Annotated in this window: 106 protein-coding genes, 2 tRNA genes and 1 riboswitch (1 of these 109 running past the window's edge); of the genes, 65 read left to right on the top strand and 43 right to left on the bottom strand. The window is 61.0% G+C overall.

Annotated features, from left to right (window positions below; translation table 11 throughout):
* A protein-coding gene (locus tag AACL53_RS00540; RefSeq protein WP_339081402.1) for a hypothetical protein crosses the window boundary here: on the bottom strand, positions 1-619 show its start. 1,982 nt of this gene lie to the left of the window's left edge; only the first 619 of its 2,601 coding nucleotides appear in the window; its start codon is at positions 617-619; its stop codon lies beyond the left edge, outside the window.
* Positions 620-1,700: 1,081 nt separating this feature from the next.
* Between AACL53_RS00540 and AACL53_RS00535 the strand changes: the two genes are divergently transcribed.
* The 3 genes from AACL53_RS00535 to AACL53_RS00525 all read left to right on the top strand — a co-directional run bounded on the left by AACL53_RS00535 (position 1,701) and on the right by AACL53_RS00525 (position 5,027).
* Complete coding sequence (locus AACL53_RS00535) at positions 1,701-2,390, top strand: response regulator transcription factor (protein WP_339081401.1); 690 nt, start codon at positions 1,701-1,703, stop codon at positions 2,388-2,390.
* Positions 2,391-2,461: 71 nt separating this feature from the next.
* Positions 2,462-3,604: a hypothetical protein gene (locus AACL53_RS00530; protein ID WP_339081399.1), complete on the top strand. Its 1,143-nt coding sequence runs from the start codon at positions 2,462-2,464 to the stop codon at positions 3,602-3,604.
* Between the two features lie 556 nt (positions 3,605-4,160).
* Entirely contained in the window at positions 4,161-5,027 is an 867-nt protein-coding gene (locus tag AACL53_RS00525) for a hypothetical protein (protein ID WP_339081397.1), read from the top strand.
* Positions 5,028-5,104: 77 nt separating this feature from the next.
* On the opposite strand, the gene AACL53_RS00520 is transcribed toward AACL53_RS00525, so the two are convergent.
* The 4 genes from AACL53_RS00520 to AACL53_RS00505 form a co-directional block, all read right to left on the bottom strand.
* A complete protein-coding gene (locus tag AACL53_RS00520; protein ID WP_339081395.1) occupies positions 5,105-5,356 on the bottom strand; it encodes a hypothetical protein in 252 nt (83 codons plus the stop codon).
* A complete protein-coding gene (locus tag AACL53_RS00515; RefSeq protein ID WP_339081393.1) occupies positions 5,353-5,520 on the bottom strand; it encodes a hypothetical protein in 168 nt (55 codons plus the stop codon). Before AACL53_RS00515 ends, AACL53_RS00520 begins: the two co-directional genes overlap by 4 nt.
* A 342-nt stretch (positions 5,521-5,862) precedes the next feature.
* Positions 5,863-5,952 (bottom strand) — tRNA-Ser (locus tag AACL53_RS00510).
* 64 nt (positions 5,953-6,016) lie between these two features.
* Positions 6,017-7,054, bottom strand: a complete 1,038-nt coding sequence (locus AACL53_RS00505) for a hypothetical protein (protein WP_339081391.1) — start codon at positions 7,052-7,054, stop codon at positions 6,017-6,019.
* 297 nt (positions 7,055-7,351) lie between these two features.
* On the opposite strand from AACL53_RS00505, the gene rplU reads away from it, so the two are divergent.
* From rplU to AACL53_RS00450, 11 genes are all read left to right on the top strand, one after another.
* Positions 7,352-7,666, top strand: coding sequence for a 50S ribosomal protein L21 (rplU, locus tag AACL53_RS00500; protein WP_092866026.1), 315 nt, complete (start codon positions 7,352-7,354; stop codon positions 7,664-7,666).
* A 30-nt stretch (positions 7,667-7,696) separates the two neighbouring features.
* Positions 7,697-7,969, top strand: a complete 273-nt coding sequence (rpmA, locus tag AACL53_RS00495; protein WP_045837380.1) for a 50S ribosomal protein L27 — start codon at positions 7,697-7,699, stop codon at positions 7,967-7,969.
* Positions 7,970-8,143: 174 nt separating this feature from the next.
* A complete protein-coding gene (locus AACL53_RS00490) occupies positions 8,144-8,665 on the top strand; it encodes a GNAT family N-acetyltransferase (protein ID WP_339081384.1) in 522 nt (173 codons plus the stop codon).
* Positions 8,662-9,702, top strand: a complete 1,041-nt coding sequence (gene obgE / locus AACL53_RS00485; protein WP_339081382.1) for a GTPase ObgE — start codon at positions 8,662-8,664, stop codon at positions 9,700-9,702. The genes AACL53_RS00490 and obgE overlap by 4 nt, the downstream gene beginning before the upstream one ends.
* Before the next feature lie 109 nt (positions 9,703-9,811).
* Positions 9,812-10,921, top strand: a complete 1,110-nt coding sequence (locus tag AACL53_RS00480) for a calcium:proton antiporter (protein ID WP_339081380.1) — start codon at positions 9,812-9,814, stop codon at positions 10,919-10,921.
* A 145-nt stretch (positions 10,922-11,066) separates the two neighbouring features.
* Entirely contained in the window at positions 11,067-12,227 is a 1,161-nt protein-coding gene (gene proB / locus AACL53_RS00475) for a glutamate 5-kinase (RefSeq protein WP_339081378.1), read from the top strand.
* Positions 12,228-12,229: 2 nt separating this feature from the next.
* Entirely contained in the window at positions 12,230-13,516 is a 1,287-nt protein-coding gene (locus tag AACL53_RS00470; protein ID WP_339081375.1) for a glutamate-5-semialdehyde dehydrogenase, read from the top strand.
* Positions 13,517-13,559: 43 nt separating this feature from the next.
* Entirely contained in the window at positions 13,560-14,192 is a 633-nt protein-coding gene (locus tag AACL53_RS00465) for a nicotinate-nucleotide adenylyltransferase (RefSeq protein ID WP_339086840.1), read from the top strand.
* 112 nt (positions 14,193-14,304) lie between these two features.
* On the top strand, positions 14,305-14,766 hold the full coding sequence (gene rsfS / locus AACL53_RS00460) for a ribosome silencing factor (RefSeq protein ID WP_092862712.1): 462 nt from the start codon (positions 14,305-14,307) through the stop codon (positions 14,764-14,766).
* Between the two features lie 66 nt (positions 14,767-14,832).
* Positions 14,833-15,315: a 23S rRNA (pseudouridine(1915)-N(3))-methyltransferase RlmH gene (rlmH, locus tag AACL53_RS00455; RefSeq protein WP_339081369.1), complete on the top strand. Its 483-nt coding sequence runs from the start codon at positions 14,833-14,835 to the stop codon at positions 15,313-15,315.
* Positions 15,316-15,322: 7 nt separating this feature from the next.
* Complete coding sequence (locus tag AACL53_RS00450) at positions 15,323-15,898, top strand: DNA-deoxyinosine glycosylase (RefSeq protein ID WP_339081366.1); 576 nt, start codon at positions 15,323-15,325, stop codon at positions 15,896-15,898.
* On the opposite strand, the gene AACL53_RS00445 is transcribed toward AACL53_RS00450, so the two are convergent.
* From AACL53_RS00445 to AACL53_RS00435, 3 genes are read right to left on the bottom strand one after another with little or no spacing between them, the layout of a single operon-like run.
* Complete coding sequence (locus AACL53_RS00445; RefSeq protein WP_339081364.1) at positions 15,877-16,701, bottom strand: SDR family NAD(P)-dependent oxidoreductase; 825 nt, start codon at positions 16,699-16,701, stop codon at positions 15,877-15,879. The genes AACL53_RS00450 and AACL53_RS00445 overlap by 22 nt on opposite strands.
* A 37-nt stretch (positions 16,702-16,738) precedes the next feature.
* Positions 16,739-17,131: an META domain-containing protein gene (locus tag AACL53_RS00440; protein ID WP_339081362.1), complete on the bottom strand. Its 393-nt coding sequence runs from the start codon at positions 17,129-17,131 to the stop codon at positions 16,739-16,741.
* A 23-nt stretch (positions 17,132-17,154) separates the two neighbouring features.
* Positions 17,155-18,834 (bottom strand): acyl-CoA dehydrogenase family protein, encoded by a 1,680-nt coding sequence (locus AACL53_RS00435; protein ID WP_339081360.1) that lies wholly within the window; start codon positions 18,832-18,834, stop codon positions 17,155-17,157.
* Between the two features lie 363 nt (positions 18,835-19,197).
* Here AACL53_RS00435 and AACL53_RS00430 point away from each other — a divergent pair, with 363 nt between their 5' ends.
* Positions 19,198-20,088 (top strand): YihY/virulence factor BrkB family protein, encoded by an 891-nt coding sequence (locus tag AACL53_RS00430; protein ID WP_339081358.1) that lies wholly within the window; start codon positions 19,198-19,200, stop codon positions 20,086-20,088.
* A 92-nt stretch (positions 20,089-20,180) separates the two neighbouring features.
* Here the strand turns inward: AACL53_RS00430 and ccrA are convergent, their stop codons facing one another.
* Positions 20,181-21,497 (bottom strand): crotonyl-CoA carboxylase/reductase, encoded by a 1,317-nt coding sequence (gene ccrA, locus AACL53_RS00425; RefSeq protein WP_339081356.1) that lies wholly within the window; start codon positions 21,495-21,497, stop codon positions 20,181-20,183.
* A 225-nt stretch (positions 21,498-21,722) separates the two neighbouring features.
* On the opposite strand from ccrA, the gene AACL53_RS00420 reads away from it, so the two are divergent.
* The 6 genes from AACL53_RS00420 to AACL53_RS00395 all read left to right on the top strand — a co-directional run bounded on the left by AACL53_RS00420 (position 21,723) and on the right by AACL53_RS00395 (position 25,498).
* Positions 21,723-22,085 (top strand): hypothetical protein, encoded by a 363-nt coding sequence (locus AACL53_RS00420; RefSeq protein WP_339081354.1) that lies wholly within the window; start codon positions 21,723-21,725, stop codon positions 22,083-22,085.
* 143 nt (positions 22,086-22,228) lie between these two features.
* Complete coding sequence (locus AACL53_RS00415) at positions 22,229-24,238, top strand: protein meaA (RefSeq protein ID WP_339081352.1); 2,010 nt, start codon at positions 22,229-22,231, stop codon at positions 24,236-24,238.
* A 61-nt stretch (positions 24,239-24,299) separates the two neighbouring features.
* Positions 24,300-24,602, top strand: a complete 303-nt coding sequence (locus tag AACL53_RS00410) for a hypothetical protein (protein ID WP_339081349.1) — start codon at positions 24,300-24,302, stop codon at positions 24,600-24,602.
* 13 nt (positions 24,603-24,615) lie between these two features.
* A complete protein-coding gene (locus AACL53_RS00405) occupies positions 24,616-24,960 on the top strand; it encodes a hypothetical protein (RefSeq protein ID WP_339081347.1) in 345 nt (114 codons plus the stop codon).
* Between the two features lie 71 nt (positions 24,961-25,031).
* Positions 25,032-25,116, top strand: a tRNA-Leu gene (locus AACL53_RS00400).
* A gap of 64 nt (positions 25,117-25,180) precedes the next feature.
* On the top strand, positions 25,181-25,498 hold the full coding sequence (locus AACL53_RS00395) for a multidrug efflux SMR transporter (RefSeq protein ID WP_339081345.1): 318 nt from the start codon (positions 25,181-25,183) through the stop codon (positions 25,496-25,498).
* 93 nt (positions 25,499-25,591) lie between these two features.
* Here the strand turns inward: AACL53_RS00395 and AACL53_RS00390 are convergent, their stop codons facing one another.
* Both AACL53_RS00390 and AACL53_RS00385 read right to left on the bottom strand, forming a co-directional pair.
* A complete protein-coding gene (locus tag AACL53_RS00390) occupies positions 25,592-27,070 on the bottom strand; it encodes an ammonium transporter (RefSeq protein ID WP_339081342.1) in 1,479 nt (492 codons plus the stop codon).
* Positions 27,009-27,347: a hypothetical protein gene (locus AACL53_RS00385; protein ID WP_339081340.1), complete on the bottom strand. Its 339-nt coding sequence runs from the start codon at positions 27,345-27,347 to the stop codon at positions 27,009-27,011. Before AACL53_RS00385 ends, AACL53_RS00390 begins: the two co-directional genes overlap by 62 nt.
* A gap of 506 nt (positions 27,348-27,853) precedes the next feature.
* On the opposite strand from AACL53_RS00385, the gene AACL53_RS00380 reads away from it, so the two are divergent.
* Positions 27,854-28,171: a hypothetical protein gene (locus AACL53_RS00380; RefSeq protein ID WP_339081337.1), complete on the top strand. Its 318-nt coding sequence runs from the start codon at positions 27,854-27,856 to the stop codon at positions 28,169-28,171.
* A 394-nt stretch (positions 28,172-28,565) separates the two neighbouring features.
* Positions 28,566-29,180 carry an NYN domain-containing protein gene (locus AACL53_RS00375; protein ID WP_339081334.1) on the top strand — a complete coding sequence of 205 codons (615 nt, stop codon included), beginning with the start codon at positions 28,566-28,568 and terminating at the stop codon, positions 29,178-29,180.
* 25 nt (positions 29,181-29,205) lie between these two features.
* Here the strand turns inward: AACL53_RS00375 and AACL53_RS00370 are convergent, their stop codons facing one another.
* The 3 genes from AACL53_RS00370 to AACL53_RS00360 form a co-directional block, all read right to left on the bottom strand.
* Positions 29,206-30,105, bottom strand: a complete 900-nt coding sequence (locus AACL53_RS00370) for a transporter (protein ID WP_339081332.1) — start codon at positions 30,103-30,105, stop codon at positions 29,206-29,208.
* 61 nt (positions 30,106-30,166) lie between these two features.
* The gene (locus AACL53_RS00365) at positions 30,167-30,940 is read right to left on the bottom strand and encodes a LuxR family transcriptional regulator (protein WP_339081330.1); all 774 of its coding nucleotides are present in this window, start codon (positions 30,938-30,940) and stop codon (positions 30,167-30,169) included.
* A 244-nt stretch (positions 30,941-31,184) separates the two neighbouring features.
* A complete protein-coding gene (locus AACL53_RS00360; RefSeq protein ID WP_339081328.1) occupies positions 31,185-31,712 on the bottom strand; it encodes a hypothetical protein in 528 nt (175 codons plus the stop codon).
* Between AACL53_RS00360 and AACL53_RS00355 the strand changes: the two genes are divergently transcribed.
* Both AACL53_RS00355 and AACL53_RS00350 read left to right on the top strand, forming a co-directional pair.
* Entirely contained in the window at positions 31,678-32,997 is a 1,320-nt protein-coding gene (locus AACL53_RS00355; RefSeq protein WP_339081326.1) for a cytochrome P450, read from the top strand. The two genes, AACL53_RS00360 and AACL53_RS00355, sit on opposite strands and share 35 nt — an antisense overlap.
* A 24-nt stretch (positions 32,998-33,021) precedes the next feature.
* Positions 33,022-33,213 carry a hypothetical protein gene (locus tag AACL53_RS00350; RefSeq protein ID WP_291161063.1) on the top strand — a complete coding sequence of 64 codons (192 nt, stop codon included), beginning with the start codon at positions 33,022-33,024 and terminating at the stop codon, positions 33,211-33,213.
* On the opposite strand, the gene AACL53_RS00345 is transcribed toward AACL53_RS00350, so the two are convergent.
* The gene (locus AACL53_RS00345; RefSeq protein WP_339081322.1) at positions 33,210-33,458 is read right to left on the bottom strand and encodes a helix-turn-helix domain-containing protein; all 249 of its coding nucleotides are present in this window, start codon (positions 33,456-33,458) and stop codon (positions 33,210-33,212) included. The genes AACL53_RS00350 and AACL53_RS00345 overlap by 4 nt on opposite strands.
* Positions 33,459-33,817: 359 nt before the next feature.
* Between AACL53_RS00345 and AACL53_RS00340 the strand changes: the two genes are divergently transcribed.
* On the top strand, positions 33,818-34,129 hold the full coding sequence (locus AACL53_RS00340) for a hypothetical protein (RefSeq protein ID WP_339081320.1): 312 nt from the start codon (positions 33,818-33,820) through the stop codon (positions 34,127-34,129).
* Positions 34,130-34,218: 89 nt separating this feature from the next.
* On the opposite strand, the gene AACL53_RS00335 is transcribed toward AACL53_RS00340, so the two are convergent.
* Positions 34,219-34,554 carry a hypothetical protein gene (locus AACL53_RS00335; RefSeq protein ID WP_339081318.1) on the bottom strand — a complete coding sequence of 112 codons (336 nt, stop codon included), beginning with the start codon at positions 34,552-34,554 and terminating at the stop codon, positions 34,219-34,221.
* Between the two features lie 248 nt (positions 34,555-34,802).
* Here AACL53_RS00335 and AACL53_RS00330 point away from each other — a divergent pair, with 248 nt between their 5' ends.
* Positions 34,803-35,648: a lytic transglycosylase domain-containing protein gene (locus tag AACL53_RS00330; protein WP_339081316.1), complete on the top strand. Its 846-nt coding sequence runs from the start codon at positions 34,803-34,805 to the stop codon at positions 35,646-35,648.
* A 24-nt stretch (positions 35,649-35,672) separates the two neighbouring features.
* Here the strand turns inward: AACL53_RS00330 and fabF are convergent, their stop codons facing one another.
* Complete coding sequence (gene fabF / locus AACL53_RS00325) at positions 35,673-36,953, bottom strand: beta-ketoacyl-ACP synthase II (protein ID WP_339081314.1); 1,281 nt, start codon at positions 36,951-36,953, stop codon at positions 35,673-35,675.
* A 469-nt stretch (positions 36,954-37,422) separates the two neighbouring features.
* On the opposite strand from fabF, the gene AACL53_RS00320 reads away from it, so the two are divergent.
* The 4 genes from AACL53_RS00320 (at position 37,423) to AACL53_RS00305 (ending at position 40,180) form a co-directional block, all read left to right on the top strand.
* Entirely contained in the window at positions 37,423-38,406 is a 984-nt protein-coding gene (locus AACL53_RS00320) for a peptidoglycan-binding protein (RefSeq protein WP_339081312.1), read from the top strand.
* A 24-nt stretch (positions 38,407-38,430) separates the two neighbouring features.
* Complete coding sequence (locus AACL53_RS00315; protein ID WP_339081310.1) at positions 38,431-38,787, top strand: lysozyme inhibitor LprI family protein; 357 nt, start codon at positions 38,431-38,433, stop codon at positions 38,785-38,787.
* A gap of 131 nt (positions 38,788-38,918) precedes the next feature.
* The gene (locus AACL53_RS00310; protein ID WP_339081308.1) at positions 38,919-39,227 is read left to right on the top strand and encodes a hypothetical protein; all 309 of its coding nucleotides are present in this window, start codon (positions 38,919-38,921) and stop codon (positions 39,225-39,227) included.
* A gap of 80 nt (positions 39,228-39,307) precedes the next feature.
* The gene (locus AACL53_RS00305) at positions 39,308-40,180 is read left to right on the top strand and encodes an aldo/keto reductase (protein WP_339081306.1); all 873 of its coding nucleotides are present in this window, start codon (positions 39,308-39,310) and stop codon (positions 40,178-40,180) included.
* On the opposite strand, the gene AACL53_RS00300 is transcribed toward AACL53_RS00305, so the two are convergent.
* Together AACL53_RS00300 and AACL53_RS00295 are read right to left on the bottom strand one after the other, a co-directional pair.
* A complete protein-coding gene (locus tag AACL53_RS00300) occupies positions 40,155-41,789 on the bottom strand; it encodes an MFS transporter (protein ID WP_339081304.1) in 1,635 nt (544 codons plus the stop codon). The genes AACL53_RS00305 and AACL53_RS00300 overlap by 26 nt on opposite strands.
* Entirely contained in the window at positions 41,786-42,028 is a 243-nt protein-coding gene (locus tag AACL53_RS00295; protein WP_339081302.1) for a hypothetical protein, read from the bottom strand. The genes AACL53_RS00300 and AACL53_RS00295 overlap by 4 nt, the downstream gene beginning before the upstream one ends.
* 340 nt (positions 42,029-42,368) lie before the next feature.
* Between AACL53_RS00295 and AACL53_RS00290 the strand changes: the two genes are divergently transcribed.
* Positions 42,369-43,466: a D-alanyl-D-alanine carboxypeptidase family protein gene (locus tag AACL53_RS00290; RefSeq protein WP_339081300.1), complete on the top strand. Its 1,098-nt coding sequence runs from the start codon at positions 42,369-42,371 to the stop codon at positions 43,464-43,466.
* Positions 43,467-43,488: 22 nt separating this feature from the next.
* Here the strand turns inward: AACL53_RS00290 and AACL53_RS00285 are convergent, their stop codons facing one another.
* Positions 43,489-43,827: a hypothetical protein gene (locus AACL53_RS00285; protein ID WP_339081298.1), complete on the bottom strand. Its 339-nt coding sequence runs from the start codon at positions 43,825-43,827 to the stop codon at positions 43,489-43,491.
* Between the two features lie 173 nt (positions 43,828-44,000).
* Here AACL53_RS00285 and AACL53_RS00280 point away from each other — a divergent pair, with 173 nt between their 5' ends.
* Both AACL53_RS00280 and AACL53_RS00275 read left to right on the top strand, forming a co-directional pair.
* On the top strand, positions 44,001-44,237 hold the full coding sequence (locus AACL53_RS00280) for a hypothetical protein (RefSeq protein ID WP_339081296.1): 237 nt from the start codon (positions 44,001-44,003) through the stop codon (positions 44,235-44,237).
* A 20-nt stretch (positions 44,238-44,257) separates the two neighbouring features.
* On the top strand, positions 44,258-45,712 hold the full coding sequence (locus AACL53_RS00275; RefSeq protein ID WP_339081294.1) for a flippase: 1,455 nt from the start codon (positions 44,258-44,260) through the stop codon (positions 45,710-45,712).
* A gap of 171 nt (positions 45,713-45,883) precedes the next feature.
* On the opposite strand, the gene AACL53_RS00270 is transcribed toward AACL53_RS00275, so the two are convergent.
* Positions 45,884-46,603 (bottom strand): CAP domain-containing protein, encoded by a 720-nt coding sequence (locus AACL53_RS00270; RefSeq protein ID WP_339081292.1) that lies wholly within the window; start codon positions 46,601-46,603, stop codon positions 45,884-45,886.
* A 317-nt stretch (positions 46,604-46,920) separates the two neighbouring features.
* Between AACL53_RS00270 and AACL53_RS00265 the strand changes: the two genes are divergently transcribed.
* The 14 genes from AACL53_RS00265 (at position 46,921) to arsH (ending at position 71,794) form a co-directional block, all read left to right on the top strand.
* Positions 46,921-48,090 carry a hypothetical protein gene (locus AACL53_RS00265; RefSeq protein ID WP_339081290.1) on the top strand — a complete coding sequence of 390 codons (1,170 nt, stop codon included), beginning with the start codon at positions 46,921-46,923 and terminating at the stop codon, positions 48,088-48,090.
* 17 nt (positions 48,091-48,107) lie between these two features.
* Positions 48,108-51,473 carry an ATP-binding protein gene (locus AACL53_RS00260; protein ID WP_339081288.1) on the top strand — a complete coding sequence of 1,122 codons (3,366 nt, stop codon included), beginning with the start codon at positions 48,108-48,110 and terminating at the stop codon, positions 51,471-51,473.
* 720 nt (positions 51,474-52,193) lie between these two features.
* Positions 52,194-54,716 carry a transglycosylase domain-containing protein gene (locus AACL53_RS00255; protein WP_339081286.1) on the top strand — a complete coding sequence of 841 codons (2,523 nt, stop codon included), beginning with the start codon at positions 52,194-52,196 and terminating at the stop codon, positions 54,714-54,716.
* 125 nt (positions 54,717-54,841) lie between these two features.
* On the top strand, positions 54,842-57,307 hold the full coding sequence (locus AACL53_RS00250; RefSeq protein WP_339086839.1) for a hypothetical protein: 2,466 nt from the start codon (positions 54,842-54,844) through the stop codon (positions 57,305-57,307).
* A gap of 160 nt (positions 57,308-57,467) precedes the next feature.
* A complete protein-coding gene (locus AACL53_RS00245; RefSeq protein ID WP_339081284.1) occupies positions 57,468-58,040 on the top strand; it encodes a hypothetical protein in 573 nt (190 codons plus the stop codon).
* Between the two features lie 422 nt (positions 58,041-58,462).
* Positions 58,463-63,826, top strand: a complete 5,364-nt coding sequence (locus AACL53_RS00240; protein WP_339081282.1) for an alpha-2-macroglobulin — start codon at positions 58,463-58,465, stop codon at positions 63,824-63,826.
* 309 nt (positions 63,827-64,135) lie between these two features.
* Positions 64,136-66,199 carry a penicillin-binding protein 1C gene (gene pbpC / locus AACL53_RS00235; RefSeq protein ID WP_339081280.1) on the top strand — a complete coding sequence of 688 codons (2,064 nt, stop codon included), beginning with the start codon at positions 64,136-64,138 and terminating at the stop codon, positions 66,197-66,199.
* Between the two features lie 106 nt (positions 66,200-66,305).
* Positions 66,306-67,178 carry a protein-L-isoaspartate O-methyltransferase gene (locus AACL53_RS00230; RefSeq protein WP_339081278.1) on the top strand — a complete coding sequence of 291 codons (873 nt, stop codon included), beginning with the start codon at positions 66,306-66,308 and terminating at the stop codon, positions 67,176-67,178.
* 43 nt (positions 67,179-67,221) lie between these two features.
* Entirely contained in the window at positions 67,222-68,325 is a 1,104-nt protein-coding gene (locus AACL53_RS00225; RefSeq protein ID WP_339081276.1) for a poly(3-hydroxybutyrate) depolymerase, read from the top strand.
* Between the two features lie 62 nt (positions 68,326-68,387).
* Entirely contained in the window at positions 68,388-69,344 is a 957-nt protein-coding gene (locus AACL53_RS00220) for a hypothetical protein (protein WP_339081274.1), read from the top strand.
* 139 nt (positions 69,345-69,483) lie between these two features.
* Entirely contained in the window at positions 69,484-69,837 is a 354-nt protein-coding gene (locus AACL53_RS00215; RefSeq protein WP_339081272.1) for a helix-turn-helix transcriptional regulator, read from the top strand.
* 100 nt (positions 69,838-69,937) lie between these two features.
* Complete coding sequence (locus tag AACL53_RS00210; protein WP_339081270.1) at positions 69,938-70,645, top strand: MIP/aquaporin family protein; 708 nt, start codon at positions 69,938-69,940, stop codon at positions 70,643-70,645.
* A 4-nt stretch (positions 70,646-70,649) separates the two neighbouring features.
* Positions 70,650-71,072, top strand: a complete 423-nt coding sequence (arsC, locus tag AACL53_RS00205; RefSeq protein ID WP_339081268.1) for an arsenate reductase (glutaredoxin) — start codon at positions 70,650-70,652, stop codon at positions 71,070-71,072.
* A complete protein-coding gene (gene arsH / locus AACL53_RS00200; RefSeq protein ID WP_339081266.1) occupies positions 71,069-71,794 on the top strand; it encodes an arsenical resistance protein ArsH in 726 nt (241 codons plus the stop codon). Before arsC ends, arsH begins: the two co-directional genes overlap by 4 nt.
* A gap of 92 nt (positions 71,795-71,886) precedes the next feature.
* Here arsH and AACL53_RS00195 read toward each other — a convergent pair whose 3' ends face one another.
* On the bottom strand, positions 71,887-72,363 hold the full coding sequence (locus AACL53_RS00195) for a DUF411 domain-containing protein (RefSeq protein ID WP_339081264.1): 477 nt from the start codon (positions 72,361-72,363) through the stop codon (positions 71,887-71,889).
* Between the two features lie 75 nt (positions 72,364-72,438).
* Complete coding sequence (locus tag AACL53_RS00190) at positions 72,439-75,081, bottom strand: TIGR02302 family protein (protein ID WP_339081262.1); 2,643 nt, start codon at positions 75,079-75,081, stop codon at positions 72,439-72,441.
* A 306-nt stretch (positions 75,082-75,387) separates the two neighbouring features.
* Between AACL53_RS00190 and AACL53_RS00185 the strand changes: the two genes are divergently transcribed.
* Complete coding sequence (locus AACL53_RS00185; RefSeq protein WP_339081260.1) at positions 75,388-75,573, top strand: hypothetical protein; 186 nt, start codon at positions 75,388-75,390, stop codon at positions 75,571-75,573.
* A 422-nt stretch (positions 75,574-75,995) separates the two neighbouring features.
* On the opposite strand, the gene lysA is transcribed toward AACL53_RS00185, so the two are convergent.
* From lysA to argH, 3 genes are all read right to left on the bottom strand, one after another.
* Entirely contained in the window at positions 75,996-77,273 is a 1,278-nt protein-coding gene (gene lysA / locus AACL53_RS00180; RefSeq protein WP_339081258.1) for a diaminopimelate decarboxylase, read from the bottom strand.
* A gap of 82 nt (positions 77,274-77,355) precedes the next feature.
* Positions 77,356-77,580 carry an LPS translocon maturation chaperone LptM gene (locus tag AACL53_RS00175; protein WP_339081256.1) on the bottom strand — a complete coding sequence of 75 codons (225 nt, stop codon included), beginning with the start codon at positions 77,578-77,580 and terminating at the stop codon, positions 77,356-77,358.
* A 60-nt stretch (positions 77,581-77,640) separates the two neighbouring features.
* A complete protein-coding gene (gene argH / locus AACL53_RS00170; protein ID WP_339081254.1) occupies positions 77,641-79,050 on the bottom strand; it encodes an argininosuccinate lyase in 1,410 nt (469 codons plus the stop codon).
* A 40-nt stretch (positions 79,051-79,090) separates the two neighbouring features.
* Between argH and AACL53_RS00165 the strand changes: the two genes are divergently transcribed.
* Positions 79,091-79,738, top strand: coding sequence for a TlpA family protein disulfide reductase (locus tag AACL53_RS00165; RefSeq protein WP_339081252.1), 648 nt, complete (start codon positions 79,091-79,093; stop codon positions 79,736-79,738).
* Positions 79,739-79,809: 71 nt separating this feature from the next.
* Here AACL53_RS00165 and AACL53_RS00160 read toward each other — a convergent pair whose 3' ends face one another.
* From AACL53_RS00160 to AACL53_RS00150, 3 genes are all read right to left on the bottom strand, one after another.
* Positions 79,810-80,484 (bottom strand): type II toxin-antitoxin system HicB family antitoxin, encoded by a 675-nt coding sequence (locus AACL53_RS00160; RefSeq protein WP_339081250.1) that lies wholly within the window; start codon positions 80,482-80,484, stop codon positions 79,810-79,812.
* Positions 80,485-80,493: 9 nt separating this feature from the next.
* On the bottom strand, positions 80,494-80,682 hold the full coding sequence (locus AACL53_RS00155; protein WP_339086838.1) for a type II toxin-antitoxin system HicA family toxin: 189 nt from the start codon (positions 80,680-80,682) through the stop codon (positions 80,494-80,496).
* Between the two features lie 144 nt (positions 80,683-80,826).
* Positions 80,827-81,075, bottom strand: a complete 249-nt coding sequence (locus AACL53_RS00150) for a hypothetical protein (RefSeq protein WP_291167283.1) — start codon at positions 81,073-81,075, stop codon at positions 80,827-80,829.
* A gap of 240 nt (positions 81,076-81,315) precedes the next feature.
* Between AACL53_RS00150 and dapD the strand changes: the two genes are divergently transcribed.
* Genes dapD through dapE form a run of 3 tightly spaced genes read left to right on the top strand, consistent with a single transcriptional unit; the run spans position 81,316 to position 84,118 of the window.
* A complete protein-coding gene (dapD, locus tag AACL53_RS00145) occupies positions 81,316-82,158 on the top strand; it encodes a 2,3,4,5-tetrahydropyridine-2,6-dicarboxylate N-succinyltransferase (RefSeq protein ID WP_339081246.1) in 843 nt (280 codons plus the stop codon).
* Between the two features lie 29 nt (positions 82,159-82,187).
* The gene (locus AACL53_RS00140; RefSeq protein WP_339081244.1) at positions 82,188-82,946 is read left to right on the top strand and encodes a hypothetical protein; all 759 of its coding nucleotides are present in this window, start codon (positions 82,188-82,190) and stop codon (positions 82,944-82,946) included.
* Entirely contained in the window at positions 82,946-84,118 is a 1,173-nt protein-coding gene (gene dapE / locus AACL53_RS00135; RefSeq protein WP_339081242.1) for a succinyl-diaminopimelate desuccinylase, read from the top strand. The genes AACL53_RS00140 and dapE overlap by 1 nt, the downstream gene beginning before the upstream one ends.
* Positions 84,119-84,296: 178 nt before the next feature.
* Here dapE and AACL53_RS00130 read toward each other — a convergent pair whose 3' ends face one another.
* Both AACL53_RS00130 and AACL53_RS00125 read right to left on the bottom strand, forming a co-directional pair.
* The gene (locus AACL53_RS00130) at positions 84,297-84,638 is read right to left on the bottom strand and encodes an HU family DNA-binding protein (protein ID WP_339081240.1); all 342 of its coding nucleotides are present in this window, start codon (positions 84,636-84,638) and stop codon (positions 84,297-84,299) included.
* Positions 84,639-84,895: 257 nt separating this feature from the next.
* Entirely contained in the window at positions 84,896-86,035 is a 1,140-nt protein-coding gene (locus AACL53_RS00125; RefSeq protein WP_339081238.1) for a 2'-deoxycytidine 5'-triphosphate deaminase, read from the bottom strand.
* 136 nt (positions 86,036-86,171) lie between these two features.
* Positions 86,172-86,250, top strand: a riboswitch (SAM riboswitch).
* 72 nt (positions 86,251-86,322) lie between these two features.
* Here AACL53_RS00125 and metZ point away from each other — a divergent pair.
* The 4 genes from metZ to AACL53_RS00105 all read left to right on the top strand — a co-directional run bounded on the left by metZ (position 86,323) and on the right by AACL53_RS00105 (position 89,959).
* Positions 86,323-87,534: an O-succinylhomoserine sulfhydrylase gene (gene metZ, locus AACL53_RS00120; RefSeq protein ID WP_339081236.1), complete on the top strand. Its 1,212-nt coding sequence runs from the start codon at positions 86,323-86,325 to the stop codon at positions 87,532-87,534.
* Positions 87,535-87,544: 10 nt separating this feature from the next.
* A complete protein-coding gene (gene apaG, locus AACL53_RS00115; RefSeq protein WP_339081234.1) occupies positions 87,545-87,997 on the top strand; it encodes a Co2+/Mg2+ efflux protein ApaG in 453 nt (150 codons plus the stop codon).
* Positions 87,998-88,012: 15 nt separating this feature from the next.
* Positions 88,013-89,182 (top strand): acetylornithine deacetylase, encoded by a 1,170-nt coding sequence (gene argE / locus AACL53_RS00110; protein ID WP_339081232.1) that lies wholly within the window; start codon positions 88,013-88,015, stop codon positions 89,180-89,182.
* 210 nt (positions 89,183-89,392) lie between these two features.
* Positions 89,393-89,959: an EF-hand domain-containing protein gene (locus AACL53_RS00105; protein ID WP_339081230.1), complete on the top strand. Its 567-nt coding sequence runs from the start codon at positions 89,393-89,395 to the stop codon at positions 89,957-89,959.
* Positions 89,960-89,995: 36 nt separating this feature from the next.
* Here the strand turns inward: AACL53_RS00105 and AACL53_RS00100 are convergent, their stop codons facing one another.
* Genes AACL53_RS00100 through AACL53_RS00090 form a run of 3 tightly spaced genes read right to left on the bottom strand, consistent with a single transcriptional unit; the run spans position 89,996 to position 93,138 of the window.
* Complete coding sequence (locus tag AACL53_RS00100; protein ID WP_339081228.1) at positions 89,996-90,967, bottom strand: Hsp33 family molecular chaperone HslO; 972 nt, start codon at positions 90,965-90,967, stop codon at positions 89,996-89,998.
* A 15-nt stretch (positions 90,968-90,982) separates the two neighbouring features.
* Complete coding sequence (gene argF / locus AACL53_RS00095) at positions 90,983-91,966, bottom strand: ornithine carbamoyltransferase (protein ID WP_339081226.1); 984 nt, start codon at positions 91,964-91,966, stop codon at positions 90,983-90,985.
* Positions 91,963-93,138: an aspartate aminotransferase family protein gene (locus AACL53_RS00090; RefSeq protein ID WP_339086837.1), complete on the bottom strand. Its 1,176-nt coding sequence runs from the start codon at positions 93,136-93,138 to the stop codon at positions 91,963-91,965. The genes argF and AACL53_RS00090 overlap by 4 nt, the downstream gene beginning before the upstream one ends.
* Positions 93,139-93,801: 663 nt before the next feature.
* On the opposite strand from AACL53_RS00090, the gene AACL53_RS00085 reads away from it, so the two are divergent.
* Positions 93,802-94,365, top strand: coding sequence for a GcrA family cell cycle regulator (locus AACL53_RS00085; RefSeq protein WP_339081224.1), 564 nt, complete (start codon positions 93,802-93,804; stop codon positions 94,363-94,365).
* 240 nt (positions 94,366-94,605) lie between these two features.
* Positions 94,606-95,619, top strand: a complete 1,014-nt coding sequence (gene ppk2, locus AACL53_RS00080; RefSeq protein WP_339081222.1) for a polyphosphate kinase 2 — start codon at positions 94,606-94,608, stop codon at positions 95,617-95,619.
* Positions 95,620-95,653: 34 nt separating this feature from the next.
* On the opposite strand, the gene AACL53_RS00075 is transcribed toward ppk2, so the two are convergent.
* Positions 95,654-96,511: a hypothetical protein gene (locus tag AACL53_RS00075; protein ID WP_339081220.1), complete on the bottom strand. Its 858-nt coding sequence runs from the start codon at positions 96,509-96,511 to the stop codon at positions 95,654-95,656.
* Complete coding sequence (locus AACL53_RS00070) at positions 96,508-98,220, bottom strand: AAA family ATPase (protein ID WP_339081218.1); 1,713 nt, start codon at positions 98,218-98,220, stop codon at positions 96,508-96,510. The genes AACL53_RS00075 and AACL53_RS00070 overlap by 4 nt, the downstream gene beginning before the upstream one ends.
* A gap of 116 nt (positions 98,221-98,336) precedes the next feature.
* Here AACL53_RS00070 and AACL53_RS00065 point away from each other — a divergent pair, with 116 nt between their 5' ends.
* Positions 98,337-98,834, top strand: a complete 498-nt coding sequence (locus AACL53_RS00065; RefSeq protein WP_339081216.1) for an MmcB family DNA repair protein — start codon at positions 98,337-98,339, stop codon at positions 98,832-98,834.
* 47 nt (positions 98,835-98,881) lie between these two features.
* Here AACL53_RS00065 and AACL53_RS00060 read toward each other — a convergent pair whose 3' ends face one another.
* Both AACL53_RS00060 and AACL53_RS00055 read right to left on the bottom strand, forming a co-directional pair.
* Entirely contained in the window at positions 98,882-99,448 is a 567-nt protein-coding gene (locus tag AACL53_RS00060) for an ActR/PrrA/RegA family redox response regulator transcription factor (protein WP_339081214.1), read from the bottom strand.
* 158 nt (positions 99,449-99,606) lie between these two features.
* Positions 99,607-101,004: an ActS/PrrB/RegB family redox-sensitive histidine kinase gene (locus tag AACL53_RS00055; protein WP_339081212.1), complete on the bottom strand. Its 1,398-nt coding sequence runs from the start codon at positions 101,002-101,004 to the stop codon at positions 99,607-99,609.
* 133 nt (positions 101,005-101,137) lie between these two features.
* Here AACL53_RS00055 and AACL53_RS00050 point away from each other — a divergent pair, with 133 nt between their 5' ends.
* Both AACL53_RS00050 and AACL53_RS00045 read left to right on the top strand, forming a co-directional pair.
* Complete coding sequence (locus AACL53_RS00050; RefSeq protein ID WP_339081210.1) at positions 101,138-101,749, top strand: SCO family protein; 612 nt, start codon at positions 101,138-101,140, stop codon at positions 101,747-101,749.
* A gap of 182 nt (positions 101,750-101,931) precedes the next feature.
* Positions 101,932-102,723, top strand: a complete 792-nt coding sequence (locus AACL53_RS00045; protein WP_339081208.1) for a M48 family metallopeptidase — start codon at positions 101,932-101,934, stop codon at positions 102,721-102,723.
* Here AACL53_RS00045 and AACL53_RS00040 read toward each other — a convergent pair.
* Positions 102,703-105,081, bottom strand: a complete 2,379-nt coding sequence (locus AACL53_RS00040) for a transglycosylase domain-containing protein (protein WP_339081206.1) — start codon at positions 105,079-105,081, stop codon at positions 102,703-102,705. The two genes, AACL53_RS00045 and AACL53_RS00040, sit on opposite strands and share 21 nt — an antisense overlap.
* Positions 105,082-105,352: 271 nt before the next feature.
* On the opposite strand from AACL53_RS00040, the gene AACL53_RS00035 reads away from it, so the two are divergent.
* Both AACL53_RS00035 and AACL53_RS00030 read left to right on the top strand, forming a co-directional pair.
* On the top strand, positions 105,353-107,143 hold the full coding sequence (locus AACL53_RS00035) for a cation:proton antiporter (protein ID WP_339081204.1): 1,791 nt from the start codon (positions 105,353-105,355) through the stop codon (positions 107,141-107,143).
* An 83-nt stretch (positions 107,144-107,226) separates the two neighbouring features.
* Positions 107,227-107,697 (top strand): DUF4112 domain-containing protein, encoded by a 471-nt coding sequence (locus AACL53_RS00030; protein WP_339081202.1) that lies wholly within the window; start codon positions 107,227-107,229, stop codon positions 107,695-107,697.
* A 272-nt stretch (positions 107,698-107,969) separates the two neighbouring features.
* On the opposite strand, the gene gyrB is transcribed toward AACL53_RS00030, so the two are convergent.
* A complete protein-coding gene (gyrB, locus tag AACL53_RS00025; RefSeq protein ID WP_339081200.1) occupies positions 107,970-110,423 on the bottom strand; it encodes a DNA topoisomerase (ATP-hydrolyzing) subunit B in 2,454 nt (817 codons plus the stop codon).
* Positions 110,424-110,570: 147 nt separating this feature from the next.
* Entirely contained in the window at positions 110,571-111,743 is a 1,173-nt protein-coding gene (recF, locus tag AACL53_RS00020; protein ID WP_339081198.1) for a DNA replication/repair protein RecF, read from the bottom strand.
* A 134-nt stretch (positions 111,744-111,877) separates the two neighbouring features.
* Between recF and AACL53_RS00015 the strand changes: the two genes are divergently transcribed.
* On the top strand, positions 111,878-112,222 hold the full coding sequence (locus AACL53_RS00015) for an endonuclease domain-containing protein (RefSeq protein WP_339081196.1): 345 nt from the start codon (positions 111,878-111,880) through the stop codon (positions 112,220-112,222).
* A gap of 130 nt (positions 112,223-112,352) precedes the next feature.
* Here the strand turns inward: AACL53_RS00015 and dnaN are convergent, their stop codons facing one another.
* Both dnaN and dnaA read right to left on the bottom strand, forming a co-directional pair.
* The gene (gene dnaN, locus AACL53_RS00010) at positions 112,353-113,471 is read right to left on the bottom strand and encodes a DNA polymerase III subunit beta (protein WP_339081194.1); all 1,119 of its coding nucleotides are present in this window, start codon (positions 113,469-113,471) and stop codon (positions 112,353-112,355) included.
* A 351-nt stretch (positions 113,472-113,822) separates the two neighbouring features.
* Positions 113,823-115,343: a chromosomal replication initiator protein DnaA gene (gene dnaA, locus AACL53_RS00005; protein WP_339081192.1), complete on the bottom strand. Its 1,521-nt coding sequence runs from the start codon at positions 115,341-115,343 to the stop codon at positions 113,823-113,825.

The raw sequence follows: 115,343 nt of genomic DNA, 5'->3' as shown, positions 1-115,343 counted from the left end.
TCGCGCCGGTAGCTCCGGTGGCTCCAGTCGCGCCTGTAGCACCTGTCGTTCCAACGCCCGTCGCACCGGTTGCACCCGTGGCGCCGGTGGCACCAGTCGTTCCTACGCCTGTCGCACCAGTTGCACCCGTGGCGCCGGTATCACCGGTAGCACCCGCGGCTCCGGTCGCTCCCGTCGCACCGGTAGCACCAGTCGTTCCTACGCCGGTCGCACCAGTTGCGCCCGTGGCGCCGGTACCACCGGTGGCACCCGAGGCTCCGGTCGCACCTGTAGCTCCCGTGGCTCCCGTCGCGCCCGTCGCGCCCGTAGCTCCCGTGGAGCCCGTCAGCGTGTCTTGTTGAATTGTATAGTCGCCGTTTATTGTCGGATCAGTCCCGAGCGTTTGAATCGTGCCCGCCTGATTATAGACGACGATATTCGCTGGAACTAACCCGTCAGGCAAATATACCAAGTCGGTATATGAGGCGAGCTGAACACTCGCGCCGGTTTGTGCTGTGTCTGCAGCATTCGTATTCGAAGCGCTGCCCAGAAGCGTGTAAACACCATCATTATTATAATAAATATATTCTGTAGTGCCGCTAACGTCTCTGCCTTGAACGGTAATCATTTGACCACTCATGACTTCGCCTCCACTTTCAAGCCATCAGAATTGGCGCGATTGTAAGAAGCTTGAGTGCCGATGGGACGCGAATACCGGCGCACATCGTTGAGATCATTTGCTGCCGAAATACTAGAGACCCTGGAACAAGGCGTTACGGTCACATCGCGCAAATACTCGCTGTCCTCCGCGTTACTCGTTACGATGATATCGTTGGGCGAACATCCCTGCGGCAGCAGAAACGTGACACTGAATTGTCCCACTGCGACACCTGGGGGACGCCCGCATCCAACAGCCCCCACCACATGTCCAGACCCCAAAAGTACGTTCCTATGAGCGGGAGCGCCTTCATTGCGACACCAAACGAAAACGAGCGTTGCGCCATCGTGGGGGTCGATACCAGATACATTGAAAAATGCGCTATTCATTTCGATACGCCTTTACGGTTGATGTTTCGCAATCGCGTCAGCGGAGATTCACGTTCCGCGGCGACATCCAATTTGGCGGTTGCGCTTCGAGGATCGGACCTTCGAAGCGGTAACGCCGATAGACCCAATATGCGTCCGGAGAAATATCGATTCCTCGGATCATTCTAGATCCAAAGGAGGCAGCCAAACGAAGGCTGCACCACGGACGACTACACAGCGCGCGGCCGCTAAACCGCGACAGGGGCCGCACCAATTCTGGCGCGACAAGTCGATGGTCATTGAATTGGGGACCAATTGATATCTGTCAAAAAGTGGAATCCAGAACGAAAATAGCCATTATCACTTCTACTTTAGTCAGAAACATAGCCATTTCGCCGACCGAGTGGCCATAAGCTTGAGGCTCGGAAATTTTGTCTACCAATTGGCCAAGGCTGGCTGCGCCATTTGGGTGCCCACACATGCTAACTGAAATTAGTGCGAGGCCCCCTTTTTGAGCCAAATCGCGTAGGCCCTAACTTGCATCAGTGCGTTCGAAAAAAATCAGAGCACAAGAATAAAGCACGTCAACGTCCGCAAGCCGTAGCGATGTCTACACGCGCACGCGCTGCGCCCCCCGAATGGCTGTGCGGCGATCGACAGCAAGGAATGCTGAGCTGAATAAAGGAATTGGAACCGTGTCGAGTTATCTTCACAAGCCGGCGATCGCGGTGATCGAATGGAGAACTTTCTTTCGTGATTGTATAACGCGATCCATTGCCGCTGCATCCGGCCTTGAAGTTTCTGGCTTTCCACAAGTCAAAGACTGGATTGATCACTGCGATTTGGACAAAACCTCAATTGTCCTATTGTGCCTCGGCGATGGGAGACAGGAGCATCGATTGAAAGACAGCATAGGCTTTATTTTTTCTCTTTCAATTCCGCCGCCCGTCATTCTCATTTCTGATGAAGAAGACAGCGGCTATATTGTCGACACGATCGAGCAAGGCGCTCGCGGGTATTTCCCTGCTCAGATGTCTTTGGATTTGGCAATCGAGGCTATTCGCCTAGTAAGAGCCGGAGGCACCTTCGTGCCAGCCGGAAGTCTTATCTCGGCACAGCACAAGATGGAAAACTCAAGGAGCGATTTGCGATATTCCAGCGCAGATCTGTTTACTGACCGCCAAATCGCAGTCATCGAATCTTTGCGAAGAGGGAAAACGAACAAACTCATCGCTTACGAACTCGACATGAGCGAGAGCACCGTAAAGGTTCATATTCACAACATCATGAAAAAACTGGATGTAAACAATCGAACGCAAGTCGCCTTTTTGGCCACGGAAATGCTCGGCAAACACGGGCGCTTCCTCAAGCCCGCCACGAGGTAGAGCGATTGCAAATTCCTCTCGGCGGACGGAATTGAGACTAGCGGCCAGCCCTTCGTGAGTGTCATGAATTCTTGCGCAACAGATTCGCGAAGTATTGTTTCGGTTTCACCGACGTCCAGCTCAGCACAGACCTTATCACGGTAAGCTGGGCGATCGGATTCATCTTCACGCTTATCGTTGGCTATTGCCTTTGGTTCTATGAGGCAAAGCAATCTGACGATGACTTGCTCGAGCCCCTGGGCGCCGACTGGCCGGCTCACTCCGACAGGTTGCTCGGGGTGACGTCAGAGCTGCTCCATCAGAAAGAGAAGTTCGGCGATCAGCTCGCTCGGCGCCTCGGGCGCGCCGCGACTGCCGGCTCGGTGCTGTCTCGGGCTGGCGGCTATCCAGATGTCCTTCGGGTTGCGGTTTCTGAAGCACCTTCGTTGCTCGATGACGGCTCAATCGTCTCCCTCGAGCCGGCATTGATCCGTGATGTGCTGCAATGGGTGCCGGATGGCGGTGACTTGGCACATCGCTTGGTCGATCGGTTGTTCGGCATCGACGATGTCGAAGTCGCACAAACGATGGCGCGGAAGTCGCCGGACGCCGTCCTGAGGCGATTAACCACGAACCTTTCAGCAGCTGCCCGAGGCGGGCATGATTTCATGGATTCGGCTTGGTTGGACGCTGGGCGCCGGATTGCGGCTGCGATTGATCCATCAACTGCGATCGATCAGGTTTCGACTTTATCGGAGTTGGCGGCATGGGGCCGTCTTTTCGACTACAGCACGACGCTCGGTCTGCGCCTCCCCATATCCCATTGGGCGAGGGCCTTAACCCGTTCAACCGACGATCTGTGCGGAGGGGAAAAGAGTTCACTCTACGCGTACTTGTTCGTCATGGCCTGCATTCGGCCCAAGCAAGGTTGCGAGCCATTGCTGGAGTCGACGTTCGCAACCCTCTACCGAGGGATACAGGGGCGAACGCTGACCACGCGCGCGCGCGAACTTCTCGAAAGCTATTTGCCGCCCTTGGCCTGGTGGAAGAACTGGGACACGGGGATGCGATTGAAGCAAGGGGCCGTCAATGCCTACGTCGAAGGCCAGCTCGATGCGTCGAGCTTTTTCCGACTGACGAACGACCGGTATGCCATGGAGCAACTTGTCGAGCTCGCTGAAGATACGAAAGCCGGACGCCATTATTTGCGACAGAGCGGCATTGGCGAACATTGACGGTTACTTCGTTAGGCTCTCCTCGCCATGCTTGTGACTGGCTGGCTCTTCCATCCGGCGTCGCCAACAAGTGTCTGCTGTCGAAGGTCAAGTGACCGTGTCAGTCCCACCATCACGGGCGAATGATGGTCGCGCCTCGAGATCCAGCACCGTTCGGCCCTTGTCGGGTTGCGCTGTCGCCTTCGTGCTCACGCCGTCGCCGCCAAGCGCAGCCGATATTGGAGCGTAGGATGGCCGGTAGGATTAAAATTATCTAGTAACACATTGATTTTATTGATTGTTTGTCGGAGAGGGAGACCGATACACACTCATCCGTCACCGTCCGTTGACGTCCGTTTCCGTCTGATAAATTAATGACTTACAGGCGCTTTCGCGCGGCGGCTGGCGCGCCGCCGTGAATGTTCTAATTTCCAAGGTCCGCAAGCAAAAGCCGATCTTATGCCTGCCTTATGCCTGAGATTGGCGAGCGAACGCTGTGGATGAAGCGCGCGGGACATTGCGTTGGCCTTATGCATACTTCATTTGAAAATCCGGTATCAGCGACGGCGACCATGGAATGACAGTGAACGACGGCGCTCAGGACGGCAATAACTTGACATTCGAACAACGCGAAGGCTTCGCCCCACTGCCGAGCCAGTTTGCGCGCGGCGTGCTTTCTGATCAATTGCGTTCGCTCCTGTGGGCCTATCTGTACCCAAGACTGGAGCGCACCACATACGGCAATTTGGATTCGCCTTGGAACGGCATTTTGCGTGAAAAGCATGTGCACCGCGATCATCTGGCTGTCGATGAATTTGATGCGACCGCATACGTACAGATTGCGAAACTCAAGCATCTCTGCTTCCACGGCGATTGCGGAGAGGTTCTAGGATTCTTCGATTGGCTGCTCACAAATTTTCAGCGCCCTCCCGTTCGCGCCAACGAGATCGACAAAATCCTTACGCACTGCCGTTCAGCCTATCGCGTTATCGATGGCATGATTAGTTTTGTTGGAACTGACGAAGAGGTTGAAACCGTAAAGAAGGCGTTCAGTGACCTGTCATCCGCTGGTCACAACGGCGCCCGCTCTCATCTTCGTGAGGCATCGAAGCATCTCACCAATGGGGATTGGGCGGCCAGTATTCGAGAGAGCATTCACGCAGTCGAGTCTGTTGCCGTTCTCATCGAACCAAAAGCGACGACGCTGGGCGACGCCCTGAAGCTGATCGAGAAGAAAAAGACAATACATCCGGCCCTGAAGACAGGATTCCAGAATATCTACGGCTTCACTTCGGACGAAAAGGGTATCAGGCACGCCCTGCTCGAAAAGAGCGCGTCGGACGTGGACGAAGCCGACGCGCTCTTCATGATCGGCGCGTGCGCCGCGTTCGTATCCTATTTGGTCGCGAAAGCACGTGCGGCGGCACTGCTGCCTTCAGCGTAGTTCTGGTATCTCACAAGGCGGGCTCGCTTTGAAATCGCGCCCACGCCGCGTCTCCCAAATAAGCGCGGGCGCGATCGTTAATGGTGGCTTCTTTCCGCTCTTTCTAACCGAGCATACTGCTCGGCGTCCGGTAGCAGGTGGAACGTCAGCCCCTCGCGCTTCGCTTGGCCGATGGCAGCATCATGGATGGTGCATTGGCGCTTGTGTACGTGGCGGCTGGTCGTTGCGGCAACGTCAGACCAAAAATCGTAGTCCTCGCCCCACGACTCCTGCTGAAGATCGGCTTCGGTTGTGCCGTGCCAATCGTGCGGGCAAAATCCGCCGCTCACGCCGCCTCTCCCATCGGCTCAGGAATCCGTTCGCCGATCCATCTCATCTGCGAGTCGGAAAGCGTTACCGCAGTCGCGGAAAGGGACCACGCACCGTCAAACCACGCGGCAACCTCGAAGTGCTCGTTGCACTTCACCCAATAAAATCCTTCCTCACGTTGCATCTTCATTTCCTTCGCTAGTGCGAATCCGCCCTAGCCGCAGAAAAATAATCAGTCAACGGATTAATCCGTCGAATGCTTCCATCACGCGAATGCTCACGGACAACGGCGGACGAGAGTTAGGCGGCGGATATGTCCGCCAGTGCGTTTTCCACAACTTTCCGGGCATAAGATGCGATAGCAGAAATCGCGGAATTGCGGAGTTTGCGCGGGCGCGAGAACCCAAGTGGCTCAAATCGTTAGTGGATCGGGCTCAAAAAAGATTTTAAGCGCGGTCGCATCTTATGCCCGAACCGTGTACGGGGCGAAAATAATACAATGATTTCAATGACTTAAATGGTTAACTGGCGGAGAGGGAGGGATTCGAACCCCCGGTACCCTTGCGAGTACTCCGCATTTCGAGTGCGGCGCGATCGACCACTCTGCCACCTCTCCGGAAGCCGCGGCGCCAAACGGCGAAGTGGGCTTGTAGCTTCGCTTTTCCCTCTGCGCAAGCGGCTCAGAGAGCCGCATCCCAAATGAAGTTGAGCGTCTGGGTCGCAGGGCCGGTCGCCTCGTATCCACGCGCCAACAAACGCCCCGCCTTGGCATCAGCAACCATCGCGAGACGCGTCTTCTCGTTCAGCACCGGAGGAACGAGCCATTCGAACTCAGTATCGAACGAAGTTTCGGTTTGGCGCATGAGGCCTGCCCGCTCGCAACTGCCTTCGCCGCGCGACGTGCCCCGCCAGCCCGGCGTATGCCAGTGATTGGCGGCCACCGCGTCTTCATCTCTCACGCGCGCCGCGTCCTCGGTGCGCTCGATGACGACTGTGTCGTCCGGCGCGATACCGGCAAGCGTGAAAATCGCCGGCGTCGAGATCGGCTGCTCGCTCAGCATCCGGCGCGCGTCGCCGAAATCCCGGGCCTCCTCCGCAACCTTCCGCAAAAGATGCGCGGGCGTCGGATGCGGCATTTTCCAAACGCGGCGGCGGTTTGCAGCCCAATCCAAATAGAAAAGTCCCGTCGGATCGCGCATCGGGGCTTGATTGAGAGCGGCCGAAAAGCGGCCGGGCGCCATGACTTGTAGAACCCCCGTATAGCCCGGCCACGTCACGACGGCGAACGGCCCGCCCGGAGCACCCGTAACCTTGGCGCAAACGAGATTGCTGCCAAGTCCGGGCGTTTTCCAGTCCAGCACCCGAATAAGCCGCGCTGAGCCACGATCCGGCGATGGCGCCGCGCGACAGGTGCACGCCCACTCGTAATTGATCGAAAAGAAATATGCGCCCGGCCGCCCGAGCAGCCTCGCGATCGCGTCGATCTCTCCGAGATGCTTGTTGTTCCAGCGCACGAGCCATGCCCGGGAAACCCGGTCGAGGCCGGCGAGAAGCCGCCGTGGATACCGCCGCGTGGCAATGTCGAGGAGAGCGTGCGTCTTACCCGGAGACGCGCGAAGCGTCGCAAGCGGAAAATCCGGCCCGGTTTCAATGACCGGAATCTGCGGTAGCGCAGCCAGTTCAACTAGCGTTCCGGAAGCCCTGGCTGGAACTGCCATAACCGTCCTGTCTTACCCTCGGGTTGCCGACAAATTGACCATGAAATGTGTATGCTCTTTACGAATTGCGACGGCATTTCCGTTCGTTGAGCGCATGGCCGAAACGCCGCATGGCAATTGACAATCAGCCTCACATCGACAATAAACCGCCCCTACCGTGGGCAGGCAAATTGCCCGCGTTGAATGCGCTGCCCGAGGCTCCCGCTAGCTCTGACTAGCATTCCCTTGAAAGTCCACCGTTTTACGGTGGCGCCATAGGGCGCGGCAACAGGCCTATAAGGCCGAAAGGACGAAGCCATGTACGCTGTCATCAAGACAGGCGGCAAGCAATACCGCGTTTCCAAGGACGATGTCGTTACGATCGAGCGCGTATCGGGTGACGCCGGTGCCAAGGTCGAGTTCGACCAGGTGCTGATGGTCGGCTCGGGCGCAGACGTAACGATCGGCGCACCGGTCGTATCGGGTGCCAAGGTCATCGCCGAGCTTGTGAAGCAATCTCGCGGACCGAAGCTGATCGCTTTCAAGAAGCGCCGCCGCAAGAACTCTCGCCGGAAGAAGGGCCATCGTCAGGACCTTTCTGTCGTGCGTATCACCGACATCACAGGCGCGTAACGAGCCGCCGCTCCATTCGAGGACTTTGAAATGGCACAAAAGAAAGCAGGCGGTTCGACACGTAACGGCCGCGATTCCGAAAGCAAACGCCTCGGCATCAAACGCTACGGTGGCGAGTACGTCATTCCCGGCAACATCCTTTGCCGTCAGCGCGGAACGCAGTGGCATCCGGGCGCAGGCGTCGGCATGGGAACCGACCACACCATCTTCGCCGTCGAAGAAGGCACGGTCGAATTCGCGACCAAGCGAAACGGCCGCATCTATATCTCGGTCAAACCCGCCAAGCCGATCGCGGCGGAGTAATACTGACTGCACTTGGCGCTGCACCGGGCGCCGCTCTTGGCGGCCGGCTTCGCGCAAGCGGAGCCGCCAACTGCACAGAAAATCAACGACCATGGGGATGGCTTTGCCGTCCCCTTTTGCCTTTTTGGGCTCGCGCTCATATCGTGATCTGAATTTCATTCATTAGCCGAGGCTATGAAAACCGCACGCCTCCGTCTCAGGGCCGTCGTTGACGGTGATGCCGCCCGCATCGCCGTGCTCGCCGGCGACTGGGACGTTGCAAGCATGACCGGCCGCATTCCCTATCCCTACAGCGAAGACGCCGCTCTCGAGTGGGTTAACGGCCTCGCCGAGCGCGAAGAAGTGTTCGGCATCGAACTGGACGGCGAATTGATCGGCATCTGCGGCTTCACAGCCGAAGCCAATGGCGACGCAGAGCTTGGCTATTGGCTCGGCAAGGCCTATTGGGGTCAAGGCTACGCAACGGAAGCCGCTCGCGCGGTCATGGCCTACGGTTTCGCTAAGGCAGGCGTGCGCCGCTTCGTATGCAAGCATCTGACGGACAACGGGGCCTCGGCGCGCGTCATTCGCAAGCTGGGCTTCAGACTGTCAGGCTCGGCAACCGGTTGGTGCGAGGCGCGCCAGTGCGAGCTACCTGCACTCTCATACGAGCGCCGTCGTCCCTGGACTATGGCCATTAGAGCTTTGGCATCATGAAATTTCTCGATCAGGCAAAAGTCTACATTCGGTCCGGAGCGGGCGGCAATGGTTGCATCGCCTTCCGGCGTGAGAAGTTCATCGAGTTCGGTGGACCGAACGGCGGTGACGGCGGCAAGGGCGGCGACGTCTACGTCGAGTGCGTGCAGAACCTGAATACGCTCATCGATTACCGCTACCAGCAGCACTTCTTCGCCGAAAACGGCACGCCGGGCATGGGCCAGAACCGTGCGGGACCGAACGGCAAGGACTGCACCATCAAGGTTCCGCCCGGCACGCAGGTTTTTGCCGAGGATGGCGAAACGCTGCTCGCCGACATGACCACGCCCGGCCAGCGCGTGCGCCTTGCAAAAGGCGGTAACGGCGGCTTCGGCAACGCCTATTTCAAAAGCGCGACGAACCAGGCTCCGCGCCACGCCAACCCCGGCCAGCCTCCCGAAGAAATGACGATCTGGCTGAAACTGAAGCTCATCGCCGATGCCGGGCTCGTCGGCCTCCCGAACGCGGGCAAATCGACATTCCTTGCGGCCGTATCGGCAGCGAAACCGAAAATCGCAGACTACCCGTTCACGACGCTGCACCCAAACCTCGGCGTGGTACGCGCGGGCGACGTCGATTTCGTTCTGGCCGACATCCCAGGCCTGATTGAAGGCGCGCACGACGGCGCCGGTCTCGGCGACCGCTTTCTCAGCCACGTCGAACGTTGCCGCGTTCTTCTGCACTTGGTGGACGTCACCTCCGAAGATGTCGCCGCCGATTACAAAACCATCCGCCGCGAGCTCAAGGCGTATGGCAACGGCATCGAGAAAAAGAAAGAGATCGTCGCGCTTTCGAAATGCGATGCGGTCGACGAAGCGATATTACTCGAGCGCCGCGACATTCTGAAAAAAGCGTCACGCAAAACGCCGCTGATACTCTCGGCTGTCTCCGGCAAAGGCGTGAAGGAAGCGCTTTACGCGATCACGCGCGAAATTTCGCGTGCAGACACGGCAGAAGAAGACGCCGACGCCGAAGCGCCCGGCCCCTGGCAGCCGTAAATTTCGGCTGATGGTACTGGATCACTTGCCGGAGGCGCGCAACTCACTCACAATTAACTACATCTAGCCCGCCCCCCCCAACAGATAAAGCATCCAGGAAAACCAAAGCATGACCCATTCGGCCAGATTCCCAGTATGGACCTGGGCAATGCCCGTTTTGGGTCTTCTGTTTTTCGTTGTGGCGACTGCGACGGGATATGGCGACGACTTCGCAACTCACACGCTCGGCATAGTCGAAACCATAATTCTCGTCCCGTTGCTCGTCGGTGCGGTGTTCGCGGCCGTCTATCATGCCGAAGAAGTCGCGCACATCTTGGGTGAGCCTCTGGGTACGCTCGTCCTGACCATCGCTGTCACAGTGATCGAATTGGCGCTGATCGTTGCCTTGATGATGACCGGCAAGGCGACGCCGACGCTCGTGCGAGAAACGGTTTTCGCCGTCGTCATGATTGTCACGACCGGCCTCGTTGGCCTCTGCATCGTCGTCGGAGGAATTCGCTACCGCCAGCAGAGGTTCGATGTGACGTCGGCGAAAATCTATCTCGCCATGCTCATCGTTCTGACGACGTTGACGCTCATCCTGCCGAATTACACCATAACGGCGCCAGGCAATCTCTATTCGGAAAGCCAGCTGATCTACATCAGCGTCGTGACGATCGCGCTCTATATGGTTTTCCTCTACACGCAGACTGTCCTGCATAGAGGTTACTTCGTCGGCGACCATATAGAAGAAAAAGAGGGCGCCTCGTCGCCCAAAAGCCAACAAACCAAGCTCGCACTCGCAGCGCTCCTGTTATGTGTTGCATTGGCCGCCGTCGTGTTGCTGGCCAAGCTCTTCGCCGTTGTGATCGACTTCGGCGTGTCGAGATCACACGCTCCGGCAAGCATCAGCGGCGTCATCATCGCGTTGATCGTTTTGACTCCGGAATCGATATCCGCCGTCAAATCCGCGCGAAGGGACGAACTGCAGAAGAGTATTAACCTCGCGCTCGGATCATCCTTGGCAACCATCGGGCTGACGATCCCGGCCATCGCGGCAGCGAATCTCTTTATTCACAAGCCGCTTGTTCTCGGCCTCGATATGGACGACGTCGTCCTTCTCGTCATGGCGCTGGCGACGAGCATGCTGACGTTTGGAACAGGCCGGACCAACGTGCTCTTCGGCTTCCTTCACCTCGTGATATTCGGCACCTTTCTCTTCCTGTCGTTCGTCCCGTAATGCGGGATTAGCCTTTCGGGCGGGCGATTGGTAAAAATTCTCCTGGCATTGCGGGTATGCGGTGCCCGCCCCTTGCCGGAATGCCTGCATTTGAACATAAGCAGGCAGCCCGCCCGCTTTCCCGGCGCCTTTTTTCGAGATGGAAATGGTCTCCACGTCAGCCTCCGATGCCACGACGCACACCGCGCGCCCTGAATGGGCGAGCGCTCGGCGCATCGTGGTCAAGATCGGATCGGCCCTGCTGACCGATCGCGAAACGGGGCGCATCAAATCCGCTTGGCTGAACTCCCTGATGGACGACGTTGCCCAGCTCGCGAAGGCGGGCAAGGAAATCGTCCTCGTCTCATCGGGCTCGATCGCCCTCGGACGCCATGCACTTAAGCTCCCCAAGGGCGTGCTCGAACTCGAACAGAGCCAGGCCGCGGCCGCCGTCGGCCAGATCAGTCTCGCCCACGCCTATCAGGAACTCGCCGCCGCCCGCGGCTTGACGGCGGCTCAGGTTCTGCTGACGCTCGGCGACACTGAGGAACGCCAACGCTATTTGAACGCCCGCAACACCATCGAAGTGCTGCTCGCGTTGAAGGCCATTCCCGTCGTCAACGAAAACGACACTGTCGCGACGGCGGAAATCCGCTACGGCGACAATGATCGGCTGTCGGCGCGCGTCGCCTCGATGGTGTCCGCCGATTGCCTCGTCCTGCTGTCGGACATCGATGGTCTCTATACCGCGCCCCCGAACGACGATTCCAGCGCCGAGCACATCCCCCTCGTCACCGAGATCACGCCGGAGATCGAGGCGATGGCTGGCGACGCCGGAACGGAGCTGTCCAAAGGCGGCATGAAGACCAAGATTACGGCCGGCAAGATCGCGCTGGCCGCAGGCACCCACATGGTCATCACCACGGGCAAAATCTACCATCCGCTGCGCGCCATTTCCGAAGGCGCGCGCGTCACGTGGTTCATTGCGAAGTCCGATCCGGTCACCGCGAAGAAGCGCTGGATCTCGGGCCAACTGGTGCCGAACGGCCAAATCTTTCTCGACGCGGGCGCCGAGAAAGCACTGCTGACAGGCAAAAGCCTCCTGCCGGCCGGCGTAACCCGGATCGATGGCACGTTCGGCCGTGGCGATGCCGTCATCATCCGCTCGGCCGACGGACGCGAGCTCGGCCGGGGCCTTGTCGCCTATGCGGCGGACGAAGCTCGGCGTATCATAGGCAAACGATCCGGTGAGATCGCCGCAATCCTCGGTTACGAGGGTCGCGACACGCTCATCCACCGGGACGATATGGCGTTGACGAGGACTTGAAGATGAACAGACCGGAGCGCATCGAGAACGATACGGCCGCGTTGATGCGCGGCATCGGAGAAGCCGCGAAGGCAGCAAGCCGCCGCCTCGGTATCGCCACGCCGGAAGAAAAGAACAAAGCCCTCAAGGCCGCCGCCAAGGCGCTGCGCGGCGCGACGCCCAAAATTCTCGAAGCCAACGCCCGGGATATCGAAGCGGCGAAAGCTGCCTGCCGTCCCGACTCTTTCGTCGACCGTCTTCTTCTCAATGAAAAGCGCGTCGAAGGCATCGCCAAGGCGCTCGAGGAAATCGCCGATCTGCCCGACCCCGTCGGCACTGTGCTGGCCGAGTGGACGCGGCCGAACGGCTTGAAATTCCAGCGCGTTCGCGTTCCCCTGGGAACCATCGGCATCGTCTACGAAAGCCGCCCGAACGTAACGGCCGACGCCGGCGCGCTTTCGCTGAAAGCGGGCAACGCGTCGATCCTGCGCGGCGGCTCGGAAAGCCATCATTCGAGCGTGGCCATCCACGCCTGCCTCGTCGAAGGACTTCGCGCTGCCAGCCTTCCCGAAGCCTCCATTCAGCTCGTCCCGACGACGGACCGCGAAGCCGTGGGCGCGATGCTGCGCGGCCTCGAAGGCGCCATCGACGTGATCGTTCCCCGCGGCGGCAAAAGCTTGGTGCAACGCGTTCAGGACGAAGCGCGCGTGCCGGTCTTCGCGCATCTCGAAGGCATCTGCCACACCTACGTCGACGAAGCCGCGAACATGACCATCGCGCTGCCGATCGTCGTCAACGCCAAGATGCGCCGTACCGGAGTTTGCGGCGCGACCGAGTGCCTGCTCATCGACAAGAACGCCAAGAGCGATTTCGTGACCCCCCTGGTCAAGGCACTGTTGGACGAGGGATGCGAAGTGCGCGGCGACGCGGTCGCCCAGAAGGCCGACCCGCGCGTCAAAGCGGCATCCGCCGACGATTACGGTAAGGAATTCCTCGAACCGATCATCGCCGTGAAAATGGTCGATGGCGTCGACGAAGCAATCGACCACATCGCGCGCTACGGCTCGCAGCATACCGACGCCATCATCACCGAGGCCGAGGCAACCGCCGAACGCTTTCTCGATCGCGTGGACTCGGCCATCGTCCTCGTCAACGCCTCGACCCAGTTCGCCGATGGCGGTGAATTCGGCTTTGGCGGCGAGATCGGTATCGCGACCGGCAAGATGCACGCACGCGGACCCGTCGGCGTCGAGCAATTGACGAGCTTCAAGTACAAAGTACGCGGCAACGGCCAGATCCGGCCGAAGTGATGAACCGCGGAGAGGCACGTCGCCATTGACGCGAAAGATACCGCTGCAAAGCTTCGGCTCCCTTCGCGTCAACACCCCTTTCTGTCTTCCGGGGCAACGCATTGGCGTAATGGGGGGTACGTTCAACCCTCCCCATGACGGTCACCGCATCGCCGCCGAAGCGGCCATGAAGCGGCTGAAGCTCGATCAGGTCTGGTGGCTCATAACGCCGGGCAACCCCCTGAAATCGCCCAACGGACTTTCCCCGCTCGCCGACCGCATGGGCCTTGTCCGCAAATTCGCCCACGGACCGAAAATGAAGATTACGGGCTTCGAGCGCGAACTCGGCACCCGCTACACCGCCGGGACACTATCGTTTCTGAAGCGGCGCTACCCCGCCGTGCGTTTCGTCTGGATCATGGGCGCCGACAATCTCGCCTACTTCGACCGTTGGCAGCACTGGCGCCACATCGCAGAGATCATGCCGATAGCGATCGTCGACCGGCCGAACTGGCGCCACGCCGCCCTATCCTCACCCGCCGCCCGGGCACTCGAGCGCTATCGCGTGCCGGAATCCGAAGCAGCCACCCTGGCCGATCGGCATCCGCCCGCCTGGATGCTGCTGACCATACGGCTTTCCGGCCTTTCCTCGACGGCTTTGCGTAAGGCAATCCCGGCCGAGCTTCGAACGGAATAATTAAGTCATTGACCTATATGACACTTCTACGACGGCCCCGGTTTCTAATTGCGGCTGGGCCCGACGCCGATTAATATCCCCCGTGCTCCGGATAACCCGGACCCTGAAAGACATGCGGGACCAACCAGCAAAGGACGTTCGCCGCTTGATTCGAACCACAACCGAGGCCGCTCGTAAGAGCACCTCATCCGCCTCGTCCGCCGCTCCGGCGCCGGACTCGGCCGCCCTGCTCGATGATGTCGTCCGTTGGCTTGACGACGCAAAGGCAGAGGAGATCGTGTCCCTCCCCCTCAAAGGCAAATCCGCATTGGGCGATTTCATGGTCGTCGCGTCGGGCCGTAATGACCGGCACGTGGGCGCCATCGCCGAACAGCTGCGGGAAAAGCTCAAGGCGCGCGGCGAAGCCCGCGTCAGAGTAGAAGGCTTGGGCGCCTGCGACTGGGTCCTGATCGACACGGGCGACGTGATCGTCCACGTCTTCCGTCCCGAGGTGCGCGAATTCTATAACCTCGAAAAGATGTGGCAGGCGGAGATCCCGCCGGACGCATCGCGCGGCGACTCCTCGCAACACTGATTGCGCGGAATTGCACGACCTGAAACAGACGCGGCCGAACACCTTCGGCCGCGAGGCGGTTGATTGATGCGCATCGCGATCTCGGCGATCGGGAAACTGAAGGACGCCGAGGAACGCGCCATCGTCGAGCGCTATGCCAAACGCCTCAACGGCACGGGCAAATCGCTCGGCCTAGGCCCCATCGAGATCCGGGAATTCTCCGAAAGCCGCGCCGCCGGCGTCGACGAGCGCAAGCGCGATGAAGCGGCCCGCCTCCTGCGGGAGATCGGCGCGGGCGACGTCACAATAGCACTCGACCCGTTGGGACGCTCTTTCACCAGCGAAGCCTTCGCAGCCCTCATCCGCGAAACCCGCGATGGCGGCGCAAAGACGTGCAACTTCCTGATCGGAGGTCCGGACGGCCACGGCGACGGAGCCCTCGCCGCCGCGTCCGTAAAGCTCTCCCTCGGCTCCCTGACCCTTCCGCACGGCCTTGCGCGCGTCGTTCTCGTGGAGCAGCTTTACCGCGCCGCGACGATCCTTTCCGGACATCCCTACCATCGAGCGTGAGCGGCTAATGGCTGCCGAGCGAAGAAAAGCGCCGACGATCGAAACCAGTCCGATCATCAAATACAGCTTTCCTCCGCTGAGCCCGGCAGGCGCGCGCTTGCTGATCCTCGGCACGCTTCCCGGTGAAGAATCCCTCCGCCTGCAGCGGTACTATGGACATCCGAGAAACCATTTCTGGCCGCTCATCGCCGCCCTTTCCAATAAGCCTTTGCCTCCCCTGTATGAGGACCGCCTCGCGCTCCTGGAAATCAATCGATGGGCGATTTGGGATGTTCTCGAAGGCGCGGAGCGCATCGGCAGCGCGGATGCAGCTATCCGCAATCCGACCGCGAACGCATTCGCCGACTACTTCGCAGCCAACCCCGCGATTAAGGCGATTGCTTTCAATGGACAGAAGGCCCGCGATTTATTCCGCCGCTTCGTCATGAAGCCCGGCATCGTCGCGGCAGGCGATTTTGACTTGATCGAACTGCCGTCGTCGAGCCCGCTCTACACGAAAACGCTCGACGAGAAGCTCGCCGTCTGGCGATCGAAGCTCGCTGGGCACATCGCCGATGGCCGTCAGGAATTCCGCGTAAAATAATCGATCGCGAACTGCGGCAGCACCCGGCGCATGGCGGCGGCGAGATACGTCGGCGTCGTCACGTAATAGTGCCGCTGCGGCCGCGCACTTTCGACGGCGTGAATGAGCCGTTTGGTCACCGCTTCGGGCTCGAGCTTGAAAGTCATCTTTCCGCCCGCCTTCATGGCATCGATACGCGCCTGGTAAACGTCGCGATGGGGCGAATTCTCGATATCGACGGTTGCGAGCAGCCGCGCGAGCGCATGCTCCACGAACCGCGAGCGTATCGGCCCCGGCTCGATGAGCGAAACCGAAATTCCCGAACCTTCGAGCTCAAGCCGCAACGACGCCGTCAACGCTTCGAGCGCGAATTTCGATGCGCAGTAGGCACCGCGATAGGGAGCGACGACCAGGCCGAGCACGGACGAGCAATTGACGATGCGGCCCGCACCATTCTTGCGCATCGCCGGGATGAGGCGGCGGGTCAGATCGTGTGTGCCGATCACATTGACCTCGAATTGCTCACGCAGCAGCTTCGGGGTCAGATCCTCGATTGCCCCCGGCTGCGCGAACGCCGCGTTGTTGAAAAGCGCGTCGAGCTTGCCGCGCGTCATCTCCAGCGCACTGATGGCGCACGTCGCGATCGACTGAGAATCCGCGAGCTCGAGCGGCAGAACTTCGACGCCGAGGAAATTCTTCAACCGGGCGAGGTCTTCGGATTTGCGGGCCGTTGCGATGACGCGCCAGCCGCGCTCGCGCATCGTCCGCGCCGCGTCGAGGCCGATGCCGGAAGAGCATCCGGTGATGAGAATAGAGCGTGCCATGGGGCTCCGGTCTTGCGGCGACAGCCGCCCGCTCGCACTATTTCTTGAACTTCACGAGCACGTGGCCGTCGTCGGCCTTCAACGTCAGCATATCACCTTCGACGACGAATGAGCGCGCCGCTTCAAGCGCCGTGAAATATTGCGTCTCGATCTCGGATTTGCCTTCGCACATCATCTTCGTCGCGGCCAGCGGCCCGATCTGGATCGCGTCGTCCTCGATCGAAATGGGACCGCTGAAGCGGTTGCACCCGCCGGTGCCGGAAACCTTGTCCGTTGTGTAGTCGAGCGTCAGACCGTCGACGGGCTTGCCGCTGAGTTCGGTCGCGACCCAGCTCGCAGCGAGAGGACCGTCCTCATCGTCTTCTGCAAGGACGGGACCGCTCATCGCCAAGGCGAGCGCGCTGACAATGATCGCCTGCATGAACCGCATGAGCGTTCCCCCCTCTAAGGGTTCTAGTTGGCGCCTTCGAGCAGGCGCCGTGCAATCACCTGCGCCTGAATTTCAGCAGCGCCCTCGAAGATATTCAAGATGCGAGAATCGCAGAGCACGCGGCTGATCGGGTATTCGAGCGCGAAACCGTTGCCGCCGTGGATCTGCAGCGCGTTGTCGGCGTTGGCCCACGCGACGCGCGCGCCGAGCAGCTTCGCCATGCCCGCTTCGAGATCGCAGCGCCGGCCGGCATCCTTCTGCCGCGCCGAGAAATACGTGAGCTGCCGGGCGACCATCGTCTCGACGGCCATCATGACGACCTTGTTGCGGACGCGCGGGAACGAATAGATCGGCTTGCCGAACTGCACGCGATCGAGCGCATACTTGAGACCGAGGTCCATGGCGCACTGCGCGACGCCGACAGCGCGCGCAGCCGTCTGGATGCGAGCGCCCTCGAAGGTGATCATCAACTGCTTGAAGCCTTGCCCCTCGACACCGCCGAGCAGGCTGTCGGCCGGCACTTCGAAGTTGTCGAAGGAAATGTCGAATTCCTTCATGCCGCGGTAGCCGAGAACTTCGATCTCGCCGCCCGTCATGCCTTTGGCCGGGAACGGATCTGCGTCGGTCCCGCGCGGCTTCTCGGCGAGGAACATCGACAGGCCCTTGTAGCCGGGCTCGTTGGGATTTGTGCGCGTCAGAACCGTCATGACGTCGGCGCGGACCGGATGCGTGATCCACGTCTTCTGCCCGGTGATCTTGTAGACGTCGCCGTCCTTCACCGCGCGCGTCTTGAGCGACGCGAGATCGGAGCCGGTATTCGGCTCGGTGAAAACAGCCGTCGGCAGCAACTCGCCCGAGGCGATCTTGGGGAGAAACTTTGCCTTCTGCTCCGCCGTGCCGTTGTGGAGGATCAGCTCGCCCGCGATTTCTGCGCGCGTGCCGAGCGAACCGACGCCGATGTAGCCGCGCGACAGCTCTTCCGACGCGACGCACATCGATTCCTTGCCAAGCCCCATGCCGCCGAAGTCTTCCGGAAGCGACAAACCGAAAACGCCAAGCTCGGCGAGCTTTGCGATGACATCGAGCGGAATGTATTCGTTCTTGAGATGCCACTCGTGGGCATGCGGATAAACTTCATCGAGGCAGAAACGGCGCATCAGATCCTGGATCTGCGCGTGCGTCTCGTCGAGACCCGTGTCGCCGAACGTCATCGCGTCAGGTTGTGCTGCGATCAGCTCTCCAAGACGCGCCTTGACCGTTTCCGAACCGCCCTCGGCAATGAGATCGGCAACGGAATCCTCGTAACGGCGAAGTTCGGCTTTCGGCACGCCCAGCGCCTCCGGCCGTGTGATTTCGAGCTGGCTCATTGGAACGCCGCTTGCCACTTGCGCGGCGTATTCGCCGAAGGCTGCGAAGAGCAACAGCTGCTCGAACTCGCCGAAGCGCCCTTCCCCTTCGAGGCGGGCTGCCCAGTCGTGCATCTGGCGAAGACCCTCGACGGTCGTCGCCAGCCAGGCGAGCCCGTGCGCCGCGTGCTGCGCTTCGTCGATGCCGCCCGCTTCCTGAATCTTGATCCGGACCCCGGCCTTGGCGGCCTGCAGGATCTTATCCGCGCCGCCGACGGCCTCCCCACACCGCTCGATGAGCTTCGCGGCTCCTCCAGCAAGGATGCTAGCTCCAGCCTTCATCGGCGTGACGGACATGCGATTCTCCTGAGGAATGCCAAGGCATGAGACCAAGGCAAGGAACAAAGTATTTTGCCTACCCTTGCGGTGCTCCGCGACCAATTCGCCGGTCGGGAAGGATTAGTCAACTATTCCCGGACCGCAACAAATGCTCCGCGACCTATTTGCGCAAATATCGCCCACGGCAGCCGCCGGAACGATAGCGAACTCAACAAAGTTCCGGCCGTTTACTAGATCTAACGAATGACCATGAACCTGCGTGCAAATTGCCACCCTTGGGGAGAGCGGTGAGGTCCCTAGTGGACCCCGGAGCGGCGAAACACTAGGTTCCGCGCCACCAAATATAAAAAGCGTGAAAAGCCTGGGGAGAGAAGATCACTCATGAAGCGCATGCGAAGATTGTTCGAAGCTCTCTATCGGGTCTACGAGCATTCGGGCTTCGCGATGGCTGGCGCGATCGCGTTTTCGTTCGTCGTTTCAATCTTCCCGTTCTGCATCTTCCTCGGCGCCCTCTCCGGTATATTTGGAGGCCGCGAACTCGCCCAGGACGCCATAAGTCAATTGTTCGCCATCCTGCCGGAGCCGGTCGCCAAAGGCATCGCCCCGCAGATCGAAGCGGTCATGGGATCGCAGCGGATCGACCTTCTGACGGCGTCGGCATTTCTGGCTCTCTTCTTCGCGACGAGCGCGGTCGAAACATTGCGCACGGCTTTGAATGGCGCCTACCGCGTCCGCGAGAAGCGCCCCTACGCGCTTTGCCTGCTGATCAGCATGCTCTTCGTATTCGTCAACGCGATATCGACGCTCGTGATCACCTGGTTTATCGTTGTGGGTCCGGGCATCTTCGGACCAGCCATCGTTGAAGACTTTTCCGCCGGATGGGTGCGAACGCTCATCGACTCGATCAGCTTCGGGCCCGGGATTCGCTATTGCGTCGCTGGCGCCGTGATGGCAGCGCAGCTGCTTGCGCTCCATTTGTGGTTGGTGGCAGGCAAGCGGCGCGTCATGGACGTATTGCCGGGCATATTCCTGACGATCGCTCTCTGGCTCGCGCTCGCCGGGCTCTGGTCGTACTACATCAAAATTAGCAATTATTCGCTGTTTTACGCCGGTCTTTCACAGCTGATGATCGCGCTGATCTTCTTCCAGTTCACCGCGATAACCATTCTTCTCGGCGCCGAATTCAATCGCGGCATCTCCGAAATGAAACGAATGCGCCGCGAGGCGGCAGAGCGCGAGGCGCTTCGCCTCAGCACGATGAGCGGCACGTAAGTCGCGCGGCCTCGAACGACAGGAATTTTATTGGGAAGCAGAAGCAACGTCGTCCTCCTTCGCCTTTGGCCGGCGAAGGAGGACGAAACGATTTATTGCGGCTTCGGCCCAGCTTCGATGACGTCTTCCAACGTCCGCAAGCCGGTCGTCGGAGCCGATACCAGCACGGCCATGTTGCCGGGCTTGTGCTCGTTACGATACATCCGCATGTGCGCCTTCGGGATCTGCTCCCACGAGAACACTTCCGACATGCACGGATCGATGCGGCGCTCGACGACCAGCTTGTTGGCCTGCGACGCCTGTGCAAGGTTTGCAAAGTGCGAACCCTGCACGCGCTTCTGGTGCATCCAGAGATAACGCGCGTCCATCGTCAGGTTATAGCCGGTCGTGCCGGCGCAAATGACGACCATGCCCCCGCGCTTCACGACCTGCACGGAAACCGGAATGGTCGTCTCACCCGGGTGTTCGAAGACGCAGTCGACGTTGACGCCCTTGCCGGTGATCTCCCAGATCGCCTGGCCGAACTTGCGCATCTCCTTCAGCCACTCGTGATACTCAGGCGAGTTCACCTTCGGCAGCTGACCCCAGCACTTGAACTTCTTGCGATTGATCACGCCCTTGGCGCCGAGCTGCTTGACGAAGTCGAACTTGTCGTCATCTGAAACGACGCCGATCGCGTTGGCGCCAGAAGTCGCGCAGAGCTGGATCGCGAAGGCGCCGAGACCGCCGGCCGCACCCCACACGAGCACGTTATGCCCGGGCCTGAGCACGTGCGGACGATGGCCAAAGAGCATCCGGTAGGCTGTTGCGAGCGTCAGGGTATAGCAGGCGCTCTCTTCCCAGGTCAGATGCTTCGGCCGCTCGAGAAGCTGGCGATCCTGCACGCGGCAGAACTGCGCGAACGAGCCATCCGGCGTCTCGTAACCCCAGATGCGCTGCGAGGGCGAGAACATCGGATCGCCGCCGTTGCACTCCTCGTCGTCGCCGTCGTCCTGATTGCAGTGAACAACGACTTCATCGCCGACCTTCCAGCGCTTCACCTTCGAGCCGACGGCCCAAACGATGCCGGACGCGTCCGAACCCGCGATGTGGTACGGCTGCTTGTGGACACTGAACATCGAGACGGGCGTGCCGAGCGATGCCCAGACGCCGTTGTAATTGACGCCCGCGGCCATCACGAGGACGAGCACGTCGTGGCTGTCCAGTTCCCACGTCGGAACGACTTCGACTTGCATCGCCGTTTCGGGCAGACCCTCACGCTCCTTGCGGATCGTCCAGGCATACATGTTCTTCGGAACGTGCCCGAGTGGCGGGATTTCCCCGATCTCGTAGAGGTCTTTCTTAATACCTGCCGCCGCCGACTGAGCATCGGCCACGTCGCTTTTTGCTGCCAAGTTCTGGCTCGACATTGGTGTTGCGTCTCCCGACCTTTTCCCCGCGACGAGGGCCGTTATGGCTCATCTTCTTCGCGTTTCTCCCCAACTTCGCTTGGGGATCGCAGTATGAAGCACGTTTTTGCGCTGCAATGAAGAGGGTTAGGCCACCGTTAATGTTGGCTCAATTCCTCTTTAACGAGAGAGGGTTATTGTTCCGGCTTCCTTTTCCTACCCATTCGGGCAGTTGGGACGCGGCTCATGCAAGACCTCTTTTGGCAGCTCAAGAATACCGACTCCTTCACCATTTACACGACGCTCCTATTTGTCGCGATCGTCGCCTGGTTCATCCGTGAAATCATCGGTTCCTCGGGACTTGCCTTGAGCTCGGTCCCCTTGCTGATGATCGGCGGCTTGCTAGGCCCGGCTTTTTTCAACCGGCAAATGATCGCGCTTTCATACGATAAGAACGCCAACGTCGTCACTGCGACAGCATTGGGCATTCTCGCGATGCTCCTCGTCATCCTGCTGAGCAAGTGGCTCCTGACCCTCCTCAACGAACATCGCGTCAGCCGGATCAAACCCGTCTCGATCCCGACCCGCGCCCCCCGCTTGCGGCGCTAGGCAACGCCCGCTCCGGCCCCGCCGTTCCGGCCCCTCGCTGCGCCAAAGCGCGGCGAACTGCCGGTTTTGCCTTTTCATGGGCTTCGGCTACGGTAAATCCTTCTGCCAACACAATTTGAACCGAGCCTAGGGGCGCCCTTTCGATGTCGGACACCAAGACTCTCCACGCGAAAACCAAAGCGGCGAAAACCCCGCGCGACAAGCCCTGGCTGATCCGCACCTACGCCGGCCACTCGACGGCGCAAAAGTCGAACGAGCTCTATAAGAAAAACCTCGCGAAGGGGCAGACCGGCCTCTCGATCGCCTTCGATCTGCCGACCCAGACAGGCTACGATTCAGATCACGAGCTTGCCCGTGGCGAAGTCGGAAAGGTCGGCGTCCCGGTTTCCCACATCGGCGATATGCTAACCCTGCTCGACGGCATTCCGCTCGACCAGATGAACACGTCGATGACGATCAACGCGACGGCCGCCTGGCTCCTCTCACTTTATATCGCCGTCGCCGACCGGACCGGCGCGTCACGCGACAAGCTCACCGGCACCATTCAGAACGACATCATCAAGGAATACCTGTCGCGCGGCACCTACGTGTTCCCGCCCGAGCCGTCGCTCCGCCTGATCAAGGACACGATCGTCTTTTCGACCCGGAACGTCCCGAAGTGGAATCCGACGAACGTCTGCTCCTACCATTTGCAGGAAGCGGGCGCGACGCCCGTTCAGGAACTTGCATACGCGCTCGCAACGTCGATCGCCGTTCTCGACACCGTGAAAGCCTCGGGCGAAGTGCCTCCGGAAGAGTTCGGCAACGTCGTCGGCCGCATTTCCTTCTTCGTCAACGCGGGCATGCGTTTCGTCACCGAGATGTGCAAAATGCGCGCCTTCGGCGAGCTTTGGGATGAGATCACGCGCGAGCGCTACGGCGTGACGGACGCGAAGCACCGGATGTTCCGCTACGGCGTACAGGTCAACTCGCTCGGCCTGACCGAGCCGCAAGCTGAAAATAACGTCTATCGCATTCTCATTGAAATGCTGGCCGTGACGTTGTCGAAAAATGCGCGCGCCCGTGCGGTGCAGTTGCCGGCCTGGAACGAGGCGCTCGGCCTTCCGCGGCCGTGGGATCAGCAGTGGTCGCTCCGCATGCAGCAGATCGTCGCCTACGAGACGGATTTGCTCGAGTACGGCGATATCTTCGACGGCTCCGTCGAAGTCGCGAAAAAAGTCGCGGCATTGAAGGAAGAAGCCAAGGCCGAACTCGCCACCATCGAGAAGATGGGCGGCGCCATCGCTTCGATCGACTACATGAAGCGTCGCCTCGTCGAAAGTAACACCGGGAGACTGTCCGACATCGAGAGCGGCGATCTGGTCGTCGTCGGCGTCAACAAATTCACCGAAACCGAGCCTTCACCGCTGTCGGGTGGCACGGACGCCATCATGGTCGTCGATCCGGCGATGGAAGCCGAGCAGATCGGCAGACTGAAGGCATGGCGCGAAAGCCGCGATTCCAAAAAGGCCGCCGCAGCCCTCGCCGAAGTCGAGCGCGCCGCGAAAGAGGGCCGGAACATCATGGATAGCTCGATCGAGGCCGCCAAAGCCGGTGTCACGACCGGCGAATGGGGCACGGCACTGCGCAAAATCTTCGGCGAGTATCGCGCGCCGACCGGCGTCGCCCAGGCGGCCGTCGCCCGCGACAGCACACAGCTGGAGGCCGTACGCGCCAGCGTCAACGAACTGTCCGACCGCCTCGGCCGGCGGATCAAGTTCCTCGTCGGCAAGCCCGGCCTCGACGGCCATTCCAATGGCGCCGAGCAGATTGCCGTCCGCGCTCGCGATGCCGGCATGGAGGTCGTTTATGAAGGCATCCGCCTGACGCCCGGCCAGATCGTACGCGCGGCCGTCGATGAAGGCGTCCACGTCGTCGGCTTGTCGATCCTGTCGGGCTCTCACGTGCCGCTGGTGAAGGATGTCATGGAGCGGATGCGCAAAGAAGGGCTCGATGACGTTCCAGTCGTCGTCGGCGGCATCATCCCGCCGGAGGACGCCAAGACATTGAAAGCCTTCGGGGTCGCGGCCGTCTACACGCCCAAAGACTTCCAGCTAAACGACATCATGGCCGACATCGTGAAGCTGGTCGACCGCTACGCCAAAGCAGCCTGACGCCAAGAGGCAGCCTGACGATAGCTTGCAAGCGTCGGCCGGATCTCGTTACGCTCGGCCGATGAAAACCTGGGTCGTTTTATTCCTTCTGTTGCTTGCGGCGGGCATCGCCTGGGGTGTCGCCCGCGATATTTTCTCACGTCCGCGGGGAACCGTCATCGGCACCGTTACGGCCGTCGATTTCGGGAACCCCCTGCCGAAATGGTATCCGCCGACGCCCCCGCACTACACGGCGCGCCTTGCCGATGGCAGCTTGGTCACTGTCTCCGCTAAAATCCCGCTGAACATTCCGGTCGGAGGCGCCATAACCATCACGGAACTGATGACACCCTGGGGACAGGTCTGGTACAGGCAGCGCGATTAGGGGAGGGCGGCCTTTGCGTGAAGAAACTCGAAAGCGGCTCGAAAGAGCACTCTGGATCGACCGCGCGAAAAAGCTCGGCATCGCCCTTGCGGTCGTCGGGGCAATAGGGCTGGCATTCGGCTACGAAACGCTCGATCTCGCCGTCTCGAACACCGATGTCCAGGGAACCGTAACCGACATCGAGCCCCTGGTCTCCAAGCAGAACTCGGCCGATGGCGAAAACGTCATCGTCAAGCTCGACGCTGGACAGCTCGTCCGGGTGCTCGCCTATAAGTCGCGCGGCATCAAGATCGGCGACCATATCCAGGTCGTGGCGCACCACCACGCGACGGGCCGCGTCACTCATACCCTCAAATAATATCTTCGCGCGTTGACGCCGCCGCCTGGGCCGTTATATGTCGCCGTTCAGCTCGGTCCATCCGGGCGCTTGCCTCAGTGGCGGAACGGTAGACGCGGTAGACTCAAAATCTGCTATCCATCGGGTGTGGGGGTTCGAATCCCTCCTGGGGCACCATCCAAATTTGATCATTAAAAATTCACGTACTTCGGGACGGTCCGGCCCTAAATATGGAGGGACCGTGGCCTGGATTCTGTTGCTCACCGCAGGCGCTCTGGAAATAGTATGGGCGGTTGCGATGAAGCAGTCGCTTGGATTGACACGGCTTTGGCCAAGCCTAGTTATGGTTACGGCGCTGGCGACCAGCATGGCCCTCCTCGCCCTGTCGATAAAGTCCCTCCCGCTCGGAACGGCGTATGTGGTTTGGACCGGCATTGGAGCGGTCGGCACCTTCGCCGTAGGCATTCTCTTCCTTGGCGAACAGGCGACCGCGACGCGCCTCATCGCAGCTTCGCTTATTTCGGCGGGGGTCTTGCTGCTGAAAGTGTCGACCGACTAGGAGATTAACGGCGCGCGGCAAATCGCTTTGCAAACCGCGCATCTTCGGAGCCGAAAACATGGGCCCCGAAGATCCCGCCTGCTTCCTGCCGCCCTAGTGAACGATCTCGCCATGGAGGGTCAAATCGAGGCCCTCGCGCTCGACATCCTGGGCGACGCGCAGGCCGATCGTCCAATCGATGAGCTTCAGGATGATGAACGTAACGATCACGTCGTAGACCAAAACGATTGATACACCGGCCGCCTGGTTGATCACCTGATGCGGATTGCCTTCGATCCAGCCCGGTGTGCCGCCATATTCCGATATCGCGAAAACGCCTGTCAGCAGCGCGCCGACGATGCCGCCGACCCCGTGCACGCCGAACGCATCGAGCGCATCATCGTAACCGAACATGTGCTTGAGCCCGGTCGTGCCCCAGTAGCAGAAGACACCCGCGGCAACGCCGATGACCAGGGCGCCGACAGGCCCAACGAAACCTGAGGCTGGCGTAATCGCGACGAGCCCAGCAACGGCGCCCGAGCAAATACCGACCACCGTCGGCTTTTGCCGCATCGACCACTCGATGAGCATCCACGTAAGGGCGGCGATCGCGGTCGCAAGCTGCGTGACGAGCATGGCCATGCCGGCCTGAACGTTAGCCGTCACCGCCGAGCCGGCGTTGAATCCGAACCAGCCGACCCAGAGCAATGATGCCCCGATGAAGGTCAGAACGATATTGTGCGCCGGGCCGCTGTCTTTCCGTGCCCCGAGCACAAGGCAGGCAATCAGCCCGGCCGTGCCCGAGTTGATGTGAACGACCGTGCCGCCGGCAAAGTCGAGAACCTTGAACCACGCCTGATCGTTGGATGAATTCAGGATGCCGCCGGGCCCCCAGACCCAGTGCGCGACCGGAGCGTAGACCACGGTCGCCCACAAGGCGATGAACCAAAGCATCGCCGAAAATTTCATGCGCTCCGCGAAGGCGCCCGCAATCAGCGCAGGCGTGATGATCGCGAACGTCATCTGGAAGCAGATGTAAACGGTTTCAGGAATCGTTGGCGCAAGCGGGCTTGGATTGGTCGTGCCCGTCGCGATATCGCTCAATATGCCTTGCAGAAATGCTCGATCGAGCCCCCCGATGAATGGCGTGCCCGCACGGAATGCCAAGCTGTAGTTGAAAGCGGCCCACAGAACCGTCACCAGACACGTGATCGCGAACGACGTCATCACGGTGTCGCCGACGTTTTTCTTACGCACCATGCCGCCGTAAAACAGCCCGAGACCGGGGACGGTCATCATCAGGACGAGCGCAACCGAAGTCAGCATCCATGCGGTATCGCCGCTATTCACCGTACACTTCTCTTGCGTCTTTGCATCGCAAGCCGGAGGCGGCGGCGGGGCGGGAGCAGCAGCGGGCGTCGATGGCGTCGCGGCGGGAGCGGGCGCGGTGTCCTGCGCGACCGACAACGACGATGCGAAGCAACTGACAAAGCTTGCCACGAACAACGCAAGGGCAATGCTACGAAATATTTTAGTGATCGATGGAATTTTGCCCTTCGTGAATTCCGCGAAGGGAATGTTGGAATGCAGCATCGCCTAAATCTCCCTGATCGAATTCGAAAATGGGATTGAAATTGTCGACAAGTATTTCTTTCGTGGTCAATTCATCCGCACGCACATCAACGCGTAGAAATTTACTCCCCGGAAGCCAGCGAGGAATGACGAGGAGCGTCGAGAGAAGATTGGAGTTGGAGTTCTCGAGAAGATCTCGACTTCGAAAAACGATCGCATCCGCAACGTCGATCGAGATCGGCGCTTCGCGCAACTCAGGAGGCTTGAACGGCCATAAAGCAGCTGTGATCGGTTTCATGGGCCCCCGGTTCAATGTCGTGGAGGCGGCCGAACCCCGCGTGAATTGAGTGAGGGTCCAATAGGAAGAGAAACAAAAATCGTGCCAGCCTGACCAAAATATAGTCAAGGCCTTGAAAGTATGCGCAATGAGCGTTCAGAGAGCTGACGAACGATTGGGATGCGCACGGCGCCTCTGCCCGAAACCTGTGCACCAAGCTATAAAACTGCAAAGATGTTGGTCATTGCACTCACGAAGTATCTTAGCAGCCCCCTTCTGGCTTCCGCCTGTCAGATCGCAAGATGCGATGCGCCGCAGCATCGATCAGAGCCATAGCCCTAACCCCGCAATATTGGTTGCGCGAACTTGCGTAGAGCCGCGCCCCGCTGGATGAGCCGTCGAACGAGCAAGATAAGGCAATCATTCGTTACCGGCAAAGGCTGGCCGGCAGCCCCGCCCCACGAGGAAAACCGGAACCGAATGGCACCCATTTCGTTCCCCCTTCGAAGCAATTTGGAGGAAACAAGATGTCATATGAAGATCCTCGCTCCGGTCGGGAGCGCAACCTCGGCCAAGACGATGTAGCAAATTCGACGGGATCATGGATCGCGGGCCTTCTCGTGGTCGCGGCTATCGCGCTAGGCGGTTGGTATTACTACAATCACAGCCAGCGAGTTGCCGATCTAAATCATCCCACGACGAACGCCGCGACTGACACCACCAAGTCCGCGGCACCTGCTGATACAAGCTCGTCGTCGACAGGCGCTTCGACAGGCACCAGTGGCACCAGCCCGAATACGGAAACGGGCGTGAAGACCCCCGCGCCGACCGCCCCGAATCCGTAAAACCGTAAAACATCGAAACGAGAAAGGACCCGTCCTCCCGAGAGGCGGGTCCTTTTTCGTTGTCTGAATTGGCCCCGGCCTTCTGCGCAAAGATTGCGTCCGCGTCCATTCCGTTCGCGCGTCTCTCCAGGATGGGCAGGCAGCGAGCCCTGGCAACGGAAGTCTCGTGTGCAAGTGCACACGCCCCGCTCGACGGATAAAAAATTCGAGCCAGACCCAACTTGACTATTGCTTGTGTCTCTAAGAACGCCGTATTTGCTACGTATAAAGACTATATTGCAGCTTCAACCGCGCAATCGGTTTGCGGCTCCTTCCGATTGCCTTACAAATCGATTTCTTCACCCCAAGAACAAGATGCTCCGGGATCACCTCGTGCGTCAGTCCAGGCAGAAAGATGAAGCTCTATCCGAACGAACGAACCCTGATCCTGATAGACGGGGCGAGTTTTCACGCGTCAGCGAGATCATTGGGATTTGACATCGACTACCGGCGCCTCCTGGACCTCTTCCAAAGCAAGGTTCAATTGTTGAGAGCGCATTACTACACAGCCATCCCCGAAGACCCCGAATTTTTCGCAATACGCCCCTTGGTCGACTGGCTCGATTACAACGGCTATTCAGTCATCACCAAGCCGATGAAGGAATTCACCGATCCATCGGGTCGAAAGAAGTTCAAGGCGAATATGGACGTCGAGTTGGCCGTCGACGCAATGCGAATGGCCAATCAGATCGATCACATAATCATCTTTTCGGGCGACGGAGATCTTCGCAGCCTCGTTGCCGCGCTCCAGGAGTTAGGAAAGCGTGTCACCGTCGTTTCCACCCTTGAGACGGATCCGCCGATGATCTCCGATGAACTGCGCCGGCAAGCCGATCATTTCATCGATTTGGCGGACCTGGAACATGAGATCAATCGCACATATGCCGACGCGCGGAAGAAACCCGCCTGCAATAAACGCAACTCTGCAGAGGCGCGCGACCTGGCCAAAATCGACGAGAACGAGAATTGAACCTCGCTCGTGTTGCTGTCTGCCGCTAAAATTTGACTGCCGCTGTCACGCTCAAAATATCGCCTTGAAACCGATTGGTAGCGTCGACTTCGTGCAGCCATTTTCCGACGATCTTGCCCGGAATGCCGAGAGAGGTTGTGTTCCAGAGAACTGCAGGTCCGATGGCCGCGGATGAGCTCCGGATTTTCGGCGCCCCCGCACCGCTATCATCGGTAAATTGCGAATAAACGTAGCCGTGCAAGCCGATCGCAAAATCTTGCGACAGATACCTGTTGAGCATGCCGTCCAGATGGAACTCATTGCCCGTCCGGTAATCCGTCGCGGTGTTCTTGGTGTTGAACATGAGGCCGGGAACGAGCGAGATCTCATACCCTTGTTTTTGGTCGAGCCAAGTCAACGCAAGAACGGAATCGAACGAGTAGTAATTCCGGCTCGAGTTCAGAGCGGCGCTGCGATCGTAGGCGCCAGCCGGCATGATCACCGCTTGATACGCGCTCACAAAGAGATTGCCGGATGACCAATAGAGAATGAGCGGCGAGACGCTCGTGTCGCCGCGATTTGAGACACTCGCATCGAGACTGAACGGCGGCGGCTTCGCTTCGAGGTTGGCATCGAGGTAGGTCGTGTACGAACCGAACGCGACGGTCGCGCCGAAAAGCTTGTAATCCGTGACGTATTGAAAGCCGCCGAGATAGAGCATGGCGCTGGCGGACACCGTGTTCGGTACCGCGGGGCCCTTCAGCTTCGCTTGGTAGCTATAGGCCGTTCCATAGACGTAGAGACCTGTCGGCGGCGCGACCGCCACTGCAAAGTCTCCGTAGTAGCCGGGAACATAGTTGGTCAGCCCACCTTCGGCGGCATGCGCGTCCGCGACGTGGAGCGATGCGAACGCAACCATCGCAGCGGCTGCCGCTCTATGCCCCAATCTCACCCCTAAGCCACTATTGCCGGACAAACCCCGCCCCGCTTCCAAATTCAACAGACGCTCAATAGTCGATCAAACCGAGGTAGAGAGCGCGAACCGCAGCATGCGTTTTGTTCGATGCGCCAAGCTTGCGCATGGCGTTTCGCAGATGACTTTTGATCGTCTCTTCACTGAGACCAAGGATTTCCGCTGTTTCCCCCACGGTCTTCCCCCTGCCGGCCCACGCAAGCGCGTCGCGTTCGCGATCGCTCAGGGGCACGCTCGCCACCGACTCAGGCGCCAACAGGCGATTGGGATCGTCTCTGTGTTTTTCGGCAATCAGATCGACCGCGCGCTGAACCCAGTAGACCAGCACCACATGAAGATCGATCTTCTTGCGCATGAGCATGAAGCGGAAGCGGCTTATCGTGTCCTTCCAATAGAAGGAACAAAGGCTCGAATTCATTCGGCCTAAGCGGTCCCGGTAGTGAAAGGGAACCACGACACCATTATTGAATCCGTGGTCACGCGCGGCTTCCATGATTTTGTATGCGCCGGGCTTGGGCCCGCTCGGCACACTCGGCAGCGGCACCTCGTCCCAAGAAAATGGCGTATTGGTCCGTCGCGCAAATTTCACGCAGTGATCGACATGGACGAACTTGTTCGACTTGTAGTCGTTCTCCCAAGAGGCGCCCGTCGTACCCATGTAGAACGGCACATCCTGGTGCGGATTGCCAACATCCAGAAAGTTGAACGACGCAAACCCGTAGTCCTCTGCAATTTTCTGCAGCGTGTCTCTGAGTTCGTCGAGGTCGCTTGAAGCTTCGACCGCGGATATCGCCTCTTCAACCGTCATTTTACCGACTCTCCCCCATTCAGGGGATTTCCCAAGCAGGTCATCTCGCGAAAAACTTCCCTATCGGAAAACACCAGCACACCAAGTGCCGATGAGGTCGAAAACTTTGCGCACAGCAGTGGCCATGAGTACCCAGAGACCGAGACTGGTTGCGAAACTTTGCAATGTCCAGAGCAATTCGGCACTCGTAACCGAATTTCAGGAGTTCCGAAGAAAACTCTTTGTCGACACCCTGCAATGGGACTTACCCGTATTCGGAAATCTTGAAATCGATCAATTCGACGGCGCCACCGCGACCTATTGCGCCATCTACGCCGACGGCAAACTGATCAGCGGATTCCGGGCGATTCGCTGCGACCACGAATATCTGGCCCTTTCGGTATTTCCCCAACTCGCCACCGAGCGCCCGTATCCGAGACAGCCGGATATGTGGGAAATTAGCCGTCTGGGCGTCAATCCGCCGGACCTGAATATCGCCGGCGTGACCTACGCAGTGATGCTTCACCTTGCGCGGCTGCGCGGCGCCAAAGCCTTGGTCGCTCTCGTCGACCTCTGTCACGAGCGGTTGCTCAGGCAAATCGGCATCAAGACGCGCCGCTACGGGTCTCCCCAGTACATCGGTGACGACCGAAAAGGCCGGCGCCTCACCGCGGTTGCCGGCGAAATCCCAATCCAAGAGCAGGGCGGCGAAGCCTACGAAGCGCTCATGGACCTCCTCCAAACAGTTGAGATTATCGATGAAACATTGGTTCTCAGACCTGAGATCGTTCAATCGGGATCCGCTCAAGTTCTTCCTGACTCAGGCGGAATCGGCGATCGATCCGCTGGTGAGGCTCCATCTTGGGCCAAAGCCAGTATGGCTGGTAACCGATCCTGATCTCGTCAGGCATCTGCTCAAGGCCGACGAGATCCTCGTCGACAAAGGCCGGTTCGTCAGCAAGCTTCGCCCCGTCGTCGGCCAGAGCACGCTGACGCTCAACGGCGAAGAAAATCGCAAGCGCCGCGCGGTTCTTCATTCGGTTTTCGCGAAAGGCGTCGCGCAGCGGTTCGTCCCCGAGATGTCGGCCGCCATCCGCGAGGCCGCCGTTTCCGCTTCCAGACAATCGGACGTTTCCGCCCACGCGCTGACCGCCCCGTTGGCCCTACGCATGATTTGCATCGCCATGTTCGGCAAGGACGTGCTTTCGCGCGGAGACGAGCGAGCGATCGTTGAGGCGGTTCGTCTTGTTGAAGCCGATCTCGCAGACGATCTTTTCCGCGTCTTGCCGCTTCCGCCTTGGAAGGCCGCCGCCCGCCGGCGCAAGCGTGAATTGGCAAGAAGGATGATCGATGCCGTTGTCGCGAGAGTCCGTGCCCGCGCAGCATCTTCGACCGCCGTCGGCGCGTTGATCGCGCTTGGGTTATCCGACGTCGAGATCCGCGACGAGATCGTAACGATGCTGCTCGCCGGGCATCACACGACGGGCTCGGCGGCGGCGTGGATCATGTATTATCTGGGCACGGTGCCCGGCCTCGCCGAAGAGCTGGCCGCCGAAGCCGAAGCCTCTTCAGACGATGCAGGCGAGTTGCGGCCTGAAATTCTGCCGCGCGCCTCGAAAAGTCTCGCGTTCGTGCGGGAAGTTTTGCGGCTTTACCCGTCGGCTCACTGGTTCTCGCGCGACGTCAGAACCGACATCACCGTCCGCAACATCCCTCTGAAGTCAGGCGACGCGCTAATCTTCTGCCCCTGGCAATTGCACCGCGACGAGCATTACTGGGTCAATCCCGACAAATTCGACCTGACGCGGAACTTCACCGGAAAAGCCTACCTCCCGTTCGGAGCCGGTCCTCGCGTTTGCATCGGAATGGGATTGGCAAACCTCGAATTGCAGCTGCTGGCTTTGGAAATGGCAGCGGCATTTTCGATCACGATCAAAAGCGCCGTCCCGGCACCGTTGCCGACACCGTCCGTCACACTCATTCCGCCGGATATCCAATTGTCGCTCAAGGTTCGTGAACCACGCGAGCGAAGCATCGTTCTCCCGCGAGAGCCGATGCCAGTTCGTGCAGCATCCTGAAAATAAGCAAAGTTAAATCACACCATGGAACGACCGTTCTTCTTCGAACACGACCAGCCCGACGAATTGGTAGTGAACTTGTGCCGGATCGTGGACGCAATCCGCGAGGCGATGGACACCTCCCAACGCCGCCAGCAAAGCAATGTCACGGCAGAACTCGCCATGCGGCTACGGCAATTTGCCGATCTCATCGACCGTCTGCCTCCTGCCGACTAGTCGACCGGATCGGCGAGGACGCCAAAGATGTCCGTCAGTTGGACTTTCAGAGCTTTTGCAATTTCATGAAGCTCGGCCGTCTTGAAACGGGCCTCGCCCAGCTCTCGACTTGCATATTCGCTGACGTCCATTCCGGAAACGCGGGCCATGTACTCGGCCGGAATACCCGACGCATGTCGAAAAAGACGGATGCGCTGGCCGATAAGGGAATCGACCCTGCGATGCCCTCCTCCAAAACGAGGCATTAGTGTGTAGCCCCCTACTTATGAATTGCTCCGCCCGATCAAGAGACCTTACCCGGGACGGTTGAACCGCTTCCGAATAATACCTTGAAGGCATCGGACCGCAATAGAACGCGTCCAATCATCTGAGCCCGCGTGAAGCTCACGACGCCGACCGCCGGATGAAGAAAGTCTCCCAAATTTGCAAAGCAGCTTGTGCTCAATTCTAGCCGACGAGAATGCGGGAAGAACGCGCGCGATGTGATGTATAGACGCCGCAACTCCCCTGAAATCGGCAGCATCCGTCTCATTTCTCATCCCCAGAACTCGTGAGAGCGTGGCACGCTTGGAGCGCCATCTCACAATCACTGGGAGTGAATTCGATGCGCAAGATTTCCGGCCAAATTTTCGGGTTGACGCTAGCGCTTCTCGCCGCCGCAACATTTGCTTCGGCCACTGCCGACGCCAAGGATTGCTTCAAAAAGGCATCGCTGGGATCATCCCCCCTCGGCGAAACCAACGCAAAATTCCTGGCCGATGAATCTCTTCTTCAGCAGACGGACATGGGTGTGTTCATGGTCTGGCTGACCGGCGGCGGCACACCGGGCTATAGCTTCGGCCAACGCAAGTACCGCTGCACTCAAGACGGCATGATGTCGACCTGTCACGCACAAGCGACCATCTGCAAGATGTAAGGCAGACAATCATTCAACGGCGGGGCGGCGGCGGGACTGCCCCTTTTTTTTGCTCTCACATTCGCACCGGAACAGCGATAATCGCGCCTTCAATCCCGATCTGAAACCCTGATCTCGCTTCGCATTCGCAATTGCCTTCCGGGCGACGCGGTCGCGTTCATAGCTTCGTCCTTACGCGCAGCCCCGTGTTCCACTCCCGAACGAGGATGAGATGTTCGCTGCGGCACGTCCAAAGCGCCGAGCAACTCGTTGAAACGGGAGGCATCGGCCTCCGCCTGCGTACGGTGCAGAAATTCCGAAATGGGCGACTCCTCCGCGCACATCGAGATGCAAAATACCAGAATTCCGACAACGAGCAGGCCGGCGATGATTGCGGCGGCATCGCTCAGCGAGAAGGGATCAGTCGTTGCGGCTCGGATCATCATGGGGCTCGGTCCTCCGGATGCGGAGGTCACCTTGTCTTCGAGTTCGCTCCGAAGCTGTTCCCCGCGTTACACCCGCTCACCGGCTGCTCAGTTGGCCGAATTCCCCATCGGTCCTTGAAAACAACAGATTTTCCGCGCGATGAGATGCGCATTTGGCGACAGTGAGAAGATGTGACAGTAAGGACGGCATCCGACGACTTGGCCCGCCCTTCCTCACGTTTCCCCCGGCGAATCCGAAAGAAGAATCGATGCCGTCAACCTTCGTTGCCCCCATCATGATCAGGCTGAACGCGATATGGCTCATGGGCCTTTTGCTCCTGGGCGCACCTGGCGATGCGGTAGCAGCTCAGTGCGGCAGCGGCCCGGCAGGATTTGCAAACTGGCTACAGAGGTTCCGGCTGCAGGCATCTGCACAGGGCATCGGATCCGGAACCATCCTATCGACTCTTTCCGACGTGACCTACGACCCGGCAGTCGTTCGCCTCGACCGCTCGCAACACTCGTTCAAACTCAGCTTTCAGCAATTCTATGCGCGTCGCGTCGACAAGGCGCTGATCAACAAGGGCCGGGTACTGATGCAGCGTCACCGCGCGCTGCTCGACCGCATCGAAAAGCGCTTCGGCGTACCGGGCGAGGTCATCATCGCGATCTGGGGTCTCGAAACGCATTATGGCGCCGACGCTACCGCCCGCTATTCGATCATCCGTTCGCTCGCGACCTTGGCCTACGATTGCCGGCGAAGCGAATTCTTCACCGGCCAATTGCTCGACGCATTGCGGATCGTCGATGAAGGCGACCTGACGCCTGCGCAATTGCGCGGCGGCTGGGCGGGCGAAATTGGCCAGACTCAGTTTTTGCCGACCCCGTATATCCGCTTTGCCGTCGACTTCGACGGCGACGGCAAGAAGGATTTGATCCACAGCGTGCCGGACATCCTCGCATCGACAGCAAGCTTCCTCGCGGGCCACGGTTGGGAGCGCGGCGGCAGTTGGGAGCCTGGCTCGCACAACTACGGCGTCATCGCCCAATGGAACAAGGCCGACGTTTACGACCGGACGATTGCGAAAATGGCTGATGAGCTCGGCGGCCGCTAGCGCTTGCCGCGCCGATCGAGACGGTCAGGACCAGCGCCGGAAAATCACCGACGCGTTGACCCCGCCAAAGCCGAACCCGTTCGAAAGGACATATTCGACGTCGCTTTTCCGCGCCTCCGGACCGATGAGATCCAGGCCTTCGGCTTCCGGATCCGGGTCAGTGAGATTGAGCGTCGGCGGCAGCACGCCGTTTCGCAAAGCGAGAATGGAAAATACCGCTGCGAGCCCACCGGCAGCGCCGAGCAAATGCCCCGTGGCCGACTTGGTCGATGAAATCGCGGGCCCGCGCCCATGTCCGAACATGGTGCGCATCGCGGCAAGCTCACCCCCATCGCCGACCGGCGTCGAGGTCGCGTGCGCGTTGAGATAACCGATGGCGTCAGGCGTGAGCCCCGCCATCGCGAGTGCATCACGCATGGCCCTCAACGCACCGTTCCCATCGGGTGGGCCTGATGTGAGGTGAAAAGCATCCGCGCTCGTGCCGTATCCAACGACTTCCGCGAGCGGAACAGCACCGCGACCCAAGGCATGCTCCTCGCTTTCGATCACGAGCATGCCCGCACCCTCGCCCATCACGAAGCCGTCACGCGCCTTATCGAACGGGCGCGACGCTTTTTCCGGCGCGTCGTTAAAGCCTGTCGAAAGCGCACGCGCGGCTGCAAATGCCCCAAGCGCCACTCTGTTGATGCACGCCTCTGCGCCACCGCAGACCACGACATCGGCTTCTCCGCTGCGGATCAATCGCATGCCGTCGCCGATGGCTTGCACGCTTGCCGCGCACGCCGTTACCGGCGCGCCGATCGGCCCCTTGAGACCAAACAGGATCGAGACATTCCCGGCGGCAAGGTTGACGAGAAACGACGGAACCGTGAACGGCGAAAGTTTCTTGGCGCCACGATTGTCGACCGTCCGCACCGCGTCCGTAATCGTGAGAAATCCGCCGATGCCCGAAGCAATCACCGTTCCCGTCCGTTCGCGTGACCGCTCGTCTTGCGGAGCCCAACCCGCTTGAGCCAAGGCCTGCCGCGACGCGTCGATCGCAAAATGGATGAAGCGATCCATCTTCTTGCGGTCTTTGGCGGGAACCGCAGCCGCGAGATCGAAGCCTTCCGGATCGTCAGCAATATCGGGAACGACACCGCCGACCTTGCAATCGACATCCGGCACGATCGCTTCATCGAGGCGCCGTATTCCCGATTGACCGGCGATGAGACGTTTCCATGCCGCGTCCACGTTCGCACCAAGCGGCGACACGAGCCCCATGCCGGTCACCACGATCCGTGAACCTGCTTTACGATCTGCCACAGTGGCTCCCTTTCAGATGTTGATCACGACGGCTCCGCACGACGCAGAAGAACGCAGGGCCATCGAATTGAGCCTTATAAATTATACACGTAATCTAAAATCACAACCTGCACCGGCAAGTGGCGCCGTCTGAGGTGAATTTCACAGAAATTGGAAGCCGTTGAGGCGGCTTTCGGAATTCTTCCCGCCCATATTGTATTCACAATCTTGCTGTGCTCCGCTCGCCACCAGGAGCTCGCGACGAACCGATTCTGCCGACCGATTTCGGTTGAAGCTGGCGCGGGCGCACTAGGCGGCCTCACTGGCGGGGCTTAAAAAGTTCCACGCGCCGTCTCCACACGGAGTTTTGCTCGATTGCGGCTTATGCCAGCCCATGCCAGAAAGGCAAAAGCGTTTCGGGCCGTATTTCGGGATTGAAGTCGCCGGTCGGTTTGCGTTTGTAGCGTTTGTCTTGTGAAGAGTATCGCCTGTGAGCGTCGTTCGAAAAATAGCCGCGAGTTTCTCCAGCACGGCCGGAGGGTTCTTCCTCCTGTCGGTGACAGTGGCACTGGGCCTCGTACTCTACGTTGTCACCACACCCGACAGCGTCTCGGCACCCGCCCATATCGACGCTATCGCAGTGCCTCCGCTCGTAAGAGCCGTTCCTGTCTCCTCGCCGTCTCCTTCCGCTAATGTCGTCAAGATCGCATCGACGGCCTTGACCAAACCCGTCGCAGCACCCGTTCTTCCATCCGATCGCGGTGCGCGCGTGCGCCAGTTGCAGAAGGCTCTGGCACGGGCTCAATGCTACAACGGTCCGATCAGCGGCATCTGGAGCGACGCATCCAAGGACGCGATGCGTGGTTTCGCTGAAACGGTCAACGCGCTGCTCCCGGTCGATAGTCCGGACGATACGCTCGTCGCCTTGGTCGAATCCAATGATACTGCTGTATGCGCTCGCGGCCGCGCGATATCGACGGGTACGCTGACGACTGAGCTTCCCTCAACATCGCTCCAGCAAGCGCATGAAGAAACGTCGCCCCCAGCGGCCCCGCGGCCTCCAGCAGTCGCACAGCGATCATCGGCGGACGAGCGAACGATGCTCGATCATCCTTGGGCGCCGCCCGAAATGCTCACGCCTCCTAAGGAAATCGTAGCGGCCATTCCCGCACAGGAAGAACCACGCGTTCCGGCTGTTGCAGTAACGGCCGTTCACGCCGCCTCGGCCAATGACGCTGCAGCACCGGCACCTTCCACAATTCATTTCCGGGACAATGAAGTCCTGCCACCTCCGCAGGCGAACGACCCGTCATCGGCCGCATTGGCGCCCGATGCCGAAGCCCCCGTCGCCCAACCGCCAAAGCCGAAGAAAGCAAAGACCGCGAAACGCAAGCCCAGCGAATATGACGACATGCAAAAGTCGATCAGCAAAGGCTTCGATACGCTGCAGCGGTCTCTCTCATCGATGTTCTAAAAGCCAAGTTGCGGGAGAAATCATATGCGCTGGATCGCCCTCGCAATGATGGCCATTGCCGTCGCATCGTTATCGGCGCCAGCCGATGCCGCCGACTATGCACCGCTCGACTGTGACAAGGCGAAATCGCCAGCCGAACGAACGATCTGCGGGGATTACGACCTCGGTCAAAGCGAAGCTCGGATGGCAACGTTGTTTACTATCACGACATCGCTCGTCGCCATGGGACAGCGCGGCGACATCCAGGACGACCAGCGCAAATGGCTGCTGTCCCGCGACGCTTGCGGCAAAAATCTCGGCTGTCTGCAGGAAAGTTACGCTCGGCGCATCAAGGAACTCGAAAATGTCATGGCAGGCATCGCGTCGCGCGGGCCATATTGAGCACCAGCGACTCCTGGCCCATATGTCCACTGGAACGCACCCCAGCATTTAGCGTTCAGCGATGAAACCCGGCCTGAAAACCCGGATACGCTTCGTGCCCGCATGCACCTTGCGCAAATTGGAGATCTCGTATGACGAAGTCCAATTCCGCACGGATTTCCCTTTTAACGATTGCATTCGCTGCGGTCGCAGCCACATCCGCAAGCGCCATAGAATGCAACGAAGACTTTCAGATTGTTGCGGGCCACCCGATATCGACGCCCTACTGCCGCGATAACAACCTCGCCGCCGTGGCACGGAAGTACGGGTATAAGGTCTCCGACAGCACCATCCGCAACAACCCTTCCCGTAAAGCAGAAATCTGCAGGTTCATCGGCAACGACATTCGCGTGCAGACAGCGTGCGAGGAAGTTCTGCCGGGTGCCCGCGATACTCGTTAGTTTGATTGTGACGGCGCCGCGATTTTCGCGGCGCTTCCCTTTCGATCAAACTCGCTAGCCCCCCAGAAAGGTAGACAGCCATGTCCACAACTACCGCAATAAAAAATCATTCCGGCACGTTCGCCATCGGCGGCGACATGACGGTCAACCGTCTCGGCTTCGGTGCAATGCGCATCACAGGCAAAGGAATTTGGGGCGAACCGGACGACAAGCAAGAATCACTCCGCACGCTTCGCAGGCTCCCCGAACTCGACATCAATTTCATCGACACGGCCGATAGTTACGGACCCGAAGTCAGCGAGCTGCTGATCCGCGAAGCGCTCCATCCCTACAAAGGTCTGATCATTGCGACGAAGGCGGGTCTCGCAAGAACCGGCCCCGATGTATGGATTCCGCTAGGCCGCCCCGAATACCTTCGTCAAGAAGTGAAGATGAGCATTCGCAGACTGGGGGTTGAGCGCCTCGACCTCTGGCAATTGCATCGCATCGATCCGAAAGTTCCGCAGAACGAGCAGTTCGACGCAATCAAGTCGATGCAGGCGGAAGGTCTCATCCGTCACGTTGGACTAAGTCAGGTCAGCGTCAAGGAAATCGAAGCGGCGCAGAAGTTCTTCAAGGTCGCGAGCGTCCAGAACCTTTACAATCTCTCAGATCGCAGCAGCGAGGACGTGTTGGACTTTTGCGAGAAGCACAACATGGGCTTCATTCCATGGTTCCCGCTTGCATCCGGCGACCTTGCAAAGCCCGGCTCGCGTCTCGAAGCAATCGCGAAGAAGCACAACGCCGTTCCGAGCCAAATCGCGCTCGCATGGCTGCTGAAGCGCAGCCCGGTTATGCTACCCATCCCCGGAACGTCGAAGGTCAAACATCTCGAAGAGAACGTCGCCGGATCGAACATCAAGCTGAGCGACGCCGAATTCGCTGAGCTCAGTGAACTGTCGAAGAAGAAATAGCAAACGCTGGCGGCACCGGTGGCGAGCTCGCAAAAGAGTTCGCCATCTTTTTCATCATCGCGACGACTTCCGGATGCTCGTTGCGGTCCCAATCCTGCAGCATGTGCGCGAGGTCGGCTTCGCGTTGACGAATAAGATGCTCGTAGACCGACTGGCCTTTGTCTGTGAGTTCGATAACGCTTCCCGCCTCGCGGGCCATACCGGCGGCCTCGAGCCGGCCGAACGGACGCGGTGGCCGCACTTCCTTGGGACCGAGCATCTTGCGAAGGTCGTCCTTCTCCGCTTGGCCGCCACGTTCGCCCAGGCGCGCCAGAAGCCACAACTCATCTGGTTCGAGTTCGACACCGAGACGCGAGGCCGCCGTCTGATAGACGCGCCAGCGATTTTCCCGCGCCGTAATTCGCTCGACGATCCGCTCGAGTTCATCAAACGAGGTCGCGTCGCGCGGCATGAGCAGCGGATCGGACGAGGGCTCCCTCGTGATGCTGCTTCGGAGCGGCACTTCCTCGATAGCAAAGGACAGCAGAAACGCGGCGAGCGCCAACAGCGTCGCGGTGTGGAACACGGGATGCAACGCCGCGATGAAGAAATAGTCGTAGGCGGACTTCATCTCTCCCGAAAGCGCAGCAACGGCATCGGGGTTGGTCAACGCCGCCGAGAGCTCCGGCGCTGATGCCATGATTTCCCGCTGCAGCACGAAGGCAAAGATCGCCCCGAACATCGCAACGCCGACGCAGCCGCCGATCGACCGGAAGAGCGTGACCCCGGAAGTCGCGACACCGAGCTGTTCGAAATCCACGGCATTCTGCACAGCCATGACCAGGATCTGCATGACCATGCCGAGACCGAGCCCGAGAACGAGCATGTAGACGGACGCTGTGAACGGCGTGGTTTCGATCGTGATTCGCGACAAAAGCATGAGCGCAATCGTCATGATGCCGGTGCCCACGATCGGAAATATCTTGTAGCGCCCGATCCGCGCGATGATCTGGCCGCTCACGATAGAGCTGGTAAAAACGCCGAGCATCATGGGCGTGAGATGCCAGCCCGCACTCGTCGGATCGAGGCCTTTGACGATCTGGAAATAAAGCGGCAAGAGCGTGATCGATCCGAACAGCGCGAGCCCGACGATGAGACCGATGGAGGCCGCAATTATGAATGTTCGATTTTTGAAAAGCGATAACGGCAGCAAAGGATCAATGGCTTTCGTCTCGACATAAATGAACGAGGCAAGCGACACGACGCCAAGCAGCGAGAACGCAAACAGGCTGACGGGCGCTTCCTTGACGAGAACCGCCCCGAAGCTCGTGACGAGCACGAGCATCGACAACGCCGTCCCAAGCAGGACGGCGCCCGCATAGTCGATATAGATGTCGGACTTCTGGAGGTGCGGGCGGAACGTCCTATTGATGACGAAGAGAGCAAGGATGCCGAACGGCAAGTTGATCAGAAAGATCCAGCGCCACGAAAAGTTTTCGACGATGTAACCGCCGATCAGCGGTCCGAGCACGGTGGACAATCCGAATATCCCGCCGACGAACCCCTGGTATTTTCCCCTCTCGCGCGGCGGCACGATGTCGCCGACCACCGCAACCGAAGTGACGATCAAGCCGCCGCCGTCCCGTAAACAGGAACGACAACGGTCGTGGCCAGCAGATAGGCCGTCACGATCCAGGTGAGATGGGAAAGGCCGCCGATCTCGCGTACGATGGTCGGAAGCGCCGTCGCGACGATCGTCTGGTCGAGCGAGGCGAGCAGCAGCACGAGCGAGAGCGCGAAAAAAATCGCCATCCGGTCGCGCGTGCTGGTTTCAGGCAGAGACAGGGCTTCGGAACGGGTGTGCTGCATGATGCGGAAACGCCGAACCCGTGATTATGTGGCGTATGTATTTTGGACAGGGCACGATTTAAACCGGACATGTCAACAGGCATCCGGCGGGACGATGTCGCTATTGCTCGGCAGGGCACCAATCGGTGGAACCCAATGAGAGCAATGCGGTATTCTCTCTTGGTGACCGGGACTTGGGGTTGGGAAATCGCAAATTTCTGAACCCTGCTCATCGGGCGCTTATCCGCAGGTAGCGCCGCCGGAGCAACACAACCCATCATAAGGTCGGCGCGAAATCGGGTTCGGTTGGCCCATCTTCACGAATATGCTAGCCGAGCTTTGGCGAATACTGAGGACGTACATGCGGTCACGCGCAGCCTGCATCGTTGCAACATTGTTGATTTGGCTGACGGCAGGCACGCCGGCTTCGGCAAACCCGACGCTGCTGTTTGAACCCGCAACCGGCAAGATCCTCTATGCCGAGGATGTCGACGACATCTGGCATCCGGCCTCGCTGACGAAGCTGATGACGGCCTACGTCGCCTTCGAAGCGATCAAAGAGGGCAAAATCCATCTCGACGATAGGATCTCCTGCTCGCTGGTCGCGACGCTGCAGCCACCCAGCAAGGTCGGATTGAATGTCGGCGCCACGCTGTCGGTCGAGCAAGCCCTGCAAGCGGTGATCATCAAATCCGCCAATGACGTTACGGTCATGCTCGCCGAGGCGGTTTCCGGAAGCGAAAGCGCCTTCATTGACCGAATGAACGCAACGGCGCGACGCCTTGGCATGACGCATACGAATTTTGTCAATACGAACGGCCTGCCGGACCCGGGCCAGCTCACAAGCGCACGCGACGTCGCAAAAATCGCCCGTGCCGTGGTCACCGAATACCCGCAATATGCAAGTTACTGGGCTATGCCCGACATGCGCATCGGCAAGCGGCGCCTCGGGAGCCACAACGCCCTCCTCAGAACGTTCGCCGGGGCCGACGGCTTGAAGACCGGCTTCACATGCGATTCCGGATACAACGTCGTTGCGAGCGCCACCCGCGACGGCCGGCGCTTGATGGCAGTCGTTCTCGGTGAATCGTCCGGCAATGAACGGGCGATCCGCGCCGCGAGCCTGTTGGAGTACGGCTTCCAGAATTACGACTGGAAGCAGCTGTTCAACACGACCACCATCGATACGCTGCCGATGGACCCGAGCGCCAAAGGCATCACCACGGTGCGGGATACGGTGGCGGCATGGGGCTGCGGCGGCCACAAGCGACACACGGCGAGCGGTAAACACAAGTCGAAAAGCAAAGTCGCAACTTCAAAAGACAAAAGCGCGAAAAAGAGCGGCGAAGCCGCTGGCGACGCGCGCTCGGCATTGAAGGGGCCCGACACTGAGGGAGCGTCTTCAAATTCATCGGCCGGCGCAGCCCAGCCGCAAGCCGCCCAAGCTTCTCCTGAATAAGCCTGCCACCTAACGCCAGCTGCTAGACGATCAGGTCCAGCGGCCCTTTTTGAAAGATGCAGCCTGGCGGTTGAGCCGTGTCGGGCGGTTCCCCCTGATCGGAATCAGCCCCATCCTCGCCATTATCGTTGTCGCCGGGCGCCGGTGGCTTCACCCCGTGAGATCCGCCGTCGGACGGTGTACCGGGATTTGCGTCAGGCGTGTCCTCTTTCGGCTCCCCGTTCTGGGCAAGTTCCATTCCGGCACAACACAGGATCCGGAATGCGTCATAGTTGGCTGCACGATCGGCTGCGTGTCCGGCCGCGACGACCGGAAGGTAGACCGTCGCGAAGAACGCCGAAGCCCTCAAAATCCAAGTCATTTCACAATCGTCCTGGCTGTTCGCAGCGGAGAGGTGAGGCGCCTCGCGGCGCTACATTACCTCTGATTAACCACACGTCGGAAGACGCGTCCTGCGACTGAGCACAATATGGCGTCAAACTTGCTTTTCCGAAATCCGTCAACCTGGATTTAAGCCTTGAGTAGGACCTTACGATGGCCTTGCCGTTGCGCGCGACGCAGAACACCGACCTGGACTTTACGCCACCGCCACAAGATCTCGGCGCCATGGCCGAAGTCCTCGAAGGCAAACACGGATCATTCGCTGCGGGCATCGCCGACTTCTTCGCCCTCTATCATGGCCAGCGAGGGGACGCGGGACGGGCTTGGGCATGGACGGGGATCGCTGAACTCGTTCGTAGCCGCGAACGGGATCGCCTCGAAGGCATCTGAACGACGGGAATTCACTGCACGTGAAGAGCGCGACAGCCGAGAAGCTCTGCCCGGCCGGGGGCGTCGCGCATCAGGAAGCCGCGCCAACGTGCGTCGAGCAACCCCGCACGCCTTTCGCAATCGCGCGAGCCATCATCGCCGGCCTCCCGAAACAGACTGTCAACCTCATCGCTTCTAAGGACGAGCGCGAGCGGACCCAGCGCGACGCGATCCTTGCCTTTGCCGTCCGCGTTCTGAGCGCCGGACTACTCTACCTCACGCAAATCGTGCTCGCCCGCTGGATGGGCGGCGCGCAATACGGAATTTACGTCGCGGTCTGGACCTGGGTCTTGATACTCGGGGCGATGTCCCACCTGGGATTGAATTACGCATCGATCCGCCTTGCGCCCTCGTACCGCGAAACCGGCGACTTTGCGCATCTCCGCGGCCTGATCTGGGGCGTGCGCATGCTGGCGCTCGGTGGCGGCACCATCGTCATGCTGCTCGGAGTTCTTGGAGTCTGGCTCTTTAGCGATCGCATCGAACCGAACTTCGTTCTCCCCGTCTATCTCGCACTCGTCTGCATCCCGCTTTACGCTTTGACGGACGTGCAGGACGGCATCGGACGCGGCAACGGCTGGATGAGCACGGCGCTCGTACCGCCATACGTGCTGAGGCCGCTGCTTCTGCTCGCGAGCATGTTCGTCGCCAATTGCGCCGGACTGCCGATGAATGCTGCAACCGCGGCTGGCGGCGCAATCGTCGCGACGTGGCTCGCAGGATTGCTTCAGGCACTTTCGATAAACAAGCGCGTGCGCGCGACAATCCCGGCTGCGAAGAGCGAGACGGATTTTCGGTCGTGGCTGACGATCTCCGCGCCGCTCCTGGTCATTCTGACGGCCGAGCTGCTTCTCCAGAATACCGACATCCTCGTCGTCTCACGCTTCATGGCGCCGGCCGACGTCGGCATCTATTTTGCGGCCGGCAAGACGATGGCCCTCATCATGTTCGTCCACTATGCGGTCGGAAGCGCGGTCGCTCACAAGTTCGCGGCATTCCACGCACGTGGAGACCAGGACGGCCTGCGAACGTTCGTCCGAGATTCGGTCAATTGGACGTTCTGGCCGTCACTCGCCGGTGCGGTGATCATCCTCGCATTGGGAATGCCGCTTCTTTCGCTCTTCGGTCCGAACTTCGGCGCCGGTTACCCGGTGATGTTCGTTCTCGTCGTCGGCTTCCTGTTCCGATCGGCGATGGGTCCGGCAGAATTTCTTTTGAACATGCTGGGTGAGCAGAAGCTCTGCGCGACCGTGCTCTTCTCGGCGGCGCTGCTCAACATCGCACTCAACATCGCGTTTGTTCCGGCTTACGGCATGATTGGCGCAGCGGCCGCAACGGCACTTTCGTTGATGACGGCGGCATCGCTGAACGCGCTCGTCGTATGGCGGCGCCTCGGTATCAAAATGCCGATCTGGAACAACCTGCCGAAGTTCTGATCCCTCCGGATTCCTCTCCCTTTGACTTCGAGGGGTCTCGTCTCACGCGGATTCCCCTCCCCTTAGACGTGGAGGGGTTAGGGGTGGGGGTGGAGTGAGGTGAAAACAAAAATGGCTCCGTTTGGTCGGAGCCATTCGCAACTATCATCCTTGGCGAACTGCGCAATTCCCTTACATCGGCGAGCCGATGACCAACGTCCAGAAGGATTTGAATTCGGTCTTAGGATCTTGAACGAGCGCGATACCCATGTGCTGCGCATCGGGCGTCAAAAGGTTCTTGTTGTGGCCGGGGCTCTCTTCCCAACCCTTCAACACTTCGTTGAAATTGATTTGGCCCGTGCCGACGTTCTCGGCCGTGAGGCGTGCATGATAGCCGGCGCGCTTCACGCGGTCCCACGGATTTGAGCCATCCGAACCGTAATGGGAAATGCGGTCCCACTTCGCGAGATCGCGGGAATGAGACTTGGCGGCTTCCGTCAGCTCCGGATTGAGCTTCAACGGCTTCAGGCCATTCTTCTTGCGATAGGCATTGATGAGATCGCGCGCCATCTCTGCGTTGAGAGCGGTACGGGAATAGTCGCGATCGGAAAGCACGCCCGGAGCCGCTTTCTCGAAGGTGCCGTTGGGCGCCTTGTCGAGTGAGGCGACCTTCACCTCACGCGGTGCCGAAGGTTCGCCGCCAAGACCGACACTTTTGACCGTCGGAGCGAACGACGCGGACTGCGACGGCGACGACGCGATCGACGCGGTGGTGTCGGGATCGGTAAAGCCCGAAGAGAGGGATGTGGAGCCGAGGCTGCAACCCGCTAATGCGGTGGCGAGCCCGGCGGTGAGCGCAACGCGATACATTTTGGCTACTCCCGGCACGAAACGTGCGGCTGTGGTCAGCATTGCCGGAAATCCGTTAACTGCCCGTTAACGCTAACGAGTTGCGAATCGCGCGTGACCTCGCGCCACTGCGAACTTTCAGAGCCACACATACGCTTGACCCCTCGCGAACTCGAATCCCTGCCCCGGACCGATAATCGCCTCAATAAGGTGTCGCGATTTTGACCGAGGCACGGCGAAAGCCTGACGCGACAGCTGTCGGCGAGCATTTCGCAGACATAGAACCGTTGTGGGTCAAATGCGGGCGGCCCTTGGAAGTCAAGGATCAATCATCGAAGTTGTCGCGACAGCGCATCTGATTCGCGCGGGGGGACTTTTCGATGAGTGCAGCCATCGAACAATCAGCCATGGAAAAATCCGAGCGGACACCCGCGGCCGGATCTTCGAGCCGTCTCGGTGTCCGTGATCTACTGCTGCTTCGCATCGCCGTGGGCGGAGCGACGCGCGCCGATCTTCAACGCGACGTCGCGCCGTTGCTGGCCCCGCGGATCTCCGGCACGGAGTTTCGCCAGGCCGCCGAGCTGGCGCTGAGCACGCTCGCCGGGTCACAGCTGACCACGGAAGCGAAAGGGCGCCTGACGGCAAGCGCCAAGGGCCTGAAGGCCGCCGAGGTCATACTGTCCCCAGCGCGCGCCTTTCCTGAAACCTGGGCCGACGTCAAAACCGCCCTCGTTCTCGCCGCACTCGGAGCGAGTGACACACCGTCCGTCAGAAAAGCGATCCAGCGGGCCGAAGGCCTCGCCGCGCTCGCGTTGCAGCATCACTTCGGAAAGTCGACAGCGCGCGTCCACTCGCCCGCCGATCTGAGGGCCGAACTCGCAATCGTCGCCCTCGAGCGCGCCTTCGGCAATAAAATAAAGACCGGCCTCGGCAAGGGAGCGGGCCTGCCGGCCAAACCGGGCAGGCTCCTCGCCGGTCAGCTATTCAAGCAGCCGCGCGAAATCGCGAGCGACGGCAAGCTGATCATCCAGCTTGCATGCGAAATCGCCGGTTGCCGCGAGCCGTCCCTGGCCGCGCTCGAACTTGCACTGCTGCGGGCGCTCATGGTGCCCAAGGACGAGGCGGCCCGAAACGAGAGCCATCCGCGCGCCGAGCCGCCGCGGCGTGCGACGCGTGCGCCCACCCCGAAGCCTGCAAACGATCGCACACCCCTTGCAGAGACCCAGCCAGCGCCTTATCGAGTTGCGTCTCCTCCCGACATGCCCGAATTCTGTCGCGCTGTTGTCGATGCGGCACGACCGGTGGCCGAGGGCTGGCCAGGCAACCGGAAGGCGTTTATCTCTTTGGTATGGAAGGCGATTCGCAACACCCGTCCGGACTGGGGCCTATCCGAGATTGCATTCAAGGGAATGCTCGCGGAAGCCCATCGTTCAGGCCAGATCGAACTCGCGACCGCTGATCTCAAAGACGGCCGCGACCTCAAATCGCTCGAGGACTCGAAGATCCTCTATAAGAACACTGTCTGGCACTTTGTGCGCGTTCAAGATTGAAGGCATTCCGGTACGCAATGGGTGTTGAAGGCGCTTCCCTCAAGCCGACGTTTGCTCCTTCGCTCGCGCCTGACCGGCTGAGCGAAGCGTTCGAGCATTCCATTACCTGGGAAGATGATCTCTGGCGCGCCGACCCCGTCGACGTGCCGGAAATCCACGCCAAGGCACGCCGGAAGTTCAACGATCTCCTCACGACCGTCACATCCGGACGCGGCTATCACGTGCAGGATCGCATCCTTCTGTTCCACGGTCAGTCGGGCGCCGGAAAAACCCATCTTCTGCGGGCTTTGCGCACCGATAGCCATCGCAGTGGCCAGAGCTATTTCGGCTACGCGCAGATGACGCCGGACGTGCAGAACTATGCCGACTTCTATCTGCGCCGTCTCGTGCACTCGCTGGAAAAGCCATACGACCCGGATCGTTTCGGCGAATCCGCGCTGTCGCGTCTGACGAACCGCATGGTCCTCGATTCCGAGGTCATCTCATCGCAAGATCTCGAGATGCTTCGCGACGCGACGCTCGACGACAAGCAGCTCGCACATTTCATTCTCCGGCTCGCCGATCAGATCGTCGCCTGCGACAAGTTCCAGACGCGCGAGCTCGACATCAACATCGTGCGCGCGCTCCTTTACCTGCAGCGCCGCGATCCGCGCATCGATCAGCGTGTCAGGCAGTATCTCAACGGCCGCCAGCTGACGGCGATCGCGCACGAGGCTGTCAGTGCGCTCGATCCAAACGACGGTGAAGATCGCGCTTTCGAAATCATCGCCGCACTCGGCGCGCTCATCTGGACCGTCGATCGCGCCGCGCTGGTCTTCTGCATCGATCAGGTCGAAGACCTGCGCTTCTTCGACAATGCCGAGGACCGCTTCCAGCGCGCCGTCCGCGATCTCATTCAGATCGCCAACCGGCTGACTAACGCGATCATCATCATCTCGTGCCTCGAAGACTTCTATGGTCAGGTGCGCAGCCTCGTCGCTCAGTCCTATATCGACCGCATCGAGAAATCGGGCCCCGTTCTCTTGCGCGAAAGCCGCACGCCGGAAGAAGCGCGCCTCATCATCTCGAAGCGGTTAGCCCATCATTCGGAAATCAACGGCGGCGGCCTGAGCTTCCCTGACGCCTCGCAATTTTTCGGACCCCAGTTCTTCGAAGAATTCGGCGGCCTCTCAACGCGCCGCCTCTTGGAGCATGCTCAGTCGCGCCTTCGCGAGGCGACGTCGACCGAAGGCGATGAGCGCGATCCTGAGCCCGAGAGACCATCATTCATCTCGACGCTCGCTCAGGCGCTTGGCCAGGCGGTCGGCTTCGGCAATCCCGACGACGACGCGCCGTCTTCGCTTTCAGCCGTGCAGTTCCGCGAGATGTGGGAACGCTTCGCCAACGAAAGCGAAGCCGAAATGCCGGCCGACGATCAGGAACTGGTCGACGTCCTGTCTGCCGCGCTTCTGCTCGCGCGGGACGAATGGGGCCGTTCAATCGAAGTGACCGTAAAGCGGCTCGAACTCGGCGACGACCTCCCGGCGTTCGATCTGACTGTTCGCCATCGCACCGGCTTCGCCAACGACGTTCGCGTGTTCCTCTGCAATCGCCCGACTCAGGGCGGCGGACTGAAACGCCAGCTCGACAAGGTGTTGACCGCGATGCAGGGCAAGCCCTGCTTCATGCTCCGCGCCAGCGACTTCCCGCCGAACAAGAAGAACCAGACCGCGCAGGCATTCCGCAAGTTCCGCGACGGCGGCGGCCGCCAGCTCCTCGTGCCGATCCCCGAGTGGGAACGCATGATGACCGTTCGCGAGTTTACAGCCCATCACCGCAACGACGCGGGCATGACGCAATGGCTCGAAGGCACGAAGCCGCTGTCGAGCCTCATCTCGGTCATTCACCTCTTGCGCCTCGATCTGCTCGGGCGTCCGGTTCCGCGCCTCGTCGCCAAGAGCATGGACGATCCGCAGTCTACGCTCGACGGTTTCGACGCCGTCTCCGCCAACGCGACACCTGTCGGCGAAACGGCTGAAGGCGACAACGGCATCCCGGCAAATGACGACGACCTGCCGATGTCCGTCATTCTTGACGAGGACGGCAGTTACGGCGCCAGCATTCTGGCGGGCGGCGAAAAGGGCAACCGCGGCCGCGCCGTTACGTTGAACAAAAGCGTGCTGAAGCGCCACGCGGCGTTCCTCGGCGGCTCGGGCTCCGGTAAAACCACCCTCGCGTTGTCGCTCATCGAGCAGCTGCTCTTGCGCGGTGTTCCGGCCGTCCTGATCGACCGTAAGGGCGATCTCGCGAGCTATGCGAACCCCGACGTCTGGCGCTCGGACGAGAACGAGTCGGCCGATCGCCGTTCAGAACGCGAAAAGCTCGCCGACGCCATCGACGTCGCCGTCTATACGCCGGGCCGCGCTTCGGGCCGTCCGATCTCCATCACGCTGCTGCCGAACGGCATCAACGAACTGCCCGACCACGAGCAGCAGCTGCTCGCCAATCTGTCGGCCGCCGCGCTCGGCGATATGCTTCACCTGAAGAACTCGGCGACGCACCAGAAGCAATCCGGCGTTCTCGCCGTCGCGTTGCGCATCCTGGGCTCGCTCTCGACGAACGAAGTGACGCTCGCCGACCTGATCCATCTTCTCGAGGACGAGCACCCCGAGCTTACCGATCAGACGCAGCGCATGGACCCGTCAGGTAAGCTTCGCCGTGATCTTGTCGCGCAGCTCGACTCGCTCCGCCTGCGCAACGCCGCGCTCTTCGAAGGTGGCGGCGAAAGCCTCCGCATGGACAGCCTGCTCGGTCTCGGCAAGTATCAAAGGCCGAACCGCACGCGCCTGTCGGTCATTTACACGGGCTTCCTCGGCGACAACGAGAACATATTGTTCTGGGTCTCGCAGTTCCTGTCGGAGGCGCTCCGCTTCTGTCAGCGCAACCCGAACGACGAACTGCAGGCCGTCGTCATGTTCGACGAAGCCGACCTCTATATTCCTGCGAACTCGAAACCCGCGACCGCCGAGCCGCTGCAGAGCTTGCTGAAACGCGCCCGTTCGGCCGGCCTCGGCATGATGCTCGCGACCCAGTCGCCGGGCGACCTCGATTACAAGAGCCGCGATCAGATCACGAGCTGGTTCATCGGCCGCGTCCGCGAAGATACGGCACTGCGAAAGCTCAGAGCCGCTTTCCAGTCCGAGTCCGGCCTCGACCCGACGGTCGCGCTTCCGGGCCAAACGGTCGGCGAGTTCCATCTCGTGCAGGAAGGTCTCGTAAGGCCGATGAAGGCGCAGCGTTCATTGATCGCTGCCGAGCAGGTCCCCTTCGACCGGATCGAGCAATTGGCTGCTGAAACGAGAGGCACAGACGAGAGGCAGCTTCGCCTTTTCGATCTCCGGTAATGTTCAATTCGCGTTTCAAACCACGACATAATCCGTGATGATGCGGTGCCAGCAGTTGCGGCACCGGACGCAGCTCATGAATTATTCTGAACGCCCAAGTATATGAAATATATAAGCTTTTTATAATTTTTCAGCCCAGGCCGAAAGTCGTTCTTTCGGCAGTTGCCACAATGCTTTTTGTGTGATCCCGTTTCTACGATGGGGCGGTCAAACGCCTTGCAACCCCTGTCAAGTTTTTTTGCAACGCTGTATTCTTCAAGCACGCCGGGCTTGAGGGGTTTTGACCGGCTGCGCTGATTGGGGGCGGCTCCATTTAGCGGAATGAGGTGTCCAGACCGAGGGGGCAAACCGGTCGAAACATCATCTTTTAGGGCCGCGAGTAACAGTGGAGTGAACTCAAGAGTTCAGTGCGGGGTAAAGTGTTATGGTGGCGAAACCTTTCGTCATGGTGGTCGTTGCAGCGCTCATTGGTCCTGCAGTCGGCGTAGGCCTTTTTATACTGATGAACAATTTCTAGGCTTCCGGACTTCCTGCTTTTCGCTGAGAGATCCAAGCTGCTTTCGCGTTGGCGGCACCGCCGCCTGCGCGCGCCGTATATTTGCCGTAACTCGGAGCGGAAGCCGACAAGCCTTCGCTGACTTGATGCCTCAAAGCTCGACTAGCGTCTAATGCTCAGCCGCCGCCCTCTGGCGATGGCATTAGCGCGGCTTTGCGACAGCGATGTTACGTTTACTGCGGCATCTGACCGCTTTCGCTGAGTTCTGTCTCTGGGTGCCGCGCGCAATTTTGCGCTGGCTGATGATGACGGTCGCGTTCAATCCGAAGCTCGGTCCGCTCCGGCACGTTTTCACGGCAGCATTCCTCTACGTTCTCTTTGCAATCCTCCTCGTTTACGTCGCTGCACCGATCCGCGGCTACGTTGGCGATCTAACGATGCACGACAGGCTTGGCTACGACGCCGAGCGATGGCTGGCGACGGCCATCTACGATCCCAAGGGCAGCTTCGTCGGCACGTTCGATCCACGCCTCGATAGCCTGCGCGATGTGAACTACACCGACAGCGCCATCGCGCTTGGCGATTACGTGGCGAACCCCGACCACAAATCGATCCCCGTGCGTGAGGTGCCGGAGCAGTATTGGCGCTGCCTCTCCTATCAGGAAGACCGCTACCTTGGCGGCCCACTCAATCCGTTCGGCATCGATCTCATCGGCGTTCTGAAAATCCCGTTGACGACGATCACGCGATCGATCGCGGCGCACCGCCCAAGCCTCGGCGTCGGCGGCTCGACGTTGCCGATGCAGTTCGCGCGCGTAATCTACAAAACGCCGCCAAGTCCCGGCGAGGGCGGCATCACGAAACTCCGGCGCAAGCTCGGCGAATGGTGGCTTGCACCTGTCATCTATCGCGAGTTGACCCGTGGAGGCGACGACACGCTTCTGAAGCAGTGGGCGGCGAACCACATCTGGCTTGCGCAGCGCACCGGCGGCCAACCGCTCCACGGCGTCGAGGTGACGAGCCAGGTCGTCTTCGGCAAGGAAGCCAAGGATCTCACGACGGCCGAGCAATTCGTGCTCGCGTCCGCCGTCAACAAGCCGATCATCCTGCTCGAAGGCAACGACCGGCTCAATGCCGTCCGCCTCGACCGCTGGCGGTACATTACGGAAGTCCGCGCGCGTACCTGCGCCGAGAAGCTGATCACCGATGAAGCCGAACAGAAAAAGGTCGTCTTCGAGCTGATGGAGCTCGCCGGCGGTCCGCCCGATCCAAAGGTGAAGCCGAAGCTCGAAGCGGCTCTCGAACGGTTTGCACCCGATCAAGTGAAACGCGCCGAGGCCAACCCCACGATCCGCGCCAATCTGCTTCTTCCCGCTGCCCGCTTTGGCATCCGCGAGGAAATGAAACAGAGCTACGGCTTCGGCTGGCGCGATTACGTTCGCGGCGTGACGACGACGTTCGACATCGGCGAAAACTTGAGCTTCCGCGAGAAGATCGACGGCGCCCTCACAGCGCTCGACACGAAATGGACGTCGCGCATCGACCCCACCTATACGCTCGATCCCAAAAAGGTGACGGCCGACAAAGCGCTGCCAAACGTCATCGTGGTCGCGGCCGATGCCGACGGCAACATCGTGCGCTACTACGAAGCCGGAGAGACGGCCGCCTACTTCGGCTCGCTGCCCGCGCGCCGCGCTGACAACGGCCTTTACGATTCCACGCTCGAAAGCCGTCAGGTGGCATCGACAGGCAAGATGCTTCTGGCGGTGGCGCTCGCCAATCAGGGACGTGACACGGCGGAAAGCCTGTACCCCGATCCGCAAGCACCGGCCCAGGGCCTCGATACGTGCGCGAAGGGCGGAAGCAACGGCAACCGCAAAGCCGTCGTTGCTTTTGCGTGTTCCCTCAATGCGCCGCTGATCACACGCGGCGCGCAACTCGGACAAGTGCCGATCAAGCGGCTGATCGACGGCTTCGGCTTCACGATGCCGCCCACTGCCGAGCTTGGCGGAACGCCGCCTTCGACCGCCGTCGTTCTCGGACAAATCGCCGGAGCGCCGCAGCGCGTGCAGTTCATGTCGAGCGTGATCTTGGCGTCGCTGATCGGACGCGGCACGAAGCCGGTCCGGCCGCCGACATTGATTGCAACATATGACTACACGCAAAAAGGCGAAGGTGGCGCCGGTATTGCCGCGGAAGCTCGCCCCGCCGTCATTCCGAAGTCGCTCATCCGGCCGGGCGCAGTATGGCTGATCCGGTCTCTACTCGAAGCGCCGCTCTGTTATCAGACCGGCGGCCAATCGTACGGCACGCTGAAAAGCCTGAGCCAATGGTGCGCGCGCCGACGCGGCGACCTGCGGCTCCATTTCGCCAAGACGGGAACGTCCGTCTCGCTCGATCCGAATGCCACCGTCGATGCCTGGGCCTCCGGTGGATTGCAGTTCGCGAACGGCGCCGCGTATTCCTACGTCGTTCTCGTCGGCACCGGCACGGCCTCGAAACCGTGGGCGCGTGATCTGCATTCTGCTCAAATTGCAGCACCCCTTCTCGATGTCCTCCTCCGCGACCTTGCCGACCACGCCAAATCCAACCCGCGCCGGAATTTGCTGCCGCCCCGCCGGCCCGCATCGGCCCCCGTTGCAAGTCTTCGCACTGCTCCACGAACAGTCGCTTCTGAAGGATCGATCGCGCGCGGTGGCTCGCCCTCGGACGAACAGCTCCGCACTCTGACGGCCAACGAACGCTGAACGACCCGTTCATCCTCGCGCTGAAAATCCGCCAGCACTCGAACATCGGTGAGCCGCAGTTGCGACATTAAAAACGCTGACTGCGCGTGGAGTCTGCGCCTCTCACTTGGGATGGGTTGGCGGTGATGAACCTGGATGGTCCTGAATTCGGGCGCGGGACGGGCTCGATGCGCCTCTACGCCGATACGCGCGACGATGGCACGCCGGAAAAGCCGCCGCGTGATTGGAAACGCGCGATCCTGATCGTCGGCCTCGGCGCGCTGTCGTGGGTCGCAACCTACGTCGGCATGCTCGAGCTGATCGAAGCCAACATGGGCGATCTGCCGCTCGTCCATCGAGTCATCGTCGGCTTCTCGGTCGCGATGTTGATGACGATGATCATCTGGCTTCTCGACCAGCTCTTCCGGCCGCTGCCCTTCACCACAAGGGCTTTCTATGCAGCGGGCTACGTATTCCTCTCGCTGATATCGATCGGGTTCGGGTTCGGCTTCTATTGGAAGGTTCTCGAAAGCCGCGGCGAAGCCTCCCGCTCGGCCGAAAGCGCCGTATCGCAGGTTCAGAATTCCCTGCATGGCGCGGAAACCCGCCTCGAGCAGCTGCAGGCCACCCTGGTGCAACTGACCCAGGTCTCGACCGAAAAAGCCGAGCTCGAGCGTACGAAGGGAACGTCGTGCCCGAATTCGAAGCCGGGCGACGGCCCGCGCCGCAAAATGCGCGAAGACGATGCGCAACGCTTTTCGTTCGCTTCCGACTTCGTCAAAGGGCGCATCGGCGCCGTCAAAACCGACATGGGTGCCCTCAACGGCGATCTCGCGAAAATCGTCACCGCGGACGCATCGACCTTCGATCCGAAGACAGGCACGCGTAACGAATTCATGCGCGCGCTCGGCCGCAAGCTCGACCTGACCGCGACGGGCTTCAACGCCTTCCGGACCGATCCGCAGCTTCGCCAGATCCGTTCCGACTTGGCCGACCGCGCCGAACGCACGACCTTTGGCGAAGGCAAGAACGGTGCGGTCTCCTGCCCCGACCCGCAGTTGCAGATGGCCTTGCGTGGCGTCGTGAAGGCCATCGATCAGCTGCCCGAGTTGCAGAAGCCCGAAATCGCGGCAGTCGAAGGCCCGGAGGCGACGATCGAAGCCTTCCGCCGCCTGACCACGACGTTCTACGGCCTGCTGTCGTTCAAGATGCCACCGTCCGCCGACGAACTACGCGAATTGCAGAAGAAAGCCGTTCAGTCGGTCGAGAATTCCGGCGACGCCAGTGTGCGTGCATCGCGATCCCTCGTCGACGATCAGGTCGCCGGCCTTTCGAAGCGCGACTACGTCCCGCTCGCCGTCGCCCTCTTCGTCGACATCTGCCTGTTCCTCGTCTCGATGGGGCAGCGCCCGGGCGGCCGCCTCGACGGCCTAGTTCCGAAAATGCAGGCCGCCGAGCGCGGCCCGGTCATCGAGATCCTCTCGCGCTTCAACGACATTCATCGCGACAAGCAGATCCGCGAAAACTTCGAACTGTTCCGGCATGTCGTCTTCGACATGAATGGCGACTACTACGTCGCCGTTCCCCTCGATGCGCCGCCGCGCATGAATCCGACCGAACGCGAAAACCTGCGCGTCGAAGCGCAGCTGCTCGCCAATTTGTTCGCGAGCTTCGAAAAAGAAAAAATCTTCAAGCGCACGATGCTGCCCATAACGAGCAGCATCCAGAAACGCCTGAAGCGACAGGGGTCGAAATTCGCAGGCTCGGAATCGTTCCGCGTCTACAAGTTCACGAACGGCGCATGGTCCGACATCATCCTGGGCGCGGTCATGGGCGCCGCGCGCCGGGCCGCGAGAAGCGACGGCACGATTGGCCGCTCCGCCGAGCCAGCTTCAATTTCACCGGCATCCATAACGGAAACGCCGCCGCCGGAAAGAGCAGCCGCTTCGCCACGCCCGACACCGTCCGCTTCGCGTGACGAAGATCGCGACGAGCCGATTGCCGCGACGAATTTCGAGCACCACATTCGCCCCGCCCGACCGAACCTCGCGCCAAACCTCGCAATTGATCCCGAGCACGCCGCGCGCTTCGGCCCCTATGCGGAAGCCTATCGGCCCGAGCCGGCCCTGCCGTCAGCGCCGCAAGCGCCCCGCGTCCGCCGTGCGCCGCCGAAGCCCGATCCCGAGGCGGACGTCACCGTCAAAGCCGCCAACAGCAACACCATTCAGACGGCACCGATCGCACCGCCGCCGCTACCCGATTTTCGCCCCGCGACCGTGGTCACGATCCCCCGTCCACATCAGCCGCACAGCGAAAAACCGGCAGAGGCTCTTACGCCTGCCGAACCCCGCGCCAACGTGACGTTGCAACGCGAAACCGCGACATTTTCTATGCCGGTAAGCGAGGCGGTTATGCCGGCGTCGCTCGAAGCCGCAATGCGCCGAATTGACGGCCGTTGGATCGAGGTCGACAGCGAAAATATCGATCCGGCCGGGGCCAATTACCTCGCTCATCTGGATGAGGAAAAACTCTCCGGCCCTGCCGAAGAAATTCAGCTTTCTGAAGGCGATAGAGCACTTATCCGCCGAATCGCACCACCGGCTGCAGAATGAAAAACACTTGGAAAGAAAAAAGGATAACGCCGTTCGCCTTAAATCGAACCGACCGGCAACGCTTGTTTAACATTCTTCTTGGCTTAATGGGGCCGCCGAATGCCCAGCGGGGGGCAGTTCGAACTTCCGAATTTTGTCGGCTCAAGATAGGAAATCATAAATGCGCATCGCTTCACCTTCGGGGCTCATGATGGTAGCTCGAACGGATAAGGAAGCACGCCTCAAGGACTTCATTGGGGATGGTCTGGCACCCCGCGAAGAAGGCCCGGCAGACCATAAGTGCTTGACTGTTTTTGTTCGCAATCCCGACAGCCCGGTCGCACGCGCGCTTTGCGCCGCGTGGTCGGAAGGCCGGATCGACGACACCCGCATCCGGATCCTGATCTGCGATACGAACGCCGAAGAACCGGCGGCGACATCGGTGCTGGATATTCCGCACGCCGAATTCCGCGTTCTCGCCGACCACAGTTTCGGCCCCGCGCACGAACAGCTCGTCGTTCGTGAGAGCCGCGTCTGGATCGGCGATTGCCTTCGCCGCGATCCGACGAAACGCGATGCCTTCGAAATCTATCACGCCGACGATGCCGCCACCGGCGTATTCGCCAGCGCGTCCTTCGAAAAATTGTGGGTGCGCGGCCGCCCGTTGAAGCCTCTGGCGTCAAGCGTCGCGCCGGAGATCATCGCCGGGCAATCTGCTGATCAGAACGGGCTGACTCGCAACCCGCGCCACTAGCGCAGACGTCCCGAATCCAAGAACACGCTTTGTCATCATCGGCTTCAGGCCGAGGATCCATCGGTCAGCACAAGTTGCTGCTTAATGGATCCTCGGGACAAGCCCGAGGATGACATTGCATTTTTTGCTGCGTGACACGTCCCAACATCCGCCATCCCGGGCGGTCTCGACTTCCCCGCCAAACAACTTATCCCCGCCTTTTCGCGCCGTGATAGGCTTCGCACGTGCATGCGGAGAAAAAGGCCGCAAGAACGCGCAAGGGGCGGCATTTCCGAATTTGCCGCCGCGCTTCGGCCCTTGGCCCCTGTTGGGCTTTTGAAACACTCGCCGATTAGCGATACTCCGCCCGGGCTAAGTTCCGGGCGCCAATCGTGTGCCGAACGAAGCTACGATCGCCAGGCACTCAAACAGGATGCCACCCCATGCACGTCATCGCGCGCCTTGCTGTGTTTTTCGCTCTCATGCTGGCCACGCTCTCAAACGCCAGCGCCACCGAGAAACCCTTCCTGCACGCAGGAATTGCGGCGGATGCGAAACGCTACGAAACCTATCTCAAGGCCAATTGGAAGCCGGACGGTAAATCACCGGCCGCGCTGAAGTCCGAAGCGGAAAAAGTTTTCGCAACCGACCCGAGGGCGGCGTCGAGAAGCCTCGCCAACGCAGTCGCCATCGATGAAAAAGATTCAGCCGCCTGGACTCGCCTCGCCGAAGCCTTGCTCGCGATCAAGCCCGATCCCGACAAGGGCGGCGAACGTTACGACCTGCCGATCTACGCTTCGGGCGCCGCCTACCGCGGCTATCAGCGCGCGACCGACGACGCGCAAAAGGCGCACGCTCTTTATGTACTCGGCCGAACGCTTGAAACCCGCTCATACTGGCGCCCGGCAATCGACGCGCTGAGCCTCAGCCTCACGCTCGCCGACGATCAGACGACGCGCGAAATGTATGACCGCCTCCGTGGCGAGTACGGTTTCCGCATGACGGACTACAAAACCGACAACGAGGCAACGCCACCGCGTCTGTGCCTCCAGTTCTCGGAAGATCTTTCGCGCACGCAGACGGACGTTGCCAAATTCATCTCCGTCGGCGGCAAGGATCCGCAGAACCTCGTCCAGGAAGGCAAGCAGCTTTGCCTCGAAGGTCTGAAGCACGGAGAGCGCTATGAAGTGCAAATCCGCGCGGGCCTCCCCTCCGACATTGGCGAAACGTTGCTGAAAACCGCGAACATTGCAGTCTACGTGCCGGATCGCTCCGCGTTCGTCCGCTTCAGCGGCAAGGCCTACGTGCTGCCGTCACGCGGACAGCAGGGCATCCCCGTCACCACGATCAACACGAACAAGATCGACGTCGAAGTCTACCGTATCGGCGACCGCAGCTTGGCGACGACGCTTCAATCCGGCGACATGCAGCGTCAGCTTTCGAGCTACGACGTCGACAACATCCGCGATCGGTCCGGCATCAAGGTCTACCAGGGCCAGATGGACATAACGTCGAAGCTCAACGAGGAGGTGTCGACCGCCGTCCCCGTCACCGACGCGACAGGGAAGCTCGAGCCCGGCGTCTACGTCATGGTGGCGAAGCCGACCGAAAAGCAGAAGGAAGAAAGCTACGAACGCGCGACGCAGTGGTTCATCGTCTCTGATCTCGGCCTCACCGCGTTCACCGGCAATGACGGCGTCCACGCGCTCGTTCGCTCGCTGACGGAAGCAACCGTGGTCGCTGGAACGTCGGTCAAGCTCATCGCCCGCAACAACGAAGTGCTCGCAACCGCGACGACCGATGATCGCGGCTATGCAAAGTTCGACGCGGCGATAACGAAAGGCGAGGGCGGAACCGCGCCCGCGATCATCGTCGCGCAGAAGGGCGAGGGGGAATACGCCTTCCTCGACCTGACGCTCAACGCCTTCGATCTGTCTGACCGCGGCGTCCAAGGCCGCGACCCGTCTGGCCCCGTCGATGCGTACGTCTACACCGAACGCGGCGTCTACCGCGGCGGCGAGGAAGTCAACGTCACCGCGCTCGTTCGCGACCAGTTCGGCAAATCGTCCGCCGTGCCGACGACGCTGATGCTCTTCCGGCCCGACGGCGTCGAGCAGACGCGTCTCGTGATGAATGATCAGGGCCTTGGCGGCCGCGCGCTCGCCGTGCCGCTCGCAAAAGCCGCAATGACCGGAACCTGGCGTCTTCGGCTCTACACAGACCCCAAGGCCGAAGCGATCGCGGAGAAGAGCTTTCTCGTCGAAGACTTCGTGCCCGAACGCCTCGACATGACGCTCTCGGCGAACATTTCGGCTCTGACGCCCGACGAAAATCAAACGATCAATGCCGATGGCCGCTACCTCTACGGACCGCCGGCCGCCGGCCTCGGCATCGAAGGCGAAGTCGTCGTCAAAGCCTCGAACAAAGACGTGCCTGGCTTCGCCGGTTACGTCTTCGGACAGGCCGATGAACTCGTGAACCCCGCGCGCCAGCCGCTCGAGGCGAGCCTTGCGATGGACAAGGACGGCAAAGCCGCCATCCCGATCGTCCTGCCGCAAATGCCGAAGACGCCGAAGCCGCTTGAAGCCGCGATCACCGTCAAGCTCCGCGAAGACGGCGGCCGCACCATCGAGCGCAACATCACGTTGCCGGTCGATCTGAAACTCGAACGCATCGGCATTAAGCCGCTGTTCGAAAACTTCACCGCCGCCGAGGACCAGAACGCCGATTTCAACGTCGTGCTTCTGGGCGCCGACGGCAAACCTGAAGCCAACAGCAATCTCACTTGGACGCTGACGCGCCTCGACACGAACTGGCAGTGGTATCGCCGCGACGGATCGTGGACATACGAAGCCGTCACCGTGAAGCGTAAGATCGGCAGCGGCGCTCTCGCCGTCACCGCCGATGGCGCCGCGAAAATTTCGCAACCCATCCAGTGGGGACGCTATCGCCTCGACGTCGCCTCCAACGATGCGGACGGCCCGGCTTCGAGTGTGCTCTTCAACGCCGGCTGGTACACGGCAGGCGAAAACGTCGATAGCCCCGAACAGCTCGACGTCGCGCTTGATAAGAACAGCTACAAATCCGGCGAGACCGCGAAGCTGCGCATCGCTTCAAAGCTCGGTGGCAAGGCGCTGGTCTCGGTGCTCGGCACCGGCCTCCACCTGATGAAGGAAGTCGACATCGCCAAGGGCGGCGGTGAGGTTGAAATCCCAATCTCCGGCGAGTGGGGCCCCGGCGCCTACGCAACGGCAATCCTCTATCGCCCGATGGATGAGAGCCAGAAGCGCATGCCGAGCCGCGCCATCGGCGTCCGCTGGCTGCCGATCGACCAGAGCGGCAAGCATCTGAAAGTTGCCGTGACGCTTCCCGAAAAAGTAAAATCCGGAAGCACGTTCACGGTGCCGCTAAAGGTCGAAGGTCTGTCGCCTGGTGAAGACGCGCGCGTCGTCGTGGCGGCCGTCGATCTCGGCATCCTCAACCTCACGCGTTACGAAACGCCGGCGCCGGAGAAATATTTCTCCGAGCAGCAGAAGCTGTCGTTCGAAATCCGCGACTTCTACGGCAAGCTGATCGACGGCATGCGGGCCGATCGCGGCAAGCTGCGCTCTGGCGGCGACGGCGGAGCAGCCCTCCAGGGCAACCCGACGGTCGAAACGGTCGTGTCGCTCTTCTCCGGCCTCGTTCGCGTCAAGGAAGACGGCACCGCAAGCGTCGACTTCGAGCTTCCCGACTTCAACGGCACCGTCCGCGTGATGGCCGTCGCCTGGAGCAAGGACAAGGTCGGCCACGGGTCCGGCGATCTGATCGTGCGGGACGCGGTGGCGCTGACTGTCGCCGTGCCGCGCTTCATGACGCTCGGAGACGAGATGAACCTCGGCTTCAGCATCCACAACGTCGATGGACCCGCTGCGGCCTACAAGCTCGCGCTTTTCAAAAAGGATGGCGACGACACCAACGAAACGCTCACCGAGATTGCCGACAAATCGGCGGACCTGAAAGGCGGCGAACGCACGCTTCAGCGCATTGCCTTCAAACCCGCCGATATCGGTTCGCTGACACTCAAGGCTGTCGTTACCGGCCCGAACGACATTCGCGTCAAGCGCGAGATGACGTTCGAGGTCCTACCGCCAGCCCGCGACATCAAACGCACGACGATCTCATCGCTGAAACCCGGCGGCAAGTTGCAGGTCACGCGCGACCTTGCGCAGGATCTGATCCCGTCGCGGACCCGCATCAACCTCTCCGTCGGCCCGGCCGCTCGTCTCGACGTGCCGACGCTTCTGGCTCAGCTCGACCGCTATCCCTACGGCTGCGCCGAGCAGACGGTGTCGCGCGCGATGCCGCTCGTCGTCGCCAATGCGCTCGCAGCGCAAATCGGCCTTGCCGAGGACAAAGCCCTAAAGGAACGTGTGCAAGGCGCAATCGCCCGCGTCTTCGACATGCAGGACTCGACCGGGGCATTCGGCGTGTGGGGTCCGTCATCGACCGACCTCTGGCTGACCGCCTACGTGACGGACTTCCTGACGCGCGCTAAGGAAGCCAAATACGACGTCCCGCGCGAGGGCTTCAATCGCGCCCTCGATAAACTGCAGAACTTCATCGCCTACGCGTCCGACTTCGAGAAGGGCGGCGAAGATCGCGCCTACGCGCTCTACGTCCTCGCTCGAAACGGCCGCGCGCCAGTCGGCGACCTCCGCTACTACGCCGACGAACGCATCGAACGCTTCTCCACGCCGCTGGCAAAAGCGCAAGTCGGTGCCGCGCTGGCGATGATGGGCGACAAGGAACGCGCCGAGCGGGTGTTCGCAGCCGCTCTCGCGGCCATGCCGGATAAGCCGGATTCCGGTTACCGCAGCGACTACGGCTCGACGCTCCGCGACGGCGCCGCACTCGTGACGCTCGCCGCCGAAACCGGCATCGCCCGCGACGCACAGCCAAAACTCGCGACCGTCATCGCCAAGGCCTACGAGACCCGCAGCTATACCTCGACGCAAGAACAGGCATGGATGCTTCTCGCAGCGAAGGCCGTGAACGACGAGGTAAAAGCGACGACGCTGTCGATCGATGGCAAGCCGGTCAACGGCCCGCTGCTGAAAGGCCTGAAACCGGCCGAGCTGAAAGACGGCACTCTGACGATCACCAACAACGGCGACACCGCCGTCGATGCCGTGATCTCCGTCATCGGTGCCGCGCTGACGCCGGAACCGCCTGCCTCCAAGGGCTTCAAGATCGAACGTCAAGCCTACGCGCTTGACGGCAAGAAAGTCGATCTCGCAAGCCTCAACGGCGGCAAGACCGAGGTGAAGCAGAACGATCGCTTCGTCATCACCGTCAAGGTCACGTCCGACGAGCCGGCTGGCCGCGTCATGGTCGTCGACCGCCTGCCTGCCGGTTTCGAGATCGAGAATCCGCATCTCGTCGACAGCGGCGCGATTGCTGGCCTCTCGTGGCTGAAATCGACGGCCGACCCGGAGCATACCGAGTTCCGCGACGATCGCTTCGTAGCCGCATTCAACTTTGCCAACGTGCGCACATCGTCCGATACTTCGAACGGCGACAATGGCAGCTCGGTCGAGGGCGTTGACCAGAACTCGGTCGAAACGCGGGACGACGGATCGGTCGTGCTGCCTGACGGCACGGCGCAGAAAAAGCCGCAAGCCGTGACGGCAACGCTCGCCTACATCGTCCGCGCCGTGAACCCCGGGACCTTCGTCCACCCCGCGGCGACCGTCGAAGACATGTATCGCCCCGAGCGTTACGCGCGCTCGGCCGCGGGTCAGCTCACCGTCTCGGCAAAGGAGTAATCCGACGTGAGGCTGGGGCTCTTTGCGAAACGCATCAAGTCCACGTTGTTCCAATCCTCCCCCCAAAAGGGGGAGGGCCGGAGCGGGGGTGATGAGCAGGTTGTGCCCCCAACATCATCCGCTCTGCTCCGGCAACTCTCAGGTTTTCTTCGCCTCCGCGTCTTCTCCCCTCCCCTTGACAGGGAGGGGTCGACGGTCGGGAGCAACACGAGAACGATCCCCCCACCCCTAACCCCTCCCCGCGTTGGGGAAGGGGAATCTCAGCGATCCACGATCCGTCGCTTCGCAATTGCGGCCGCGTTGACGCTTATGATCGCCACCGGGGGCGCCTACGGCCTTTACGTGAAGGCTTTCGCCGACGCCGGCCCGCTTCCGCTCGAACAGGCAAAAGCCGTATCCGTAACGGTCATCGATCGCGACGATCGCCTTCTGCGCGCCTTCACCACCACGGAAGGAAAATGGCGGCTGCCGGTCGATCCCAAAGATGTCGATCAGCATTACTTGAAGATGCTGTTCGCGTTTGAGGACAAGCGCTTCTACACCCACCACGGCGTGGACCCGAAAGCCGTCACCCGCGCCGTCCTCCAGATGATGCGCCACGGCCGTCTCGTCTCGGGCGGCTCGACGCTGACGATGCAGGTCGCACGCCTCCTCGACGGCAAGCACGAGCGCACCGCAGGCGGCAAGCTCCGCCAGATGGCGCGCGCCATCGAACTCGAACGCGCGCTATCGAAAACCGAGATCTTGAAACTCTACCTTCGCCTGGCGCCGTTCGGCGGCAACCTCGAAGGCGTCAGAGCCGCATCGCTCGCCTATTTCGGCAAGGAACCGCGACGCCTGTCACTCGGAGAGTGCGCGCTGCTCGTTGCCCTTCCGCAGTCCCCGGAAATGCGCCGTCTCGACCGGAATCCGGAAGCCGCACGCCGCGCCCGCGATCGCGTACTGACACGCGCGGTCGCGGCGAATGTCATCACGGTCGCGGAAGCAGAAAGGGCAAAAGCCGAACGCATTCCGTCCATTCGTTTCGCCTTCCCGATGCTCGCGCCGCATCTTTCCGAGACCGAGGTCGCCGCGCATCCCACTGAGAACGTCATCAAGCTGACGCTCGAACGCAATCTTCAGAGCAACCTCGAACGCCTCGCGGTGGAACACGCGCGGACGATCGGCGATAATGTCTCTACGGCCATCATCGTCGCCGATCACCAGACGGGCGAAATCCTCGCCGAGGTCGGCTCAGCCGATTACATGGACAGGACGCGCCACGGCGCCGTCGATATGGCGACGGCGGTGCGCTCTCCGGGCTCGACGCTGAAGCCCTTCATTTACGGCCTCGCCTTCGAAGCGGGCCTCGCGCATCCGCAAACGCTCATCGAAGATCGCCCCGTCCGCTTCGGAAACTACTCACCGAAGAACTTCGACGAAGGCTATCACGGCACCGTCTCGATACGCGAAGCGCTCGAGCAATCGTTGAACGTACCGGCAGTGCGCGTGCTTGCTCGCGTCGGACCTGGCAAGCTCGCCGGCCGCTTCCGCCGTGCCGGAGTGACGGCACGCTTTCCCGATAAGTCCGAGCCGACGCTCGCAATGGCCCTCGGCGGCACAGGCCTGACGCTTGAAGAATTGACGGCTCTTTATGCCGGCCTCGCGCGCGGCGGCGATGGCATCACGCTGACGCATCGCTACGATCAGCGCGGCAAGATCTGGGGGGCGACGCACGTCAAGCCGCTCGTCAACGCCCACCGTTTGATGTCGCCGCTGGCCGCCTGGTATGTGACGGACATTCTGAAAGACGCCCCACCCCCGCTCAACGCCAAGGGTGGCCGCTTCGCCTACAAGACCGGAACGTCCTACGGCTATCGCGACGCCTGGGCCATCGGCTACGATGGTCGCTACGTGATCGCCGTGTGGGTCGGCCGTCCGGACAATTCGAGCATTCCGGGTTTGATGGGCCGAAGCGCCGCCGCACCGATCCTCTTCGACGCCTTCGAGCGGGTGCCCGGCTCCCGGGTCCCCCTGCAGGGCGCACCGGCCAATGTCATTCGGGGAACGAACGCCGATCTGCCCGCGCCCCTCAAACGCTGGCGCGACCCGGGCGACGACCCGGCCGGCGGCAAATACCTCCAACCGCCCGTGCTGATCTCTTTCCCGCCGGATCAGTCCGAAATCGCCGAAACCGATCTCGACGGCGAACCGCTTGTGCTCAAGGCGGACGGAGGCGCGCTGCCGCTCACCTGGCTCGTCGACGGCAAGCCGATCCAATCGGACGCGCACACGCGCGAAGCGGCATGGCAGCCCACGGGCGCCGGCTTCGCCAAGCTCACGGTGATCGACGCCAATGGCCGTACCGACCGGGCCTTTATCAGACTAAGATAGGCAGCTTAGACGGATACGCGCGCAAGGCCCGGCATCGGGCGAGCACCGTCTTTGTGTGGCCCCATGTGGGCTGAGAACTGGCAATGGTCCTCGCCAGGAGCTTGCAATGGAACTCGCCGAGTTGCGTCGTGTTTTCGCGCGCCAGATGCTGGCGCTCGCCGACGTATGGAACAATCAACGGCTCGAAGACGCGTTCGCCAACGTACCTCGCGAAAAATTTCTCGGGCGCGGCCGGTGGCATATTTTGACGCCGTGGTCGCTCCAGAACTACGCCAATAACGGCGATCCCGCTCTCGTCTATCAGGACGTCGTCATCGCCTTGGACGAGGAGCGCGGCGTCAACAATGGCAGCCCTTCCCTTCACGCCCGATGGCTCGACGAAGTTTCAGCGGGTCCCGGCGATCGCGTCGCTCACATCGGCGCCGGCACGGGATATTACTCCGCCATCATTTCGGAGATTGTCGGCCCCGAAGGTCACGTCATCGCAGTCGAATATGATGCCGATTGCGCCGCGAGAACTCGTGAAAATCTTTCCGGCCGCCGTAACGTTGACGTCGTCCATGGCAACGGCTGCGACTGGCCGAAAGACGAAGTCGACATCGTATATGTGAATTTTGCGATCCCGCGCCCGGCCGACCCTTGGATCGAAAATCTGAAGCCCGGCGGACGCCTCATCTTTCCTCTCGGCGTCCCCAGCACGACCCGGTCGCACGGCAGATCGTTGAACGGCGTCACAATAATGGCGACGCGCCTGGAGGAAGGCTATGCGGCGGCATCCTCCTACCCCGTATCGTTCGTTTTTGCGGAAGGGCTGACACTGGCGCCCGGCGAAGAAGAAATCAGAAATTTGTATCAGAGCCTCAAAAGGGGCGGATGGGAGGGCATAAAAAGTCTCGTTTGGAAGCAGGCGGCCGATAGTGCAGAGTGCTGGTACGTCGGGTCGGATTGGGCCCTCAGCTACAACGCCATTACCTCCTGAGTTTTATTCTCTTCCATCGCCCATTTTGGAATTCGAACCGACCATGAGACGCCACCGCGCCGCGATCCGAAAATTTGCGCTGATGGTCGCAATGACCGCCGTTCCGCTGGCTTCCGGCGGCTGCAACGAGTCCGCGAAAAAGGCCGCATCCGACCGGCCGCTTCCCGCGCTCGGCGCCAAAATCGATGAAACGTCCGTCTCGGGCATTTCATCCGGCGCCTACATGGCCGGACAATTCCAAATGGCGCACGCCAAACGCGTGGCCGGAGCCGCCATCATCGCAGGCGGCCCTTACGGCTGCTCCGAAAGCGTCTTCGCCGGCACGATGCCGGGCGCGGGAACTGCCATCCTCAACCTTTCTAAAGCCGTCAACGGCTGCATGCTCGATCTCCTAGGCGTCTGGGGCGTTTCCGACCCGCAAGACCTCGCGGCGAAGGCCAAGGAGCGCGCCGACAAAGGCGAGATCGATCCGATCGCCGATGTCGTGAATGATCGCGTCTATCTCTTCACCGGAACCTCCGACCGCACCGTCGCGCCCTCGATCGTCCGCCACGCAGCGGCGTTCTACGAAAAGCTCGGTGTGCCCCAAACGAACATCGATCTCGTTTCGAACCTGCCTGCGGGGCACGCCTTCATCACGGACAACGAAGGCAACGCCTGCGGAGTTTCGGCATCACCTTACATCGACAATTGCAATTATGATCAGGCGGGCGCCCTGCTGAAGCACATCTACGGCAACCTTGCGCCGCGCGCGGCGACGCCCGGCGGCGAGTTCATTGATTTCGATCAACGCCCGTTCTTCCCGAGCGACGACAGCGCAGGATTGGCCGAAACGGGCGTCGTCTACATCCCGAAGTCGTGCAAGGACACGGCCGGCTGCCGCGTTCATATTGCCTTCCACGGCTGCGCACAGAATCGCGAGGCCGTAGGCGATGCGTTCGTCAAGGAATCCGGCTTCGCGCGATGGGCGGACACGAACCGGTTCATCGTGCTTTTTCCACAAATCGCGAATTCTCCGATAAACCCGCAAGGCTGTTGGGATTGGTGGGGTTATACGGGCCCGCAGTATCTTACGCGTGACGCGCCGCAGATTGCCGCAGTAAACCGCATGCTCGATGCCTTGCAAGCGCCGGGCGGAGGCGCATAAAGGCTGCAGCCAGCAGGCGCTATAAAAGCCGCTTCAGCGCGGCTAATGGGGGGAATTCCAGAATGCTCGCACGTGAACGCCTCGTCGCGCCCCTCGTGTCGGTCTCGTGGCCCCAAGCGCCAAGCATTTCATCCGGCATAAGACGAACGCTCGAGGTCGCCGCAGCCGTCGCCACGATGGGGTGCCTCGTCATGGCGGCCACGTTACCGAGTGATCGCGGCAACGCTTCGTCCAGGGCATCGAATGGCGTCCCCGTGTCGACGGCGCTGCACCCGGGACGCGAAACCGATTTCGGCGCCTACCTCGGCGCGCCCTATCACTACCCGAGCGACTTCCACCTCGTGAAGAAAGGCGTCACCGATCTCACGATCAAGAACGTCGAATGGTACACGCTGCCCTTCGAGAACCCGCTTTACTACGGCGTCCGCCTCCAGCGTTGGTTCACGGGCCGCTTCGGCTCGATGCTCGACTTCACGCACTCGAAGGTCTACGCGCCGCTCGACCAGGAGGCGAATTTCGAAGGCACCGTTGACGGCAAGCCGGTGCCGCCCACGGCGAAACCGCGCGACTATTTCAAAAAGCTTGAATGGACGCATGGCCACAACATGCTGACGCTCAATGCCATGATCCGTCTGCCGTCGCTCGGAATTGTTTCGCCGTACGTCGGCGCCGGAGCCGGGCTCTCGTTCCCGCATTCCGAAATTTTTCCCAAGACCGACCCGTCGCGAACCTACGAATACCAATATACCGGCCCCGCCGGTCAGGCGCTCTTCGGTCTCGAGTTCCGGCTGCCGACCGGCTCCGTGTTCATCGAGTATAAATTCACATCATCCGACTATTGGGGCCCGCTCACCGGCCGCGACGGCTCGTGGTACCCGATCGACATGTTGAACCAGTTCTCGCGCTGGTGGAAAGGCGAAGAACCCCCGTATGGCTGGGCAGGTGCGCGCCTGACGAGCCATCAGGTGATCGGCGGCTTCCTCACCCGCTTCGTGCCGAAAACCGCTGGAGCGAAGTAAGCGGCGAGTGTCGCTTCGAACGTCCGAAGCTCGCCGGTAAGCCACGTCTGGAAAACGGCCGCCGGCAGCAAACGTGAGGCGTGATGATGAACCGATCACAGGCACTTGATTATTCCAACAATTGTTGGAATAATGAATTATGGATGAAGCAAACGTCGTCGCGGCTCTGTCGGCGCTCGCGCATCAGCATCGGCTGCGAATTTTCCGCCTTCTCGTTGTAGCGGGCCCGAACGGCATTCCGGCAGGTGAAATCGCCGAGTCCATTGGTGTCAGCCCAACAGCGCTCACCTTCCACCTCAAAGAACTGGAGCACGCCGGCTTGATAACATCGGCGAGGGACGGGCGTTACGTTCGCTACGCCATGCTCGTCGACGGGATGCGCCAGCTCCTGACCTATCTGACGGAAGACTGTTGTCAGGGCCATCCTGAGTTTTGCGGGACGACCATGAAAAAAGGCCGGGTCCTTTGTAAACCGAAGGAAAGGGCGCGATGAGCGCAGACCGGCCTTGCAAGTTCACAAGCCTGCCACTTCGCTCGCTTGAACTGTCGTTGCAAAATCACCAGACCGTCCCGCACACGAAGACCGAGGCGCCATGACAGGCAGTGCCTGCAGCCGAAAAGTGGGCGCTGAATTTCTCGGCAGCGCCTTCTTGCTCGCGACCGTCATCGGCTCCGGCATCATGGGCGAGCGGCTTGCGGGCGGGAATGAAGCGCTGGCATTGCTTGGCAACACCCTGCCAACAGGCGCGATCCTCATAGTCATCATAACAATTCTCGCGCCCGTCTCGGGCGCTCACTTCAATCCCGCCGTCACGCTCGCTCTCTTCGTCAGGAAAGAAATCGGAACGAAACTTGCGCTTGCCTATGTCTCGGCACAGATAGCGGGAGCGGCAACGGGAGTGGCTGCCGCACATCTCATGTTCGACCTGCCCTTGATGGAGCTTTCGACGAAAGTCAGAACGGGAAGTGGACAATTTTTTTCGGAAGTTGTCGCAACATTCGGCCTTCTCACGATCATCCTTCTGACGCGCAAAGCAAAAACCGATTTCGTCCCTGTCGCGGTCGGTCTTTACATCACCGCTGCGTATTGGTTTACGGCGTCAACGTCATTCGCAAATCCCGCCGTCACGCTCGCGCGCGCTCTATCCGATACGTTTGCGGGCATAAGGCCCGCCGATGTCCCGCTATTTGTCACTGCACAAATAATTGGGGCTCTTGCCGCCCTTCCTGTTTGCGCTTGGCTGATTGGCACAGAAAAATCCAGGCAGGAACCGTCAGCGCAATCCGTACTATCCGAGTGAAGATATGAGCATCGCGATTTATCACAATCCTGCCTGCGGAACCTCGCGCAATACGCTTGCCATGATCCGTCAGAGCGGAGAAGAACCGCACATCATCGAATATTTGAAAGAGCCGCCGACCCGCGAAAAGCTGGTCCAACTGCTTTTGGCGATGGACATGCGCCCCCGCGACCTGCTGCGAGAAAAGGGAACACCTTACGGCGAACTCGGTCTCTCCGACCCGAAATGGACGGACGACGAGCTTATCGACCTCATGATGCAATATCCCATTCTCATCAACAGACCGATCGTCGTGACGCCACTTGGCGTCCGCCTCTGCCGCCCGTCGGAAGCCGTTCTCGAAATTCTGCCCAACCCCGATATCGGCACGTTCGTGAAGGAGGACGGCGAAGCGATCATAGGAAAGGCGAAGTCTAGAACCCGATGACCGATTACCTATCCAATCTTCCAAACGTCGATGCCGCCTGCTTCCGGCGACCGTCACACGGCGAGCTTGAATCACCGAAATCCGTCGCTCACAAACCGCGCATACTGCTTCTTTACGGATCGGTGCGCGAACGGTCATACAGCCGTTTTCTGGCGCTGGAAGCAGAGCGCTTGTTGCAGGCCTTCGGCGCGGAAACGCGCATTTTTCATTCCGACGGGCTGCCGCTTCCTGACAGTGCGCCAGAGACGCACGATAAAGTGCACGAGCTTCGCGAACTCGCCGCATGGTCCGAAGGACAAGTCTGGTCCTCGCCGGAGCGGCATGGCGCGATGAGCGGGATCATGAAAGCGCAGATCGACTGGATACCGTTGTCATCCGGCGCGGTGAGGCCGACACAAGGCAAGACGCTCGCAGTTATGCAGGTGAGCGGCGGCTCGCAGTCGTTCAACGCCGTCAATCAAATGCGCGTATTGGGCCGCTGGATGCGGATGATTACGATCCCCAATCAATCATCCGTCGCAAAGGCGTTTCAGGAATTCGATGAAACCGGCCGAATGAAGCCTTCCGCGTTCTATGATCGCGTTGTCGACGTCATGGAAGAACTCGTGAAATTTACACTTCTGACTCGAGGCAGGTCTGATTATCTCGTTGATCGTTACAGCGAGCGCAAAGAGAGCGCAGAGGCTCTTTCGCGGCGCGTGAATCTCACAGCGGCAACCTGATCGATCACCCGAACGTTTGCGGAGCTCTTGGAAGATGAGCCCCCGTTGCGCTCGGCTCGTCTCTTGCGTTGGTCAGTAGCTGACTGTCGCTTCTATGAGATGGGGCGATCAGTTTTGTAACGGCCAAACGACCGCTGCCCATCTTTCGTAAAGATCATCACCTCATAGGGTTCTGGCTCGCCCCCCATGCCCGGTGAGCCAGCGGGCATTCCGGGAACGGCGAGTCCAATGGCCTCGGGTTTCTCGGCCAGCAGCCGTTGGATAGCGTGGACCGGCACATGCCCCTCAATCACATATCCCGAAAGCTCTGCTGTGTGGCAGGACGAGAGCGCGGCCGGCACGCCAAAGCGCGCTTTCAAGGCCTTCATTTCCGATATCTCGGATACGATCGTCTCAAACCCATGACTGCGCAAATGCTCAACCCAGGCGCTGCAGCATCGGCAGTTGGGGTCTTTGAAGACCTTGAGGGTGGGGGCTGACTGAGCCGAGACGCCAGTCGTCAGCGACGATAGCGCCAGTGCGAAACCTCCAAGAACGGCGCGTCGATTGTAATGATTGCCTTGCCGCATTAGAGGTCCCTCCGAAGACTGAAGCTCGGCGCGACGCGAGCCGGTGACTGCTGTTACCCGGTCATTAGAAAGACGCTAAAACCGCTTCAGCAGCCGGTCGATGTATTCGAGTTCGTCCTGCGGCCTGAGGCTCTCACCCGAACGCTTTCTGAGCTCTTCTAGGATTTCGCGCGCCCGCTGGGCATCGATCGCGTCGGGCACCTTCACGGACGTGCCAAGATCGGGCCCCTGCGCGCGTTGCGGCCGGCCCATCGGATCGCGAGGAGAGTTGCCGCCGCGGCCCAAACGCTGCTGCGCATTCTTCTGCATCTGCTCGGCCATCTGCTGAGCGCTTTGGCGCATCTGCTCGAGCGCCTGCCCCTGCTGATCGGCAGCTTCGCCAAGATCGCCTTGCTTCAGCGCATCCTCGGCCCGGCCCATCGCGTCCTGCGCATTGCCGAGCTTGTCGGGATCGCCCGCACCCATTTCCTCGAGATCTTTTTTCAGCTTGTCGAGTTCGTTGCGAAGCTGCGCCTGACGATCCTGCAGGCTGCCCTTTCCGTGCTGTTGCCGTCCGGCGGACTTGCCCTGCGAACCCTGCTGGCCTTCGCCCTGCTGACCGCCACCCTCCTGATCGGCATCCATGTCGCCCTGGCCGCCCTGCTGGCGACCCTGGCCTTGCTGACCCTGCTTGCCTTTACCAGTCTTCGGTGAGCCCTGACCGTTCGGATCATCCTGCGAGCCGCCTTGTCCTTCCTGACGGCGCTGCTGACCGTACGTATCGTCCATCAGCTGCTGTTGCTTGCCGGTGAGGTCGCTCAGCTCGTTGAGCTTCTTCATCATCTGCTGAGCGCGCTGCTGCTGGGCACGCGCCTCGGGCGAATTGCTCGCCTGCAGGCGATCCATCAACTCACGCAACTCGGAAAGCATCTTCTCGGCATCGTCGCGCGAGCCTTCCCGCGCGCTCTTCTCCAGATCTTTCATCATCTGGTCGAGGTCTTGCTGGCCAAGTTCTTGGTTCTGATCGCCCTGCTGCTGATCGCCGGAAGGATTCTCCTTCTCCGCGTTCTTCTGCATTTCGTTGAGATAGTCGTTGAGGCGTTTCTTCAGATCCGCCATCGCATCTTGGATTTCCTTGTCGTCGCCCTTCTCGATGGCGTCCGACAGACGATCCTGCGCATCCTTGAGCGCGCGCTCCGCCTGTGACAGCGCCCCATCCTCGACCTTGAGCGCGATCTGCCAAAGCTCAGCGATGGACTCGTTCAGCACGGCGCGCGTCTCCTGCCGGTCGAGGCGATGATAGATCGCCCTGAGACCAAGATAGACACCGTCGTCGGTGATGAAGCCCTGCGGCTCCATGGTCAGCGCATCGAGCGCCCGCACGACCTTCGGCCGGTTGCGCGAGTCCTCGGCAAGGTACCGCCGCTGTTCGACCAAAGCCCTGGCCAGCGGATTTTTGAAGCGGCGGGACGGCAGCACGATTTCGATCGGCTCACTGCGCCCGACTTGCCCGCCGACATCCGTTGCCTCGAGCCAGAGTTGAACGCGCTGACCGGCCCACGGATGCTCGCCGATGTCGAGAAGCGCCGACGTATCGACCGTCTTTGCGCCCGGGCGCGGAATTTTAAGGCTGAGAACCGGCGGACGCTCGAGCGGCAACCGCGGTCCCGTGAGCGGCGGCGGCTGCGCCCACGACTTTGCAGCGTCCACGGGCTTCGGCGGCGCCTTGCGCACTTTGACTTCGGCGCTCTGGAGGCCGTAGTCGTCTTCCGCCTTGTAGAAAACGCGCATCGATCCGCGTGGCGTGCCGGTGATCTCCTTCGTCAACGCGATCTTCGGCAGCGCGTCGGGAATGACGTCGAACGTCCAAAGCCCAAGCTCCCGCGTTCCCGAAAGGGCGCGAATGCGTGCCGACTTGCGGATCTCGTAGCGCGTCTCCGAGACGCTCGAAGTATCGCCCTTCTTCGATTTTTCGGGAGGCACGATGACCGGCGCAGTTGCGCCATCGGTCAAGACTTCGAGCGAGACCCCATCCGTGCCGAACCCGACGCCCCGAAGCGTCAGCAGGCTGCGATCGGGCACCTCAAAGAATTTGATCTTGTCCTTGGCGTCGTCGGCATTTTGCTGCGAGCCATCGGCCAGCAGCACCGGCGGCAGCGCCGTATAGGGCGGCGGCGTGACCCAGGCATCGACACGCGCCGGCGGTCCGGACTCGCCGGTACCGAAACGGAAAGCGGCAGCTAAGCGATCACTGAGGCTTCCCGTCGCCAGAACTGCTATCGGCACGAACATGACGAGCAAAAGCCCGCGGACGGCCCAGGGATCGAAACGATCGGTTCTGGGCGCTGGACGCCCGACCCGGAGACGCGAAATCGCCCGCGCCAGACGTTCTCGATGCGCCTGCCAAATCGCAGACGTGGTGGCGTTCTGGGCCCCGGACGTCAGCGTGTCCTCGTAGGACGTCGCGGGACGGTGCGGCACGTTGGAGCGGCGCTCGATCCGCCGGATGGCGTCTTCCCGCGTCGGCCAGGGAATGCGAACCGCGTAAACGACAGCCGCGACGGCGGCGACCGCGAAGGCGACCAGCAAAATTTTATGAGGGAGCGGGTCGAGGTAAGGCCACAGGCCGACGAACGACAGCATGACGAACACGAGCGCCACGCCGATCAGCAGCCAGAGCCGCGGCCAAAGTCGCTCGAAAAACAGCGCGACCGTGCTGAGACGGACCTTGCGCGCCAAGGATCGCGAAATATCGGGACCGGGATCCCTGTTCTGAGGCTCTACCATGCGCGCCTAAACTATCACGGGCCCCTGACCCCGCACGTTAACAAAATGCAACCCTGAGGGGCCGAATGACCCGCCTATCGGGCTTTTCTACGGCCCATTTTTGATTGCGTGGGCAAGCCGCCGAACAATATTGTCATCCCAGGAGAGCATCCTTGCGAGTCCCGGGACTAACTTGATTGCGGTTCTGGATCCCGGCTCTTCGCTGCGCTCCGACGGGATGACAAACGGTGAGGGAAGCAGAAAACGCGGTGAAGCACATTGTCGCCCACAAACTCCAGTTATTATTTCATCGACCCGCCCTCCGTCTTCGCGCCCCGCGAGGAATGGGAGGAGCATCTCGCGAGCTTGCGTGCTCAGTACATCGCCGACGCTCATCCTCAGATCAAGGAAGCAATCGAGGAAGCTGAGGCGCATCTCGCCGAGATGGAAATGGGCGCCGACTAGAGCCTCTCAGCCTTACGATTGAGCCGTTACACCCCCGCCATTGCGGAGGTTTTCGTTAGCCGAGGAAATCACATAGGCCGAGCAGTTTCTCGCGTCGCCGATCTGGCGACGGCGCAAGCAACAACACGCTCCGTCATGCCGACGGAGGCCGGCACCCAGACAAGTCTGAGCAGAACCGGTCACGACGGGCTTCACCGCCAGAGCGGCCCCCAACTCCGGTGCGCGCCAAACCTCACCTGGATCCCGGCCTCCGCCGGGATGACGTTAACGGCGAACCTGCCCCTCCCAAGATGTCATCCTCGGCTTCATGCCGAGGATCCATCGTGACGCGACCGAGGTGTGGATGGATGGCTCCTCGGGACAAGCCCGAGGATGACAATATCGTCGTTGTCCCTCTCCCCACGAGAGGGCGAGGGAACCTGTCAGCCTTCTGATAAAAGCCACGGCGGCAGATGATCGGCCCCGATCAAGTCGTCGTAGGTCGGGCGCGGCCGGACGACGGCATAGCGGTCGCCATCAACCAGCACTTCCGGGAGGAGCAAGCGGCTGTTGTAGGTCGACGACATCACCGCCCCATACGCGCCCGCCGACATGACGGCGAGCAGATCCGTCGGCGCGACGGGAGGCAACGCCCTGTCTTCCGCCAGAAAATCGCCCGTCTCGCAGACCGGCCCGACGATATCCTGCTGCATCGGCGACATGTCCGAGCACGCTTCGTTGACGGGCCAGACATCGTGATAGGCTTCGTAAAGCGTCGGCCGGATCAAGTCGTTCATCGCCGCGTCGACGATCGTGAACGTCTTGTCGGTCCCTTCCTTCACGTAGACGACCTGCGTGACGAGAACGCCTGCATTGCCGACGATCATGCGGCCGGGCTCGAGAACGAGCTTGAGGCCGAGACCGCCGAGCGCATCCTTGACGACCGCGGCGTATTCATCGGGTGTGGGTGGAATGTCGTTCGCACCCCGGTACGGGATGCCGAGCCCCCCGCCGATATCGAGATGCTCGAGCGCGATGCCGTCGGCTTTGAGATCGCGCGCGAGATCCGCCAGCAGGCGAAACGCATCGCGAAACGGCGCAAGATCCGTGATCTGGCTGCCGATGTGCATATGGATGCCCGAGATCTTGATGCCGGGAAGCTTGGCGGCTTCCGCATAGAGACGCCGCGCATCCTCATAGGGTACGCCGAACTTGTTTTCGGCTTTGCCCGTCGAGATTTTCGCGTGCGTTTTGGCATCGACGTCGGGATTGACGCGAATGGCGATGGAAGCGGTCCGGCCGATCGCCGTCGCGACGTCGCTCAGCGCATGAAGCTCGGGCTCGCTCTCGACGTTGAAGCCGTGAATGCCTTCTTCGAGCGCATAGGCCATCTCACCGCGCGTCTTGCCGACGCCGGCAAAAATGATCTTCGATGCCGGAACCCCCGCCGCACGAGCACGCCGGAGTTCGCCTTCCGAGACGACGTCCATGCCGGCGCCGCGACGGGCCATCGTCGTCAGTACCGCCTGATTGGAGTTCGCCTTGACGGCAAAGCAAATGAGCGCGTCCTGCCCTTTGAACGCCCGCGCCAGAACCTCGTAATGGCGCACGAGCGTCGCGGTCGAATAGCAATAGAAGGGCGTCCCGACCTCCGCCGCGATGCGTGCGAGGCTCACGTCCTCGGCATGAAGGATGCCGGACTTATACTGAAAGTGATGCATGGGAAGCGCTTCTAGCGGATGAGAAAGACCCGCGTCACCGGAAAAGACGAGGAGACTTCAAAAAACCGGCCGAGCGAACCGGCTAGCGTAGCAGCGGGTCGAGAATGAACGATTCATGGGGCTTCGGCGGAGCATCCGAATTCTCGCCGGCGGCATGCGCATCGGGCAATTTCGCGTCACCGGCCGCCTTGGCGGCAGGTGGTGGCTCCAGAGGCCCTTTAACACCGCAGCCTGCAAAACCGGCGCAAGCCGCGCCGACCAGCGCCACCGCGACCCAGGATTTCGTGCTGCGTGAGAGCACGGCCATGCCAAAAACACTCCAAAACCGTTCAGCCCGCTCGAATGGCAGGCGCTGAGAGAAAGAGTTTTAGACCTTCCCTCGTGCCTTTTCCAACCGCCTCAGCCACTGACGAGCCATTTTGGCGACGTTCTGTGGCGCGGTTCCCCCATAACTCGTCCGGCTCTTGACCGAGTTCTCCACAGAAAGCACCGAAAATACGGCTTTCGTGATGCGCGGCTCGACGGCCTGCATGTCCGTTAGGCTCAATTGATCGAGATCGACGCCCTTCGCTTCCGCCGCCTTGACGATCGTCCCCGTCACATGATGGGCGTCGCGGAACGGCATTTTGAGCTCCCGGACGAGCCAATCGGCAAGATCGGTCGCCGTCGAGTACCCGCGACCGGCGGCAGCTCGCATAGCCTCGGCATTGGGCTCGAGATCCGCAATCATGCCCGCCATCGCCGCCATGACGAGACGCAGGCTGGAGAACGCGTCGAATGTCGTCTCCTTGTCCTCCTGCATGTCCTTCGAATAGGCGAGCGGCAGCCCCTTCATCACGATGACGAGGCCCTGGAAGGCCGCCGCGATGCGCCCGACCTTGGCGCGCGCCAGCTCTGCGGCATCCGGATTGCGCTTCTGCGGCATGATCGACGAGCCGGTCGTGAAACGATCCGACAGCTTCACGAAGCCGAACTGCGGCGTCATCCAGATGACGATCTCTTCGGCGAGGCGCGAGAAATGCACCGCCGTGATGGTCGCCGCGGCCAGAGCCTCGAGCGCGAAATCGCGATCCGAAACGCCGTCCAGCGAGTTCGCCATCGGCCTGTCGAAGCCGAGCGCCTGCGCCGTCTGCTCCCGGTCGATCGGGAACGACGTTCCGGCGAGCGCCGCTGAGCCGAGCGGAGATTCATTGAGACGCTTCCGCGCATCCGCGAACCGGCCCCGGTCGCGCGCGATCATTTCGACGTACGCCAGAAGATGATGACCAAAGGTCACGGGTTGCGCAGGTTGTAGATGCGTGAAACCCGGCATGACGGTGGCGGCGTGCGCCTCGGCCTTCTCAGCGAGCGCCTGCTGCACGTTTGCGAGAGCTTCATCGATCCCGTCGATGGCGTCGCGCACGAAAAGCCGGAAATCGGTCGCCACCTGATCGTTCCGCGACCGCGCGGTATGAAGCCGCCCCGCCGCCGGGCCGATCAGCTCTTTCAGCCGGTTTTCGACGTTCATGTGCACGTCTTCGAGCGCGCGCGAGAATTCGAACGTTCCCGCGTCGATCTCCGCCTTGATCTTGTCGAGGCCTTTTGCAATCTCGCGGGCATCGGATTTGGTGATGATGCCGGCCTCCGCCAGCATCGCGGCATGCGCCTTCGAGCCGCGAATGTCTTGGGGCGCTAGCTGCTTGTCGAAGCCGATCGAGGCATTTATCTCCTGCATGATCTCGGCAGGAGACATTGCGAAACGGCCACCCCACATGGTGTTGGCTGGCTTGTCGGTCACGAGCGGCTCCGTATCAGAGAAGAGAACAAGGTTACCAAACATGACAGCGAACGGCGCGGGAGGCCCGCAGAAAGCCCTTTGGACTGTGGCGCTGTCGGCGTTGGTCGGGTTCGGCGCCGTATACGTTATCGGAGGCGGGTTGGGCAACGCCGGACCTGAAAAATCCGTCACCGCCGCCCAGGATTTATCGCCGCCCAAGGCCGAACCGTCGGCCGGATCGTCCTCCAAGCTCGGAGAAATGGCGGCATTCGTCACGAAGAAGACGCCCGAGCCCCTCCCAGACATCACCTTTCAGGATGCCGACGGCAAGGACGTCAAGCTGTCGAGCCTGAAGGGCAAGACCATCCTTCTCAATCTCTGGGCAACGTGGTGCGAGCCCTGCCGCGAAGAGATGCCCGCGCTCGACCGTCTGCAGAAAGAACTCGGCGGCGACAAGTTCGAAGTCGTGGCGCTGAGCCTCGACCGCAAGGGCTATGACGCCTCGCGCAAGTTCCTTACCGACATGAAGGTCGATAATCTCACGCTCTATGTCGATCCGAGCGCCAAGCAGGGCATGGCGCTGAAGCTTCTGGGAATGCCGACCACGATCCTCATCAACAAGGATGGATTGGAAGTCGGACGGCTGGCAGGCCCCGCAAAATGGGATTCCGACGACGCCAAAAAGCTTATCGAGGCGGCGACGAACTGACCACCTCGAGCAGCTAATCAAAAATGAATAGACGTTCGGCGCCCTGAAAGGACGAACGAACGGACGGCGAATTATTTCTTCTTCGTCTTCTGTGTCAGCGCCGAAGCCGCAACCGACTTGGCAGCCTTGCTGGCCTTCGGATCATGCAGGATTTTCGACGCGGCCGACGCGACCTTCTTGCTCGTCGTTTCCTTTGGGCTGCCGGTCTGCGTGAGTGCCGAAGCCGCGACCGACTTCTCAGCCTTGGTCGCAGTTTTGCTCCTCAGCACCATCGAGGCTGCCGAGGAAACCTTCTTGCTGGTGACTTCCGATTTTGTCTGCATGCCGACCTTCCGGCTGACGACCGCACCTACCTGCTCACCAAGACGAACGGCAATCGCCTCGGAAACAAACTCTGAGCGATTCATGCCTACGGCTCGAGCGGTCCTGTCGATCCCTGCGACCAAATCTGTATCTAGCATAAGGTTATACCGAGCCTTCCGACTCGCATTGATCAATGGAATAGCAATGAAAAATGCACCGTTAGCGACATCAGTCTTGATCGAGGGATCCTCAAGAAGATCCGATACCGACCGTGACTTGGGAAGCTCATCCTGGTCACTGGCAAAAAGAGTCAATGCAAGCTGGGCCTGCACGAGCAGGTCATCTTCCGAGTCTGCCGCGGAAAAGCATCCTGGAAGATCCGGAAAGCTAATACCGAACGAACTATCGGGGTCCTTATGTACAATTGCGAAATATGTGTTCATACCCAACTCCTACAACCACCCGACATGCTTCGCGATTGCCCGGGCCGTTCCGGTTGGCAAATCCCGCCTTGGATGCGGCACTATAACTGTCTTGCCGGTGTCGGCATGTCGAAGCTTATGATGTGAGCCTTCGATGCTGACCAAGAGCCAGCCGTCCTGCTTGAGCCGCGCCAATATCTTTCGGCTGTTTCGCTCAATATGCATGCCGCTCATAATTCGTGTGTATATATATACACACTCAGACGTTGTCAAGTGAAGAGCCGAGCATCCAAAAGCCAATCGAGGCGGCGACGAACTGACCACCTCGAGCAGCTGAGACGCCCCGAACGAACGGACTGCGAATTATTTCTTCTTCGTCTTCTGTGTCAGCGCCGAAGCCGCAACTGACTTGGCAGCCTTGCTGGCCTTCGGATCATGCAGGATTTTCGACGCGGCCGACGCGACCTTCTTGCTCGTCGTTTCCTTTGGGCTGCCGGTCTGCGTAAGTGCCGAAGCCGCGACCGACTTCTCAGCCTTGGTCGCCGTTTTGCTCCTCAGCACCATCGAGGCTGCCGAGGAAACCTTCTTGCTGGTGACTTCCGATTTCGCCATGGACGTCGCTTCCTTGTTCCGGGGCCGCGGAAGTGCGGTCGGGAGAGCATGCACCATGCCCGATTCGAATTCACCGTGTAATGACGACTGGCACCTGTTTTCATCCCGATTATACGCTTAACCTGACGGAGGATGCCGAGACACACCAATCGGCCCAGTGCTCCGAATTGACACCCCGCGCCCGAGAGGCGACAAGCGCCTCTCAAACACCAAGCCGCACAGCATCGGAGACGCTTTCCCATGGCCCACGACGACCTCAAGAAAACAATCGAAACGGCGTGGGAAGCTCGCGACGGCATTTCGTTCGACACGAAAGGCGCCGTCCGCGACGCCGTCGAAACCGCGCTCGATCTTCTCGACAAAGGCGAGGCACGCGTCGCCGAGAAGACGGATGGCACCTGGGTCGTCAATCAGTGGCTGAAAAAGGCGGTCCTTTTGTCGTTCCGTCTCAATGACATGGAAATGATCCCCGGCGGCCCGGCAGGCAGCTTCTACTGGGATAAGGTGCCCCCGAAATTCGCCGGCTGGACCGAAGCAGACTTCCGCAAGGGCGGCTTCCGCGTGCTGCCCGGCGCCATCGTGCGCCGTTCCGCTTACATCGCACCGGGCGCCGTTTTGCTCCCCTCGTTCGTCAACCTCGGTGCCTATGTCGGCAGCGGCACGATGGTCGATACCTGGGCGACGGTCGGAAGCTGCGCTCAGATCGGGAAAAACTGCCACATTTCCGGCGGCGCCGGCATCGGCGGCGTGCTCGAACCCCTCCAGGCCGGACCGGTCGTCATCGAGGATAACTGCTTCATCGGCGCCCGCGCCGAGGTTGCCGAAGGCGTCCAGGTCGGCGAAGGCTCTGTCCTCTCGATGGGCGTCTACATTGGCGCTTCGACGACGATCATCGATCGCGCCACGGGCGAAAAAATGTTCGGCAAGGTGCCTCCCTATTCCGTCATCGTATCGGGTACGATGCCGGGCAAGCCTCTCCCGAACGGGGAACCGGGTCCAAACCTCTACTGCGCCGTGATCGTCAAGCGCGTCGATGAGAAGACGCGGAGCAAGACAAGCATCAACGAGCTTCTCAGGGACTAAGTGGAAGCTCAGGGATAGAGTGGAAGCAGGTGAAAAAGGCGTCGAAATTCCGAACGCTTGATCCGGCGCTCATCAGGGCGAGCCTCGATCAACTTGCTCGGCGTATCGATGAGCGTTTTCCGGGCGCAGGCCTCGCGAACGTCTGTCGCGACCTGCTCGCACTCGCCAAGGAGACGGCAATAGCGGCGCAGGAGATCAATCGGCCGCACTTCTTCCTGCGCTTCATCATCTGGCTCGCGATCACGGCAGGCGTTGCCCTCCTGATCGTGGTCGCGCAGCTCATCTTAGGCGGTACAAAGGCTAACGACGATCTCTTCGGCACGCTGCAGGGCATCGATTCCGGCTTTAACATCGTCGTGCTGATGGGCGCGACGCTGTTCTTCGTCTCATCGCTCGAAGCGCGCTGGAAACAGCGGAAGGCGCTGTTCGCGCTTCACGAGTTCCGCTCCATCATTCATGTCATCGATATGCACCAGCTGACGAAAGACCCGAGCATGTTGGCGGCCGTGCACACATCGAGCTCGCCGGAACGCAGCCTGTCTCCGTTCGAACTGGTGCGTTATCTCGACTACTGCTCCGAAATGTTGTCGCTCACGGCCAAGCTTGCGGCGCTCTACGCCGAGAAGCTCAGCGATCCGGTTGTGGTCGACACGGTCGGCGACCTCGAACGGCTGACCTCGGATCTTTCAGGTAAGATCTGGCAGAAGATCACGATCGTGCAGAGCCTCGAAGGCCGCGACATTCCGCTGCCTTCCGCAGGTCAGCTAATTGGAAGTCAAACTGTATAATGACACTAGTTCCGACAGATCCCGTTGCCCTCTCGCAGGCGCTCATCCGCTGCGAAAGCGTAACGCCCGACGAAGCAGGCGCGCTGACCCTTCTGCAGAACGTGCTGGAGCCTGCAGGCTTCACCTGTCACCGCCTCGTCTTCTCCGAGCCCGGCACACCCGACGTCGATAACTTGTACGCGCGCCTCGGCACAGGCCGGCCGCATCTCTCCTTTGCCGGACACACCGACGTCGTGCCTGTCGGCAACGAAGCGGCCTGGACTGTGCCGCCGTTCGCTGGCGAAGTCCGCGACGGCATTCTCTACGGCCGCGGCGCTGTCGATATGAAGGGCTGCATCGCGGCTTTCGTCGCGGCTTCGATGAAATACATCCACCACTATAACGGCCTGCCGCGCGGCTCCCTGTCGTTCATCATCACGGGCGACGAGGAAGGCCCCTCGATCAACGGGACGATGAAAATCCTCGATTGGTTGAAGGCCCGCGACGAAGTTATCGACGCTTGCCTCGTCGGCGAGCCCTCAAATCCCAACGCTCTCGGCGATGAAATTCGCATCGGACGCCGCGGCTCGCTCAACGTCGATCTGACCGTACACGGCATTCAAGGCCATTCCGCCTACCCGCAAATCGCCGACAATCCCGTCCCGAAACTCGCGCGCATCATCGATCGCCTTTCGACGACGAAGCTCGACGACGGAACGGAAAACTTCCAGCCTTCGAACCTGCAAGTGACGGTGATCTCCGTTCCGAACACCGCGACCAACGTCATACCGGGACGCGCGATCGCGAAGCTCAACATCCGCTATAATGACGGCTGGACGCGCCCGTCGATCGAAGAGTGGGTGCGGAAAACAGCGGCAAGCGCCGCATCCGAAGTCGATGCGAAATACGATCTCGCATTCTCCGGAACAGGCGACGTTTTCCTGACGAAGCCAGGCCCTCTCGTCTCGACGCTCAAAGACGCCGTCAAATCCGTCACGGGCCGCACGCCCGCCTTGACGACCGGCGGCGGCACGTCCGATGCGCGCTTCATCAAGGATATCTGTCCCGTCGTCGAATTCGGCCTCGTCAACAAAACCATCCATCAGGTCGACGAGCGCACGAGCGTCGCCGACCTCGAAACGCTGACCGAGATCTACGGCCGCTTCATCAGCGACTTTTTCCGCAACGGTTGAGTCTTTGTTGATTTCGGGCGACACGCGTTCCGCGCGCCGGCCGCCCGAAACGAAGGCCCGCGCTGGCGGCCGGCTCCGCGAAGCGGAGTCGCCAGCGCCAACAAAGTAATCGCTCGAAACAAAACAAAAAGGCCGCCATCGCTGGCGGCCTTTTCGAATTACCCCGCTGGAGCGATCGTTAGACCGACTCTTTCAGCTCTTTCGCGGCGCGGAAGGCGATCTTCTTCGAAGCCTTGATCTTGATGGCTTCGCCCGTTGCCGGGTTGCGGCCCATACGCGCCGGACGCTTGCGAACCTGCAGAACGCCGAGACCGCCGATGCGGATGCGGGCGCCCTTCTTGAGATGCTTTGAAATCTGAGCGACGAGATCTTCGAGCAGCGCGACCGACTGCTTCTTGGGAATCTCGTGAGCCTCCGCGAGCGTCGCGGCAATATGCTTCAAAGTAACGGTTTCAATTTTCGCTGCAGCTTTGGCCGGAGCCTTGGCTGAAGTCTTTGCTGGCGCAGCTGCCTTTGCCATTGTCGTCCCTCTTATGCGAATCGGTTTGCAATCAAACACTACATCGTTGAAACCCAAAAACACGCGATTTCCGGGCCTTTTTCGAATGAAGCGCGCGAAAAAAGCAGTATTTGTGGCCCGAAAGCAAGCGCCATCATGGGGGTTACACGCAAAAAAGGCGCCGAAACCGCAGTTTTCCGTGCAGTTTTATGGAATGAGCGCGCTGAACGAGGGATAAAAAATCGAAACTTCGCCGCGGCATCCGCCGCCCAAAGATATTATTTGAAATGCTTTGAGAGTTTCAGACCCTGGCCCTGGTAGTTCGATTTCAGGCCCTGGCCGTAAAGCGTTTCGGGCGTTTCGGTCATCCGTTCGTAGATAAGCCGCCCGATGATTTGCCCGTCTTCGAGAATGAACGGCACCTTGTGCGAACGCACTTCGAGGACAACACGCGAGCCGTTGCCGCCTGCCGCCGCGTGTCCGAAGCCAGGATCCATGAAGCCCGCATAATGCACGCGAAATTCGCCGACGAGCGGATTGAACGGCACCATCTCGGCCGCGTGCGTCGGCGGCACATGCACGGCTTCCTTCGAAGCCAGAATGTAGAACTGATCGGGATCGAGAATGAGCCGCTGCTTGTCCTTGACGTAGATCGGGTCCCAGTAATCTCCGACCGGATACGTGCCGACCTTGTCGACGTCGACGACGCCGGTATGCCGCCGCGCGCGAAATCCGACCAGGCCCGTTGCGTCACCCGCAAGATCGACGGTGAGCGCAATGCCGCCGGAAATGTCCGCGTGCTCCGCCGAGACGAGACGCTCGCGGAGCTGCAATTCGCGCAGCGCCGTATCGCTGTCGGCGGCAGGCCCGTTGCGAAAGCGGATCTGCGACAGCCGCGATCCTTTGCGAACGACGATCGGAAACGTCTGAGGACATATCTCCGCGTAGAGCGGTCCGTTATAGGCGCGGGGAATTTGATCGAATGCTCCGACGCCGTCGGCGATGACGCGCGTGAAAACGTCGAGCCGGCCCGTCGAGCTTTTCGGGTTCGCCGACGCTTCGACGTCGGCTGGCAACGCGAGCGACTCGAGCAGCGGCACGATATAGACGCAGCCCGTTTCGAGAACCGCGCCTTGGCTCAAGCTGATCGTGTGCAACGCCAGATCGTCGAGATTGGTCTGGACCCGGCCGCCGGGCCTTGGAAGAAAACTCGCACGCACCCGGTATGCGACGGCGCCGAGCCGGAGGTCGAGGCTTGCGGGCTGCACTTGTCCCTCGGCGACCGGCTCCGCGATCGCGATCTCGCCATCGGCAATCATCCGGGAAATCGCTTGCGCCGGTAGAATGCCGACACCTCGCTCCCGCCGCTTCGACGCCGGATGAGCTTTCTCTGCTAACGCTTTTTCGGATTTTGTCATGGCGCCGGTCTACCCCTTCGGCATCGTCTAAAGTACACCAAACGCTTCGCCAAGCGCGACAATGTCTGCAATAACCGTTATTCCAGCCCCATCGACGCCGCCTCTTGACGCCGCGGAGTACGGGGGGTAATCCCGCACCACACTTCGTGGTCCTTTGGCCGGCCGGCTTGCAGCCACGTTAAACAAGTCGCTAAAGAGGCCGTGTGCGCTCCCGGTTTCCCGCGCCCGGCCTTTCGTCAGCCGGTGCCTATGGACCGGGATTTTTATTGCGCGAAAGGCCGTTTCCAATGGCGAATGACGAACAGTTCCCGTCCAATAACCCGGCTTGGCGGCCCGCCACGGCGCTCGTCCATGGCGGCATCACCCGGTCCGAATGGGGCGAGACTTCCGAAGCCCTCCATCTGACGCAGGGCTTCGTCTACAAAAGCGCAGAGCAGGCCGAGGCGCGCTTCAAGCAGGAAGACCCCGGGTTCCAATACACCCGCTTCGGAAACCCGACGATCTCGATGTTCGAAGATCGCCTGAAGATTTTCGAGGGCGCAGAAGAGTGCCGCGCCACCGCAACGGGCATGGCCGCCGTTACCGCCTCGATGCTCTCATATATGAGAACCGGCGATCACGTCGTCGCCGCGCGGGCGCTCTTCGGCTCGTGCCGTTATATCGTCGAGACGCTCTGTCCGCGTTTCGGCATCGAAGCGACTCTCGTCGATGGCAAAGACCTCGACGCCTGGCGCAACGCCGTTCGCCCGAACACCAAGATGTTCTTCTTCGAGACGCCATCCAATCCGGCTCTCGAGTTGGTCGACATCGCCGCAGTCTGCAAGATCGCGCGCGATAACGGCATCCTGTCCATCGTCGACAACGTATTCGCAACGCCGATGCTGCAGCGGCCGTTGGCGCTCGGCGCCGACATCGTCGTCTATTCGACGACGAAGCACATCGACGGCCAGGGCCGCTGCCTCGGCGGCGCCGTTCTCGGCAAAAGCGAATTCATCACCAAATACGTTCAGGAATGGGTCCGCCAGACCGGCCCGTCCATGAGCCCGTTCAATGCCTGGGTCATGCTGAAGGGCCTCGAAACGCTGCCCATTCGCGTCAAAGCTCAATGCGAAACGTCCGCCAAAATTGCTGACCTTCTGGCCGGCCTGAAGGGCGTGACCCGGGTGATATACCCGGGACGGGCGGATCATCCCCAGGCGGCGCTTGCACAGAAGCAGATGCCGGGCGGCGGCCAAATGATCGCCTTCGAGGTCGAGGGTGGTAAACAGGGCGCCTTCCGGTGCCTCAACGCGCTCCGTTTGATCAGGCTTTCGAATAACCTGGGCGACGCGAAAAGCCTTGTCACGCATCCCGCGACGACGACCCATTTCAAGCTGACGCCGGAGCAACGCTCGGAACTCGGCATTAGTGATGGTATGATCCGTCTCTCGATCGGACTTGAAGCAGTCGAAGATTTAGCAGACGATCTCACTAATGCGGTGAAGAGGGTCACGGGGTAACGGGGATAATATGAGTAAAAGTACGCCGACTTCGTCATCGAGAAAGGCCGCTTCGGCTGCCGCCTTCCAGCCCTATGAAGCGACGACGCGCGGAATCCGCATCCGTGTCGAACCGCGCTACATGGAAGATCAGTCGTCGCCCGAAGATAGCCACTTCGTGTGGTCTTACGCCGTCGAGATCAACAACGATGGCGGCGAGACCGTCCAGCTCAAGTCACGCATGTGGCGGATCACGGACGCACTCGGCCGGACCGAAGAGGTTCGCGGCGCAGGCGTCGTCGGCCAGACGCCGGTGATCGCACCCGGCAAGTCGTTCCAATACACGTCGGGTTGTCCCTTGAAGACGCCTCAGGGTATCATGGTCGGCAGCTATCAGATGTCGGACGAGACGGGAAAGCTTTTCGACGTCGCTATTCCCGCCTTCTCGCTCGATAGCCCCTATACCCGACGCAGCATGAATTGAACCCGGCGATAGCCGATGAGCGCAGCAAGAGGCCCAATCCTTACTCCCGTTGAATTGCTCGCGCGCCTCGTGGCCTTCGACACGACGAGCTACAAGAACAATCTTGGCCTGATCGCGTTCGTCGAAGATTATCTTCGAGGCCACGGCGTGCCGTCGCATCGGATCGTCAGCGACGACGGCCAGAAGTCCTCGCTCTACGCAACGATCGGCCCGGCTGACGAAGGCGGCATCGCTCTCTCTGGCCACACCGACGTTGTGCCCGTCGATGGGCAGGATTGGACGAGCGACCCGTTCACGTTGAGAGCGGAAGGCGGCCGTCTCTATGGCCGCGGCTCCGCCGATATGAAAGGCTTTCTCGCAGCCTCGCTCGCGGCCGTTCCGGATTTCAAGAAACGCAAACTCAAGAAGCCGATCCACCTCGCCTTCTCATATGATGAGGAAGTCGGCTGCATTGGCGTTCGCCCGATGATCGCCGAACTCGGCAAGGCGCTTCCGAAACCACGCATGGTGATCGTCGGCGAGCCGACGAGCATGCAGGTCGTCGACGCCCACAAAGGTCCGGTCCGCTGGCGCGTCGACGTCAAGGGACGAGCGGCGCATTCCAGCATGGCGCATCTCGGTGTGAACGCGGTCACCTACGCGACACGCCTGATCAGCGAACTCGACCGCATTGAATCTGAGCTGAAGCAGCGCGTTATCGACATTCGCTTCGAGCCACCCTATTCGACCCTGCAAGTGACGACGATCGACGGCGGCACAGCCACCAATATCGTTCCCGTGCATTGCAGCTTCGTTTTCGATATCCGCGCGTTGCCGGGATTGAACCCCGACGAGATCGAAGATCGGTTGCGCCGCTATGCCGACAAGCATTGCCTCCCCGAGATGCGCGCGATCGCACCAGAAGCTGGCATCGATATCGAGCGCGTCAATGCGGTCCCGCCCTTTGGCGCCGAACCGTCATCCGAGGTCGTCGCGCTCGCTTTGAAATTGACGGGCCAGAACCAAACGTACGGCGTATCATACGGCACCGAGGCCGCCCTCTTTCAGAATGCGGGCGCGCCATCCGTGGTCTGCGGACCGGGCGATATTGCTCAGGCGCACACTGCCGACGAATGGATCGCTGAAACCGAGATCGTAAAATGCATGGGCTTTCTCGACCGCCTCGGCGCCTGGGCAGAGACCTGAGCCCGGCCGCGCTCATCCCGCAATGCAGCGAAAATCCATCCGCCGCAGGGAGTTAGACGGGGCGAGACCGAGTGTGACTTGTCTACGACATAACGTGCGACAATCTTGCGGACCCACCACTTTCTTCTCGGAATGCCGTGCTTCCGGCCCACTCTTGTGCGTACCAATCACCTGAGCAGCCGAGCCTTCGCAATCTTTAGAGACTGGCCAATGACCAAACGCTTTCACGTTCTCAATACCTCGGTCTGCGCCATGTCCGCAGCGCTTGCACTCGCCGGATGCTCGACCGCCTCGGTCCCGACGATCGGCTCGATCAATCCGTTCGGTGGTGGGAACTCGATTTCTGAAATCGACCGCGCCTATCTACAGGCCGCCGGAAGTTGGGATCTCAACCACGACAACGTCGTGACGTGCAACGAGTGGAAGTCATACGCAGAAGACCTCTTCAACAGCGCCGATACCGATCACGACGATTCCCTCGACGCAACCGAATGGAACAACCTGACCAAAATCGACAAGATGTTCGTGATCGCGGATCTGAAATATTTCGATCAGAACGGCGACGGCAAGGTCACGCGACAGGAATTCGTCGACAAGCCGAACCCCGCGTTCGTCCTGATGGACAAGAGCGGCACCTGTAAGCTCGACGGTTCTCAGATCGCCAGCGCGCGCTCGAAGACTGAATACGATGTCTCGGGCAAGGCGCCGGCAAGCGGCGACCCGCGTGACGCGGAAGGGCAACAGGGTAAGGCTGCGAACGGCGGTCTCGGCAAATAACTGAAGGCGGTTGCGCGGCTGGCCTGCAGGCAAATCTCAGCCGCCGGCCGCTCTCAATTCATCGAGCGAGAAAACATATCGCGCCGTGCAGAACTCGCACGTGACGACGATCTTTCCGTTGTCGTCGAGCATGTCGGACAGTTCGTTGGCGCCGAATGCGAGCAGCACGTTTTCGACCTTTTCCCGGCTGCACCGGCAGAACGAGGAAAGCGGAATGACCCGCTCGATCACAACGGCTTCCTCATGGAAGAGCCGGAGCAATAGCCGCTCGACGGTCAGGCCTGGATCGAGCAGCTCCAGATCTTCGACCGTCGCGGCCAGCATTTCGACGCGCTTCCAGTCATCGTCCTGCTCGACACCGCCTTCGAGCGACGCGCCGACGTTTTGCACCATCAAGCCGCCGGCCCGCCGGTGCCATCGCGTGTCCGACTGGGGCGTTTGACGCGGCGCCACGTAATGCTCGGCGACCGCCGTCCGGATGAATGTCGGCAGGCTCTCGCGCTGCTGGAAGTACGCAGCCGTCGTCGCCGAGAGCGGCGCCGCCTCAAAAGCGAGCACACCCTGATAGCGCTCCTGTCCGGGACCGGAATCGAGCGTGATCGCGAGATGACCGTTACCCAGCGCCGCAGCCGTCTCGTGGCGCGTCCCGCTTCGAGCGATCTCCGCGATCTTGTCCGCGTCGTAACGCGCGTAACCCCTGAGCCGGCCGCTCGCGGTATAATCGGCAACGAGAATGGAAACCGGGCCGTCCGAACGCGTCAGCAGATTGAGATTGCCGCCTTGCGGCAATGCCGATCCGCAGAGAGCCGCCAACGCCAGCGCTTCCGAAAGCGCCCGGCCCGGAAGGTCGGGCATCGCATGCGGCACGACGATTTGATCGAGCGTCGCCCCGAGCCGCACAAGCCTCCCGCGGATGTTGGAGTTCTGCGTGCGAAACGCGACGACGACGTCGTCTGCCGGGATGGCAGGTGGCGTCGCGGTCAATCTGGGAGGCGAGTCAACCGGCATCGGCGAGACAATCCCTCAGGCGCCGAAGCACCATGCAAGAATGGCTTTCTGGGCATGCAGCCGGTTCTCGGCTTCGTCGAAAACGACCGACTGCGGACCTTCGAGAACGTCCTCTGTCACTTCATGCCCGCGATAGGCTGGCAGACAGTGCATGAAAATCGCGTTCTTGGCTGCCATGCCCATGAGCTTCGCATCGACGGCGTAAGGCGCCAGCATCTTCTTCCGCCGCGCCGCATCGGACTGGCCCATCGAAACCCACGTATCGGTGACGACGCAATCGACGCCTTTGACCGCGTGCACGGGATCGGTGCCGATCTCAACATCGCCATTTTCGCGCCGGACCCACGCGATCGCTTCCTCTTCCGGAAAGAGTTCTTTCGGAGCTGCGATCTTGAGCTTGAATCCGAAACGAACAGCGGCATGCATCCACGAAACCGCAACGTTGTTGCCATCGCCCACCCAGGCGACCGACTTGCCCTCGATCGAACCCAAATGTTCTTCGAACGTCTGGATGTCGGCCATCACCTGGCAAGGGTGGCTCTTCTCGGTCAGGCCGTTGATGACGGGGATCGTCGCGTAACGCGCGAGCTCTGCGAGCGTCGCATGCTCGTTGGCGCGGATCATGATGCCATCGGCATAGCGCGAGAGAACGCGCGCGGTATCGGCGACGGACTCACCGCGGCCGAGCTGCAGATCGGTATGATTGAGCGTCAACGCGCCGCCGCCGAGCTGGCGCATCGCGATATCGAATGAAACGCGCGTGCGCGTCGACGGCTTCTCGAAAATCAGAACGAGAACCAGATCCTCGATGTCCTTCGGACGAAGCGCCGGAGGCACGCGTTTGCCGGCCTTTTTCATCGCATGGGCTGCATCGATGATGCCCCGCAGCGTCTTGCTGTCGAGATCGGAGATGTCGAGAAAATGCCGGACGGTCCGGGCAGTTTGTTTCGTGGTCATGACTTGCGGAGCTTTCTCCAGCTCTTTCGAATAGCCGGTCATCGGGACGTCTCGCGGGCGACACGGGTGAGAGCGCGAGAGAGGGCCCTGAGCCCTTCGCCGATCTCGTCCTCAGTCGCAATGAGGGGTGGAAGGACGCGGACACTGTTGTCGCCGGCGCCGACGATGAGGAGCTTCTCCTCGTTGGCGGCCTTGACCACCTGCGGCGGCGCAACGTGGGCCTTGAGTTTCAGTCCCATCAACAGACCCGCGCCGCGAACCTCTTCGACGAGTTCCGCGTGCTGATCCCTGAGGCCCTCGAGACCCTGCTTCAGACGCAATGTCTTTATCTGCACGGCCTCGAGGAAACCGGGCTCTGAGATAACGTCGAGAACTGTCGAAGCGACGGCCATCGCCAGCGGATTGCCGCCGAACGTGGAGCCGTGCGTGCCGGGCGTCATCCCCTTGGCTGCGTTCGCCGTCGCCAACACGGCGCCGACAGGAAATCCCCCGCCGAAGCCCTTGGCGATCGCCATGACATCCGGAGTGATCCCCGCCCATTCGTGCGCGAAGAGCTTGCCTGTCCGGCCCATGCCGGTCTGAACCTCGTCGAGCACGAGCAGCAGCCCATGCTTGTCGCAAAGCTCGCGAACGGCTCTGAGAAATTCCGGCGAGACAGCCCTGACGCCGCCCTCGCCCTGAATGGGCTCGAGCATGATCGCGGCCGTCTCCGGTCCGATTGCGGCTTCGAGCGCTTCGAGATCGCCGAGATCGACATGATCGAACCCCTCGGCGGCCGGGCCGAAGCCTTCGAGATACTTTTCGTTACCGGCAGCAGCGAGCGTCGCGAGAGTCCGCCCATGAAACGCGCCGCGAAAAGCAATGATGCGCTGGCGATTGGGCTCGCCCGATACATAATGATAGCGCCGCGCAACCTTGATCGCGCCCTCGCAGGCTTCTGCGCCCGAATTACAGAAGAAGATCTGCTCGGCAAACGTCAGCCGCGTCAGCTTGTCGGCCACCGCCTCCTGGCCCTCGACACGGTAAAGGTTCGACGTATGCCAGAGTTTCTCGGCCTGTGCCTTTAGCGCCGCGACGAGTTGCGGATGCGCATGACCCAGCGAATTGACCGCGACGCCGGACCCGAAATCGAGATAGCGCTCGCCGGTCTCGGCGGTCAGCCAGCAGCCCTCTCCGCGCACGAAAACGATGTCCTGACGGGCGTAGGTGCCCATCACAGCCGTTGACGGTCCGCCGGTTTCGGAAGCGCTACGGGAAGCTTTCCCCAGCGCTGCAGGGGAAGAAGACATGATGCGTGGATTACCCTGAGCAGAAAATCAAAAAGCCGCCCAATTCCGGCGGCTCAATCACAACCCCTGATAACGCCTGCGCCTATTCCTGTCAATAAATGCTCGGATTTGACCATTGAGATCGCGGGCCGAATTGCCAATGCCACCGCCTTATGGTTGAAGTGGGGGAGGACATACACGAAAATCAGAGATATCCCCTGGCGCGAATCGTCTGTGGCGCAGTCGCCACTTCTCCCTGTCAATACCCCCTAGCTTGCAGCTCTGGCTTGTAGACGGGATTCAGCATGTTGTAACTTATCGTTGTCAGGCCACGAGATATGGCGGCGCCAGCCGCTTTTCCTTGGATGTGTATCGGCCCTGACCGCGCCTTGGGCAACCGCTTGTTAGCGGACCGCCCGTGTTTCGTGCGCGTTCCTGTTCTGCGTCTCCTCAAGTTTTTGCGTTTGTAACCGGTCGGGACCGTCGTCCTCAGCCGTCGCGTCGTGTTCGTTCGCGCGCGTTGGCTTGGGCTCGATTGCGGCCGGGTAACTGCGGGCACCGGGGGGTGCACCGCCGCTGTTCTGCGGCTCGAGAGGGAGCAATCTACGGATGTCTTGGACTGATGAGCGCGTGGACCTTTTAAAAAGGCTCTGGTCGGAAGGACTGAGCGCCAGCCAGATTGCAGGCCGCCTTGGAAGCGTGACGCGCAATGCCGTCATCGGCAAGGTGCACCGCCTTGGTCTGTCCGGCCGGGCAACGACTTCGCGAATGAAGTCGCACCGTCCCCGCACCCGATTGGCGAATGCGAAGAGACCGGTGAAGCAGCGCTTCGCGCAAGCCGGAAATCCTGCCGTGCGGGCACTCTATATCGACGCCGAAACTTACGTGGCGCCTGCGGAAGAGATCGAAATTCCGGTGGCCGAAAGAAAAACCATTCAGACGCTGGGCGAGTGCAGCTGCCGCTGGCCCATCGGCGACCCGCAAACCTCGGAATTCCATTTCTGCGGCCGCGCCAAGGTGCCGTTGCTGCCCTACTGCGAGGTTCATGCCCGGCGCGCGTTCCAGCCCGTCGCACCTCGTCGCCGCGATCGCCCGGAAATCGAAGCGCCGGTCACAGCGAGCCTGCCGGCTCCCGCGATCGCAGGCTCCGACCCGACCAAGCAGCGGGCCTGAGAACGATTTCTGAGATCCGGTAACCGGATCTCGCACCACGTTTAACCATCGGTATGCCGGGGGGCTTGGCCGGTGGAAGAAGAGAGAAAGCCAGCAGCCGCGGGGGTGGCTGCTGGCTTTCTCATGTCCGCTTCGGATCCACCCGCTTCAGAAGAACTCGACAATCCGTCTCGCGCGATGACGCCAGGTGGCCACCCTGTGCTAGGGTGCGCCCGCTTTGTCCGGCAACGGAGACGATAAATGGGCAAGAACAAGCACAAAGACAAAAAGCCCGGCGAGCCCCCGGACGAGTCTGACGAGTTCGAGCCGCTTACCGACGAGGCAGCGACCGTTGGCGGTCGCCACAACGGCTCCGAACCGTCCAACGACGTGTCATCGGGCGATCGCCACGGCTCGACCTTGCCCAAGGGCTACTCTCTCGATCCTCCGAAACTACCGAAGGAGATTGATGACGCGGCGATGCGCTCCGGCGGCTACCCCTACGACAAGCGCATAGATCGCGAAGAGTACGAACAGCAGCTGCTGACGCTGCAGATCGAGCTGATGAAGCTGCAGAAATACAATCTCAAAACCGGCAATAGAATCCTCTGCCTCTACGAAGGTCGCGACGGATCGGGCAAGAGTTCGTGCATCAAGGCCTTCAACGAGCACATGAACCCGCGCAACACCCGCACCGTTGCTCTGCCGAAGCCGACTGAAACAGAACGCGGCCAGCTCTACTTTCAGCGCTACGCGGTGCATCTGCCGAGCGCCGGCGAAATCGTCCTCTTCGACCGGTCTTGGTATAACCGCGCCGGAGTCGAGCGCGTGATGGGCTTTTGCACCCCGGACCAGCTCGCGGTCTTCCTCCGCGAAGCACCCGAGTTTGAAGGCCTCCTCGTCCGCGACGGCATAAAGCTATTCAAATATTATTTGCCCATCGGTCGCGAAATGCAGTTGAAGCGCTTCTACGAGCGCGCAAAAAATCCATTGAAGCAGTGGAAGCTGTCGGCCGTCGATCTCGCGTCGCTCGATAGATACGACGACTACACGCGCGCCGAAATCGATATGTTCCGTTTCACCAGTACGGCGATTGCCCCCTGGACCGTCGTTCGCGCCAACGATCAGCGCCGCGCCCGCTTGGAAACCATCCGTCACGTCTTGCTTTCGATCGAATACGAAGGGCGCGATCTCAAAGCCATCGGCAAGCATGACCCATTGATCATCGGCTCGGGGCCTGCGTTCTTCTATCCGCAAGTTGAAAAACAATCCTGACGCCGAACCTGCGCCGCGTTGGCCGAAGGTGACCTTAGCGAACGAGCAGGATCGGCGTACGCGCGACGACGGAAGCGCGCGCCACCTCGCGGCCATCGGCCAGCGCCGAACCGCCGAAAACGGCGATCGTTAAGCTCGGCCTCAGCCGCGCGATGAATTCCGTCAGCGCGCCCGGAACACCGAAGGTCGGACGCGCATCCTCGAAAACGATCGGCAGGCTGGATTCAGACGCCAGCAGTCGCGACTGCCCTTCGATGTCTGCATATCCATCCGCGGTGTCGGCCGCGATCACGATATGCACGGGGGCCCGCGGCGCCGAAAGGCGCTCCGCCGCGCGCAGCATCGACGGCAGCCGATCGGCATCTTCGACGACGACCACGACGCGCGATTGCGTCGATCTCTGTTCGCCACAGAGCAAAAATCCTGTCGCGCCGCCGACGTTGGCAAGCAGTGTCCCGATGACGGAATCGCTGTGCGAGGCGGGCATACGCGCCAGCGCAACGATGTTCCAAGGTCCGCGCTCGTCGCACATCTCCGAAATCCGGTCGACGGCATCGCCCGCGGCGAGCGTGTGGCGCACCGTGACGCCGCGAGCCGCACCGGCCTTGTCGACAGCACGGCGGCAACGCGCGACGAGAAGTTCGAAACGCCGGTCGTATTCGACGAGAGCGCTCACCTCGGCGCGCGCGGCGTGTCCAACCATGCGGACAGGCACGCCGTCTGCGTCGCCGGCAGTTCCATCGGAAACGACAACCGTTTCGATCTCGGCCCCATAAGCGGCAGCCAGCAGAACGGGTGCTTCAAGCCGCGACGCCGGATAGTCGGCTGCGGGATCGAGCCAGAGGACGACCCGGCCCGAAAGCTCCGAAGCTTCAGCGACATGCGCAATCACGGCGTGGCGCCGTCGGCGCGCCGTGACAGCGCTTCGGTAAGATCGGCAGCACGTATTTGCGACGCCGATTGGTCTGCGGCGATTGCATCCGCCTCCTGCAGAAGGTGCAGAAGCGCGATACCGGCCAGCGATACACGTCCGCCGCCGCGGCGAACCGCATCCTTATAGATCAGCGGCGCCACAGCCCCATTGAGCGGTCGAAGTCCATGATCCGACGCCATCCGCGCAGCGCCCTTGGCGAAGTCGCTTTCGCTGAGTTCCGCGATCGGCACCGTCTCGGCAAACTTCGCGACATGCGGAAAGTGCCGCGCGACGCCGGGCTCGATGGCTTCGAGCTTCGACCAAGATTGCGCGTCCGCGATGAGCACGATGGTCGCCATCAGCGGGATCGGATCGGCTTTGACGCCGACGCCCGCCGCATTGACCGGCACGATCTCTTTGCTGCGAATGGCGGCGCTGAGCGCAAGCCACGTCGCCGGATCGGCAGCAAGCCGCCAAGCCTCGATGATGACGATGCCGGATCCCGCCCGCATCAAATGGCCGGGAAGAAGCACGGCAAAACCCAGCGCATCGCGGCTGATTTCGCCGAGGAGGTCGGTTGCCGACGCCGTCCGCGCGATGACGACATGGCTGCGCACCGATGGATCGGCGAAGTGCCCGTCATCGCAATCGAGAACGACCGGCGGGACAGCCTTTTCCGTCCCCATGCCGCGCACCGCAAAAGTCATGAACGTTTCTTCGACCGCATCGAGGGCGCTCGCGAGGGAGGCATCGTCCGGATAGGATTTCTTGATCGCCGCAAGACCGGGGCGAACGGCGCGCAACGCCGTCTGCCGAAGCAGGGCGTCGTGCTTTTCGCTTGCGCCGAATTCGGCTTCGGGCAGCGTCGCGACGATGGATTGCAGCTCGTCCTCGAACGCGGTGATCTTGGCTTCGACGTTCCGCTTCATCGAATCCGGAAGCGCACGAAAAACATCCGACCTGACGACGCGGCCTTCGTGCATCGGCGCGAGCACATAGCCATCGAGCGATTTGACGACGGCAATGTTCTGCGCTTCCGCGCGTTGGCGCACCGGCTCGACCGCCTTTTCGCTGTGGTATCGCATCTCTTCCTCGAGCAGATCGAGACTGATGCGATGCTCTTCGCTCTTGAGATAACGATTGAATGCGGCCCAGGCCTTGGCCGTGACTCCGCGAACCTCGCGACGGACACGCACGCCCTCGCCCGCCGGCAGGGCGAAGCCCTTCGCGCGCGACGGTGCATCGTGATCGACGACGTAAATCCAATCCGGAGCGGGCGACCGCGCCACATCCTTGGCGATCGCTTCGGCAAGTCCAAGTCGGCCAGTGCCGGGCTGCCCCATGATGACGAGATGCTCGCCACGGCTTGCCTCCAGCGCCGTTCGAATTTTTGCGATGGCGCGTTTCTGCCCGAAGAAGTGCGTCTGTTCGATTGGTTTGATCGGCGCCAAGCTGTTCGCCGTCGTCTTCTCTGTGGGTTCGCTCTGCCCGTCCGCCGTCGAAACATCGGCCAGACGATCTGCCAGACGATCCGCCAGACGGTTCGTCATGAGTGTCACGACATTGGTCAGTGGCTCGGTTGCGCTACGCGAACCCGCCCCAGCGGACGAAGCTTTGGTCGCATCCTCCTCGCCGGCGGTAGCCGGAGCTTCGGCTTTTTTCTCCGCCCTGCTGCGCCAGAAAACCATTCGCACGATCTCTCCCCTGGAGACTCTAACGACCATCGCCGGCTTGTCGGGTGACGAGAAGGCCGCCCCCGCCGCCCGCTTGTCACCGACAGTCGCACGGGCATAATGGCGGCACCATGACCGACGACCCGTCATCCGTAACGAATCCTTACGCCGCGGCTGCTCCCGCAGAAAAGACCCGGGATTACGAACGCGCCCGCGCTATTCTGCGCGGCACGCAACGGCTCCTCCGCTCCCTCGACTTCGAAAGCGTCAGCGAAGTCTCGCTCGCCAACGGACGCCGCGCCGACATCCTGAGCATCCGCCGCGATGGTCAAATCTGGATTGTTGAAATCAAGTCGAGCATTGCCGACTTCCGCGCCGATCAGAAATGGCCGGAGTACCGCGACTATTGCGATGCGTTGCTCTTCGCAGTCGCACCGGATTTTCCGACGGAAATTCTACCCGCCGATACCGGGCTGATACTGGCCGACGCCTATGCGGGCGAGATGGTGCGAACGCCGCCGCACCATCCATTGGCAACCGTCCGGCGCAAAGCGGTGACGCTTGCACTCGCGCGCACGGCATCGATGCGGCTGCACGCCGAACTCGATCCGGGCTTCGGAATAGAATGAAGGCCTGAGCGCAGCCTGAGTATCGCAAAGCGCCCGAGCCTGCGCCGTTATTTCGGAGCGCGCTTCGCGAGGATGCGTTGCAGAGTGCGGCGGTGCATGTTCAAGCGGCGCGCCGTCTCGGAGACATTGCGATTGCAAAGTTCATACACGCGCTGGATGTGTTCCCAGCGCACGCGGTCTGCCGACATCGGGTTCTCTGGCGGCGGCGCCTTGGAATCCGTCGGCGCGAGAAGCGCATCCGTAACGTCGTCGGCGTCTGCAGGCTTCGCGAGATAGTCGACGGCGCCGAGCTTCACAGCCGTAACCGCGGTCGCGATGTTGCCGTAGCCGGTGAGAACGATCGCGCGCGCATCGGGGCGAGCCTTCGCCAACTCGGCGATGACGTCGAGTCCGGAACCGTCCTCGAGGCGCATGTCGACAACAGCGAACGCCGGAGCCTTTTCGCGAATGAGATCGACACCTTCAGCAACCGAATGGCCAAAGCGCACTTCGAAGCCGCGAAGCTCCATCGCGCGCGCCAGACGCTGCAAGAACGACCTGTCGTCGTCGACGATAACCAACGAGCGGTCGGCTGGTAATTCATCCTGCTTGAAAGACAGGTCTTCGGTAACCAAAGTAGCCTCCCGGATCACGTATTATCCGTTGCTTTTTTCATGACGGTACATAATCCATCGCCGCCTACCCGGCCGCAACCCCTTACGCAAGCAAAAAACAACCCAAAAGGTTACTATCGGAGCAAAAGAAGGTCGGCCATTCGTGCCAAATTGCCAGATTAGGCGATTTGCGAGGCCGAAGCCCGCCGGCCAGGCCAGGCGAAGGCGCCCGGCGGAAGCTCGAAAGCGGCCCTTGGCCATGAGATCTGAACATTGGCTCCGTGCCGCGGCGGAGTGAGGTTTGAAAACGCAACCGTAGCCCCAGACCGCTCGAGCAGCGTCTTCGCGATGAAGAGACCGAGCCCCAACCCCGAGTGGCCGTGGTCGCCCTTATCCTCGAAGCGCCGCGTCGTAACGTAAGGCTCGCCGATGCTGTCCATCATCTCCGGCGCAAAGCCCGGACCATTATCGGTGATCGTAAAGAAGACGTGCGACCCGTTCCAGCGCGCGCTGATCTGCACCTCTGATTGCGCAAAGCTGACGGCATTCTCGATAAGATTGCCGAGACCGTAGATCACGCCCGGCCGGCGATGTGCGACCGGCTCGATCCTCACCTCATCGTCGAGACCCGGCAACGAGCTTGCGGAAATGATGATGCGCTTGCCGGAGTTGCGGTGCGGCGCCGACGCCTCTTCGAGCAGTTCTATGACGCTCAGACTTGCGTGCATCGGATCCTGCTCGTCGGGCTTCCGCGTGAGCTTCTGCAGAATTTCGCGGCAACGCCGGGCCTGACTGTGAAGAAGTTGCAGGTCCTCGCGATACCGGCTGTCGCTGCCGAGCTCGTACTCGAGTTCCTTTGCAACGAGAGCGATCGTCGACAGCGGAGTGCCGAGTTCATGCGCTGCCGCAGCCGCCAATCCGTCGAGCGCGTGCAGCCGCTGCTCGCTTGCGAGAACCATATCGGTCGCAGCCAACGCTGCCGACATCTGGCGGGATTCCTTGTTCAGCCGCCAAGTAAAGAAGGCCATGAAAGCCATGGACGCGATCAGCGCCAACAGCTCGCCGACCTTGTAATCGGAGGGAAGTTCGAACCGCGTCCCTTCGCGCCATGGCAGCGGGTAGTGAAAGTTGATGAGCAGCATGCCGGCGCCGATCACGCCCGCTCCGAGGATGAGCGTGTAGCGCGGCGGCAAGGTCGCCGCTGCGACCGTGACAGGCGCGACGAGCAAAACCGAAAACGGATTTTGGATACCGCCGGTCAGATAGAGAAGGCCTGCAAGCTGAACGACATCGTAGACGAGCAGACCGAACGCGAGCCGGGTGCTGAGGCGGTGGCGCACCGGAAACCGGATCGACAGAAACACGTTCAGCCACGCTGAGAGCGCGATCAGAACGAGACAGCTTCCGATGTTGAGCGGGAAGCCGTAAAGCAGCGTCACCGCCGCGATCGCCGCGAGCTGACCGAGAACCGCCATCCAGCGAAGACGGACGCTCGTCAAAAGACGGAGCTGACTCTCGCGTTCGTTTACGATGCCCTTGAGAACCGGCGCGGGCGCGCTATCAGAAGGCATGCTCATGAATTGATGAATCCGTTTCAGTGTCGTGACCGCAAGCCGCATATCGCTCGCGCTTGCACGCCTGCATTAGAAAGCCGACATGTTATCAGCTTAGCTACATTCTTACCCAAAGGGCGATGGAGACATCAAGCTAATGAACCGTACGACGATTGGGATGATCTTCGCTGGCCTCCTAACTGGCGCTGCGCTTGCCTTTATTGCGCTGAAAGTGCCCGCGCCTACGGTAAATGGCGAAGCCCAGGTTACCGGCAAAGCGACCGTTGGCGGCCCCTTCAGCCTCATCGATCAAACCGGCAAGCGCGTCACCGAGAAGGACTTCCTCGGGCGCTACATGCTGGTATTCTTCGGTTTCACCAATTGTCCCGATATTTGCCCGGCGGGCCTTCAGGTGATGTCGGCTGCGCTCGACAAGCTCGGCCATCGCGCTGACGATATCGTGCCGGTCCTCATCACCCTCGATCCCGAGCAAGATACTCCCGAAAAGCTCGCGACGTATGTGAAAAGCTTTCATCCGCGCCTCGTCGGCTTGACGGGAAGCGACAGCGACATTGCCGCGGCTGCGAAAGCTTATCGCGTTTTTTACCAGAAAGTTCCGGACGACAAGGATCCCTCGCGTTACAGCATCGATCACTCGGCGATCTTCTATCTGATGGATAAGGATGGAACATTGCTCGCGCCGATCCCGCACACGAACGACGTTGATCAGCTCGCTCTCGCGATCGACAAAGCAATTCTTAAGCAATAGCGGCGATTCGTTCCTGAGACCGGAGCGCCACACTTTCACATGCTGCAATCGACTCCGGACATTGACGCTGGAGCAAGAAGCCGAACCTTGTTAGGTCTTCTTAGTGCTGCATTGATCCGGCACACACGAACGGTACTTCGTTGCATCGATAAGATGCGCGTCGGCTTTTGGGGGCAGAGCGCATGAGGATCATAAATGGACATCGCGCCATCGACCTGAGTTCAAAAACGCGATCGGTCCGCCTCGAAGATATCGGCGCACAGTTCGAAGTTCGTCGTCATCCGGGCGCACGCCGTTTGACATTGCGCGTCAGTCGCACGCGCAGAGCAGTGATCGTCACGCTTCCTCTGCAGTGCGATCTCGATGAAGCAGGCACGTTTCTCAACCGGCACATCGATTGGGTTCGCGCCCGTCTCGACAGTCTGCCGAACCACGTTCCTTTCGAAGATGCAGCCGCGATGCCGCTCCGCGGCACGCCTCACACCATCTCCTTCACGGGCAACCCGCGCACGCGTGTGATCACCGTCGACGATCGCCAGGGTCGTCGTCCCTCGATCATCGTCCCCGGCGATAAAGAGCGCGCACCCGATAGGCTCACCCGGTTCCTATTCGACGAGGCGAAGCGCGATCTCGCGGCAAGCGTCGCCAAGTACACGCGTCCTCTTTCGGTCAAGGCGACGCGCATCGGCATCCGCGATCAAACGAGCCGTTGGGGATCGTGCTCCACGACGGGAGCGCTTTCATTTTCCTGGCGCTTGATCCTGGCGCCGCCCTTCGTGCTCGATTACGTCGCCGCACACGAAGTCGCTCATCTCGCGGAAATGAATCACGGACCGCGCTTTTGGGCGCTCGTCAAAAAGATCTGCCCCGACTTCGAAACCGCCAAACAATGGCTGCAGGTTCTGGGCCCCGATCTTCATCGTTATGGGCCGCCGCACGGCCAGCCCGTAAACTCACCACCAGCTGGTGAATGACAAAAACCCGCTCTGTCCTTGAGGCGCAGCATTTGGCGCTGCGCCGCTGGCGGTTTTAACTTCGCCCGGCGTCGTCCCCGAAATCGCGCGCGACACGAAAGCTTCATCGATCTCGTCGGCCGGATGATTTTTCGCAGACGCTGACGGCCCGCTCGCATCCGCCGACAGCGTCTGGCTGCCGCCCAGCCGCTCTTGCGCATCGCGCCCCGGCGTCCATGGCAACACTTCTTTCGCCTCGACGACGCGCGGCGGCCGCGTCGCGGTCGAAGCGGCAACAAGCGGACTGATGCCGAAGTCGGCCGCATCGGCGTCGGCGTTTCCGATGACCGTTCCCGGCAATGGCTCAGGCGCGAGACCTTCGTGCGCAACGCGCATGACCTGCTTCCAGATTTCGGCTGGAAGCGTGCCGCCGGTTGCGCGGTTCATGGGGCGGCCGTTGTCATTGCCAACCCACACGCCCGCGGTCAGATGGCTGGTGTATCCGATGAACCAGGCATCGCGAAAATCCTGGGTCGTCCCGGTCTTGCCGGCGACAGGTTGATCGGCGAGCGCGGCGCGCCGTCCCGTACCGTAAACGACCGCCGCATTCAGCATGTCGTTCAACGCACCGAGCCTATCCGCCTCCGCAATCCGCGTATGGGCGGGCGGCTTCAATTCGAAAAGCACACGGCCCTGAGCCGTCGCGACGCGGACGATCACGTGCGGGTCGACGACATCGCCGCCGTTCGAAAACGCCGTATAAGCCCCCGCCAATTCCAGCAGCGTGACTTCCGACGTTCCGAGCGCGAGCGCCGGTCCTTCGCGCAATTCGGATTTCACCCCGAGGCGCTCCGCAAGATCGGCCGCCGTTCCGCGCCCGATATCCTGGTTGAGGCGCACGGCCACCGTGTTGACCGACTGCGCCAAGGCGCGGCGCAGCGTGATGGGCCCAACGTACTCGTTCTTATCGTTCTTCGGCGACCAGCCCCCAATCGTGATCGGCGCGTCGTTCGCAACGGTCGAGGGCGACATCCCGCGCTGCAAAGCAGCGAGGTAGACGAACGGCTTGAACGCAGAGCCCGGCTGGCGCTTCGCCTTGATGGCGCGATTGAACTGGCTGTCGGCATAATCGCGTCCACCGACGAGCGCGCGAATGCCGCCATCGCCATCGAGCACGGCGACGGCCGCCTGGCTTGCACCGAGCGCCGTCCCCTTCTGCGCGAGGCTATCCGCGACGATTTCCTGGGCGCGCCGCTGCAATGTCTTGTCGATCGTCGTTTCGACGACGAGATCGGTATCGTCGCCGCCGGTGATCGCCTCCACCTGCTCCAGCACGTAATCGACGACGTAACCGGAATCGACGGATGCCTTGGCCATCTTCTGCTCGTTGAAGACCAGCGTCTGCGCCAGCGCCTGCGTCTGCTGCGCTTCCGATATGAAGCCCGCGTCGAACATTTTCGAGATCACGACACGCGCACGCGCACGCGCCGCCCCGGGGCTCGCAGCCGGCGAATATTTCGATGGCGCTTTGAGAAGCCCGGCGATGAGCGCCGCTTCCGGCAATGTCAGCTCGCGAGCCGACTTGTCGAAATAACGGCGGCTCGCCGCTTCGATACCGTAAGCCCCGCCGCCGAAGTACACCTGGTTCAAATAAAGCTCGAGGATCTCGGCCTTCGACAGCCGCACTTCGAGCCACAACGCCAGACCGAGCTCCGCGATCTTTCGCGTCAGCGTCCGGTCCTGTGTCAGGAATAGGTTTTTCGCCAACTGCTGGGTCAGCGTCGAGCCGCCCTGAGCAAATCGCCCCGCGCGCAAGTTCGCGAACATCGCCCGGATCATTCCGACGGGATCGACACCGTAATGATCGAAGAACCGTCGATCCTCCGTCGCGACGACGGCGGCGGGCACGACTTTCGGCAGCTGATCGAGGGAAACGTACTCGCGCGGCGCGCCCCGCTCGGTCAACGTCGAACCGTCACGCGCCAGAACGCGCACGAGCGGCGCGTGCGCGGTGTTGCGGATCGCGAGCGGATCGGGAAATACGACCGTGTAATAGACCATCATCACGGCGAAAGTCAGCATCAGCAGGCCCGCCCCGAGCACACCAGCGCCGAACGCCAACCGGTATTTGAGTTTCAGCTGGCTGAGAAATCCGCGCCGCATGGGGACCGTTGGCGCCAACTGCTGTTGCGGCGGCTGTTGCGCGTTGAGTTGCGACAGGTCGGCCGTCGCCTCGTCCGACCGGAAGGCCTGCGTCGCAACGGACTGAAACGAACCCGGCAGCGTCATTTCAACCGGCGCTGCGGGACGGCGGCCGCCGAGCAGCAGCCCGCGGACGAGCCACAGTGCAAAACGCAAAGCTGCAGCAATGGCGCGCAATACGGTCAAACCTCGAAGGCGGAGTTGGTCCCTTCGCCGTCCAGCCTCTGAAAAGCCTGATCTGAAAAGGGTAGCGGGATAATTCCGCTCATTGTTATCGGACGATGGCTAAGGTCGCGTTAAACGCCGCGTCATCGGCCGAAGTCCGAACTCATCCGCTGAGTGAGTTGTAGACACTGCAAATGAGCAACGCGGGCGAACAGAAATAATATGACCTGTGGAATCTGACTTCGCGGACCGCCATAGTGGCGTGACTCAACAAGGAGAATCGATGTCCGTTCCGGTCGATCTGGCTAGTTACAAGGATACGCTTTTAGTTCTCGGCACTGCTGGTGTCGTCGTTCCCGTCTTGCACCGCTTCGGCGTCAGTACGGTTCTTGCTTTTCTTCTGACCGGCGCATTCTTGAGCCCAGGCGGCCTCGGAGCCCTTGTCCCCCACCTGCCTCAGCTTTCCTATCTGACGATTACCGACCCCGAACGATTATCGAAATTTGCAGAGTGGGGCGTCGTTTTCCTTCTCTTCATCATCGGTCTCGAGCTTTCCTTCGAACGTCTCTCGACGATGCGGCGCTTGGTGTTCGGCCTCGGCGGTTCTCAGGTCGTCGTCTCGGCAGCCCTCATCGGTCTGGTTGCCTATGCGCTCGGCCAGCCTCCGGCCATTGCGCTCGTTATCGGTGCCGCCCTCTGCCTGTCCTCGACGGCCATCGTCATCGAGTTGCTTGCCTCCCAAAAGCGGCTCGCGACGTCTGTCGGAAGAACCACCTTCTCGATCCTCCTCTTTCAGGATCTCGCGGTCGTCCCGATCCTCATCCTTGTCGGCATTCTCGAGCCGGGAAATGACGTGTCGATCGTCACCAAAATTCTGACCGCGCTCGCACAAGCAGCCATCGCGCTGATCGCGATCGTCGGCGTCGGCCGTTTTCTGCTTCAGCCCCTATTCCGCCTTGTAGCTCAGACGCATAACGCCGACCTTTTCATCGCCGCCACCCTGTTCGTCGCGGTCAGCACGGCCTTCATAACGGCCGCCGCCGGTCTGTCCCTGGCACTCGGAGCGTTCGTCGCCGGACTCATCCTCGCGGAAACCGAATACCGCAGAGCCGTGCAAGCGACCATCGAGCCGATCAAATCGCTGCTACTCGGCGTGTTCTTCTTTTCAGTTGGCTCACAGCTCGACATTCAATCGCTGATAGCCGAGCCGGCCGCGATCCTCGCGACGACCGTCGGCCTGCTCGGACTGCAGGCGGTCATCATCTACGTATTGGCCCGCCTCTTCAGCGTCTCGAAATCGGCTTCTATTGAATCGGCCCTGCTGCTGGCGCCCGGCGGTGAATTCGCCTTCGTGATCCTGACGCTCGCGCACGCGTCGCAACTTATCAATCAAGAGTTGATGAGTATCCTGCTCACCGCCGTATCGATCACGATGGCGTTGATACCTGCGTGCGCCAAGCTTGGCCGCAAGTTCGCCAAACGGTACGTCCCAGCGCCGAAGATCGATCCGGAATTGACCGTGACGCCCGTCAGCGACGGCAGCGTCAAAGCTCTCGTCGTCGGTTACGGCCGCGTCGGACAATTGATCGGCGACATGCTGACCGAGCACAGAGTCTCCTACATCGCCGTCGACCGCGCACCAAATCTCGTCGCCAATGCGAGGCGCGAGGGCAAGCCCGTGTACTACGGCGACGTGACGTACGCGGAATTCCTCGAGCACTGCGGCCTCGATACGGCCAAGGCGGCGATCATCACGATCCATAAGGAAAGCGAGATCGACGCCATCGTGAAGTCTTTGCGCAAAAGTCACCCGAATTTGCTCATCGTCGCACGCGCCAAGGACGCAAACCACGCGCGCCATCTCTACGAAATCGGCGTCAACGATGCCGTGCCGGAAACAATCGAGGCGAGCCTCCAGCTCTCGGAGGCAGCCCTCGTCGGTCTCGGCGTTCCGACAGGCCCCGTCATCGCCTCCATTCACGAGAAGCGCGATGAGTTCCGCACTGAGCTTCAGAGTGCGGCCAAAAAGGCGGGAACCGAGACGCGCGCATTTCCGCGGAAGCGCTCTAGCTGAGCGCTCATCGAGCGCGCGCGCACCGCCGCAGGTCTTGTGCCGGAACTTGTCGATCCCACATCACGTTTCCGATTGGAGACGCAATGGCGGAGCCGATGTCGACAATGTTCGAACGAATGGACCGAAGCCGCTTCGAAGAGGAATTCGCAGGCTCCCTTCCGGCGGGTGATTTCGACGAAAGCTTCGCGCGCATCGAAGCCTTGGCAAAGGTCCTCGACAGCGCCATCCGCATTCCGGGCACCAGTGTCGTCATGGGTATCGACGCCGTTCTCGGCCTCATTCCCGTCATCGGCGATGCGATTTCAGGGGCGATCGCGAGCTACATCATCTGGGAAGCGCGCCGCCTCGGCGCGCCACGCTGGCTGATCGCCCGCATGGCGATGAATACCGCGCTCGATACCGCTGTCGGCAGCATCCCCATTTTCGGCGATATGTTCGACGTTGCCTACAAATCGAACCTGAAGAACGTCGCACTGCTGAAGCGTCACGCCGATAAGCACAGTGCTCGGTACGGTCGCCGCCCGACCATCGATGCGACCTACACCGTCAGCTGAGAGTAACCTCTTGTCATCCCGGCCGCCGCGCAGCGACAAGCCGGACCCAGGGCGCATCTACCCACTGTCATCCTCGGCTTCATGCCGAGGATCCATCGGGCAGCGGGCACCGTCGATGCGGAACGATGGATCCTCGGGACAAGCCCGAGGATTACAGGTGTGTGAGGGGGCCTCGCTAGTCCCATCCCGGCCGCACAAAGCGAGCCGGGATCCAGAGGCAATTTCCATCCGGAAAGTTTGCTTGGCGCCGCACAGCGCGGGCGCCGGTATCCTCACACGTCCAAGTTCGAAACGTTGAGCGCGTTTTCCTGGATGAACTCGCGCCGCGGCTCGACGACATCGCCCATCAGCTTGGCGAAAATCTCGTCGGCCTCGGCGAGATCGCCGACCTTCACCTGTAGCAGGGTGCGCACGTCCGGATCGAGCGTCGTCTCCCAAAGCTGCTCGGGATTCATCTCGCCCAGACCTTTGTAGCGCTGCAGATCGAGACCCTTCCGGCCCACCTCGTACACCGCTTGGAGCAGCGAACGCGGACCGGTGATGATCTCGGTCTTATCTTTGCGCTTGAGCTTCGCCGGCGTGTTGTAGAGTTCGACGAGATGTTCGTGACGCTCGTTCAAGCGCCGCGCATCGAGCGAACCCAAGAGCGCCCGATCGAGTATCTGAACCTCGGTGACGCCGCGAACCTCGCGCTTGAAGACATACCCGTCGTTGCCGTAGCTGCCCTGCCATCCCGTTTCCATCTCTTCGGCGATGGAATCGAGACGTCCGGCGATCCTCTGGGCAATCTCGTCGGCCCTCTGTGAATCGGGCGTCGACAGGATCGACGCGTCGAACACACCGCCGATGGCGCCCTGCTCGACGACATTTCGGTTATACCGTGAATGCAACGCGTTGATGCCGCCCGCGATCTGCCGCGCCTGCTCGACGACGTCGCGCAAATCCCGGCCCGCCCGCTCAGTGCCGTCGCCGCCGATCAGCACGGCGTCGACGAGGCCCTGATCGATCAGGTAATCCTCGAGCGCCCGTTCGTCCTTCAGGTACGAATGCGACTTGCCTTTCGCCACTTTGTAGAGCGGCGGCTGCGCGATGTAGACGTGGCCCTTTTCAACGAGCTCCGGCATCTGCCGGTAGAAGAACGTCAGCAGCAGCGTACGGATGTGCGCGCCATCGACGTCGGCGTCCGTCATGATGATGATCTTGTGATAGCGAAGCTTGTCGAGCTTGAATTCGTCACGCCCGATGCCGGTGCCGAGCGCGGCGATGATGTTCGTCACCTGCTCCGACGACAGCATCTTGTCGGTGCGGGCGCGCTCGACGTTCAGAATTTTACCTCGGATCGGCAGCACGGCCTGGAACTCGCGCTTACGGCCCTGCTTGGCGGAACCGCCCGCCGAGTCGCCCTCGACGATGAACATTTCCGTTTTCGACGCGTCGCGATCCTGGCACTCGGCGAGACCGCCCGGCAGACGCAGCCCGTCGAGCGCACCTTTCCGCCGCGTCAGATCTCGAGCCTTGCGCGCAGCCTCACGGGCAAGCGCCGCCTCGACGATCTTGCCGACGATGACCTTCGCTTCTTTCGGATGCTCCTCGAACCACGCGCCGAGCTGGTCGCCGACAGCCGATTCCACGACCGGCTTCACTTCCGACGAAACGAGCTTGTCCTTCGTCTGCGACGAAAACTTCGGGTCGGGCACCTTCACAGAAAGCACGCACGTCAAACCTTCGCGCGCATCGTCGCCCGAAAGCGCGACCTTCTCCTTCTTCGCGATACCGCTCTCTTCCGCGTACTTGTTGACGATGCGCGTCAACGCGCTGCGGAAGCCGGCGAGATGCGTGCCGCCGTCGCGCTGCGGAATATTGTTCGTGAAGGTAAGCACGGTCTCGTGATAGCTGTCGTTCCACCAGAGAGCTGCTTCGACCGTGATGCCGTCCTTCTCCGCATGGATCATGATCGGCTCGGGCAGCGCCGACGACTTCGATCGATCGAGAAAACGGACGAAAGCGGCCGTGCCGCCATCGTAATTGAATTCCTGGCGCTTCACGTCGGCATGGCGCGCATCGATCAGAACGATCCTCGCACCGGAGTTCAAAAACGCGAGTTCGCGCAAGCGATGCTCGAGCGTCGCGAAGTCGAATTCCGTTACGTTGTGAAACGTCTCTGTGCTCGGCAGGAACGTGACTTCGGTACCGCGTTCCTCACCGGCGTCGCCGACGACCTTCAACGGCGCAATAGCGTTGCCGTTGTGAAACTCGATGAAGTGCTCCTTGCCCTCGCGCCAGATCCGGCACTTGAGCCAAGACGACAGCGCGTTGACGACCGACACGCCGACGCCGTGCAGACCGCCCGAAACTTTGTACGAGTTCTGGTCGAACTTGCCGCCCGCGTGAAGCTCGGTGAACACGATCTCGGCAGCCGAACGCTTCGGCACCTGATCGTCGTCACGCTTGATGCCGGTCGGAATGCCGCGCCCGTCGTCGCGCACCGTGCACGACCCGTCGGGGTTCAGCGTCACCGTGCAGGCATGCGCATGACCCGCCAGAACCTCGTCGACGGCGTTGTCGACGACTTCGTAGATCATGTGGTGGAGACCCGATCCGTCATCGGTGTCGCCGATGTACATGCCGGGACGTTTCCGAACCGCATCGAGCCCCTTCAGCATCTTGATGCTGTCCTCGCCGTAGTCATCCGGCGCAGGTGTTTTCTTGAGCGGTTGGGCGTTCATTAGCGGGCTTTCTCAGCGGACGGAATTATGGTCCGTTTTTATAGCACAAACCGCCCCGAAAAGCCCTAAAAAATCGTCATAAATCGAGGCCGAAAAGCCCTTGTTTTACAGTGTTTTGGATGTGGCCGTTTGTCCCGATCGGCGGACTTAACGAAGGGCCCCGATCTTTCCCTCTTCCACCCCCCAGAATCGTGCCTTTTCCCGCAGCGCCGAGAACGCTTCCGCGTCCGTCCCGGTCATCCAGGCTTGCGCTCCAAGCCGGAGAATTTCCGCAAACAACGCACCCCTCCGGTGGACGTCGAGATGCGCCGTGATTTCATCGAGGAGGAGAATGGGCGCGGCCCCCTCCTGCCGCTCCGTCAGAAGCTCCGCGTGCGCGAGCACGAGCCCGAGAAGTAGAGCCTTCTGCTCGCCAGTCGAACACTGACGCGCTTCGAGCGCCTTCGGACCGTGCTCGACGATCAGATCGGAACGATGCGGCCCATCGAGCGTACGGCTCGCCGCACGGTCGCGTTCGCGCGTTTCGCGGAGCGTTCGCGCATAGGCATCTTCCGCCTCGACGGCCGAAAGACGCTTGAGATCGTCCTCGATGGTTCCGACGAGCCGGAACGACGACCACGGAAACGCGGAATTTGGATCGCGCTCGCGCCGCGTCTCGACGATTGCAGCCATCGCCGCCACAGCTTCGAGCCGGGCAGCCGCAACCGCGACACCCGTCTCCGCCATCACCTGCTCGAAGCCGGAAAGCTGCGCGTTGTCGCGCACGCCGTCGGCAAGCAGGCGGTTGCGGCTCGTCATCGCCCGCTCGAACCGCCCGGCGATCGTCCGGTAGCTGTGATCGAAGCACAGGATCAAGCGGTCGAGAAAACGCCGCCGCTCGGAAGCCGGCCCCGTGAAAAGCCCGTCCATCGCCGGTGTCACCCAGACGATTTCGAGATAGTCGGCAAGAATGCCGGAACCGGACTGCGCCGAGCCATCGATACGAACGATGCGGCCGGTTCGTCCTGAACCCTCTGCCCGCGCGCTCGTCTGGGAGCCCGCCGCCAACCCAGTGCCGATATCCGCCGGACCCGCGAGCGTATGCGCATGCGCCGCAATCGCGAAACCGCCGTCGCCCCCAGCGCGCGCCAATTCAATGAACGGCACGCGCCGCAAGCCCGTGCCCGGCGAAAGCAGCGACAACGCTTCGAGCAGATTGGTCTTGCCCGACCCGTTCGCGCCAACGATCACCTGCGGCCCCGCGTCGGTCGCAACGCTGGCCGAAACATAGCTGCGAAAATTCGTCAGCGTCAGCCGCTCGACCCACAGGGAATTAAGCATCGATATCATCGGCAGCGCTTATCACCACTCGCGAGATTCTGAAATATTTCTCGATCATTCCCTCTCCCCGTCCGGGCGGGGACAGGGTTAGGGTGAGGGGCGGCACAACTTCAATTTTGACAGGGGGAGCCAGAATGCGCGGGACGCAACCATGGAAAGCAAACCGTGCCCGCGTCCTTCGATCAAACGCGACAGCGGCCAAAGACAAGCTCTGGTTCCACTTGCGCGACCGGCGGCTCGGGGGGGTCAAATTCGTTCGGCAATTCCCGATTGAAAATTATTACGTCGACTTTGCTTGCCGCGATGCGCGCTCGATCGTGGAAATTGATGGCGGCACGCACGATACGCCGTCCGAACTCGCCCACGATTCTAAGCGCACACAAACGTTGATGGCGCTCGGTTACAAAGTTGTCCGCGTTCACAACAATGATATCTGCGAAAACGTCGACGGCGTTTTGGATCAAATACTCGCCACATAAACGGCACGAGACATCTGATCTGGGTCTACCCCTCTCCCAATTGAGTGCAGAAATGGGGAGACGGAACTGATCGTCACCCCACCCTAACCCCTCCCCGTCGGGGAGGAGAAATCGAGCGGCGGACCCCTGCCTACACCCGCATCGGCATGAGCACATAAAGCGCGCTGCCGTCGCCGCCGTCGCGCACCATCGTCGGCGAGCCGGGATCGGCGAGCAGAAACCGCGCATCTTCGCTCTCGAGCTGATCGGCGATGTCGAGCAGATAGCGCGCGTTGAAGCCGATCTCGAGCGGACCGGACGAATAGCCGACGGAAATCTCTTCCGTCGCGCTGCCGCCTTCCGGATTGTTCACCGTCAGGATCAGCTTGTCCTTGCCGACGTTGAGCTTGACGGCGCGCCCGCGTTCGCTCGCAATCGTCGACACGCGGTCGACCGCGCTCTTGAACGATGCGTTCGGGACTTTCATTTCCTTGTCGTTGTTGTGCGGAATGACGCGGCCGTAATCGGGGAACGTGCCGTCGATCAGCTTCGACGTCAAAACGACCGGCCCGATCTCGAACCTGACCTTCGTCTGCGAAACGCCGACTTTGACTTTCGCGCTCGTGTCTTCGAGAAGCCGCGCAAGCTCGTGCACCGTCTTCCGCGGTACGATAACGCCCGGCATGCCTTCCGCGCCCTTCGGCAAAGGCAGCTCCACCTGCGCGAGGCGGTGACCGTCGGTCGCGACCGCGCGCAGCGTCTTGGTGCCGTTGGTCTCGGCCGGATGCAGATAGATGCCGTTGAGGTAGTAGCGCGTTTCTTCCGTCGAGATCGCGAAGCGCGTCTTGTCGATCAGCCGCTTCAAGTCTCCAGCTTCGATCGTGAACTCATGGCCGATCTCGCCGACCGCCAGATCCGGGAAGTCGTCGGCCGACAACATCTGCAGGCTGAAACGCGAATGACCCGACGTGATCGTCAGGCGCTCCTTGTCGCCGTCGCGCTTCATCTCGATCTCGGCGCCATCCGGAAGCTTACGCACGATGTCGTGCAAAACGTGTGCAGGAACCGTGAGCGTACCGGGCGTCGCAACTTTCGCGCTGACGCTCTCGCTGACCTCGCGCTCGAGGTCCGTCGCCTTGAACATCAGAACGTCGCCGGTCGCTTTCAGCATGATGTTCGAAAGGATCGGTATCGTCGTGCGGCGTTCGACGACGCTCGTAACGTGGCTTAGCGCCTTCAAGAGTTCCCCACGTTCGATCTCGAGACGCATATCTATCCTCAGCATTGACTATGAAATTGCGCGTGGAATGGCGGCCTGAAACCGCCGTGGCGTCACGCGCAAAGAACGGTTGGCCCGAAGCTTCCCCTTGAACGGAATCGCCCGCGGAGCAGGATCAGAGCCGAAAGATGGCATCTTTTCAAGCAAGATGTATTGGCCAGCCGAGAACCGGCCAAAGAACCGCCCGGATACGGACCAGAGACAGGCCAGAGAATGGCCGCTCAACCGGCCAGGCCCCCCCGCCGCGCGGCCTTTTGCAGGCCAAAAACGGCGAGGCCGGCACTCCAGGGGGTTGGTGTGCCGGCCCTTCGTCGCATCAGGCCGCAAGGGGTGACTTTGCGGTCAGTGGTTGAGAAGCCTCTTCAGCTCCTCAAGCTCGTCTCCGAGGTTCGGATTCTTGCTGATTTCGCCCTCGATTTTGCGGATCGCATGCAAAACGGTCGTGTGGTCGCGGCCACCGAAACGGCGTCCGATTTCCGGGAGCGACCGTGCCGTCAGATGCTTGGCGAGATACATTCCGATCTGGCGCGGCCAGACGACGGAACGATGACGCCTCTGCGACAGGAGATCGCCCTTCGACACACCGTAATGCCGCGAAATGATCCGCAGAATGTCTTCGATCTTGATCCGGCGCGGCTCGAGATTCTGCACGAGATCGCGAATGACGGTCTCGGCGATATCGAGCGTGATCGGCGTCCGCATATACTGCCACGTTGCATAAAGGCGCGTGACAGCACCCTCGAGCTCGCGGCCGTTCTCCGTAAGCCTCAGCGCCAGAAGATCGACGACATCCCGCGACAGCGAGAACGACGGGTCCGCCGCACGCTTCTCGGCGAGCCGCTTGTCCAGCACCTTGAGCCGCAGCTCGTGATCGAGCGATTGAAGCTCGGTAACGAGGCCGCGCTGCAGGCGCGAACGCATGCGTTCGTTGAGGCGCTCGATCTGATTGGGAGCCCGTGCCGACGCGACGACGACCTGTTTGCCGCCGTCGAGCAGCGCGTTGATGATGTGATCGAACTCCTGCTCCGTACGTTCGCCCTGCAGGAATTCGAGGTCGTCGATCAGCAACATGTTGATGTTGCGGAACCGCTCCTTGAAAGCCAACGGATCGGACGAGCGGAGAGCCTCGACGAACTGATAGCGGAAGCGTTCCGCCGTCAGATACAGTACCTGAGCGTTCGGCGCGCGCTTCTTCACTTCCCAGGCGATGGCGTGAAGAAGGTGGCTTTTGCCAAGGCCGACCTGCGAGTGAATATAGAGCGGATTGTATCCCGGTGCGCCGGAAAGAACCGTTTCCGCGACCTGCGTCGCGCCCGCATGCGCCATGCGGTTCGAGGCGCCGACGACGAAACTGTCGAATGTATAGCGCGGGTCGAGCGGCGAGCCTTCGAGGCCGCCAGCCGACGTTCTCTGCACCGGAAGCACCGGCGCGCGCAAAGCCGCGGGACGCTGCGGAAGATCGGTGTGGGCAGCCGGCGGAGGCGTCGCTGCAATCACCGCATGGTTCGCGTCTTGAGAACGCACCTCGCCCGGTCGCTGCGCAACCGCGCCCGGCTGGCGCCAAACCACTTCGACGCGTTCGACGGTCGCGAACTCTATGCGCGAGCAGTGCAGCAGATGATCGGAATAATGTTCTTGAATCCAGTTGCGGACGAATTTCACAGGCACCGAAACCTTGACGATCCGCCCGTCGAAGCTTTCGAATTCCAAGCTCTTGAACCAGCTCGAATAGACCTCGTCGCCGAGCTGAACCTTCAGCATCGCACGAACCTTCTGACCGCGGCCCTCTACCGCGCTCGTCGGAGACTCGGCGCCCTGTCCGCTACCGACATCCTGAGATTCTGCTTTTTGTGCTGCCTGCAT

The organism is Hyphomicrobium sp. ghe19 (assembly GCF_902712875.1).
Taxonomy (GTDB): Bacteria; Pseudomonadota; Alphaproteobacteria; order Rhizobiales; family Hyphomicrobiaceae; genus Hyphomicrobium_B.
The sequence above is the reverse complement of the archived record's forward strand: the minus strand, read 5'-3'. Positions and strand labels throughout refer to the sequence as shown.

Bases quoted from the DNA above. Each gene is read 5' to 3' on its own strand.
- AACL53_RS00525 (WP_339081397.1), top strand. From the start codon at position 4,161: ATGACAGTGAACGACGGCGCTCAGGACGGCAATAACTTGACATTCGAA.
- AACL53_RS00515 (WP_339081393.1), bottom strand. From the start codon at position 5,520: ATGCAACGTGAGGAAGGATTTTATTGGGTGAAGTGCAACGAGCACTTC.
- AACL53_RS00505 (WP_339081391.1), bottom strand. From the start codon at position 7,054: ATGGCAGTTCCAGCCAGGGCTTCCGGAACGCTAGTTGAACTGGCTGCG.
- rplU (WP_092866026.1), top strand. From the start codon at position 7,352: ATGTACGCTGTCATCAAGACAGGCGGCAAGCAATACCGCGTTTCCAAG.
- rpmA (WP_045837380.1), top strand. From the start codon at position 7,697: ATGGCACAAAAGAAAGCAGGCGGTTCGACACGTAACGGCCGCGATTCC.
- AACL53_RS00490 (WP_339081384.1), top strand. From the start codon at position 8,144: ATGAAAACCGCACGCCTCCGTCTCAGGGCCGTCGTTGACGGTGATGCC.
- obgE (WP_339081382.1), top strand. From the start codon at position 8,662: ATGAAATTTCTCGATCAGGCAAAAGTCTACATTCGGTCCGGAGCGGGC.
- AACL53_RS00480 (WP_339081380.1), top strand. From the start codon at position 9,812: ATGACCCATTCGGCCAGATTCCCAGTATGGACCTGGGCAATGCCCGTT.
- proB (WP_339081378.1), top strand. From the start codon at position 11,067: ATGGTCTCCACGTCAGCCTCCGATGCCACGACGCACACCGCGCGCCCT.
- AACL53_RS00470 (WP_339081375.1), top strand. From the start codon at position 12,230: ATGAACAGACCGGAGCGCATCGAGAACGATACGGCCGCGTTGATGCGC.
- rsfS (WP_092862712.1), top strand. From the start codon at position 14,305: ATGCGGGACCAACCAGCAAAGGACGTTCGCCGCTTGATTCGAACCACA.
- rlmH (WP_339081369.1), top strand. From the start codon at position 14,833: ATGCGCATCGCGATCTCGGCGATCGGGAAACTGAAGGACGCCGAGGAA.
- AACL53_RS00450 (WP_339081366.1), top strand. From the start codon at position 15,323: ATGGCTGCCGAGCGAAGAAAAGCGCCGACGATCGAAACCAGTCCGATC.
- AACL53_RS00445 (WP_339081364.1), bottom strand. From the start codon at position 16,701: ATGGCACGCTCTATTCTCATCACCGGATGCTCTTCCGGCATCGGCCTC.
- AACL53_RS00440 (WP_339081362.1), bottom strand. From the start codon at position 17,131: ATGCGGTTCATGCAGGCGATCATTGTCAGCGCGCTCGCCTTGGCGATG.
- AACL53_RS00435 (WP_339081360.1), bottom strand. From the start codon at position 18,834: ATGTCCGTCACGCCGATGAAGGCTGGAGCTAGCATCCTTGCTGGAGGA.
- AACL53_RS00430 (WP_339081358.1), top strand. From the start codon at position 19,198: ATGAAGCGCATGCGAAGATTGTTCGAAGCTCTCTATCGGGTCTACGAG.
- ccrA (WP_339081356.1), bottom strand. From the start codon at position 21,497: ATGTCGAGCCAGAACTTGGCAGCAAAAAGCGACGTGGCCGATGCTCAG.
- AACL53_RS00420 (WP_339081354.1), top strand. From the start codon at position 21,723: ATGCAAGACCTCTTTTGGCAGCTCAAGAATACCGACTCCTTCACCATT.
- AACL53_RS00415 (WP_339081352.1), top strand. From the start codon at position 22,229: ATGTCGGACACCAAGACTCTCCACGCGAAAACCAAAGCGGCGAAAACC.
- AACL53_RS00410 (WP_339081349.1), top strand. From the start codon at position 24,300: ATGAAAACCTGGGTCGTTTTATTCCTTCTGTTGCTTGCGGCGGGCATC.
- AACL53_RS00390 (WP_339081342.1), bottom strand. From the start codon at position 27,070: ATGCTGCATTCCAACATTCCCTTCGCGGAATTCACGAAGGGCAAAATT.
- AACL53_RS00385 (WP_339081340.1), bottom strand. From the start codon at position 27,347: ATGAAACCGATCACAGCTGCTTTATGGCCGTTCAAGCCTCCTGAGTTG.
- AACL53_RS00380 (WP_339081337.1), top strand. From the start codon at position 27,854: ATGTCATATGAAGATCCTCGCTCCGGTCGGGAGCGCAACCTCGGCCAA.
- AACL53_RS00375 (WP_339081334.1), top strand. From the start codon at position 28,566: ATGAAGCTCTATCCGAACGAACGAACCCTGATCCTGATAGACGGGGCG.
- AACL53_RS00365 (WP_339081330.1), bottom strand. From the start codon at position 30,940: ATGACGGTTGAAGAGGCGATATCCGCGGTCGAAGCTTCAAGCGACCTC.
- AACL53_RS00355 (WP_339081326.1), top strand. From the start codon at position 31,678: ATGAAACATTGGTTCTCAGACCTGAGATCGTTCAATCGGGATCCGCTC.
- AACL53_RS00350 (WP_291161063.1), top strand. From the start codon at position 33,022: ATGGAACGACCGTTCTTCTTCGAACACGACCAGCCCGACGAATTGGTA.
- AACL53_RS00345 (WP_339081322.1), bottom strand. From the start codon at position 33,458: ATGCCTCGTTTTGGAGGAGGGCATCGCAGGGTCGATTCCCTTATCGGC.
- AACL53_RS00340 (WP_339081320.1), top strand. From the start codon at position 33,818: ATGCGCAAGATTTCCGGCCAAATTTTCGGGTTGACGCTAGCGCTTCTC.
- AACL53_RS00335 (WP_339081318.1), bottom strand. From the start codon at position 34,554: ATGATGATCCGAGCCGCAACGACTGATCCCTTCTCGCTGAGCGATGCC.
- AACL53_RS00330 (WP_339081316.1), top strand. From the start codon at position 34,803: ATGCCGTCAACCTTCGTTGCCCCCATCATGATCAGGCTGAACGCGATA.
- AACL53_RS00315 (WP_339081310.1), top strand. From the start codon at position 38,431: ATGCGCTGGATCGCCCTCGCAATGATGGCCATTGCCGTCGCATCGTTA.
- AACL53_RS00310 (WP_339081308.1), top strand. From the start codon at position 38,919: ATGACGAAGTCCAATTCCGCACGGATTTCCCTTTTAACGATTGCATTC.
- AACL53_RS00305 (WP_339081306.1), top strand. From the start codon at position 39,308: ATGTCCACAACTACCGCAATAAAAAATCATTCCGGCACGTTCGCCATC.
- AACL53_RS00295 (WP_339081302.1), bottom strand. From the start codon at position 42,028: ATGCAGCACACCCGTTCCGAAGCCCTGTCTCTGCCTGAAACCAGCACG.
- AACL53_RS00290 (WP_339081300.1), top strand. From the start codon at position 42,369: ATGCGGTCACGCGCAGCCTGCATCGTTGCAACATTGTTGATTTGGCTG.
- AACL53_RS00285 (WP_339081298.1), bottom strand. From the start codon at position 43,827: ATGACTTGGATTTTGAGGGCTTCGGCGTTCTTCGCGACGGTCTACCTT.
- AACL53_RS00280 (WP_339081296.1), top strand. From the start codon at position 44,001: ATGGCCTTGCCGTTGCGCGCGACGCAGAACACCGACCTGGACTTTACG.
- AACL53_RS00270 (WP_339081292.1), bottom strand. From the start codon at position 46,603: ATGCTGACCACAGCCGCACGTTTCGTGCCGGGAGTAGCCAAAATGTAT.
- AACL53_RS00265 (WP_339081290.1), top strand. From the start codon at position 46,921: ATGAGTGCAGCCATCGAACAATCAGCCATGGAAAAATCCGAGCGGACA.
- AACL53_RS00260 (WP_339081288.1), top strand. From the start codon at position 48,108: ATGGGTGTTGAAGGCGCTTCCCTCAAGCCGACGTTTGCTCCTTCGCTC.
- AACL53_RS00255 (WP_339081286.1), top strand. From the start codon at position 52,194: ATGTTACGTTTACTGCGGCATCTGACCGCTTTCGCTGAGTTCTGTCTC.
- AACL53_RS00250 (WP_339086839.1), top strand. From the start codon at position 54,842: ATGAACCTGGATGGTCCTGAATTCGGGCGCGGGACGGGCTCGATGCGC.
- AACL53_RS00245 (WP_339081284.1), top strand. From the start codon at position 57,468: ATGCGCATCGCTTCACCTTCGGGGCTCATGATGGTAGCTCGAACGGAT.
- AACL53_RS00240 (WP_339081282.1), top strand. From the start codon at position 58,463: ATGCACGTCATCGCGCGCCTTGCTGTGTTTTTCGCTCTCATGCTGGCC.
- pbpC (WP_339081280.1), top strand. From the start codon at position 64,136: ATGATCGCCACCGGGGGCGCCTACGGCCTTTACGTGAAGGCTTTCGCC.
- AACL53_RS00230 (WP_339081278.1), top strand. From the start codon at position 66,306: ATGGAACTCGCCGAGTTGCGTCGTGTTTTCGCGCGCCAGATGCTGGCG.
- AACL53_RS00225 (WP_339081276.1), top strand. From the start codon at position 67,222: ATGAGACGCCACCGCGCCGCGATCCGAAAATTTGCGCTGATGGTCGCA.
- AACL53_RS00220 (WP_339081274.1), top strand. From the start codon at position 68,388: ATGCTCGCACGTGAACGCCTCGTCGCGCCCCTCGTGTCGGTCTCGTGG.
- AACL53_RS00215 (WP_339081272.1), top strand. From the start codon at position 69,484: ATGGATGAAGCAAACGTCGTCGCGGCTCTGTCGGCGCTCGCGCATCAG.
- AACL53_RS00210 (WP_339081270.1), top strand. From the start codon at position 69,938: ATGACAGGCAGTGCCTGCAGCCGAAAAGTGGGCGCTGAATTTCTCGGC.
- arsC (WP_339081268.1), top strand. From the start codon at position 70,650: ATGAGCATCGCGATTTATCACAATCCTGCCTGCGGAACCTCGCGCAAT.
- arsH (WP_339081266.1), top strand. From the start codon at position 71,069: ATGACCGATTACCTATCCAATCTTCCAAACGTCGATGCCGCCTGCTTC.
- AACL53_RS00195 (WP_339081264.1), bottom strand. From the start codon at position 72,363: ATGCGGCAAGGCAATCATTACAATCGACGCGCCGTTCTTGGAGGTTTC.
- lysA (WP_339081258.1), bottom strand. From the start codon at position 77,273: ATGCATCACTTTCAGTATAAGTCCGGCATCCTTCATGCCGAGGACGTG.
- AACL53_RS00175 (WP_339081256.1), bottom strand. From the start codon at position 77,580: ATGGCCGTGCTCTCACGCAGCACGAAATCCTGGGTCGCGGTGGCGCTG.
- AACL53_RS00165 (WP_339081252.1), top strand. From the start codon at position 79,091: ATGACAGCGAACGGCGCGGGAGGCCCGCAGAAAGCCCTTTGGACTGTG.
- AACL53_RS00160 (WP_339081250.1), bottom strand. From the start codon at position 80,484: ATGAACACATATTTCGCAATTGTACATAAGGACCCCGATAGTTCGTTC.
- AACL53_RS00150 (WP_291167283.1), bottom strand. From the start codon at position 81,075: ATGGCGAAATCGGAAGTCACCAGCAAGAAGGTTTCCTCGGCAGCCTCG.
- dapD (WP_339081246.1), top strand. From the start codon at position 81,316: ATGGCCCACGACGACCTCAAGAAAACAATCGAAACGGCGTGGGAAGCT.
- dapE (WP_339081242.1), top strand. From the start codon at position 82,946: ATGACACTAGTTCCGACAGATCCCGTTGCCCTCTCGCAGGCGCTCATC.
- AACL53_RS00130 (WP_339081240.1), bottom strand. From the start codon at position 84,638: ATGGCAAAGGCAGCTGCGCCAGCAAAGACTTCAGCCAAGGCTCCGGCC.
- AACL53_RS00125 (WP_339081238.1), bottom strand. From the start codon at position 86,035: ATGACAAAATCCGAAAAAGCGTTAGCAGAGAAAGCTCATCCGGCGTCG.
- metZ (WP_339081236.1), top strand. From the start codon at position 86,323: ATGGCGAATGACGAACAGTTCCCGTCCAATAACCCGGCTTGGCGGCCC.
- apaG (WP_339081234.1), top strand. From the start codon at position 87,545: ATGAGTAAAAGTACGCCGACTTCGTCATCGAGAAAGGCCGCTTCGGCT.
- argE (WP_339081232.1), top strand. From the start codon at position 88,013: ATGAGCGCAGCAAGAGGCCCAATCCTTACTCCCGTTGAATTGCTCGCG.
- AACL53_RS00105 (WP_339081230.1), top strand. From the start codon at position 89,393: ATGACCAAACGCTTTCACGTTCTCAATACCTCGGTCTGCGCCATGTCC.
- AACL53_RS00100 (WP_339081228.1), bottom strand. From the start codon at position 90,967: ATGCCGGTTGACTCGCCTCCCAGATTGACCGCGACGCCACCTGCCATC.
- argF (WP_339081226.1), bottom strand. From the start codon at position 91,966: ATGACCGGCTATTCGAAAGAGCTGGAGAAAGCTCCGCAAGTCATGACC.
- AACL53_RS00090 (WP_339086837.1), bottom strand. From the start codon at position 93,138: ATGGGCACCTACGCCCGTCAGGACATCGTTTTCGTGCGCGGAGAGGGC.
- AACL53_RS00085 (WP_339081224.1), top strand. From the start codon at position 93,802: ATGTCTTGGACTGATGAGCGCGTGGACCTTTTAAAAAGGCTCTGGTCG.
- ppk2 (WP_339081222.1), top strand. From the start codon at position 94,606: ATGGGCAAGAACAAGCACAAAGACAAAAAGCCCGGCGAGCCCCCGGAC.
- AACL53_RS00070 (WP_339081218.1), bottom strand. From the start codon at position 98,220: ATGGTTTTCTGGCGCAGCAGGGCGGAGAAAAAAGCCGAAGCTCCGGCT.
- AACL53_RS00065 (WP_339081216.1), top strand. From the start codon at position 98,337: ATGACCGACGACCCGTCATCCGTAACGAATCCTTACGCCGCGGCTGCT.
- AACL53_RS00055 (WP_339081212.1), bottom strand. From the start codon at position 101,004: ATGAGCATGCCTTCTGATAGCGCGCCCGCGCCGGTTCTCAAGGGCATC.
- AACL53_RS00050 (WP_339081210.1), top strand. From the start codon at position 101,138: ATGAACCGTACGACGATTGGGATGATCTTCGCTGGCCTCCTAACTGGC.
- AACL53_RS00045 (WP_339081208.1), top strand. From the start codon at position 101,932: ATGAGGATCATAAATGGACATCGCGCCATCGACCTGAGTTCAAAAACG.
- AACL53_RS00035 (WP_339081204.1), top strand. From the start codon at position 105,353: ATGTCCGTTCCGGTCGATCTGGCTAGTTACAAGGATACGCTTTTAGTT.
- AACL53_RS00030 (WP_339081202.1), top strand. From the start codon at position 107,227: ATGGCGGAGCCGATGTCGACAATGTTCGAACGAATGGACCGAAGCCGC.
- gyrB (WP_339081200.1), bottom strand. From the start codon at position 110,423: ATGAACGCCCAACCGCTCAAGAAAACACCTGCGCCGGATGACTACGGC.
- recF (WP_339081198.1), bottom strand. From the start codon at position 111,743: ATGCTTAATTCCCTGTGGGTCGAGCGGCTGACGCTGACGAATTTTCGC.
- AACL53_RS00015 (WP_339081196.1), top strand. From the start codon at position 111,878: ATGCGCGGGACGCAACCATGGAAAGCAAACCGTGCCCGCGTCCTTCGA.
- dnaN (WP_339081194.1), bottom strand. From the start codon at position 113,471: ATGCGTCTCGAGATCGAACGTGGGGAACTCTTGAAGGCGCTAAGCCAC.
- dnaA (WP_339081192.1), bottom strand. From the start codon at position 115,343: ATGCAGGCAGCACAAAAAGCAGAATCTCAGGATGTCGGTAGCGGACAG.